The organism is Caballeronia sp. INML1, assembly GCF_023631085.1.
Lineage (GTDB): Bacteria > Pseudomonadota > Gammaproteobacteria > Burkholderiales > Burkholderiaceae > Caballeronia > Caballeronia turbans.
Window position 1 is genome coordinate 506676 of record NZ_JALQDT010000051.1, and the last position, 115343, is coordinate 622018.

The 115343-nt window shown below is 64.3% G+C and carries 97 protein-coding genes and 4 pseudogenes (2 of these 101 cut by a window edge); 57 read left to right on the top strand and 44 right to left on the bottom strand.

Features of this window, described 5'->3' with window-relative positions; all coding sequences use genetic code 11:
• Both NCR38_RS18520 and NCR38_RS18525 read left to right on the top strand, forming a co-directional pair.
• Positions 1–1694, top strand: partial view of a zinc ribbon domain-containing protein gene (locus tag NCR38_RS18520; RefSeq protein WP_061118066.1) — the 3' portion only. Its footprint begins 274 nt before the window's first position; only the last 1694 of its 1968 coding nucleotides appear in the window; its start codon lies beyond the left edge, outside the window; its stop codon occupies positions 1692–1694.
• A 192-nt stretch (positions 1695–1886) separates the two neighbouring features.
• The gene (locus NCR38_RS18525; RefSeq protein WP_086961029.1) at positions 1887–3023 is read left to right on the top strand and encodes a TAXI family TRAP transporter solute-binding subunit; all 1137 of its coding nucleotides are present in this window, start codon (positions 1887–1889) and stop codon (positions 3021–3023) included.
• Between the two features lie 10 nt (positions 3024–3033).
• On the opposite strand, the gene NCR38_RS18530 is transcribed toward NCR38_RS18525, so the two are convergent.
• The 3 genes from NCR38_RS18530 to NCR38_RS18540 all read right to left on the bottom strand — a co-directional run bounded on the left by NCR38_RS18530 (position 3034) and on the right by NCR38_RS18540 (position 6288).
• A complete protein-coding gene (locus tag NCR38_RS18530) occupies positions 3034–4485 on the bottom strand; it encodes a PLP-dependent aminotransferase family protein (RefSeq protein ID WP_061118065.1) in 1452 nt (483 codons plus the stop codon).
• Positions 4486–4582: 97 nt separating this feature from the next.
• Positions 4583–4840, bottom strand: coding sequence for a helix-turn-helix domain-containing protein (locus NCR38_RS18535; RefSeq protein WP_061118064.1), 258 nt, complete (start codon positions 4838–4840; stop codon positions 4583–4585).
• Entirely contained in the window at positions 4837–6288 is a 1452-nt protein-coding gene (locus NCR38_RS18540) for a PLP-dependent aminotransferase family protein (protein ID WP_061118063.1), read from the bottom strand. Before NCR38_RS18540 ends, NCR38_RS18535 begins: the two co-directional genes overlap by 4 nt.
• Positions 6289–6446: 158 nt before the next feature.
• Here NCR38_RS18540 and NCR38_RS18545 point away from each other — a divergent pair, with 158 nt between their 5' ends.
• Together NCR38_RS18545 and NCR38_RS18550 are read left to right on the top strand one after the other, a co-directional pair.
• Entirely contained in the window at positions 6447–8759 is a 2313-nt protein-coding gene (locus tag NCR38_RS18545) for an FdhF/YdeP family oxidoreductase (RefSeq protein WP_061118062.1), read from the top strand.
• A 31-nt stretch (positions 8760–8790) separates the two neighbouring features.
• Positions 8791–9042, top strand: a complete 252-nt coding sequence (locus tag NCR38_RS18550; RefSeq protein ID WP_061118061.1) for a hypothetical protein — start codon at positions 8791–8793, stop codon at positions 9040–9042.
• A 184-nt stretch (positions 9043–9226) separates the two neighbouring features.
• Here the strand turns inward: NCR38_RS18550 and NCR38_RS18555 are convergent, their stop codons facing one another.
• The 9 genes and pseudogenes from NCR38_RS18555 to NCR38_RS18595 form a co-directional block, all read right to left on the bottom strand.
• Positions 9227–11965 (bottom strand): MGH1-like glycoside hydrolase domain-containing protein, encoded by a 2739-nt coding sequence (locus NCR38_RS18555; RefSeq protein ID WP_061118060.1) that lies wholly within the window; start codon positions 11963–11965, stop codon positions 9227–9229.
• An 85-nt stretch (positions 11966–12050) separates the two neighbouring features.
• The gene (locus NCR38_RS18560; RefSeq protein WP_061118059.1) at positions 12051–13967 is read right to left on the bottom strand and encodes an amylo-alpha-1,6-glucosidase; all 1917 of its coding nucleotides are present in this window, start codon (positions 13965–13967) and stop codon (positions 12051–12053) included.
• Positions 13964–14443: a nuclear transport factor 2 family protein gene (locus NCR38_RS18565; protein ID WP_061118058.1), complete on the bottom strand. Its 480-nt coding sequence runs from the start codon at positions 14441–14443 to the stop codon at positions 13964–13966. Before NCR38_RS18565 ends, NCR38_RS18560 begins: the two co-directional genes overlap by 4 nt.
• Before the next feature lie 711 nt (positions 14444–15154).
• Complete coding sequence (locus NCR38_RS18570; protein WP_061118057.1) at positions 15155–16447, bottom strand: DUF445 domain-containing protein; 1293 nt, start codon at positions 16445–16447, stop codon at positions 15155–15157.
• A gap of 11 nt (positions 16448–16458) precedes the next feature.
• On the bottom strand, positions 16459–16878 hold the full coding sequence (locus tag NCR38_RS18575) for an ACT domain-containing protein (RefSeq protein WP_061118056.1): 420 nt from the start codon (positions 16876–16878) through the stop codon (positions 16459–16461).
• On the bottom strand, positions 16868–22690 hold the full coding sequence (gene uvrA, locus NCR38_RS18580; protein WP_250477454.1) for an excinuclease ABC subunit UvrA: 5823 nt from the start codon (positions 22688–22690) through the stop codon (positions 16868–16870). Before uvrA ends, NCR38_RS18575 begins: the two co-directional genes overlap by 11 nt.
• Before the next feature lie 176 nt (positions 22691–22866).
• Positions 22867–23757 (bottom strand): alpha/beta fold hydrolase, encoded by an 891-nt coding sequence (locus tag NCR38_RS18585; protein ID WP_250477455.1) that lies wholly within the window; start codon positions 23755–23757, stop codon positions 22867–22869.
• A 98-nt stretch (positions 23758–23855) separates the two neighbouring features.
• Positions 23856–24982, bottom strand: a pseudogene (locus tag NCR38_RS18590) (succinylglutamate desuccinylase/aspartoacylase family protein).
• A 10-nt stretch (positions 24983–24992) separates the two neighbouring features.
• A complete protein-coding gene (locus NCR38_RS18595) occupies positions 24993–25763 on the bottom strand; it encodes a transporter substrate-binding domain-containing protein (protein WP_061118052.1) in 771 nt (256 codons plus the stop codon).
• A gap of 121 nt (positions 25764–25884) precedes the next feature.
• Here NCR38_RS18595 and NCR38_RS18600 point away from each other — a divergent pair, with 121 nt between their 5' ends.
• Positions 25885–26802: a LysR family transcriptional regulator gene (locus NCR38_RS18600; RefSeq protein ID WP_250477497.1), complete on the top strand. Its 918-nt coding sequence runs from the start codon at positions 25885–25887 to the stop codon at positions 26800–26802.
• On the opposite strand, the gene NCR38_RS18605 is transcribed toward NCR38_RS18600, so the two are convergent.
• Positions 26787–27284, bottom strand: a complete 498-nt coding sequence (locus NCR38_RS18605) for a DUF6496 domain-containing protein (RefSeq protein WP_061118050.1) — start codon at positions 27282–27284, stop codon at positions 26787–26789. The two genes, NCR38_RS18600 and NCR38_RS18605, sit on opposite strands and share 16 nt — an antisense overlap.
• A gap of 374 nt (positions 27285–27658) precedes the next feature.
• Here NCR38_RS18605 and NCR38_RS18610 point away from each other — a divergent pair, with 374 nt between their 5' ends.
• The 13 genes from NCR38_RS18610 (at position 27659) to NCR38_RS18670 (ending at position 39813) form a co-directional block, all read left to right on the top strand.
• Entirely contained in the window at positions 27659–27838 is a 180-nt protein-coding gene (locus NCR38_RS18610) for a Flp family type IVb pilin (protein WP_061118049.1), read from the top strand.
• 70 nt (positions 27839–27908) lie between these two features.
• The gene (locus tag NCR38_RS18615) at positions 27909–28418 is read left to right on the top strand and encodes a prepilin peptidase (RefSeq protein WP_061118048.1); all 510 of its coding nucleotides are present in this window, start codon (positions 27909–27911) and stop codon (positions 28416–28418) included.
• Positions 28419–28430: 12 nt separating this feature from the next.
• Positions 28431–29381, top strand: coding sequence for a Flp pilus assembly protein CpaB (gene cpaB / locus NCR38_RS18620; RefSeq protein WP_061118047.1), 951 nt, complete (start codon positions 28431–28433; stop codon positions 29379–29381).
• A gap of 169 nt (positions 29382–29550) precedes the next feature.
• On the top strand, positions 29551–30951 hold the full coding sequence (locus NCR38_RS18625; RefSeq protein ID WP_061118146.1) for a type II and III secretion system protein family protein: 1401 nt from the start codon (positions 29551–29553) through the stop codon (positions 30949–30951).
• A 7-nt stretch (positions 30952–30958) separates the two neighbouring features.
• The gene (locus NCR38_RS18630) at positions 30959–31333 is read left to right on the top strand and encodes a CpaD family pilus assembly lipoprotein (protein ID WP_061118046.1); all 375 of its coding nucleotides are present in this window, start codon (positions 30959–30961) and stop codon (positions 31331–31333) included.
• Between the two features lie 37 nt (positions 31334–31370).
• Positions 31371–32588 (top strand): AAA family ATPase, encoded by a 1218-nt coding sequence (locus NCR38_RS18635; RefSeq protein ID WP_061118045.1) that lies wholly within the window; start codon positions 31371–31373, stop codon positions 32586–32588.
• Positions 32588–33985 (top strand): CpaF family protein, encoded by a 1398-nt coding sequence (locus NCR38_RS18640; protein WP_061118044.1) that lies wholly within the window; start codon positions 32588–32590, stop codon positions 33983–33985. Before NCR38_RS18635 ends, NCR38_RS18640 begins: the two co-directional genes overlap by 1 nt.
• Positions 33982–34956, top strand: a complete 975-nt coding sequence (locus tag NCR38_RS18645) for a type II secretion system F family protein (protein WP_061118043.1) — start codon at positions 33982–33984, stop codon at positions 34954–34956. The genes NCR38_RS18640 and NCR38_RS18645 overlap by 4 nt, the downstream gene beginning before the upstream one ends.
• A complete protein-coding gene (locus tag NCR38_RS18650; protein WP_061118042.1) occupies positions 34953–35912 on the top strand; it encodes a type II secretion system F family protein in 960 nt (319 codons plus the stop codon). Before NCR38_RS18645 ends, NCR38_RS18650 begins: the two co-directional genes overlap by 4 nt.
• A gap of 11 nt (positions 35913–35923) precedes the next feature.
• Complete coding sequence (locus tag NCR38_RS18655) at positions 35924–36787, top strand: lipopolysaccharide assembly protein LapB (RefSeq protein ID WP_250477456.1); 864 nt, start codon at positions 35924–35926, stop codon at positions 36785–36787.
• Positions 36784–37293, top strand: coding sequence for a TadE/TadG family type IV pilus assembly protein (locus tag NCR38_RS18660; protein ID WP_061118041.1), 510 nt, complete (start codon positions 36784–36786; stop codon positions 37291–37293). The genes NCR38_RS18655 and NCR38_RS18660 overlap by 4 nt, the downstream gene beginning before the upstream one ends.
• Positions 37290–37949 (top strand): TadE/TadG family type IV pilus assembly protein, encoded by a 660-nt coding sequence (locus tag NCR38_RS18665; protein WP_250477457.1) that lies wholly within the window; start codon positions 37290–37292, stop codon positions 37947–37949. The genes NCR38_RS18660 and NCR38_RS18665 overlap by 4 nt, the downstream gene beginning before the upstream one ends.
• 25 nt (positions 37950–37974) lie before the next feature.
• Complete coding sequence (locus tag NCR38_RS18670) at positions 37975–39813, top strand: VWA domain-containing protein (protein ID WP_250477458.1); 1839 nt, start codon at positions 37975–37977, stop codon at positions 39811–39813.
• Positions 39814–39816: 3 nt separating this feature from the next.
• Here the strand turns inward: NCR38_RS18670 and NCR38_RS18675 are convergent, their stop codons facing one another.
• The gene (locus NCR38_RS18675) at positions 39817–40239 is read right to left on the bottom strand and encodes a low affinity iron permease family protein (RefSeq protein ID WP_061118040.1); all 423 of its coding nucleotides are present in this window, start codon (positions 40237–40239) and stop codon (positions 39817–39819) included.
• 60 nt (positions 40240–40299) lie between these two features.
• On the opposite strand from NCR38_RS18675, the gene NCR38_RS18680 reads away from it, so the two are divergent.
• A complete protein-coding gene (locus tag NCR38_RS18680) occupies positions 40300–40872 on the top strand; it encodes a DNA-3-methyladenine glycosylase (protein ID WP_061118039.1) in 573 nt (190 codons plus the stop codon).
• A gap of 4 nt (positions 40873–40876) precedes the next feature.
• Here the strand turns inward: NCR38_RS18680 and NCR38_RS18685 are convergent, their stop codons facing one another.
• From NCR38_RS18685 to NCR38_RS18700, 4 genes are read right to left on the bottom strand one after another with little or no spacing between them, the layout of a single operon-like run.
• Positions 40877–42067: an ABC transporter substrate-binding protein gene (locus NCR38_RS18685; protein WP_061118038.1), complete on the bottom strand. Its 1191-nt coding sequence runs from the start codon at positions 42065–42067 to the stop codon at positions 40877–40879.
• Between the two features lie 34 nt (positions 42068–42101).
• Positions 42102–42809, bottom strand: a complete 708-nt coding sequence (locus tag NCR38_RS18690; protein WP_061118037.1) for an ABC transporter ATP-binding protein — start codon at positions 42807–42809, stop codon at positions 42102–42104.
• Entirely contained in the window at positions 42806–43591 is a 786-nt protein-coding gene (locus NCR38_RS18695; protein WP_061118036.1) for an ABC transporter ATP-binding protein, read from the bottom strand. The genes NCR38_RS18690 and NCR38_RS18695 overlap by 4 nt, the downstream gene beginning before the upstream one ends.
• Positions 43588–45468, bottom strand: a complete 1881-nt coding sequence (locus tag NCR38_RS18700) for an ABC transporter permease (protein WP_061118035.1) — start codon at positions 45466–45468, stop codon at positions 43588–43590. The genes NCR38_RS18695 and NCR38_RS18700 overlap by 4 nt, the downstream gene beginning before the upstream one ends.
• A gap of 549 nt (positions 45469–46017) precedes the next feature.
• Between NCR38_RS18700 and NCR38_RS18710 the strand changes: the two genes are divergently transcribed.
• Positions 46018–47352 carry a glutamine synthetase family protein gene (locus NCR38_RS18710; protein ID WP_061118033.1) on the top strand — a complete coding sequence of 445 codons (1335 nt, stop codon included), beginning with the start codon at positions 46018–46020 and terminating at the stop codon, positions 47350–47352.
• A gap of 13 nt (positions 47353–47365) precedes the next feature.
• The gene (locus tag NCR38_RS18715; protein WP_061118032.1) at positions 47366–48742 is read left to right on the top strand and encodes an aspartate aminotransferase family protein; all 1377 of its coding nucleotides are present in this window, start codon (positions 47366–47368) and stop codon (positions 48740–48742) included.
• Here the strand turns inward: NCR38_RS18715 and NCR38_RS18720 are convergent.
• Positions 48726–49621, bottom strand: a pseudogene (locus NCR38_RS18720) (LysR family transcriptional regulator). The gene NCR38_RS18715 and the pseudogene NCR38_RS18720 overlap by 17 nt on opposite strands.
• Positions 49622–49688: 67 nt before the next feature.
• Positions 49689–50642, bottom strand: a complete 954-nt coding sequence (locus NCR38_RS18725) for a 2-hydroxyacid dehydrogenase (protein ID WP_061118142.1) — start codon at positions 50640–50642, stop codon at positions 49689–49691.
• 329 nt (positions 50643–50971) lie between these two features.
• Here NCR38_RS18725 and NCR38_RS18730 point away from each other — a divergent pair, with 329 nt between their 5' ends.
• Positions 50972–52354, top strand: a complete 1383-nt coding sequence (locus NCR38_RS18730; protein WP_061118030.1) for an MFS transporter — start codon at positions 50972–50974, stop codon at positions 52352–52354.
• A gap of 61 nt (positions 52355–52415) precedes the next feature.
• Here the strand turns inward: NCR38_RS18730 and NCR38_RS18735 are convergent, their stop codons facing one another.
• Positions 52416–53051 (bottom strand): TetR/AcrR family transcriptional regulator, encoded by a 636-nt coding sequence (locus NCR38_RS18735; RefSeq protein ID WP_061118029.1) that lies wholly within the window; start codon positions 53049–53051, stop codon positions 52416–52418.
• 168 nt (positions 53052–53219) lie between these two features.
• Between NCR38_RS18735 and NCR38_RS18740 the strand changes: the two genes are divergently transcribed.
• From NCR38_RS18740 to folE, 4 genes are all read left to right on the top strand, one after another.
• A complete protein-coding gene (locus NCR38_RS18740; protein ID WP_061118141.1) occupies positions 53220–53651 on the top strand; it encodes a nuclear transport factor 2 family protein in 432 nt (143 codons plus the stop codon).
• A 14-nt stretch (positions 53652–53665) separates the two neighbouring features.
• Positions 53666–54109, top strand: a complete 444-nt coding sequence (locus NCR38_RS18745) for a VOC family protein (protein ID WP_061118028.1) — start codon at positions 53666–53668, stop codon at positions 54107–54109.
• 72 nt (positions 54110–54181) lie between these two features.
• Positions 54182–54385: a hypothetical protein gene (locus tag NCR38_RS18750; protein ID WP_250477459.1), complete on the top strand. Its 204-nt coding sequence runs from the start codon at positions 54182–54184 to the stop codon at positions 54383–54385.
• A gap of 81 nt (positions 54386–54466) precedes the next feature.
• Positions 54467–55117 (top strand): GTP cyclohydrolase I FolE, encoded by a 651-nt coding sequence (folE, locus tag NCR38_RS18755; protein ID WP_061118026.1) that lies wholly within the window; start codon positions 54467–54469, stop codon positions 55115–55117.
• Between the two features lie 57 nt (positions 55118–55174).
• On the opposite strand, the gene epsC is transcribed toward folE, so the two are convergent.
• On the bottom strand, positions 55175–56167 hold the full coding sequence (epsC, locus tag NCR38_RS18760; protein WP_250477460.1) for a serine O-acetyltransferase EpsC: 993 nt from the start codon (positions 56165–56167) through the stop codon (positions 55175–55177).
• Positions 56168–56302: 135 nt separating this feature from the next.
• Complete coding sequence (locus NCR38_RS18765; RefSeq protein ID WP_061118025.1) at positions 56303–56536, bottom strand: hypothetical protein; 234 nt, start codon at positions 56534–56536, stop codon at positions 56303–56305.
• A gap of 281 nt (positions 56537–56817) precedes the next feature.
• On the opposite strand from NCR38_RS18765, the gene NCR38_RS18770 reads away from it, so the two are divergent.
• Positions 56818–57438: a DUF3005 domain-containing protein gene (locus NCR38_RS18770; protein ID WP_061118024.1), complete on the top strand. Its 621-nt coding sequence runs from the start codon at positions 56818–56820 to the stop codon at positions 57436–57438.
• An 86-nt stretch (positions 57439–57524) separates the two neighbouring features.
• Here the strand turns inward: NCR38_RS18770 and NCR38_RS18775 are convergent, their stop codons facing one another.
• Complete coding sequence (locus NCR38_RS18775) at positions 57525–57683, bottom strand: hypothetical protein (RefSeq protein ID WP_250477461.1); 159 nt, start codon at positions 57681–57683, stop codon at positions 57525–57527.
• 176 nt (positions 57684–57859) lie between these two features.
• On the opposite strand from NCR38_RS18775, the gene NCR38_RS18780 reads away from it, so the two are divergent.
• The 3 genes from NCR38_RS18780 to NCR38_RS18790 all read left to right on the top strand — a co-directional run bounded on the left by NCR38_RS18780 (position 57860) and on the right by NCR38_RS18790 (position 59549).
• Positions 57860–58315 (top strand): hypothetical protein, encoded by a 456-nt coding sequence (locus NCR38_RS18780; protein ID WP_061118023.1) that lies wholly within the window; start codon positions 57860–57862, stop codon positions 58313–58315.
• Positions 58316–58440: 125 nt separating this feature from the next.
• On the top strand, positions 58441–59040 hold the full coding sequence (locus NCR38_RS18785; RefSeq protein ID WP_061118022.1) for a short chain dehydrogenase: 600 nt from the start codon (positions 58441–58443) through the stop codon (positions 59038–59040).
• A gap of 83 nt (positions 59041–59123) precedes the next feature.
• Positions 59124–59549, top strand: coding sequence for a GNAT family N-acetyltransferase (locus NCR38_RS18790; RefSeq protein WP_061118021.1), 426 nt, complete (start codon positions 59124–59126; stop codon positions 59547–59549).
• Here the strand turns inward: NCR38_RS18790 and NCR38_RS18795 are convergent.
• The 3 genes and pseudogenes from NCR38_RS18795 to NCR38_RS18805 all read right to left on the bottom strand — a co-directional run bounded on the left by NCR38_RS18795 (position 59546) and on the right by NCR38_RS18805 (position 63878).
• A pseudogene (locus NCR38_RS18795) lies at positions 59546–60484 on the bottom strand (SMP-30/gluconolactonase/LRE family protein). The gene NCR38_RS18790 and the pseudogene NCR38_RS18795 overlap by 4 nt on opposite strands.
• A gap of 56 nt (positions 60485–60540) precedes the next feature.
• Positions 60541–62115: an aldehyde dehydrogenase (NADP(+)) gene (locus NCR38_RS18800; protein WP_250477462.1), complete on the bottom strand. Its 1575-nt coding sequence runs from the start codon at positions 62113–62115 to the stop codon at positions 60541–60543.
• 233 nt (positions 62116–62348) lie between these two features.
• Positions 62349–63878 carry an MFS transporter gene (locus tag NCR38_RS18805; protein WP_061118018.1) on the bottom strand — a complete coding sequence of 510 codons (1530 nt, stop codon included), beginning with the start codon at positions 63876–63878 and terminating at the stop codon, positions 62349–62351.
• 274 nt (positions 63879–64152) lie between these two features.
• Here NCR38_RS18805 and NCR38_RS18810 point away from each other — a divergent pair, with 274 nt between their 5' ends.
• From NCR38_RS18810 to NCR38_RS18820, 3 genes are all read left to right on the top strand, one after another.
• Positions 64153–64626, top strand: coding sequence for a universal stress protein (locus NCR38_RS18810; protein WP_061118139.1), 474 nt, complete (start codon positions 64153–64155; stop codon positions 64624–64626).
• A 106-nt stretch (positions 64627–64732) separates the two neighbouring features.
• Complete coding sequence (locus tag NCR38_RS18815; RefSeq protein ID WP_086960996.1) at positions 64733–65452, top strand: helix-turn-helix domain-containing protein; 720 nt, start codon at positions 64733–64735, stop codon at positions 65450–65452.
• A 165-nt stretch (positions 65453–65617) separates the two neighbouring features.
• Positions 65618–66916, top strand: a complete 1299-nt coding sequence (locus NCR38_RS18820; protein WP_061118138.1) for an SUMF1/EgtB/PvdO family nonheme iron enzyme — start codon at positions 65618–65620, stop codon at positions 66914–66916.
• A 64-nt stretch (positions 66917–66980) separates the two neighbouring features.
• Here NCR38_RS18820 and NCR38_RS18825 read toward each other — a convergent pair whose 3' ends face one another.
• The gene (locus tag NCR38_RS18825) at positions 66981–68204 is read right to left on the bottom strand and encodes a PepSY domain-containing protein (protein ID WP_061118016.1); all 1224 of its coding nucleotides are present in this window, start codon (positions 68202–68204) and stop codon (positions 66981–66983) included.
• A gap of 372 nt (positions 68205–68576) precedes the next feature.
• On the opposite strand from NCR38_RS18825, the gene NCR38_RS18830 reads away from it, so the two are divergent.
• Positions 68577–69500 carry a sterol desaturase family protein gene (locus NCR38_RS18830; protein WP_250477463.1) on the top strand — a complete coding sequence of 308 codons (924 nt, stop codon included), beginning with the start codon at positions 68577–68579 and terminating at the stop codon, positions 69498–69500.
• A 63-nt stretch (positions 69501–69563) separates the two neighbouring features.
• Here the strand turns inward: NCR38_RS18830 and NCR38_RS18835 are convergent, their stop codons facing one another.
• Positions 69564–71141, bottom strand: coding sequence for an MFS transporter (locus NCR38_RS18835; protein ID WP_061118015.1), 1578 nt, complete (start codon positions 71139–71141; stop codon positions 69564–69566).
• Between the two features lie 168 nt (positions 71142–71309).
• Between NCR38_RS18835 and NCR38_RS18840 the strand changes: the two genes are divergently transcribed.
• On the top strand, positions 71310–72005 hold the full coding sequence (locus NCR38_RS18840) for a hypothetical protein (RefSeq protein ID WP_061118014.1): 696 nt from the start codon (positions 71310–71312) through the stop codon (positions 72003–72005).
• A 21-nt stretch (positions 72006–72026) separates the two neighbouring features.
• Here NCR38_RS18840 and NCR38_RS18845 read toward each other — a convergent pair whose 3' ends face one another.
• The 4 genes from NCR38_RS18845 to NCR38_RS18860 all read right to left on the bottom strand — a co-directional run bounded on the left by NCR38_RS18845 (position 72027) and on the right by NCR38_RS18860 (position 77114).
• Positions 72027–73205, bottom strand: coding sequence for a porin (locus tag NCR38_RS18845; protein WP_061118013.1), 1179 nt, complete (start codon positions 73203–73205; stop codon positions 72027–72029).
• Between the two features lie 115 nt (positions 73206–73320).
• Positions 73321–73767 (bottom strand): hypothetical protein, encoded by a 447-nt coding sequence (locus tag NCR38_RS18850; protein WP_250477464.1) that lies wholly within the window; start codon positions 73765–73767, stop codon positions 73321–73323.
• A gap of 191 nt (positions 73768–73958) precedes the next feature.
• Complete coding sequence (locus tag NCR38_RS18855) at positions 73959–76250, bottom strand: mechanosensitive ion channel family protein (protein WP_409241432.1); 2292 nt, start codon at positions 76248–76250, stop codon at positions 73959–73961.
• A 240-nt stretch (positions 76251–76490) separates the two neighbouring features.
• A complete protein-coding gene (locus NCR38_RS18860) occupies positions 76491–77114 on the bottom strand; it encodes a TetR/AcrR family transcriptional regulator (RefSeq protein WP_061118011.1) in 624 nt (207 codons plus the stop codon).
• Between the two features lie 260 nt (positions 77115–77374).
• Here NCR38_RS18860 and NCR38_RS18865 point away from each other — a divergent pair, with 260 nt between their 5' ends.
• The 3 genes from NCR38_RS18865 to NCR38_RS18875 are packed head-to-tail and all read left to right on the top strand — an operon-like array spanning position 77375 to position 83078.
• Positions 77375–78496: an efflux RND transporter periplasmic adaptor subunit gene (locus tag NCR38_RS18865; protein WP_061118010.1), complete on the top strand. Its 1122-nt coding sequence runs from the start codon at positions 77375–77377 to the stop codon at positions 78494–78496.
• Positions 78493–81615, top strand: coding sequence for an efflux RND transporter permease subunit (locus NCR38_RS18870; RefSeq protein ID WP_250477465.1), 3123 nt, complete (start codon positions 78493–78495; stop codon positions 81613–81615). The genes NCR38_RS18865 and NCR38_RS18870 overlap by 4 nt, the downstream gene beginning before the upstream one ends.
• Positions 81612–83078 (top strand): efflux transporter outer membrane subunit, encoded by a 1467-nt coding sequence (locus NCR38_RS18875; RefSeq protein WP_061118008.1) that lies wholly within the window; start codon positions 81612–81614, stop codon positions 83076–83078. Before NCR38_RS18870 ends, NCR38_RS18875 begins: the two co-directional genes overlap by 4 nt.
• Before the next feature lie 250 nt (positions 83079–83328).
• On the opposite strand, the gene NCR38_RS18880 is transcribed toward NCR38_RS18875, so the two are convergent.
• The gene (locus NCR38_RS18880; protein WP_061118007.1) at positions 83329–84330 is read right to left on the bottom strand and encodes a sulfate ABC transporter substrate-binding protein; all 1002 of its coding nucleotides are present in this window, start codon (positions 84328–84330) and stop codon (positions 83329–83331) included.
• A 92-nt stretch (positions 84331–84422) separates the two neighbouring features.
• Complete coding sequence (locus NCR38_RS18885; RefSeq protein WP_061118006.1) at positions 84423–85049, bottom strand: alpha/beta hydrolase; 627 nt, start codon at positions 85047–85049, stop codon at positions 84423–84425.
• Between the two features lie 157 nt (positions 85050–85206).
• On the opposite strand from NCR38_RS18885, the gene NCR38_RS18890 reads away from it, so the two are divergent.
• The 6 genes from NCR38_RS18890 (at position 85207) to NCR38_RS18915 (ending at position 91572) form a co-directional block, all read left to right on the top strand.
• Positions 85207–86013, top strand: coding sequence for a GntR family transcriptional regulator (locus NCR38_RS18890; RefSeq protein WP_061118005.1), 807 nt, complete (start codon positions 85207–85209; stop codon positions 86011–86013).
• Positions 86014–86081: 68 nt separating this feature from the next.
• Positions 86082–87818 (top strand): fumarate reductase/succinate dehydrogenase flavoprotein subunit, encoded by a 1737-nt coding sequence (locus tag NCR38_RS18895; RefSeq protein ID WP_250477466.1) that lies wholly within the window; start codon positions 86082–86084, stop codon positions 87816–87818.
• A gap of 10 nt (positions 87819–87828) precedes the next feature.
• The gene (locus tag NCR38_RS18900; protein ID WP_061118003.1) at positions 87829–88074 is read left to right on the top strand and encodes a ferredoxin family protein; all 246 of its coding nucleotides are present in this window, start codon (positions 87829–87831) and stop codon (positions 88072–88074) included.
• Positions 88075–88116: 42 nt separating this feature from the next.
• Positions 88117–89064: a HEAT repeat domain-containing protein gene (locus NCR38_RS18905; RefSeq protein ID WP_061118002.1), complete on the top strand. Its 948-nt coding sequence runs from the start codon at positions 88117–88119 to the stop codon at positions 89062–89064.
• 151 nt (positions 89065–89215) lie between these two features.
• The gene (locus tag NCR38_RS18910) at positions 89216–91111 is read left to right on the top strand and encodes an FAD-binding monooxygenase (protein ID WP_061118135.1); all 1896 of its coding nucleotides are present in this window, start codon (positions 89216–89218) and stop codon (positions 91109–91111) included.
• Between the two features lie 20 nt (positions 91112–91131).
• Positions 91132–91572, top strand: a complete 441-nt coding sequence (locus NCR38_RS18915; RefSeq protein ID WP_061118001.1) for a MarR family winged helix-turn-helix transcriptional regulator — start codon at positions 91132–91134, stop codon at positions 91570–91572.
• 72 nt (positions 91573–91644) lie between these two features.
• Here NCR38_RS18915 and hfq read toward each other — a convergent pair whose 3' ends face one another.
• Both hfq and NCR38_RS18925 read right to left on the bottom strand, forming a co-directional pair.
• Positions 91645–91944, bottom strand: coding sequence for an RNA chaperone Hfq (gene hfq, locus NCR38_RS34480; protein ID WP_061118000.1), 300 nt, complete (start codon positions 91942–91944; stop codon positions 91645–91647).
• Positions 91945–92303: 359 nt separating this feature from the next.
• On the bottom strand, positions 92304–93188 hold the full coding sequence (locus tag NCR38_RS18925) for a LysR family transcriptional regulator (protein ID WP_061117999.1): 885 nt from the start codon (positions 93186–93188) through the stop codon (positions 92304–92306).
• Between the two features lie 203 nt (positions 93189–93391).
• On the opposite strand from NCR38_RS18925, the gene NCR38_RS18930 reads away from it, so the two are divergent.
• Positions 93392–94138: an SDR family NAD(P)-dependent oxidoreductase gene (locus NCR38_RS18930; RefSeq protein ID WP_061117998.1), complete on the top strand. Its 747-nt coding sequence runs from the start codon at positions 93392–93394 to the stop codon at positions 94136–94138.
• Positions 94139–94298: 160 nt separating this feature from the next.
• Here the strand turns inward: NCR38_RS18930 and NCR38_RS18935 are convergent, their stop codons facing one another.
• The 5 genes from NCR38_RS18935 to NCR38_RS18955 all read right to left on the bottom strand — a co-directional run bounded on the left by NCR38_RS18935 (position 94299) and on the right by NCR38_RS18955 (position 100318).
• Positions 94299–95291, bottom strand: coding sequence for an ABC transporter substrate-binding protein (locus NCR38_RS18935; protein WP_250477467.1), 993 nt, complete (start codon positions 95289–95291; stop codon positions 94299–94301).
• A gap of 2 nt (positions 95292–95293) precedes the next feature.
• Positions 95294–96487, bottom strand: coding sequence for a Gfo/Idh/MocA family protein (locus NCR38_RS18940; protein ID WP_061117996.1), 1194 nt, complete (start codon positions 96485–96487; stop codon positions 95294–95296).
• A complete protein-coding gene (locus NCR38_RS18945; protein ID WP_061117995.1) occupies positions 96487–97800 on the bottom strand; it encodes a Rieske 2Fe-2S domain-containing protein in 1314 nt (437 codons plus the stop codon). The genes NCR38_RS18940 and NCR38_RS18945 overlap by 1 nt, the downstream gene beginning before the upstream one ends.
• A 39-nt stretch (positions 97801–97839) precedes the next feature.
• Positions 97840–98814 (bottom strand): PDR/VanB family oxidoreductase, encoded by a 975-nt coding sequence (locus tag NCR38_RS18950; protein WP_061117994.1) that lies wholly within the window; start codon positions 98812–98814, stop codon positions 97840–97842.
• A gap of 178 nt (positions 98815–98992) precedes the next feature.
• On the bottom strand, positions 98993–100318 hold the full coding sequence (locus NCR38_RS18955) for an MFS transporter (protein ID WP_250477499.1): 1326 nt from the start codon (positions 100316–100318) through the stop codon (positions 98993–98995).
• Between the two features lie 264 nt (positions 100319–100582).
• Between NCR38_RS18955 and NCR38_RS18960 the strand changes: the two genes are divergently transcribed.
• On the top strand, positions 100583–101170 hold the full coding sequence (locus NCR38_RS18960; RefSeq protein ID WP_061117992.1) for a MarR family winged helix-turn-helix transcriptional regulator: 588 nt from the start codon (positions 100583–100585) through the stop codon (positions 101168–101170).
• 361 nt (positions 101171–101531) lie between these two features.
• Here the strand turns inward: NCR38_RS18960 and NCR38_RS18965 are convergent.
• Positions 101532–101714, bottom strand: a pseudogene (locus tag NCR38_RS18965) (glutathione-dependent formaldehyde dehydrogenase); the annotation flags it as partial.
• A 281-nt stretch (positions 101715–101995) separates the two neighbouring features.
• On the opposite strand from NCR38_RS18965, the gene NCR38_RS18970 reads away from it, so the two are divergent.
• From NCR38_RS18970 to NCR38_RS19020, 11 genes are all read left to right on the top strand, one after another.
• Entirely contained in the window at positions 101996–103165 is a 1170-nt protein-coding gene (locus NCR38_RS18970) for a zinc-dependent alcohol dehydrogenase (RefSeq protein ID WP_061117990.1), read from the top strand.
• A gap of 66 nt (positions 103166–103231) precedes the next feature.
• Complete coding sequence (locus NCR38_RS18975) at positions 103232–103915, top strand: PIG-L deacetylase family protein (RefSeq protein WP_061117989.1); 684 nt, start codon at positions 103232–103234, stop codon at positions 103913–103915.
• Between the two features lie 7 nt (positions 103916–103922).
• Entirely contained in the window at positions 103923–104855 is a 933-nt protein-coding gene (locus NCR38_RS18980; protein WP_061117988.1) for a glycosyltransferase family 2 protein, read from the top strand.
• Between the two features lie 188 nt (positions 104856–105043).
• On the top strand, positions 105044–106315 hold the full coding sequence (locus NCR38_RS18985; protein WP_061117987.1) for a glycosyltransferase family 1 protein: 1272 nt from the start codon (positions 105044–105046) through the stop codon (positions 106313–106315).
• Positions 106316–106329: 14 nt separating this feature from the next.
• Entirely contained in the window at positions 106330–106899 is a 570-nt protein-coding gene (locus NCR38_RS18990) for an HAD-IIIA family hydrolase (RefSeq protein ID WP_061117986.1), read from the top strand.
• A complete protein-coding gene (locus NCR38_RS18995) occupies positions 106896–108071 on the top strand; it encodes a glycosyltransferase family 9 protein (RefSeq protein ID WP_061117985.1) in 1176 nt (391 codons plus the stop codon). Before NCR38_RS18990 ends, NCR38_RS18995 begins: the two co-directional genes overlap by 4 nt.
• Positions 108072–108073: 2 nt before the next feature.
• On the top strand, positions 108074–109819 hold the full coding sequence (locus NCR38_RS19000) for a carbamoyltransferase C-terminal domain-containing protein (RefSeq protein ID WP_061117984.1): 1746 nt from the start codon (positions 108074–108076) through the stop codon (positions 109817–109819).
• Between the two features lie 32 nt (positions 109820–109851).
• Positions 109852–110868 (top strand): glycosyltransferase family 2 protein, encoded by a 1017-nt coding sequence (locus NCR38_RS19005; protein WP_061118134.1) that lies wholly within the window; start codon positions 109852–109854, stop codon positions 110866–110868.
• Positions 110865–111923: a glycosyltransferase family 9 protein gene (locus NCR38_RS19010; protein ID WP_061117983.1), complete on the top strand. Its 1059-nt coding sequence runs from the start codon at positions 110865–110867 to the stop codon at positions 111921–111923. The genes NCR38_RS19005 and NCR38_RS19010 overlap by 4 nt, the downstream gene beginning before the upstream one ends.
• Entirely contained in the window at positions 111910–112869 is a 960-nt protein-coding gene (locus NCR38_RS19015; RefSeq protein ID WP_061117982.1) for a glycosyltransferase family 4 protein, read from the top strand. The genes NCR38_RS19010 and NCR38_RS19015 overlap by 14 nt, the downstream gene beginning before the upstream one ends.
• A 27-nt stretch (positions 112870–112896) precedes the next feature.
• Positions 112897–113877 carry a UDP-glucuronic acid decarboxylase family protein gene (locus NCR38_RS19020; protein ID WP_061117981.1) on the top strand — a complete coding sequence of 327 codons (981 nt, stop codon included), beginning with the start codon at positions 112897–112899 and terminating at the stop codon, positions 113875–113877.
• Here the strand turns inward: NCR38_RS19020 and NCR38_RS19025 are convergent.
• Positions 113874–115343, bottom strand: the 3' portion of a protein-coding gene (locus NCR38_RS19025; protein WP_061117980.1) for an ATP-binding cassette domain-containing protein. 1188 nt of this gene lie beyond the right edge of the window; only the last 1470 of its 2658 coding nucleotides appear in the window; the start codon falls outside the window, past its right edge; its stop codon occupies positions 113874–113876. The two genes, NCR38_RS19020 and NCR38_RS19025, sit on opposite strands and share 4 nt — an antisense overlap.

Consider the following 115343-nt stretch of genomic DNA (forward strand, 5'->3'; position numbering starts at 1 on the left):
GCCCTCGCTGGACCGAGCGCGCGAGCGAGCGCATCGCTCAGAAGGCGGCGGAATATCGCGCGCGCCGCGCCGAGGAGTCGGCACGCAACGCCTATGCCGACTCCGGCAACGATCCCGATGCCCTGCCCGGCTCCGAGCGCTGGAACACGAAGAAGACGGTCATTGCGAGCGCATGCGGGCTCGTACTGCTGCTCGGCGCCATGTTCTATTACCAGCTCGGCGATTCCGACGGCGGCGGCACGCCGTCAGCCGATCACAGCGTCTCGGGCGCGATCGACTCCAAGGTCGGTTCGCTCATGCGCGGCGCGACGGACGCGCCGGCTGCCGCCGAACATCGCGTCCTGGCCGATGCGCGCGCACTCACCTCCGGCGATACGCTGCAAGGCGTACGCGCCGCGCTGGATCAACACGATCTCGCTACCGCCCGCGCGCGCCTCAGAGTTCTTCCGGCGCAGCAACAGGCGCGTGCGGACTACGAAAGCCTGAAAGACGAACTGGTCAAGCGTGAAGCGCAGCGTGACGCCGCGTTGCAGCTCGCACGCGCCTGCGAGCGGACCTCGGCGTGGGCCTGCGTGCAGCAGAACGCGGGCGAGGCACTCGCGCTCGACGGCAGCAACATGGAATCCCAGACCATGCTCGAACGCGTGGTCTCCCACGCGGGATGGCTCGCGCCGACGGCAGCGGCGGCGCTCGCCAAAAAGGTGCCGGGCACGACGCCACCGCCGGCCGCCGCGAATACGCCCGACGCGACGAACACGGCAGCGGCCGCCGCCCCGCCCGCGCCGCTTCCCGCACAGGCAAACGTTGCAGCGGGCGCGCCAACGACGAAGCCGAACATCTTCGCGCAGCGCCCCCCCGTGGAGCGGCGTGCGGGTCAACGCAGCGCCGCCGCGCGCCAGACCGACGACGAAGCCGCCTACGAATCCCGTGCCGAGAAGATCGCGCGTGCTCAGGCGGCCACCGCCGCGATCACCGCGATGACGATCGCACCGCCCGCCGCGCCTACCGTCGCCACGACGATGACAAAGCCCGCGCCCGCCGCGCAAGCGCCCACGCAGGCGGCCGCGCCCGCGCCCTCGGCGCAGGCGACGACGCAGGCCGCTGCGCCCGCGCCATCGCAGCCGGCGGCGAGAACCGCTCCGGCTCCCGTCACGCAGGCGGCGCGCACGCCCTACTATCTCGGCGACGAAGACGCGCAGCCGTCCGCCGCGGCGAGCCCGCGTTCCGCAAATCCGCGCGCGCCCTACTATCTCGGCGATGAGCCGCCCGCGCAGGCCGCTCGCCCGGCCAATCCGCGTGGCGCGTATTACCTCGGTGAAGATCCGCCGCAACCTTCGGCGCCGGCCGCGCGGGCCGCCGTGCCGCGGCCGCCGCAATCCGGCAACCAGAGCAGCGCGCTGCCGCCTTCCGCGGCAACGATGCAAGCCGCCGTGCCGCGCCCGCCCGCGGCCGCAGCAGCGCAACCCGTCACGCAGACTCCGGCGGTGCAGCGCGTCCTGCCGGCCGTGGGCCAGCCCGTCGCGCAGACGAACGCGTCGCCGCGCGGCACGCAGGCGAGCGCCAGCGCGTCGCCCCAGTTCGCCACCGCGCCGGCGGGTTCGCGTCTGGACTCCGACAAGTCCGAGGAGCTCGAGCGCGCCATCAAGCAATACGGCTGGAGCGGCGGCGACCCGGCTTCGAAGCCGTCGCGCTGAAAAAACCGAAAGAACGACCCAAGTACAAGAACACGCAGAGACAACAACCACGCACGGCAAGCACGCGGACCCGCACCTTTGCGCCGAGCCGCATGTGAGTGACCGGGCATGAGCGAATTGCGCGCTTCGCTGACGAGATCCGCGTCGCGCGAGTTTCAAAAGCACCCGTCCAACTACGATCAAGGGTCAATCATGTTCACCACAAAAAGCATGCGCAACGCCGCACGGGGTGCGCTCGCGCTCCTTGCCATCGCCGGGCTGATCGGCGCGGGGTCGAGCTTCGCCGCCGATCCGATCCCCTACAAGATCACGACGGGTCAGGAACGCGGCACGTATATCCAGATCGGCCAGGACTTGTCGAAGTATGTGGCCGAACCGGCGGGCATCGAGCTGGAAGTGCTGCCGTCGAAGGGATCGGCTGAAAACGTGCAGCGCATGCGCTACGAGCCCGGCGTGAAGTTCGCGCTCGTGCAGTCGGACGTGTATCAGGCGTACATGGACATGGCGACCTCCGGCAATGCAGACGCGGGCAAGATCATCAAGCCGTTGCGGCTCATCATGCCGCTCTATGACGAGGAGATTTACTTCGTGACGCGCGCGGACTCGCCGATGAAGTTCATCCACGAGATCAAGGGCAAGAACATCAGCGTCGGGCCGATCGGCAGCGGCACGGCGCAATCGGCCGAGACGCTGTATCGGCTGATGTTCGGCGAGCCGATCGCCGATGCGAACGAGCAGCATCTCAACAACGAGGATTCGCTCGCGCGGCTGATCGTCGGCAAGATCGACGTGGCGGTGATCGTCGCGGGCCAGCCGGCGAAGCTCTTTCAGGACATGAATCCCGAACTGCTGAAACAGATCAAGCTGCTGCGCCTCGATTCCAGCGCGCCCGAAACCGCGCGCGCGAAGCAGACCTATTTCCCCGCGACGATCCGCACGTCGAGCTATCCGAACTGGATTCAGGAAGACACGCCGACGCTCACCGTGAAGGCCTTCCTCGTGACCTACGACTATGGCTTGCGCGGCACGGTCGGCGCGCTGTCGAAATTCGCGGATTCGCTGTGCACGAACTTCGACACGCTGCAGGCCAACGGCCATCCGAAGTGGAAACAGGTGCACCTCGAACTGCCGCCGCTCACGCGCGGCTGGAAGTACTATCCGCCGATGGAGAAGCACCTGCGCGCGTGCATCGCGCAGCGCACGGCGGCGGAGCAATCGCAGGCGCCGGCGCGCAGGGTCGCCGCGCGCGACGCGGAAGCGGCCGCGCAGAAGCCCAAGAAGGCGAGTTGCAGCGCACAGGAAAAGCTCTTGCTGCTGTGCGATCAGTGATGCCGCGAAGCTAGCGGGCGAGCGTCGGCATGAGCGCGGCGAGGCGCTTCATGCCGCGTTCGATCGCCGCGGCGTCCGTTCCGCCATAGCCGAGCAGCACGCCTTGTTGCGCCGGCTCGCCCGCGTAGAACGCGCGGATTCCATACAGCCCGACCGACACCGCGCGCGCCGCCGCGACCACATCGTCCTCTCGCAGCGATCCGGCAAGCCGCGCGACGAGATGGATGCCCGCCGTCGACGGCAGCGGCTCGAACCAGGGCGCAAGCTCGTCGCTCAGGCTGTCGATCAGGATCGCGCGGCGTTGTGCGTACGCCTTGTGCATGCGGCGCAGGTGCTTCGCGTATTCGCCGTCGAGCATGAACGCGCCGAGCGCCGTTTGCGTCAGCATGCAGCTGTGCCAGTCGCAGGTTTGCTTCGCGTTCCAGATCGGTTCGGACAGCGTCGCGGGCGGCACGACGTAGCCGAGCCGCAAATCGGGAAAGAGCGTCTTCGAAAACGTGCCCACATACGCGACCAGTCCCGCCCGATCCAGACTTTTCAGCGATTCCACCGGCCTGCCCTCGAAGCGGAACTCGCCGTCGTAGTCGTCCTCGACGATCACCGCGCCGCGCTTCGCGGCCCACTCGAGCAATTCGACGCGCCGGTCGAGACTCATCGGCATGCCGAGCGGAAACTGGTGCGACGGTGTCACGTAGACGAGCCGGGTATTGCGCGGCAGCTTTTTCACGACGATGCCCTCGCCATCGACCGGCACATGCGCGATCCGTGCGCCGAGCGCCGCGAACAGCGCACGCGCCGGCGGATAGCCGGGTTCCTCGAGCGCGACGACATCGCCCGGCTGGATCGTGACGCGCGCGAGCAGATCGAGCGCCTGCTGCGCGCCCTGCGTGACGATCACGTCCTGCCAGTTGCACGCGACCGCGCGGCTGAACCCGAGATAACGCGCGATGCCGAGCCGCAGTTCCTGTTCACCGCCCGGGTCGCGATAGCCCGCCACGCCGCCGTCCGCGCGCGCCTGCGTGCGCAAAGCCTGATAGAGGCAGCGCCGCCACGCCTCGTAGGGAAAGAGCGATTTGTCGGTCACGCCGCCCTTGAAATCGCAGTCGAGCGTTTCGTGGGCGGGCGGCATCGGCATCGCCATGCGTTCGGGCATCTTGCGCCAGATGCCGGTCGCACGGGCGCGGGCCGAGACCGGTTCGGCCTGCGCGGAGGGCAGGCGCGTGAGACCATCGGCGACAAACGTGCCGTCGCCCGCGCGCGTGCGCAGATAACCTTCGGCGATGAGCCGCTCGAAGACGTCGAGCGTGGTCTTGCGCGAAACGCCGAGCTGCACGGCGAGATCGCGCGTGGACGGCAACCGCGTGTTCGCGGCCAGCCGGCCTTCGACGATGCCCGCGCGCAGTTGGCCGTAGATCTGGCCGGTGAGATCGCGACGGCCGTGCAGGGTGATGTGAATGTCCAAGGGCAGCAGCGACCGACATGACTACAGTTGATTGGCACCCGTACGCCCGGATCATCGGGCGGGAAGTGCTTAAGCGTAGCGCCTTTTGACAGTTCGCCTAGCTTCCGAATACCGTCTGACACAAAGACTCGCCCTCCGCGCTCAGCGAGGCGCTTCCCGTCCCTTCCTCGCTTACCTGCATATCGACGAGGCCGCTTTCCGCGAGCCCCGTCAACTGCCGCCGCAACGTGCTCATCGGCAAGCCCGCCTGTTTCGCGAGCTTGGCGAACGACCACGCGCGCCCGGGCGTTTCCGTGCGCGCACGCCACAACTGCGCCAGCACGGCGACGAGCGCCGGATCGATGTCATCGCTCATGCGCGTTCTCCCATGTTCCTATGCCTGCCCGCGCGCGCGCCGATCTCGCCGACGAGCTCGCCGAGCCGCTGCAAGGCGGCCTCGCTCTGCGCGGTCCACGGATAACTGTAGTTGAGCCGGATGAAGTGACTGAAGGCGTTGCGCGTCGAGAACATATAACCCGGCCCGACCGTGATGCCGCAGTCGAGCGCCGCGCGATACAGCACCATCGAATCGACGCGTTCCGGCAATTCGACCCACAGCACGTAGCCGCCCTGCGGCGCGGACGTCCGCGTGCCCGGCGGAAAGAAGCGCTCGACCATCGCGCTCATGATGCGCGACTGCTGCCGATACAGCCTGCGCACGCGTCGCAGATGCCGGTCGTAGCCGTCCTGCCGCAAATAATCCGCGATCGCGACCTGCGGCACGGAGGGCGTCGTCAGCGTGTTGAGGAACTTGAGCTTTTCGACCTGCGCCCGATACCGGCCCGGCATCGCCCAGCCGATGCGGTACGACGCCGTCAGGCTCTTCGAAAACGATGCGCAATGCAGCACGAGGCCTTTGGTATCGAAATTCTTCAGCGTCGACGGGCGTGCATCGCCGTAATACAGCTCGTGATACACGTCGTTTTCGATAACTGGAATCTCGTGCGCCGACAGCAGATCGACCAGTTGACGTTTGCGTTCGTCGGGCATCTGGAAGCCGAGCGGATTCTGGAAGTTGGGCATCACCATGCACGCGGCGATCTTGCCGCGCCCGATGATCTGCGAGAGTGCTTCGATGTCGATGCCATCGGCCGGATGCGTGGGCACTTCAATCGCGCGCATGCCGAGACGCTCGATCGCGTGCAGCATCGCGTAATAAGTCGGGGACTCCACCGCCACCGTGTCGCCCGGCTTCGCGACGGCCTGCAGGCTCAGGTTGATCGCCTCCGTCGCGCCGACGGTAATGACGATTTCGTCCGGATCGACCGGCACGCCATTTTCCGCGTAACGCCGCGCGATCTGGCGGATCAGTTCCGGATTGCCCGGCGGCAGATCGTCGATGAGATTCCAGCTCGAATGCCGACGCGCGATCGCGTTCGCGTACTGGTTGATGCGTCGCCACGGAAACGGCGCGGGATCGGGATACGGCGAGCCGAACGGCACGGCGTCGTGGGCGCCGATGCTGCGCAGTGTCGAGAGCACGAGCCGGCTGACATCGACTTCGGATGCCGTTGCGATCACGCGCTTCGGCTGGCTGTGCGCCGCGCCCGCCTGCGGCTTCGCGCGCACGAAGTAGCCTGACTGCGGGCGCGTCTCCAGAATGCCGCGGCTTTCGAGAATGGCGTAGGCGTGCAGCACCGTCTTGATGCTCACGCCGTGCTGCTGGCTCGCCTGCCGTACGGACGCGATCTTCTCGCCCGGCGTGAATACGCCGCGGCGAACGGCTTCCTCGATTTCATCGGCGAGCTTCTCGTAGAGCTTCAACGCGCGCGCTCCCTTTTCGTTTTATTTCGGATGTGACGTGCAGTCTAGGTCAAAACGCCGCAACTGTACTCCTCGTATTTCATATTTTCTGTGCGCCGCGCGCGGTTCGGGCCACAGTAATCTTGGTGTCGTCGCTTGCCTGATCGAAAACGAACGCCATGAAGAAGCCGGAACCACGCATTGAACCGTACACGCATCCCGCCGCAGGCTGGGGCGCGTTGAAGCAGGTCGCCATTAACCTCGTCAAGGAGAAGGTGGCGGGCGGAAACTATCGGACGCTCTTCAAGCAGAATCAGCCCGACGGTTTCGATTGCCCCGGCTGCGCGTGGCCGGACCGCGAGCACGGCTCGACCTTCGAATTCTGCGAGAACGGCGTCAAGGCCGTCGCAGCCGAAGCGACGAGCAAGCGCGTGACGCCGGCCTTTTTTGAGGCGCACACCGTCTCCGCGCTGATGGCGCAATCCGATTACGAGCTGGAGCAGCACGGCCGGCTCACGGACCCGCTCGTCTATGACGCAAAGCGCGATCGCTACGTGCCGATCGAATGGGACGACGCGTTCGAACTGATCGCCTCGCACCTGAAAAAGCTCGACGATCCGGACCGCGCCGCGTTCTACACGTCGGGCCGCGCGAGCAATGAAGCCGCGTTTCTGTATCAATTGTTCGTGCGCATGTACGGCACCAACAACTTCCCCGATTGCTCGAACATGTGCCACGAAGCGACGAGCCGCGGCTTGCCGCATACCGTGGGCATCGGCAAGGGCACCGTCACGCTCGACGACTTCGAGCACGCCGACACGCTCCTGCTCTTCGGCCAGAACCCGGCGACGAATCATCCGCGCATGCTCGGCGAGTTGCGCGACTGCGCGAAACGCGGCGCGACCATCGTGTCGATCAACCCGCTGAAGGAGCGCGGCCTCGAACGCTTCGCGAGTCCGCAGCACACGCTCGACATGCTCTCGCCGAAGGGCGTGAAGATCAGCTCGGTGTTCATCCGACCGAAAGTCGGCGGCGACTTCGCGCTCATCAAGGGCGTCGCGAAGCGCGTGATCGAACTGGACGACGAGGCCCGCGCGAGCGGCGGCGAACGCGTGCTCGATGTCGATTTCATCGCGCAGCACACGGTCGGCTTCGACGCGTTCGCCGACGACCTGCGCGCCGAGCGCTGGGACGCAATCCTCGAAGAATCCGGCGTGCAAATGGACGATCTGCTCAAGCTCGCCGATATCTACGGGAAAGGCCGCGCCGTCATCGCGACGTGGGGCATGGGCCTCACGCAGCACAAGAACTCCGTGCCGACGATTCAACTGCTCTCGAACCTCATGATGATGCGCGGGAACATCGGCCGGCGCGGCGCGGGGCTATGCCCGGTGCGCGGCCATTCGAACGTGCAGGGCGACCGCACCGTGGGCATCGAGGAAAAGCCGACGCAGGCGTTTCTCGACCGGCTCGGCGCCGCCTACGATTTCGAACCGCCGCGCGAGCACGGCTACGACGTCGTCGAAACTATTCACGCGATGCTCGAAGGCAAGGTGAAGGTGTTCATCGGACTGGGCGGGAATTTCTCCATCGCGACGCCCGACACGCCGCGCACCTGGGAAGCGATGCGCTCGTGCGATCTCACCGTGCACATCACGACGAAGCTCAACCGCAGCCATCTCGTGCACGGCCGCGACGCGCTCATTCTGCCGACGCTCGGCCGGACGGAAATCGATCTTCAGAACGGCGTGCCGCAAGGCGTGAGCGTCGAGGATTCGATGAGCATGGTGCACATCTCATACGGCATGAACAAGCCGGCCTCGCAGAATCTGCTTTCCGAAGTGGCGATCGTCGCGCGCATGGCGCATGCGGCGCTCGGCTCGGAGAAGGTCGACTGGCGCGCGCATGCAGCCGACTATGCGTTGATCCGCGACGGCATCGAGAAAGTGCTCGATGGCTTCGAGCGTTACAACGAACGTCTGAAGCAGCCCGGCGGCTTCCATCTGGGCGTGGCCTCGCGGGACCGCGTCTGGAACACGCCGAGCGGCAAGGCCCAGTTCATCGTGCACGAGATTGCATTCGACACGCCGATCCACCGTGCCCGTGCGCTGTACGGCGAGCGCCTGATGACACTCATGACGACGCGCTCCCACGATCAATACAACACGACGATCTACGGCCTCGACGACCGGTATCGCGGCGTGTACGGACAGCGGCACGTGCTGTTTGCCAACCGCGACGACATCGACATGCTCGGCTTCGAGCCGGGCGAACTCGTGGATATCACGAGCGTCTGGGACGACGGCGTCGAGCGCCGCGTAAACGGCTTCACACTCGTGGAATACGACATTCCGCGCGGTTGCCTCGGTGCGTACTATCCGGAGACCAACCCGCTCGTGCCGTTGTCATCGGTCGCGGATGGCGCCGGTACGCCGACGTCGAAGTCCATTCCCGTGTTGCTGACGTCCGCCAGTCGGGCCATTGCTGCCTGAAACTGCTCGCGGGCGACATGTTGCAGAGCGCGTGAAGACGCGCCTTCTGACGATGACGGATGCGACGTTCGAGCGCGGCCGCGCCGCTGAACCGGCGATCGACGAATGCGCCCAGCATGGCAAGGATCGCGACCCACGCAATCCATCCGGCGGCGAAACTCTCGAACTGGTGGCTGAACCATGCGCCGCCCAGCATGGCGGCGGCGAAGACCAGCATGACCAGCATGAGCGGCGGACAATGCTCGTGTTCGATATGGGAGCTGTTGCAGGCTCCCATGCCTAACTGGTAGCCGCTCAAGGAATACGCGCCGATGGAGTGATTCATTCCGATGTCCGAACTGTCGTCGATTAGTGTTTGCACCAATCTACGCAGTCGGAGAGATCTACAACACCAGATTACTCCGAACCTCTGTTGCAGCGTTCCACGTGATTGACTTTCGTGAAAACGCGGAAAACGCGGCGGCGCGCTACTTCGCCCCGGCGAACTCCTGAATGTCGGCATCGGCTTCGCCCGCGAGCGGCACGACGCCGGACGGCCCCGTCGCATGCGGCTGCAACAGCAGCGCGACCAGTCCGCTCCAGCCTGTCTGATGCGATGCGCCCACGCCGCGCCCGTTGTCACCGTGAAAATATTCGTGAAAGAGCACGAGATCGCGTGAGCGCGGATCGGCCTGAAGCAACGGATACGCGGCCATCACGGGACGTTCGCTGTTCCTGTCGAGCAAAAAGAGCGTGGTCACGCGGCGCGCGAGTTCATCGGCGATCTGCGCGAGGGAGAACTTCTGACCCGAGCCCGTCGGATACTCGACGCGGAAATCGTCGCCGTAATAGCGATGGAACTCGTGGATCGATTCGATCAGCAGATAGTTCACCGGCATCCACACCGGACCGCGCCAGTTCGAATTGCCGCCGAACACCCGCGAGTCCGATTCCGCCGGCAGATAGCGGATGCTGAAGCTCTCGCTGTTGTGATAGAAGACGAACGGGTTGTCGAGATGCACGCGCGACAGCGCGCGCACACCGTGATCGGAGAGAAACTCGGTTTCGTCGAGCATACGTCGGAGCAACGCCTTCATGCGATGCCCGCGCAACAGCGAGAGCAGCACACTGTTGCCCTGCCCGGCGACGTTCCAGCGCGACACGAGCCGCGCGAGGTCGGTGCGATGTTCGAGGAACCAGTGCAGCCGCTCGCGCAACTCGGGCAGCGAGCGATACACCTTCGGCTCCAGCACGTGCACGGCGAAGAGCGGAATCAGCCCGACGATCGAGCGGATGCGCATCGGCACGGCGGACCCGTCCGGCAGACGCAGCTTGTCGTAGAAGAACTCGTCTTCGCTGTCCCAGAGACCGGTATCGCAGTTGTCCTCGCAGCTCACCGCCTCCGCGATATACAGGAAGTGCTCGAAGAACTTCACCGCGATATCGACGAACACCTTGTTTGCATACGCGAGTTCCAGCGCGATGCGCATGAGGTCGAGCGCATACGCGGCCATCCAAGCGGTGCCGTCGGCCTGATCGATGTGGCCGCCCGTCGGCAGCGGCGACGAGCGATCGAAGATGCCCACGTTGTCCAGCCCGAGAAAGCCGCCTTGAAAGACGTTCTTGCCCTCGGCGTCCTTGCGGTTGACCCACCACGAGAAGTTCAGCAGCAGCTTGTGGAACACGAGTTCCAGAAAATCGCGGTCGCCACGGCCGGTGATCGCGCGGTCGATCTCGTAGACGCGCCACGTCGCCCAGGCATGCACGGGCGGGTTCGCGTCGCTGAAAGCCCATTCGTAGGCGGGCAACTGGCCGTTCGGATGCTGATAGCGGTCCTTCACGAGCAGGAGCAACTGGCGTTTCGCGAACTCCGGATCGATCAGCGCGAACGCGGCGGCATGAAACGCAAGGTCCCACGACGCGTACCAGGGGTATTCCCATTTGTCCGGCATCGACACGATGTCCGCGTTGCACAGATGCCGCCAGTCCGCATTGCGTCCCGAGCGGCGCTGCTTCGGCGGCTTCGGCTGGAGCGGATCGCCGTCGAGCCAGCGCGTCACGTCGAATTGATAGTACTGCTTCGACCACAGCATGCCCGCGAGCGCCTGGCGCTGCACGAGCCGCTGATCGGCATCGGCGATATCGTGTTGCAGCGCGCCGTAGAATTCGTCCGCTTCCGCGAGGCGGCGCGCGAAGAGTCCTTCGACGTCGAGCGGCACGGCGTCCGGAGCCGACTCGGGGCGCCAGCGCATATACACCACGGCGGTGCCGTGCGGCTCCAGTTCGAGATGAGCATGCGCGGCGGCGCGCGTGCCGGTGTCGCGGCGAATCGCGCCTTCGTCGCCTTGCACGATGTAATCGTTGAAGCCGTCCTTGAACGGCCCCTCGCCTGCCATGTGAAAAAGACGCCTGACGTTGGTCTCGTTTTCGCAGAAGAGCCATTCGATGTCCGCGGCATCCGGCGACCATGCGGTGACGACCATCGGCTCGTGATTGCCCTGTTGCGCGAGCACGTACGTGCCCTCGCCCGGCACCGTTTCCACTTTCAGCGACGGCCTGACCGGCGTCGGCTTCCACGACCACGTATTGCGCGCCCAGATCTGCGGCAGCACGTCGAGCGCAGCGGAGACGTCGCCGCGATTCTCGATCGTCACGCGCATCAGGATGTCGTCGGTCGTGTGTTTGGCGTATTCGACCTGCACGTCGAAGTAACGCCCGTCGTCGAATACGCCGGTGTCGAGCACTTCGTACTCGGGCATGTCGGCGCCGCGCCGCGCGTTTTCATCGACGAGATCGGCGTATGGAAACGCCGCATGCGGATACTTGTAGAGCATGCGCATGTAGGAATGCGTCGGCGTGCCGTCGATGTAGAAGTACAGCTCCTTCACGTCCTCGCCGTGATTGCCCTCCTGGTTCGTCAGACCGAAGAGCCGCTCCTTGATGATCGGATCGCAGCCGTTCCAGAGCGCGAGCGAAATACACCAGTTGAGCTTGTCGTCGCCGAAGCCGGCGAGACCGTCCTCGCCCCAGCGATACGTGCGGCTGCGCGCATGATCGTGCGGAAAGTATTCCCACGCGGTGCCGAACTCGCTGTAGTCCTCGCGCACCGTGCCCCACTGGCGCTCGCTCAGATACGGCCCCCAGCGCTGCCAGCGCGGGCATTCCTGCGAATGGAGCCTCGAACCCTCGACGGTATCGATCTGATTGACGGGGCGCGATTTCGGCATGGGCCTCTCCTCGTTGGCGGCGTGCGAAGCCGCGGGCAAGACTCGTAATTTAGCGCGTTTTGGCGGCGGCCCGCGCGCGGCGCGCCTACTGCGCGCCGAGCAGTTTTTCGATGCGCAGAAGCTCCGCGAGCGACCACGCCTGGAAAGGCGTGCCGCCGGGCGCGTGAGGCGCGTCGCCGTCGGCGACCTCGCTGATGTGATCGAGGCCAAAGCGGTCCAGATGCGCGTAGAGCGGCGACAGAAAGCGCTCGCGCGCGCCCGCCGCGCCGTGCACGCGCACCCACGCGTCCACGAACGGACCGATCAGCCACGGCCACACGGTGCCCTGGTGATACGCACCGTCGCGCCCCAGCACATCGCCCGCATAGTGCGGCTTGTATGCGGGGTCGGACGGCGCGAGCGTGCGCAGGCCGAGCGGCGTGAGAAGCTCAGTTTCGGCCTGCGCGACGACGGCGCGTGCGATATCGCCATCGACGAGTTGAAACGGCAGCCCGCCGACCGCGAAGATCTGATTCGGGCGAATCGAGCGATCGAGCTTGCCGGGCTCGTGATCGGCGTCGACGACATCGAAGAGCGTGTGTGTGTCCGGATCGACGAAACGTGCGGCGAACGACGACAGCGCCTGATCGCGCAACGCCTGCCAGCGCGGATTCCACGCGCTTGCGATCCGAAGCGCGTTGATCCATAGCGCCTGCACCTCGACCGGCTTGCCGATGCGCGGCGTCACGACCCAGTCGCCCGCCTTCGCGTCCATCCACGTGAGTTGCACGCCGGGCGTGCCCGCGCGCAGCAGGCCGTCCGTATCGGCGGCGATGTTGAAGCGCGTGCCGGACGAATAGCCCTGCAGGATTGCGTCGGCGGCGCGCTGCAGGCGGCTCGTCGTGGCGGCGTGGGCGAAACCAGTCGCGAGAAAGTCGTGCACGGCGACGATGAACCACAGCGATGCATCGACGGCGTTGTACTCCGGCAGACCGCCGCTGTCCGGAAAGCGGTTCGGCACCATGCCTTCGGAGATCGTGTCGGCCCATTCGAGCAGGATCGATTCCGCTTCCTGGTGACGGCCGCACGCGAGCAGGAGGCCGCGCATCGAGATGAAGGTATCGCGGCCCCAGTCGGTGAACCACGGAAAGCCCGCGATGATCGTGCGCCCGACGTTGCGATTCACGACATACGCGTCCGCGGAGCGCGCGAGCCGCGAGCCGGACGCCGCGCGGCGCTGCGCTTCCCGCGACGCCAGACGCGATGCATGCGCGATCGCGCTGTCTTCGAACGGCTTCTCGCGGCCCGCGTGCGCGTGCAGGATCATCACGGCGTCGCCGCGCGTGAAGTCGAAAGTGAACACGCCGGGCGTCGCGAGGTCTTCGGTGAAATCGAGCCCGCGCTCGCGTTCGCGCGCATAGCAGAAATCGCGATACCAGTCGGGCGCGTGCTTATACGCGCCGTTGGATGTCGCGCAGATCGTGGGCAGATCGCCGTACGGCAACCATTGCACGCGCTCGCCTTCGAGCGTTGCATCGAATGAAAAATTCGGATTCTCGTGATGCAGCGCGTGATAATCGCGGCCGGAAAGAAGCGGACGCACTTCGAGCTTCGCCGCGCTCGATGCCCCCTCGAGACGCCAGCGCAGCACGGTTTCGCGGCTCTCCTTCGCGACGAACACTTCCGCCACGACGACCGAGTCCGCGTCGATGCGATATCGCCAGGTGGGCCACGGTTGGGTGTCGAAGGACAGCAGGCTCGCGGATGCGTCCGGGTAGAGCACATCGGGTGCGTAGCGCTGCATCGTCAGAGGGAAGCGCCTGCCGTCCAGGTCGAGCCATGCTTCGATGCCGTTGACGAGCACGACGCGTCCCGCGGGCGGCTGCGTCGCGGTGAGCAGCAGCGCCTGATAGCGCCGCGTGCGCATGGTGCCGACGGTGCCCGAGGCGAAGCCGCCGTATGCATCGGCTTCGAGCCATTCGTCTTCGAGATTGCTTTGGTCGGGGCGATCGATTCGGGTCATGCCGTCGACCCCTTCAGGCGATAGTCCCTGAGTGCCTTGCGCGCCTTGCGCTGGATCGCGCGCTGCATCGGCGGCGTCCAGCCGAACAGCCAGCCGCTCACGCCGAGCGCCTGACGGCTCCAGCGCCAGAGATCGAAGACGTCCGTATGCTCGACGATGAAGCCGTCGCGGATCGCGAAGCGCGACTCGATTTCGTTGACGACGCGGCGACCGGTCGCCGAATAGGTATAACGCGCGACGGCTTTCGCGCTTGCCGTCTGGCCGACCGAAGCGATGTTGTCGTAGGTGAGCGTGAAATCGGCGGCGCGGCCGAGGAGCATGCGCCACATGTCGGCGGCTTCCTTGCCGCGAAGCACGCCGAAGGCCGGATCCTGGAACTGGATGTCGGGGGCGTAGCAGGCGGACATCGATTCGGCGTCGCGGTTCTGGAACGCTTTGTAGAAGCGTTCGATCAGGTCGGTGTTGGCGTTGGGCATGTGCTTTTTTTTGCTTGTCGGGCCTCTTGTGCCTGGCGTCGTGGAATTCTGATTCGTGTCGGTCTATCGGCACTGCCCCTGTGCGGGGCGGCAGTTACTTTCTTTGATCAGCAAAGAAAGTAACCGGAGAAAGCAGCTTGATACGCGCGCGGCCACACGCAGCGGCCATGCTTGCCAGCCCATCGCGGGCTGGGTAGCGAGTGCCCTCAGAGGCCCAACCGGGCTTGAACCGCGCCCGGTCTGTCGAGCTAGTACTTTGCCACGTGGGCTCAGCAATCATACATCCGGCACAGCGCTACGCGCTGCCGCCCGGCATGCGAGGGAAACAGACGTGCGGCAAATGCAGTGAGATAGGCGGCTAATCGTCTTCGCGATCCTCTACCACCGCGAGAAACGTTTCAATCTCCGTGCGCCGCCCCGATGGACCCGTCGGCCGCGAAGCGGGCCGGAGCCTTTTGGTGCTGAACCAATTCGCTATGCGGCGCGAGGCGACAGACCGTGCGCGAGCCAAGCCGATTAGTCTTGTGAGGGCGACACTTAGGCAGCCCACGATCACATGGCACGCGTGGCCAAACTGCGTGTGACCGCGGGCTTAACGAGCTGCTTTCTTTGGTCACTTTCTTTGCAGCAGCAAAGAAAGTGACTGCCGCCCCGCACAGGGGCAGTGCTAATAAACCGACACGAACACGGGATCCGGCGAGAGAAAAAACCTCACCCCACCCAAACCATCACAGCATGAATAAGCACTCCAACCGCCCCACCCACCAACGTCCCATTCACGCGAATGAACTGCAAATCCCGCCCGATATTGAGCTCGACGTCCCTGACGAGCGTCGCATCGTCCCATTGCTTGACGGTTGCGGCGATATGCTTCGCGATCCCGTCACGCAACTCCGGCGCAAGCGCCTTCAACGCATCGCGCATATGCTCGTTGATCGAATCGCGCAACGCCGGATCGCTCCCGAGCGCTTCGGCAAAACCGCCCGCCATCGCCACGACCTTCGCGTGCAGCGATGAATCCGGCCGCCTGATGTCCGCATCGAGCCATGCGATGAACTCGTCCCACAGCCCGTTCACATAGCCGCGCAATTCGGGCCGCTCGAGCCATTCGCGCTTGTGTTCGTCGATGCGCGCCTTGAACGAAGCATCCGTCTTCAGCCGCCCGACGAATCGCTCCACGGCCGCATCGAAGGCCTTGCGGCGCTCGTGCTCCGGATCGCTGCTCACGTCGTGCAGCCATTGATTCGCACCGCGCACCAGACCAGCCGCGAACTTGTTGCCGAGATCCTCGGCGTTCAGCCCGACGAAACCCAGCATGCCGATGAGCTTCGGATACTCCTCGCCCGCCACCGCGACGATGCGCGTCGCCAGCATCTCCTGAACCTCGGGCTTGTCGAGCCATGCAGCCATCTGCTTCAGGCCTTCATCGAGCAGCAACTGATGACGACGGTCGGACGTCAGCGTCGACAGCACGCTGCCCGCCGCGCTCGCGAGATCGAATGCGTCCGCGCGGCGGCGCAGCGTGTCGTAGAGCATGGTCTTGACGCGTTCATCGTCGACGAAAGACAGCAACTGGCCGACCGCCGTCACCGCCTTCCGGCCGAGCAGCTCCGAGTTCTTCGGTTCCGCGAGCCACATCGACAGGCGGCTCGCCGGATCGAACGCATTCACGCGCGCGACGAGCGCATCGGTGCCGAGAAACCGGTCGCGCACGAACACGGCGAGATTGTCCGCGACGCGCGCCTTGTTCGCCGGCAGGATCGCCGTGTGCGGAATCGGCACGCCGAGCGGATGGCGAAACAGCGCGACGACCGCGAACCAGTCCGCGAGCGCGCCGACCATCGCGGCTTCCGCGAACGACGATACCCATGCCCACACACCCGCGTCGTGCTGGCTCTTCGCGAGCGCAAAAAGGCAACCCGCCGCGACGAGCAACGCAGCGGCGAACCATTTCATTCTTCTGAGCGCAACGGCTTTGTCCTGCGCTTTTTCCTGCGTTTCCATCTATGTTGTGATCATGGTTTTGGAGAGGCCGAAAGCTTACCAGCAGTGCGTTGCAGCGCGGATAACGCATCCATGGCGCGCGCCGCATCGTCCACCGGCACGAAGATGTGATCGTGCCAGGCCGCCGCGATCACATTGCAACTGATGCCCGCCTCGCCGAGCGCACGCGCGAACGCCGCCGTCAGACCGACCGCGTTCAGGTCCGAATGGACGGTCAGGGTGATCCACGCCGCGCGAAACAGCGGCGCGATGCCTGCCGCCTGCGCCGCGCTTTCCTCCATCACGACCGTCAGTCCTTCGCGCTCGCGAAACGTCGCGACGATGCCCGCGCCGCTCGTCAGCGCATCGTGCGGCAGCGAAGCGAACACGTAGACGCCCGACTGCAACTCGGGCTGCATCGACGCAATCAGCGTATCGAGATCACGCAGCATTCTCGGCCTCCCGCGAGCGTCCCAGAACCGGCCGCAGCGCCGCGCCCGTATGGCTGCGCGGATGCGTCGCGAGCGTGTCCGGGTCCGTCGCCGCGACGATCGTGCCGCCGTTCACGCCGCCTTCCGGTCCGAGATCGAGCACCCAGTCGGCTTCGGCGATCACGTCGAGATCGTGTTCGATGACGATCACGCTATGCCCGCCGTCCACCAGCCGATGCAGCACGCGGATCAGCTTCGCGACATCCGCCATGTGAAGGCCGACGGTCGGTTCATCCAGCACGTAGAGCGTATGCGGCGGCTTCTGGCCGCGCCGCGTGATGTCGTCGCGCACTTTGGACAACTCGGTCACGAGCTTGATGCGCTGCGCCTCGCCGCCCGACAGCGTCGGCGAAGGCTGGCCGAGGGTCAGATAGCCGAGACCGACATCGCACAGCAACTGCAACGGATGCGCGATGCTCTGCATCGAAGCAAAAAATTCGACGGCCTCGTCGATCTCCATCGTCAGTACTTCGCCGATGTTCTTGCCGCGCCACGTCACCGCGAGCGTCTCCGGATTGAAGCGCTGTCCATGGCATACGTCGCACGGTACTTTCACGTCGGGCAAAAAGCTCATCGCGATGGTGCGCACGCCCTGGCCTTCGCACGCCGGGCAACGTCCTTCGCCCGTGTTGAACGAAAAGCGCGACGGCGTATAGCCGCGCGCGCGGGCTTCGAGCGTATCGGCGAACAGCTTGCGGATGGTGTCCCACATGCCGATGTACGTCGCCGGACACGAGCGCGGCGTCTTGCCGATCGGCGTCTGATCGACTTCGAGCACGCGGTCGATGGTCTCGAAACCGGTCAGGCCGCTGCAGCCCTGCCACGCGTGCGTGACGTCGAACGTCGGGCGCGGCGCTTCGCGCGCGAGCACGCTGGCGCGCGATCTCGCGGCGGGCTTGCCGGTGTCCGAGGCCTGCGCCGCCTTGCGCGCGCGCCGCACCGCGGGCGACGACAGCACCGAGCGGCCGACGGCATCGAGCAGGTTGGTCATCAGCACGTCGCGCGCCAGGGTCGACTTGCCCGAGCCGGACACGCCCGTGATCGCGACGAGGCGATTCAATGGCACGCTCGCCGTCACGTTGCGCAGGTTGTGCAGCGTCGCGCCTTCGACCGTGAGCCATTGCCCGGGCGTCGCCGGACGTTTCGCGGTCCCGGCACGCACTTCGCGGCGCGGCTGCAACGGATGCACGATCGGGTTCGCGAGGAACTGCCCCGTCAGCGACGCCTTGTGCGCCGCGAGGTCCGTCACGTTGCCCTGCGCGACCACCGTGCCGCCGCGCTTGCCCGCGCCCGGCCCGATATCGATGATGTGATCCGCGCGGCGAATCGTGTCCTCGTCATGCTCGACGACGACGAGCGTATTGCCCTTGTCGTTCAGCTTCTTCAGCGCTGCAAGCAGGATGAGGTTGTCGCGCGGATGCAAACCGATGGTCGGTTCATCGAGCACGTAGCACACGCCTTGCAGATTGCTGCCGAGTTGCGCGGCGAGACGAATGCGTTGCGCTTCGCCGCCGGAAAGCGTCGGCGCGGCGCGGTCGAGGCTCAGATAGCCGAGCCCGACTTCTTCGAGAAACTGCAGACGGCCTTCGATTTCGCTGATCACGTCGCGCGCGATATCCGCATCGCGGCCCTTCAGCCTGAGCGTGGAGATCCACTCACGCGTATCGCTCACGGTCCAGCGCCCGACTTCCGTGATCGGGTAGTTGCCGAAGGTCACGGCACGGGCGACCTCGTTCAGACGCGTGCCTTCGCAGTCCGGACACGGCTGATCGACGATATCGTCCGGTTCCTGCTCCACCGAGCCGATGCTCTGCTCGCGCCCGCGATCGTCCTGCGCGAACAATGTGTCATCGAACGCGGCGCGCTGCTCGCGCGTGAGCTTCACGCCCGTGCCGACGCAGGTATTGCACCAGCCGTGCTTGCTGTTGTACGAGAACATGCGCGGATCGAGCTCGGGATAGCTCGTGCCGCAGACAGGACATGCGCGCTTCGTCGAAAACACGCGGGTTTCTTCCTTGCCCCGACGCGCGCCGTCCTGCCACGAGCCATGCAGATCGTCGAGCGGCGCGCACAGGTGCATCACGCCCTTGCCGATCTCCAGCGTTTCGTCGAGCAGACGGCGCAGATCGGCTTCGTTATCCGCCGAGACGACGAGATCCGCGACCGGCAATTCGATCGTATGCTCGCGGAACCGGTCGAGCTTGGGCCACGGGCTCACCGGCAGAAATTCGCCGTCCACGCGCAGATGCGTGTTGCCGCGCGCCTTCGCCCATTTCGCGAGATCGGTGTACACACCCTTGCGGTTCACGACGAGCGGCGCGAGCAGGCCGACATGTTGTCCCTTGAAATCGCGCATGATCTGCGCGGCGATCGATTCCGAGCTTTGCGACTGCACCGGCGTGCCGTCGTGGATGCAATGCTGGATGCCGAGCTTCACGTACAAAAGACGCAGGAAGTGCCAGACTTCCGACGTCGTCGCGACGGTCGACTTGCGCCCGCCGCGCGACAGACGCTGTTCGATTGCGACGGTCGGCGGAATGCCGTACACGGCATCGACTTCGGGACGTCCCGCGGGCTGCACGATGGAACGCGCATACGCATTGAGCGATTCGAGATAACGTCGCTGGCCTTCGTGAAAGAGGATGTCGAACGCGAGCGTCGACTTGCCCGAGCCGGACACGCCCGTCACGACGTTGAACTTGTTGTGCGGGATATCGACGTCGAGCGACTTCAGGTTGTGCTCGCGCGCGTTGACGATGCGCACGACGTCCTCGCCCTGCAACGCGCGGCGCGCGCTCGCGACTTCCGCCGCGAGTTGCAGCGGCACGCCCGCGCGCTTTTGCGCCGCGCCGGGCGCCATCGCGTCTTCGTAATCGAGCAAGGCGCGGCCCGTATGCGACTGCTCGCACGCGGCCACGTCGTCGGGCGTGCCGATGCACACGACCTGACCGCCGCCATCGCCGCCTTCGGGACCGAGATCGATGATCCAGTCGGCCGCGCGAATCACATCGAGGTTATGTTCGATGACGATCAGCGAATGCCCGCGCTCGAGCAATCGCCGCAGCGCCTGCATCAGCTTGGCGATGTCGTCGAAATGCAGACCGGTGGTCGGCTCGTCGAACATGAAGAGGCGGCGTTCGCTGCCTTTGCTTTGCGACGTTTCCGCGAGATAACCCGCGAGCTTGAGTCGCTGCGCCTCGCCGCCCGACAGCGTCGGTACCGGCTGACCGAGCTTCACGTATTCGAGACCCACATCGACGATCGGCTGCAGCACGCGCAGCACTTCCTTGTCGCCGGCGAAGAGATCGACGGCTTCGCTCACGGTCAGTTCGAGCACGTCGGCGACGCTTAATTGACGGCCGCCGCGCTCGATCTTCACTTCGAGAATTTCAGCGCGATAACGCCGTCCATCGCAATCCGGGCAACGCAGATAGACATCGCTCAGGAACTGCATCTCGACGTGCTCGAAGCCCGAGCCGCCGCATGTCGGGCAGCGTCCGTCCCCCGAATTGAAGCTGAACATGCTCGCGCTGTAGCCGCGTTGCAACGCGAGCGGCGCCTTCGCATAGAGCTTGCGGATTTCATCGAACGCGCCGACGTAGCTCGCCGGATTCGAGCGCGCCGTGCGCCCGATCGGCGACTGATCGACGAAAACGACATCGCTCAGATGCTCCGCGCCCTTCAATGCGCGAAACGCGCCGGGCGTTTCCGTAGCCTTGCCGAAATGACGCATCAGCGCGGGCGCGAGCACGTCCTGAATCAGCGTCGATTTGCCCGAGCCGGATACGCCCGTCACGCAGACGAGACGTTGCAGCGGAATATCGACCGTCACGTCCCGCAGGTTGTGGTCGCTCGCGCCTTCGAGCGTGAGATGCGGCGTGTTCGCATCGACGGCGCGCCGGTTCCAGTTCGACGCATGCGCGACATGCTTGCGGCCGCCGAGATACGCGCCCGTCAGGGTGTCGGTGGTTTGAATGTCGTCGGGGGCGCCGTCGTAGACGATCTGACCGCCGCGCTCGCCCGGTCCCGGTCCCATGTCGATGAGACGATCCGCCGCGAGCATCACCGACGGATCGTGCTCCACGACGACGAGCGTATTGCCCGCGTCGCGCAGCCGGTGCATCGCCTCGACAATGCGGTTCAGATCGCGCGGATGCAGGCCGATGCTCGGCTCATCGAGCACGAAGAGCGTATTCACGAGCGACGTGCCGAGCGCGGTCGTCAGGTTGATGCGCTGCACTTCGCCGCCCGAGAGCGTGCGGCTCTGGCGATCGAGCGTCAGATAGCCGAGCCCGACATCGCAGAGATATTTGAGGCGCGTGCGCACTTCCGCGTGCAGCAGCTTGAGCGCTTCGTCGAGCAGCGTCGAAGGCAGCGTCAGCGAATCGAAGAAGCGGCGGATGCGTTCGATCGGCATCAGCATCAGATCGTGAACCGTGAGGCCCGGCAGCGCCTCGAGTTGCGCGCGCGTCCAGTCGACGCCTTCCGGCATGAAGCGATCCGACGGCGACAGCACCGCATCGGCCTGTTCCTTCGTGCCCAGACGCCACAGCAGCGATTCGGTTTTCAGGCGCGCGCCGGCGCACACCGGGCACGTCGTATAGCTGCGATATTTCGACAGCAGCACGCGGATGTGCATCTTGTACGCCTTCGACTCCAGATAGTCGAAGAAGCGCTGCACGCCGTACCACTGGTTCTGCCACTTGCCGGTCCAGTCGGGCGAACCCTTGATGACCCAGTCGCGCTCTTCCTGCGTGAGATCCTTCCACGGCACGCCGAGACGGATGCCCGCCTTCGCGCCGTACTTCACGAGATCGTCCTGGTTCTCTTTCCACGCGGGCGTTTGCAGCGTCTTGACGGCGCCTTCGCGCAGCGTCTTCTTGTCGTCCGGAATGACGAGCCCGTAATCGACGCCGATCACGCGGCCAAAGCCGCGGCACGTTTCGCACGCGCCGTACGCCGAATTGAACGAGAACAGCGCGGGCTGCGGGTCCGCGTAGCGCAGATCGCTTTCCGGGCTGTGCAAGCCGGTGGAGAAGCGCCAGATTTCCGGCTCGCCTTCGTCCTTCAGCACGTAAATGTCGACGCGGCCGGTGCCGCGCAGCAACGCGCTTTCGATCGCCTCGAGCGCACGCGAGCGCTCCGTGTTCTGCAGGCGAAAGCGATCCGCGACGACATCGAGCATCTGCCGTGCGCCGGATTCCGTCTGTACGTGGCGCTTCGCCTGCACGCGCGTGTAGCCGCTCGCGGACAGCCATTGCTCGACTTCTTCATCGCTCGCGGTATCCGGCAATTCGACCGGAAACGTGATCGCGAGACGCGGATCGTCGGCGCGCGTGCGTTCGAGCAGCTCGGCGTAGATCGTTTCGGGCGTGTCGTGGCGCACGCGCTGCGACGTCTTCCTGTCGAACAGTTCGGCGGCCCGAGCGTAGAACAGCTTCAGGTGATCGTTGAGCTCGGTCATCGTGCCGACGGTCGAGCGCGAACTGCGCACCGGATTCGTCTGGTCGATGGCGATCGCGGGCGGCACGCCGTCCACGCGATCGACCTGCGGACGGTCCATCCGGTCGAGAAACTGGCGCGCGTACGCGCTGAAAGTCTCGACGTAGCGGCGCTGGCCTTCCGCGTAGAGCGTATCGAATACGAGGCTCGACTTGCCCGAGCCGGAAGGCCCGGTCACGACCGTCATCTGGCCGGTGTGCAGGTCGAGATCGAGATTCTTGAGGTTATGCTGACGTGCGCCGCGAATGCGGATTGCGTTGTTCGATGCCAATTTTTCAACCGGTTCAATAGGTTAGGCGGCTCGCTGAAAGCCGTGGGCGAGGTCGCACGAGTGTTCGGATGTGCGCGCCCGCCATAGCGAACAGTACTGTACACGCATACAGTAGTTGTCGCCAAACGTGCTACGAGTGTCCGCATCCGTGCGCAAGACGCTCGCCTGATCCGCCGTCACGTCAGATGCGCGATGACGGCATCCGCAACGGCGTCCGACGCTTCACGCAGCGGAAAATGCCCCGCGCCATCGACGATCACGCGCCGGTATCCCGCCGGAAAATACACGTCCTGTCCTTCCGAGCTCGCCGGTTCATCGCAGGAATCGTCGCCGCCTTGGATCATCAGCGCGGGTACGCCGATGCGCTCGATCGTCGCGAGCCGCGCATACAGTTTCGCGAGCGCCGGATCGGACGGCTGGTCGCTGCGCCAGCGACGCCGGTACGCGTTCAGCGTGATCGGCACCCAATCCGGGTTCTCGAAGGCGCGCGCCGTCGCCGCGAATTCTGCTTCGTCGAACCAGCCGGGCGGCGACCACGTGTCCCACTGGATGCGCGCGAAGCCTTTGGGATCGGCGGCGACGGCGTCCGGGCCGCCATCGAGCGACATGAACCATTGGTACCAGAAGCGCCGCGCCTGAGAGAAATCCGGCAGTTTGAAGACGCCGCGCGGCTGATACGCGAGCGCGAGCGCGGCCATGCGGCGCACGCGCTCGGGAAACAGCGCGGAGAGGGTGTACGCGGCGCGCGCGCCCCAGTCGTGGCCGACGACATCGAATTGCGCGATGCCGAGCGCATCGGCGAGATCGATGGCATCTTGCGCGAGCGCGACCCCCGAGCCGTCGCGCACGGTGTCGGCGGATAGAAAACGCGTGCCGCCCGCGCCGCGCAGTTCCGGAACGATGGTGCGATAGCCGCCTTCGTTGAGCCGTGCGGCGACCGCGTTCCAGGCGCGGGCCGCGTCGGGCCAGCCGTGAATCAGGAGGACGACGGGGCCATCGGCGGGACCGGAATCGGCGTAGGCGATATCGAGCGTCGGCGTGCGGGCGTGGCGTTCGAAGTCCAGCATGGCGAGACTCCTCGAAGGGGAACGCGGAAGGGAGCAGTCATTCTAGCGAGCAAGGCAAGCGCGCGCTCGACACGCTGGCGATGCGGCTCGCCGGACCCTCACGCCCCGATCAGCACCCCGCTCCTGATCGCCTTCTTCCCCGTCACGCGCCCCATCGGCGCGCCCGCATACACGAAGCGGATCGCGCGGCGCATGTAGAAGACGCCGTCGTTATCCGTGGCGATGGTGGTCACCGCATCGGTGACCGGATCGACGATATCGAACACCGGATCGCCCGCTCTGAGCAGTGCGCCCACCGTCGCCCGATACACGACGATCCCGCTCACCGGCGCGATCAACTGCTGGCTGCCCGCAAGCGGCGTCGCGGGTTGCGCAAGCGGCGGCGCGTCCTTCACATCGCCCTCGATCACGCCACGCGCGATCAGATAATCGACGATGGCATCGGCATCATGCGCGGCGGTGTCGTAATCGACATCACGCTGCCCGCGATGTTCGATCGTCGCCGCGATATTCGGCGCGCCGAGCGGCGTCCTCTCGCCGAGGCGCTCGCGCAGTTCGTTCCACAGCAGCGCGTGAACTTCGTCGAAAGACTGCCCGCCGGAATCGGTGGCGAGCAGCACGCCGTTCGCGCCGAGATGGCGCGCGAGCGGCTCGATCGCGGGCCAGCTCGCGGGGCTCGTATAAACGTGCATCGTCGCTTCGAGCGAGCAATGCAGATCGAGCACGATATCGGCTCGTGACGCCAGCGTCAGCAGCGCGAGCCGCAGCGATTCGAATTCGTTCTTCGCGGTCATTTCGCCGAGCATCTCGACGAGCGCGCCGCGCACAAGGCGCGCGTTGTGCGCGGCATCCGCGGACGATAAATGCGCGCCCACGCGCTCGATCAACGCCGCGGCGGGCGGCATCGGAAAGCTGCGGTTGAAGTTGTGGCCGCTGTTCGCCTCGAAGCGCCCGAGAAATTGCCCGAGCACATGCTGCGACAGACCGATCGGATCGCCACCGGCACGAGCACGATTTCACCGCGCACGCGGCCTTCGGCGTCGAGCGCGGCGAGCCGCTTCTTCAACGTCCATGCGGTGAGCATCGCGGGCGTTTCGTCGGCGTGCAACGACGCCTGAATGTAGACCTTCTCGCCGTCGCGCTTCGCGTCGCCGAAATGAAAGCTGACGAGCTCGCGCGAGGTGCCGAGCGTCGTGGAAACGAGTGAATGGCGTCTGGTTTGCATCGAGAAATCCTCAGTCGCCGTACACGTCGAAGTCGAAGTACTTGCGCGCGATCTTCTGATACGTGCCGTCGGCGCGCATGTCGTTCACGGCCTTGTCGACTTTCGCCTTGAGCGCCGTATCGTCCTGGCGCAGGCCCATGCCGACGCCGTGATCGCCCATCGAAAGCGGCTCGCCGACGAACGAGAAGCCCGCGCCGCGCGGCGTCTTCAGGAACCCGTGCTCCGCTTCCACCGAACCGAGCAGCGCGGCGTCGATGCGTCCCGCGCTCAGGTCGTTCAGCACGCCTTCCATGCTCTGATACGACACCACCTCGACGCCGCCCGGCTGCCAGTTTTTCAGCGCGTAGGTTTCGAACTGGCTGCCGCTCTGCACGCCGATGCGCTTGCCCCGCAAGCCCTGCGCGCTCGCCGTGAGCGGCGTGCCCTGCTTCGCGATCAGGCGCGAGCGGAACTGAAAGAGCTTGGTGGAAAACGCGATCTGCTTCATGCGCTTGTCGGTGATCGCCATCGACGACATGATTCCGTCGATCTTGCGTGCCTGCAGCGCGGGAATCATCCCCGAGAATTCGAGTTCCACCCACTGGCAGCGCATCGCGATGCGGCGGCAGATTTCATCGCCGAGATCGACGTCGAAACCCGCGACGTGGCCGTCGGGCGTCTTCACGTCCATCGGGGGATAGCCGGGATCGATGCCAAGGCGCAGGGCGTCGGCATCTTTCGCCTGAAGCGGCGCGGCCGCGACGAGCGCGGCGGCCAGGAAGAGTGAGCTGAGTCTGTACATGAAGGCGGCGTCTCCGTTTTGGTGCCACCGATGGTACGAGCGCAAGACGCTCTCAAAAAGACGCATTTTGCTTATCATGATCACTTTTCGAGATCACCCGACGGAGACGCCGAGCGTGGATATGACTCTGACGCAATTGCGCATGTTCGTCGCCGTTGCCGAGGCGGGCAGCGTGCGTGCGGCCGCGCGGCGGCTCGATGTCGCGCAAAGCGGCATCACCCAGCAATTGCAGACGCTCGAGACGCTCGCGGGCGGGCCGCTGTTCGAGCGGGACGTGCGCGGCGCGCGCCTGACGCCGGTCGGTGAGCGATTGCGTCTGCGCGCCGACCTGATTCTCGGCGAGTGCAGAAAGACCGAAGAAGAAATGCGCCAGTTGCGCGGCGAACTGACGGGCCGCGTTGCGCTCGGCCTCGCCGCGGAAGCGACGATGCGCCTCTTTCCCGCGCTGCTCGCGAGCTATCGCGAGCGCTGTCCGCGCATCGACGTGCATCTGACGAGCGCGACGTCGCGGATGCTGACTTCATGGGTTCGCGACGGCAGCCTCGACTTCGCGCTCGCCCTGATCTCCCCCGATGCCGACATCCACGACATGGACGCCACCCCGCTCTTCGACACCGAAGTCGCGGTGATCGCGCGGCGCGGGCATCCGCTCGGGCGTGCGCGCTCGCTGCGCGCCCTCCAGGACGCGGAATGGGTCAGCACGCGGCAACGCGGCGGCGGTGCGCTGGGCAACAAGCTGTCGGCGCTCTTCGAGCACGCGAAGCTCGCGCCGCCGCGCATCGCCGCGACGACCGAAGCCGTGTTCGACACCCTGCACTGCATTGCGTCGAGCGACTATATCGGTCTGGAACCCGCGAGCCTCGCCGGGCATCCGTTCTTCCGGGAGCACGTCGAGATCGTGCCTATCGCCGAGCGCGCCGCGAAAACGCCGGTATGTCTGCTGCGGCGCGCGGGCGTCCCTCTCACGCCCGCGGCGCAAGAACTGGCAACGATGGCCGTTTCGTTCGCGCGGATGCTTCCCGCTCAACGCGACGCGTGACGCGTGCCCTTCGATGCACCGGCGGCACGGGCGCGTCGCGTCGCCCAGCCTTTCTTCGCCGCCGCTGACCGATCCGCCGCCGAGCGCCGGCTCGCAGCCGCGTGCGATTGACGCGACAGGGACTTGTGCGAAGCGGCCTTGGTGCTTTCGCGTTTGAGCACGCGCGTGGACACGGCTGAACGCTTCGCCTTCGACTCGGTGCTCGGGCTTCGCTTCGTGCGATGCGCGGCCTTCGTGTCCTGCGCGGCCTTCTTGCGCGTGGCCTCGGACGTCGTGCCCTTCTTCGGCGCCTTCGTCTTCACGCCCGAGCGACGCGCTTCGGACAGCCCGATCGCGATGGCCTGCTTCGCCGACTTCGCGCCGTGCTTGCCTTCGCGAATGTGATCGATCTGCTCCTTCACGAACGCACCCGCCTGCGTGCTCGGGGACTTGCCTGCGCGCTTCGCCTTCGCTGCGCGCTCGAGGGTTTTCTTTTCGGGCATGTCGGACCTCCATATGAAGTGGACTGGCCCTTGACGCGCGAGCAACGTGCGTGCCCACATCGCGGCCTGTGCGCGCAACAGCGAGTGCACCGGTCGCATCGCTGTCTGGGATGCCGCGCAATCGCTTGCGGGTGGACAAACAGTGCGCTTTTTTCGCGAAATCGTCCGGTTCGGGGCGCATTTGTTCGAATCGATTAAAGCCCGTCAAGCCCTTGCCGTTAACGCGCTTATCCATATCACCCAGGTCGTTTCAAATTGAGGCCTGTTCTGCCTTTTGTTCTCGCGTTTGGCCTGGGCGGCCATGGATATGATCCAAACGGTAAGCACTTCCCCCTGGCACTGCAAACCCGACTCTCACTCATCAAGGAAGCAATATGCAAAAACTTCTGAAAGCCTTCGTGCGCGACGAACGTGGCGTCAGCGCCATGGAATACGCCATCCTCGCCGGCATCGTCGTGGTCGCACTGACCTTGGTCGGCTCGACCTTCAGCACCAACCTCTCGGACATTTTCACCAACCTGACCACCAAGGTTAAGAGCGCGGCAGGCGCCTAAGCAGTCGAGCATCAGGTCCGGGCCGTCAAACGCCCGGACCCCTGTATCGCCTAACCGAATCGAGTCCATCGTGACCGTACCGTCTCTCGTCATTCGTCTTGTCGTGCTGGGCGCCCTACTCTGGCTCGCTGTCATCGACGTACGCACCCGACGTCTGCCGACGAGCATCGTCCTCTCGATCGGTGCACTCTTTTTCGTCGATGCGCTCATCGCCGGCATGTCGCTCGACGATGTGATCTCGCATCTGCTGCTTGCAGTCGTCGTGTTTCTGGCCTGCGCGGTCCTGTTCGTCGCGCGGATGCTCGGCGGTGGCGACGCCAAGCTCGCTTCCGTCATCTTTCTCTGGGTGGGATTCGGTCTTTCGCTCGCCACGCTGACGCTCATCTCCGTGATCGGGACCGTGGTGTCGCTCGTGAGTCTCGCCACCCGCAACATGAATCCGTCTCAGCGCTTCGTGCCGCTGCGCGCGCTCGCGATGTTCTCCGCGGCGCGCGGCGTTCCGTACGGCGTGGCGCTCGCCTTCGGCGGCGGTCTCGTCATCGTGCTGCCTGCCCTGCTGCACCTCATCTCGACGCGATAGGACGACGTCCTCATGTCCAACATCATCAAGTTTGCCGTGCTGCTGCTCGGCGCACTCCTGGTCGCGCTGATCGTGCGCGTCGTCCTTGCGAGCGCGTCGCGCACGGCAAAGCCCGTCGTGACGAGCGAGAAAGTGCTGGTGAGCGCGGCGAACCTGCCGCAAGGCCTGTTGCTGCGCGACGAGGACCTCGCCTGGAAGGACATTCCCAAGGCGGACATTCCGTCCAGCGCCATCGTCGCGGGCGTCGCGGGTGCGCCCGACCTGAAGGGCGCGCTGCTGCGCCATCCGGTCGCGAGCGGCACCGTCCTCGTATCCGACGACGTCTTTCTGCCGAGCGCCCCCGGCTTCCTCGCCGCGACGCTCAAGCCCGACATGCGCGCGGTCTCGGTCGCCGTCGACGACGTGTCCGGCAACGCCGGGCTGATCCAGCCGGGCGATTACGTCGACCTGCTCCTCACGCAGCAAATGGACCGGCGCACCGAATCCCCGGATCTCGCGGTATCGAGCGAGACGGTGGTCGAGCACGTGCGCGTGCTCGCCGTCGGTTCCGAAATCAAGCGGCCGAAAAACGACGGCGACGCCGACGTCGCCGTGGTCCGCGCCCGCACCGTGACGCTCGAAGTCACGCCGCGCATGGGCGAAGTCGTGGCGGTCGCGGCGCGGCTCGGCAGCCTGTCGCTCGCGCTGCGCAGCTTCGCGACCGTCAGCCGCGAACCGGCGGCGGCCGCCGGCGCTTCCGCCGACGAGCGCAAGCCTCTCTGGGCCGGCGACATCTCCCGCGCCGTGCGCGAGCTGCCGCGCACGCGCCCCGCTCAGTCGGGCGCGCCGAGCGCCGCGCCGGCCATGCCGCGCACCGTGACCATCTACCGCGGCTCCGAGAAGTCGGAGACGTCGAGCGTTGCCCAGGCGGGCGGTTCGGGCCAGGGCGTCCCGCCGCTGCCCTCCGTGCCCGCGGAGCGTTGACACCGTGCCCCCGTTCGAAAGCGTGCCATCGCCAGGATTCACATTCATGAAGACGCAGTTCAGTCCGACTCGCACCGCGGGTCGCGCGGATAGCGCGCCAGTCGCCGTGCTTCTGGCGTGCGTGTCGCTCGTCGGGTGCGCCGCCGCGCATGCCGCGGAGCCGGCGAACATGCCGCCCTACGCCGGCGCGCCCTCGGCCGTGCGCGCCGCGAACGTCGCGCGCGGCGGCATGACGGACGCGATGGCGCCCGCCGGTGCCCAAGGCGCGCTCGTGCTCGACGCGGGCAAGGGCACGGTGTTGCCACTGAACGAAAACGCCGTCTCGGTCTTCGTCGCCGATCCCGCCGTCGCGGACGTGCACGTGCCCTCGCCCAGGGCGGTTTTCGTGCTCGGCAAGAAAACCGGCACGACGACGCTCTACGTGCTCGGCGCCAACAACCGTCCGCTCGTGCAGCGCACGATCGTCGTGTCGCGCGACATGATCACCTTGCGCGCCATGCTCGCCGCGCGCTTTCCGAACACGAACGTGCAGGTCGCGACGGGACAAGGCTCGCTGATGCTGAGCGGCCAGGCGGCGACGCCGGCGGATGCCGACGCCGTCGTCCAGGCGGTGACGCCCTATCTCGCCGACAAGGAAGTGCTCGTCAACCGCATGACGATCGACCGCCCGCTGCAAGTGCAGTTGCGCGTGCGCATCACCGAAGTGGATCGCAACATCACGCAGCAGCTCGGCATCAACTGGCAGGCGATGGGCAACGCGGTCGGCAACTTTTATGGCGGCATCTTCAGCGGCCGCCCGATCTACAACCTGAGCCAGCCGCTCACCGGCGCCAACGGCGCCGTGACCTATCCGGTCAATCTGCCGACCAACAACGCCTATTCGATCCTCGGCGCCTTCAGGACGAACAACGTGGACATCCGCGCGCTCGTCGACGCGCTGAATCAGGAAGGCCTGCTGACGGTGCTCGCCGAGCCGAATCTCGTCGCGCTGTCGGGGCAGACGGCGAGCTTTCTCGCGGGCGGCGAATTTCCGATTCCCGTTTCGCAGACCAACGGCGCGATCACCGTCGAGTTCAAGCAGTTCGGCGTCAAGCTCGATTTCACGCCGACCGTGCTCTCGGACCGGCGCATCAGCCTGAAGGTGCGCCCGGAAGTCAGCCAGATCGACACGACCGCGAGCGTGACGACCGGCGGCGTCACCGTGCCGGGACTCTCCGTTCGTCGCGCGGACACGACCGTGGAGCTCGCGAGCGGCCAGAGCTTCGCGATCGGGGGGCTCCTGCAGAGCAATACGAGCGACGTCGTTTCGCAGGTGCCGGGCCTGGGCTCGATTCCGATCCTCGGCAAGCTGTTCTCGTCGACGAACTACCAGAACAACAAGACGGAGCTCGTGATCATGGTCACGCCGTATCTCGTCGAGCCGACCGATCCGTCGAAACTGCGCACGCCGCTCGATTCGCTGATCTCGCCGTCGAGCGATGTCGAATACAGCTTCCGGCGCCAGAACGGCGGAGCGCCGGCTCAGGCCGGACAGCCGCGTCTCGTCGGCGCGGCCGGCTACGTCTATTGAGCCCGCGATGAAACACACACGACTGCTTTCGCTCCTTCTCGCCGGCTCGTTCGCCGTCGCCGCCGGCGGCTGCTTCAAGCCGCCGCGCAACATGCCGAACGAAACGGTGATCGGCTACGACGGCACGTCGGCCGTGCCGCCCGATTGCGACAGCCTCGCGCGCCCGTCGCTGCTGACTGACGCCGGCATCCGCCGCCCGAGCATGCAATGGGGCTGCGCGACCTACACGAATCTCGCCGCGCAACTCGCCCACCCCGAAGACGCCGTGCATCCGCAGACGCTCGGCCCGGCGAACGCGGCGGTGGCGGCGAGCGCGGTGCGGCGCTACGAGACCGGCCGCGTGATTCCGCTCGACAGATCGACCTCGCGCGACAGCAAGTGATGCGACGCAACACAGCCAGAAGCACATAAGGCCAGCCATGAGCACAGAGTTCTCCTTCTCGAAGAGCAAGTCCGGCACGCGCAACGCGGATTTCATCGCCTTCGTGTCCGATCGCAAGACCGAGCAGATCGTCAAGAGCTTCGTGCTCGAGCAGGCGATGCCGCACGCGCATATCGTCGTCGGCAGCGTCGACGACGCGATCGCGTATCTCGCCCGCGTCGACCGCTCGCCGCTCTTCCTGCTCGTCGACCTGCAGGACTCCGTGATGCCGCTGTCAGACCTCGGCCGCCTCGCCGAAGTGTGCGAGCCGTCGGTGCAGGTCGTGGCGCTCGGCGAGCGCAACGACGTCGGCCTGTTTCGCAGCCTGCTCAAGATCGGCGTGCGAGATTACCTCGTCAAGCCCATCACGGTCGAGCTGCTCAAGCGCACGGTCAACGTCTCCGAGGGCAAGGTGAGCCCGGTGATGCTCGCGCGCGCCGGCAAGACGATTGCGTTCACGGGCTCGCGCGGCGGCGTCGGGGTGACGACGCTCGCGCTCAACGTCGCGCGCCATCTGTCGGAAGACACGCATCGGCGCGTCGCCTATGTCGATCTGAACCTGCACGGCGGCGCAGCCAATTCGATGCTCGGTCTGCAGAGCAACAACGGGCTCATCGACGTGCTGCAGAACGTGCACCGCCTCGATCCGCAATACGTGGAGCGCACGCTCGTCGCCAAGGGCAGCCGGCTCTTCATGCTGTCGGCGGAACACGATTACGGCGCCGCGCGTCCGTTCGGCCCGGGCGCGTTGCCGCGCGTGCTCGAGCTGCTGTGCGACAGCTTCCACTACGTGATTCTGGACATCGGCACGGTGACGGACCCGCTCGCGCAGGAAGCCTTCGATCACGCCGCGCGGGTCTATCTGGTCGCGGACCGCTCGGTGCATTCCACACGGGAGACGATCCGCCTGCTGCGCCACATCGAGGACCGCGACAACAATCCGCCGACCTCGCTGCTGCTCAACAACCCGAACGCCGTGACGGGCGGCAAGGTGCAGGCGAACGACTTCATGACGGCAATCGGCCGCAACGTGCTGTACGAAATCCCGTTCGAAGCAAAGGCGCTCGCGACCGCCGAGAACCTCGGCGAAGCGCCTAAAGAAAAAGCGGTGAACGGCTTCAATCAGATGATCACGCGCATCGGCGGCGACCTCACCGGTCAGCAGATGAACGCCGAGCGCTCGTTCTTCCAGAAGCTCAGGCTCAGGAGAGGCTGATGTTCGGACAGAAGCAGGTTCCCCGCCCCGCGCCCGATCCGGACGCGGCGCCCGGCGCCGAAGCCGCGGCGGCAGCCGAGGCGCCGCCCCCGGTCGCGCCGGCCCCGCGCGCGCACGCGCCCGAGGGCGGTGAAGTGCTGGTGCGCTCGGACCTCTTCAAGGTGATCCGCAACGGCGTGTTCGCGGCGATGAACCCCTCGGCCGCCGTCGGCAAGACACGCGAGCAGATGAAGCCGGGCGTCGAGCAGCTCGTGCTGGACGTGGCGGAGCGCGAGCGGCTGAACATCACGATCGCGGAGCAGGGGCAGATCGTCGGCGAGTTGCTGAACGACATGTTCGGCCTCGGTCCGATCGAACCGCTGCTCGCCGACGACAGCATCACCGACGTGCTCGTCAACGGTCCCGATCAGGTCTATGTCGAGCGGCACGGGCGGCTCGAACTCACCAACTGCAAGTTCCGCGACAACACGCACGTGACCAACGTCGCGCAACGCATCGCGGCGGGCGTCGGGCGGCGTGTCGACGAAAGCAGCCCGATGGTCGATGCGCGTCTCGCCGACGGCAGCCGCGTGAACGTCGTGCTGCCGCCGCTCGCCATCAACGGCGCGTCGATCTCGATTCGTAAATTCTCGAAGCGCAACATCACGCTGCACCGCATGTCGCAGCAGGGCAACATGTCGGCCGCGATGGCCACCGTGCTCAAGCTCGCGAGCACGTGCCGGCTGAACGTGATCGTCTCGGGCGGTACGGGCTCGGGCAAGACGACGCTGCTCAATGCGCTGTCGCACTTCATCGGGCACGGCGAGCGCACCGTGACGATCGAGGATGCAGCCGAGTTGCAGCTCGTGCAGCCGCACGTCGTCAGTCTGGAAACGCGCCCCGAAAATGCCGAAGGGCTCGGCGCCGTCACGCAGCGCGATCTCGTGCGCAACGCGTTGCGGATGCGCCCCGACCGCATCATTCTCGGCGAAACGCGCGGCCCCGAAGCCTTCGACGTGCTGCAGGCGATGAACACGGGCCACGACGGCTCGATGACCACCATCCACGCGAACACGCCGCGCGACGGCATCACGCGTCTGGAATCGATGGTGATGATGGCGAACGGCAACCTGCCGCTGCTGTCGATCCGCCGGCAGATCGCGAGCGCGGTGCACATGATCGTGCAGATCGAGCGCATGCGCGACGGCATGCGGCGCGTCACGCGCATCACCGAGCTGGTGGGCATGGAAGGCGACGTCATCATCACTCAGGATCTCTTCACCTTCCGCTACGATGCGAGCGCGTACAGCGAGGAAGTCAAAGGCGTGTTCGAAACGGGCGCCGTGCGGCCGGCCTTCGCCGCGCGCGCCGCTTATTACGGTCTCGAAGATGCGCTGCTGGAGGCGATGCGGCCATGAGCTCCGTCGATCTGATCACCTTCTGCGCGTTCGCCATCGTCCTGCTGCTCGGCATCATGCTGCTCGTGGTGCAGGACATGCGCAGACAGCGCCCCGATGCGCGCATCCAGGCGCGGGTGCAGGCCGCCTTCCCCGCGGCCGGCCCGAACGGACGCGAGACCCGTCATGACCACTCCGACCTTTTCACCTTCAGCCGCAACGACAACGTCGTGAGCCGCTGGTTCGCGCCGAAGATCGCGCGCCTCAAAACGGTGGCCGGCGCAAGCGGACTGCGCGCGGTGATCATCACGGCGGTCATTTCCGAGGTCCTTGCGCTGGTGATGTCGAAGCTGCTGCCGCTGCCCGCGCTCGCAACGCCGGTGCTCCTGATCGGCCTGCCCGTGCTCGGCGCGATCCAGGCGTACCGGTTTCTCGTCGAACGATTCAAGCGCCGTTTTCTGGACGGTTTTCCCGATCTCATCGACCTGATCGTGCGCGCCGTGCGCGCGGGCGTCCCGGTGACACACGTGATGGGCGTCGCGTCGAGCGAATGCCCGGAGCCGCTCAGGAGCGAATTCCGGTTGATGGGCGACGGAATCAAGGTGGGGCTCGACCTGGAAGAGGTGCTCGCCACCGCGGTCACGCGCATCGGCATCGCGGACTTCTCCTTCTTCTGCGTCTGCCTGCTGCTGCAGCGCGAGACCGGCGGGCAGCTCGGCGAAACGCTCGAGAATCTCGCGGGCATCGTGCGCAAGCGCCGCGAGATCCGTCAGAAAACCAAGGCGCTGACGGGCGAGGCGCGCATCACGACCAAGATTCTCGCGGCGGTGCCTTTCTTCATTCTGGGCAGCATGTTCATGCTCAACCGCCCGTATCTGATGGTGCTGTTCAAAACGCCCCCGGGCCAGAAAGTGCTGACGTGCGCCGCGATTTCGCTCACGGTGGGACTGAGCCTCGTTCACAAGATGTCGAAACTGGATACCGCGCGATGAGTCAGGACAGACTCGAAACACTCATCAACCTGCTGATGCTGCTCGCGCTCGTCGTCGCGATCGTGCTGTGGTGGGCGACCAAGCATGGCGGGACGCGCGGCCGCATCGCCGAGCGCACGCGGCAGGCCGCCGTCGTGCAGCGCAATGAAAGCGCGCTCGCCGAAGAAGACGACGACGAAGGCACCGTGGCGCGCCTCACGCAGCGCCTCGCGCGCCTGGGCGACCGGCTGCCGCTCTTCGATGCCAAATACCGCGCGAAGCTGCGCACGCAGATGGTCCGCAGCGGCTATCGCAGCCAGTCGGCGGTGTCCGTGCTGCTTGCGATCAAGTTCGTCGTCGGGCTCATCTGCGCCGCGTTCGCGGTGATGCTCGGCTCGCACATTCCCGTGGTCGGCGGCTATCCGGCGGTGCGGGGCATCATGATGCTGCTGGTGTTCGTGGTCGGCATGATCCTGCCGGAATACGTGATCGCCTTCTTCGCAGCGCGGCGGCGCAAGGCCATGGCGTCGTGCCTGCCCGATGCGCTCGATCTGCTCGTCATCTGCACGAACGCGGGCAACAGCCTCGGCGTCTCGATCCGGCGCGTTGCCGACGAGTTGAAGTCCATCTGCCCGCCGCTTTCCGGCGAGTTTTCGCTGACCGCCGACGAACTGAAGCTGTCCGGCGACAGCACGCGCGCGTTGCAGGCGCTCGCCGATCGCATCGATCTGCCGTCGATCCGCGCACTGATCTCCACGCTCACGCAATCGATGCGCTACGGCACGCCGATCACGCAGGCGCTGCGCACGCTGTCGCATACCGAACGGCTTGCGCACATCGTGTCGCTCGAAGAAAAGGCGGCCAAGCTCGCACCCAAGATGGCCGTGCCGATGATGATCTTCATTCTTCCCGCGGTGATGCTGATCGCCGCAGGCCCGGCCGTCATACAACTCATGAGCGTCTTTGCAAAGCAATGAAGACAACGCAGATGTCACTTCCCGGCATGCGCCGCCTCGGCCTCGCGGCGTGCTGTGCGACGCTCGTGATCGCCCTCGGCGCATGCACGACGACCACCCGCCAGAGCGTCGACAGCCGTCCCGTCATGCGCAATTCCGCGCCCAGCACGATGAGCGAGCTGCGCATCGCCGACACCGCGCTCGATTCGGGCAATGTCGAACTTGCCACCTCGCTCTATGAAAAAGCCGTGCAGGCGGACCCGCACTCGGTCGCGGGCCTCACGGGTCTCGGCAACACGCTCTACACGGTCGGCGACTTCACGCGCGCGGGCGTCTACTACGATCGCGCCAGCAAGGCCGACGCGAACGCGACCGCGCCGCTCATCGGACTCGCGCGCGTCGCCATGCGTCAGCGCCGCTTCGACGACGCCATCTCGACCTACCGGCGTCTGCTCGCGCTGACGCCCGACGACCCGCTCGCCTCGGCCGGGCTCGGCGCCGCGCTCGACCTGAGCGGCGATCACACGGGCGCGCAGGCCGTGCTGCGCGAGGCGCTCAGGAAGAATGTCGGGGATCCGCTGCTCTCCGTGAATCTTGGCCTGTCGCTGACGCTCTCCGGCGATCCGCGCGAAGGCGCAAACGTGCTGCTCGACGTGACGCGCTTTCCCGCCGCGCCGCCGCAGGCGCGCCAGGACCTCGCGCTCGCCTACGGGCTGCTCGGTAACCGCGAAGCGGCCGCAGAAATCCTGTCGCGCGATCTGCCGAAGGCATCGGTCGAGGACAATCTCCGTTACTACGACATTCAGCGCGAACTGATGTCCCGGCCCACGTCCGCGCAGCCCGCGGCGCCGTCCGCGATTCCGACGGCCCAGATGCAGACGACGCGCCTCAAATGAAAGCCGCCGCGCGCCGCCTTCCACGACCGCCGGGCGTCGCGACGCGGATCCTGCGCGACGAGCGCGGCATCGCGTCGATCGAATTCGCGTTCGTCGCCGTTATCGCGGTCATCCTCATCATCGGCACGATCGAGATCGCGCTGGAAATGATCGTCGATGCATCGGTGCAGGCGGCCGCGCAGGCGGCGTCTCGTGTGGGCCTGACAACGACCGCGCCGAGCACGGGTAGCCGCGCCCAGGAGGCGCAGAGGATCGTCGAGACGATCCTGGGTGGATGGAGGAACGCAAACGCGACCATCACGGTCACCGAACTGAACTACGGCAGCTACGGCTACGGCAATGTCGCTAGCTCGACCTACACGCCGACGCAGGACATGGGCGGATACGGCGACGTGGTCGCCTACAACATACAGCTCAGGATGCCCGGCATCACCGGCATACCGGCGATGTTCGGCGTGAACGAACTGATCTTCGAGCGCAATTTCATCGTGCAGAACGAAAAATGAGAACGACCAGCGAAACGGTGCGATCGATCTGCCGGAAGCTCACCCGCGTGCTGCGCTCGGATCGCGGCAGCGTGTCCATCGAGTTCGTCATCATCGTGCCGCTCATGCTGCTCGTGATGCTCGGCTTCACCGAGGTCTACTTGTACATGCGCGCGGTCAGCGCGGTCGATCGTACGGCCTTCACGCTCGCCAATACCATCGGTCAGATGACCTCGATCATCGCCGACAACAACGATACCGCCGATGCGAACAGCTACGCCTCGCTGTGGCAGGACGCGTTGCTGCTCGCCGCACCGTATCAGTTGAAGGACAACGGCATGGTCTACGTGACCTTCGTGTGCGATCCGGATTCCAGCGGCAAATGCAAGGACATGGATAACTCCATGACGACCGTCACGCCGAAGGTCCAGTGGTCGGCATCTCCGCCTTCATGGACCAACAGCAAGAGCTCGGGCATGGCGTCGAGGATTTCGGGCACGAGTCCGTTGCCCGCTTCGTGGCCTTTTCGCACGGGAGATTCGGCGATCATCGTGGAAGTATTCATGTCGTACAACCCGTTCACCATGAGCTCCAAATTGATCTCGGGGCTGCCGGGCCAGCAGACCGTGTACCGCCGCGTGTATGTGCGGCCGCGTGCGCCGAGAGCGTTCTTCTGACGTTCGCGTGGTCACGGACGTCCACATGGAATTCAAACGCAAAGGGTTCAGGCTCATGACGATTTCGTCGACGCTGCGCGCATGCAGCCGGCTGCCGCAAAGCGCAGGGGGCAGCGTCGCGATGATGTTCGCGATGTGCGCGAGCACCATGATCGGGTCCATGTGCGTGGCGCTCGATGCGATCGACTACGTGATGACGCAGGGCCGCATGCAGATGGCGCTCGATGCCGCCACGTTGTCGGCGGGCGTCGATCTCCAGCGCTATGGCAACACGCCGACCGGCACGAGCCTCTCCAACTGGCAGAAGGACGCGCGTGCGTACTACGACGCGAACAGTCCTTCCGGCATGATGGGCTTCACCATGCCCGACGGGCAGTTTTCCGCGACCGTATCGGGCGCGCCCGCTACCGGACAGACCATCGCGCTGTCGGCGTCGGGATCGCTGCCCTTGCTTGCGCCGAAGATTCTCAGCAAGACATCCGGTGGCGACTCCGGCACGGGTTCCGGCGGCGGAACGGCACCGCCGGATACTTCGACGGTATCGGCAAACAACACAGCCCTGCGGCTGCCGCAGAGCACGCTCGAACTCGTCATGGTGCTCGACAACACCGGCTCCATGAGAGACCCCGCGAACGGCAAGTCCGGCGCGACCAAGATGAGCGGACTGCAGGCTGCGGCCAACTCGCTGATCGGCGACCTGCTGCCGGGCGGAAGCACTTCCACCAGCAAGAACTTCATCGGCCTGGTGCCGTTCGCGAGCACCGTCAACACCACGGGCGCCCTGCCGTCCGGCGGCAGCTGGCTCAGCGCGACGCTGCCGAGCTACAACACGAGCGGCGTGACGACGGGCGCGTGGAGCGGCTGCCCGATCGAGCCGCGCACCAGCGGCAATCTCTCGCCCGAGGCGTACTCGCCGCTCGACACGCGCAAGTTCCAGCGTTACTACTACAACGTGCCGACGAGCAAGCTCAAGGTGGTCACCTATAGTTCGTCGACGCGGTACAGCGCGTGCAATACGTCGGGCAGTTCGTCGTCGACCGTCTCGAACGTGCCATTCACCATCGGCTCGTCGGGGTCGGCGAACAAGTGCAACAGCCCGAGCGGCGGCACGGGCACCGGCATCGGCACCCAGTTCGACGAGACCAACACGACCGGGCAGAACCTGACGCAGAACTCCGGCTGCCTCGCCACCTCGATGACCTTCCTCACGCAGAACGCCACCACGCTCACCACGGCCGTCAGCAAGATGACGCCGTCGGGCTCGACGATCATTCCGGTCGGCCTTCTGTGGGGCTGGCGCATGCTGGAGCCGTCGTGGTCGCAGAACGTAGCCGGCACGAAGAACGGCTGGATTTCGTCCGACCCGAGTCTGCCGAAGCCCACCGACGGCTCCGTGCAGAATCTTCAACGCGTGATGATCGTCCTCACCGACGGCCTCAACCAGATCGGCGCGGCGGGCTCGATTCCCAACACGCTGTATTTCAACGGCCTTTCGGGCGTGGGCACCAACAGCCTGTCGGCGCCGACCGTGATCCGGGCCGACGGCACCACGATGTCGAACGCGCTCACGGACTCGTCGGAGCTGCACGGCGGCAGTCCCATCGACGCTTCGAGCGGCAACAACGCGGGTTATCCCGACGACGCCAACTCCTACCAGCAGGCGATCTGCACGGCAATCAAGGCGCGCGGCATCACGATCTATTCGATTACGTTCGGCGCATCGGCATCCAGCTCGAGCGCACAGGTCACGATGCAGAACTGCGCGAGCCCGGGCAACTATTACCACGCGCCGGACAATACGACGCTCGACAACATCTTTCAGCAGATCGCCGGCAATCTGGGCGTGCTGCGTCTCACGAAATGACAGCTACCGCTTCGCTTCGTCGAATGAAGGCATCTCGATGTCCTTGCTCGCCGAACGCAAGTCATCGCGCGCCTCCTGCGCGAGCTTTTCATAACGCTTGCGAAAAACGGTGAGTTCCTTTTCGTCGAGCTCTTCGAGATCGAGCAGCGCGTTATGCGCCTTGTCGATCGCGCGAATGAGCTCATCGAGCTTGATCTGCATCGCGGCGGTGTCGCGGTTCTGCGTGTTCTGAATCAGGAAGACCATGAGGAACGTGACGATCGTCGTGGACGTATTGATGACGAGCTGCCATGTGTCGCTGAAATGAAAGAGCGGCCCCGATGCGGCCCAGACGATGACGAGCACCACCGCGGTCACGAAGGTCGATGCGTGCCCCGCCACTTGCGCGAGCCCATTCGAGAACTTGAGGAACCAAGAAGTCTTCATTCGGCGTCTCCTGATGGTCGGGTTGAATGCGGTGGCACGGCCGCGGCTAGAATACCGCTTGTGAACAAGAAGCCCAAACCCGTCGATTTTCACGCGCCGTCCGAGATCGTCGCGCAACGCCTCATCGGCGCGATCGTGACCGTCGACGGTGTCGGCGGCCGCATCGTCGAAACGGAAGCCTATGACCGGGAAGATCCCGCCTCGCACAGCTTCTCCGGGCCGACGCCGCGCAACGCGGTCATGTTCGGGCCGCCCGCCCATGCCTATGTCTACCGTTCCTACGGCATTCACTGGTGCCTGAATTTCGTGTGCCGCGAGGCCGGCCACGGCGCCGGGGTGCTGATTCGCGCGATCGAGCCGCTCGTCGGCATCGACGAAATGCGTGCGCGGCGCGGACTGGAGCCGCTCAAGCTTCTATGCTCGGGGCCGGGCCGCGCCGCGCAGGCGCTCGGCATCACGCACCGGAACAACGGCATGTCGCTGCTCGAAGCGCCGTTTCATATCGAGCCGCCCGAGGAAGACTTCCCGATCGTGCACGGACCGCGCATCGGCATCACCAAGGCGATGGACGTACCCTGGCGTTTCGGGCTTGCCGGTTCGAAGTTCGTCAGCAAGCCCTTTCCCAAGGCGTGATGCGTCAGTCCGCCGGACGCAGTTTCTTCACTTCTTCATCCGATGGCTGCACGCTCGCGCCATCGACATAACGGAACGACGTCATCACGCCCTTGCCGTCCTTCAGGCCCGTCACACCGACATACGCGCCCATCGTCGATTGATTGTCCTGCTTGCGGTACGTGATCGGGCCGAACGGCGTATCGACGGGCAAGCCCTTGAATGCGGCGGCGAGCTTGTCGGCATCGGGTGAGCCGGCTTTCTTCAGGCCGTTGGCGATCGACATCATCGCGGTATAGCCCACGACCGAGCCCAGGCGCGGATAGTCGTGATACTTCGCCTCGTAGGCGGCGACGAATTTCTTGTTCTCCGGGGTATCGATCGAATACCACGGATAGCCCGTGACGATCCAGCCGACCGGCGCTTCCTTGCCGAGCGGATCGAGATAATCCGGCTCGCCCGTCAGCAGCGACACGACCGCGCGATCCTTGAAGAGTCCGCGCGTGTTGCCCTCGCGGACGAACTTGCCGAGGTCGGCGCTGAACAGCACGTTGAAGATGGCGTCGGGCTTTGCATCGGCGAGCGCTTGCGTCACCGCGCCCGCATCGACGTTGCCGAGCGGGGTCGCCTGCTCCGCGACGAATTCCACATCCGGCTGCGCCGCCTTCAGCAGGCGCTTGAACGTGGCCACAGCCGACTGGCCGTACTCGTAGTTCGGATAGACGAGCGCCCAGCGCTTCTTCCTGAGCTTCGCGGCTTCGGGCACGAGCATCGCGACCTGCATGTACGTCGACGGGCGCAGACGATACGTGTACTTGTTGCCGTCCTGCCAGACGATCTTGTCGGTGAGCGGCTCGGCCGCGAGGAAGAAGATGCGCCGTTGCTTCGCAAAGTCCGCAAGCGCGAGGCCCGTATTCGACAGATAACCGCCGAACAACAACTTCACCTGCTCGCGCGCGACGAGTTCTTGCGCGACCCGAACCGTATCGCCGGGATTGCCGTTGTCATCGCGCGAGACGACTTCGAGCTTGTTGCCATTGATGCCGCCCGCCGCGTTGATCTCGTCGAGCGCCAGATTCCAGCCGTTCTTGTACGGCAGAAGAAATGCAGGCTGTGCCTTGTAGCTATTGATCTCGCCGATCTTGATGGTGTCGGCGTGCGCGGCGAATGCGAGACTCGCTGCAATGGCGGCGAGGGTTAAGCGCAGTGGCGTCATCGGGTTCTGTCCTCTCTGTTTAGATTCGATTCGTTCATACGCCAAGGAATTCGCGGCGCGCGGCATCGTCGCGGGCGAATGCGTTCATCGCGCCTTCATGGCGTATCTGGCCTCTTTCCAGCACATATACGCGGTCGCTGACGAGTTCCGCGAAGTGCAGGTTCTGTTCCGACAAAAGAATCGCGAGCCCTTCGCGCTTCAGTTCGAGAATCATATCGGCCATCTGTTCCACGATGACGGGCGCGACACCCTCCGAGGGCTCGTCGAGCAACACGAGGCGCGGATTGCCCATCAGCGTGCGCGATACCGTAAGCATCTGCTGCTCACCGCCGCTCATGCGGCTCGCGCGGCGGCCGCGCATTTCGCCGAGATTCGGGAACACGCGAAAGAGCTTTTCTGGCGTCCACAAGGGCGCATCGTCGCGCGGCGGCTGGCGGCCTGTGTCGAGATTCTCCATCACGGTCAGCTCGCCGAAAACGCGCCGGTCTTCCGGCACATACCCCAAGCCCCGTCGCGCGATGCGATAAGGCGCCATGCCCGCGATGCTCTCGCCCATGAACGACACCGTGCCCGATACGCGCGGCAGGAGTCCCATCACCGCTTTCATCGTCGTGGATTTACCCGCGCCGTTTCGGCCCATCAACGCGACCACTTCGCCGCGACCGACTTCGAAGCCGACGTCGAACAGGATCTGCGCGCGGCCATAGAACGCGTTGAGCGCGTCGACTTTCAGCAGCGTCATGTGGCTGCCCCCGTCTTCAACGCCGTGCGCGGCGCGAACGATGCACCCGTGCCGAGATAGACCTCACGCACGCGCGCGTCGTTGCGGATGGCTTCGGCATCGCCTTCTGCGATGAGGCGGCCGCGCGCGAGCACGATGAGCTTGTCCGCATGCGAAAACACCACGTCCATGCTGTGCTCGGTGAACAGCACGCCGATGTCGCGCTCTTTCGCGAGGCGCGCGGTGAGCGCCATCAGTTCATTGCGTTCCTGCGGCGCCATGCCCGCGGTCGGTTCGTCCATCAGAAGCAGCTTTGGACGATTCGCAAGCGCGATCGCCAGTTCGACGCGCTTCACGTCGCCGTATGCAAGCACCGCGCAACTGCGCTGCGCGTGCGCCGTCATGCCGACGAGATCGAGCAAGGCCATCGCTTCGGTTTCGCTGAATGACGCGACGCGCCCGAAAAGACGATAGATGCGCCGCTCGCGCGACAGCAACGCCATCTGCACGTTTTCGAGCACGGTCATGGAATTGAAGGTCGCGGCGATCTGGAATGTGCGGCCCACGCCGAGACGCCAGATATCGCGCGGACGCATGCCCGCGATATCGCGGCCGTCGAAACGAATCGCGCCCGCGCCCGGCTTGAGCTGACCGTTGATCATGTTGAAGCACGTCGACTTGCCCGCGCCGTTCGGGCCGATCAGCGCGAGCAACTGCCCTGCCTGAAGGTCGAACGATACGTCGTCGACGGCCTGCACGCCGTCGAACGACTTCGACAGATGCGCGATCGAAAGCAGCGTCATTGCGCCTCCGGGAAGAAGCGCTCGCGCACGAAGCCTGCGATGCCCTGCGGAAACGCGATGACGAGCACGAGGATCGTGGCACCGAGCAGCGCCTGCCAGTAGTCGGTCTGACGCGCGACGCTATCCTGCAGCCAGGTGAACACGCTCGCGCCGACGATCGGGCCCGTGAGCGTCTGGATGCCGCCGAGCAGGACCATCACGAGGCCATCGACGGAACGGCCCACGCTGATCGCTTCGGGCGAGATGTTGCCTTTCGAGAACGCGTAAAGCGAGCCCGCGAGTCCGCAGATGAGAGCGGCGACGACGAACGCGGCCCATTGCACGCGCGCGACATCGATGCCGATCGCTTCGGCGCGCAACGGCGAATCGCGACCCGCGCGCATCGCGAGGCCGAGCGGCGAGAAGATCATGCGGCGCAGCAGCCACACGCCGATCACCGCGAACACGAGCGTGAGGTAATAGAACGCGACAGGCGACGCAAGCCACGGCGACGGCCAGATGCCCAGTATGCCGTTGCTCCCGCCCGTCACGGCGTCCCATTGATAGACGACGGACCAGACGATTTGCGCGAACGCGAGCGTGAGCATCGCGAGATAGACACCCGAGAGGCGCACGCAGAACCAGCCGAACACGATCGCGCCGATGCCCGCGATCAACGGACCGAGCACGAGCGCGGCTTCCATCGGCAGCGCGAATACTTTGAGAAACAGTGCCGCGCCGTATGCACCGAGACCGAAGTACGCCGCGTGACCGAACGAGTGCATGCCGCCCGGCCCCATGATGAAGTGCAGGCTCGCCGCGAACAGCACCGCGATCATGATCTCGACGAACAGCACGGGCATGTACGGGAAAGCATCGGCGGCGAGCGGCGCCAGCGCAAGCGCGGTTACAGCGACAGCCGCGGCGATATTCATGTTGCGCGTGGCGGGACGCAAAGGCCGGTCCGCGGGCGCGGCAGTTCGTGCGATCGCCTGTGCGCGGCCGAAAAGTCCCCACGGACGCAGCACGAGCACGACGGCCATCACGACGAACTCCGCGACGAGCGTGAACTTCGACAACGAAAAGTCGATGCCCGCGATCGACACATGCCCGATGCCGATGCACATCGCCTTGATCTCGGCGATCAATAGCGCCGCGACGAACGCGCCCGGAATCGAACCCATGCCGCCGACCACGACGACGACGAACGCATTGCCGATGGTTTCGATATCCAGCGACAGATTCGCCGACATGCGGGGCACCTGCAGCGCGCCGCCGAGCCCAGCGAGCATCGCGCCCACGAAAAACACGCCAGTGAAGAGCCACGCCTGATTGACGCCGAGCGCCCCGAGCATTTCACGATCCGCGCTGGCCGCGCGCACGAGCGTGCCCCAGCGCGTGCGCGTGAGCGCATACCACAGCGCGAGCAGCACGAGCGGCCCGATGACGATCAACGCGAGATCGTAAGCGGGCAGCGCATGATCGAGCATCTGCACCGCCCCTTCCAGATGCGGCGCGCGCGGGCCGAACAGATCTTCCGGTCCCCACAGATAGAGCGCCGCATCGCGAATGATCAGCACCAGCGCGAATGTGGCCAGCAGATGAAACAGTTCGGGCGCGCGATAGATGCGCCTGAGCACGCTCACTTCGATCGCCGCGCCGATCCCGCCGACGACAAGCGCAGCGCCCAGCACCGACGCCCAGAAGCCCGCGACGCTTTCGCCGAAGCGGCTCGTCAGGCTATACGCGACATACACGCCGAGCATGTAGAGCGAGCCATGCGCGAAGTTGACGATGCGCGTGACCCCGAAGATCAGGGAGAGACCCGACGCGACAAGAAAGAGCGCGCAGGCATCGGCGAGGCCGTTGACGAGTTGGACGAGCAGGTTGGAGAGCATCGGGCTCTGTGGGCCGCTGTGGGCGTATCGGCTGAAAGAGCCGACATTATCGATGAATTGGGCAACATGCTCCCTTCTCGGCAAAATCGCCACATGTGCGCCCAATGGAAAAAACGTATTGACGGCGTTTATGTCTTGTATATGCTCATTGAAGGGCAATTGTCGGCATCTGCAATCGCTCTGCAAATCAACTCGCCAAACGAGTCTTATCGTGAAAGTCCAAAGCCCTCTGGCACGTCGGAGCCGCGGCTCCTGCGCCGATCGCTGCGGCAAGCTTCCCGATCGCCGCTTCCTGTCGGTTCTGACTGTCCTCTCGCGCCGCTGCGTGCGGCGTCGCAACGCCGTTTCCGCTCGCGCGTTCATCGCCGTCCATTGCGTCGGCGCCGCTTCGCTGCTGCCGTAGCGCCTCTTCCGTTCTTCCCTTCCTGACTGACGGGTCCGCGCGCGTGCGTCTGCACGCGTGAATGCGCGCGCCTTCCTTCTTTGCGCCTTTGCGATGCATCGCGAAGGCCGTGGAAGCATGCGCGCCTTTAAAACACGAGAACGACAATGGAACGCATCGACGAATTTCTTCGAAAGCATCACATCACTGAAGTTGAAGCCATCATTCCCGACATGGCGGGCACCGCGCGCGGGAAGATCATTCCGCGCAGCAAGTTCGAATCGGGCGAATCGATGCGCCTGCCGCAAGCCGTGATGATCCAGACGGTGACGGGCGACTATCCCGTCGATGGCAGCTTCACCGGCGTCACCGATCCCGACATGGTGTGCGTGCCCGATCCCGCGACGATCCGCCTGATTCCGTGGGCCGTCGATCCCACGGCGCAAGTCATCCACGATTGCGTGCATTTCGACGGCACGCCCGTCGCAATTTCGCCGCGACGCGTGTTGCGTGAAGTGCTGCGGAAATTCGCCGCGAAAGGCTGGCGTCCTGTCGTCGGGCCGGAACTGGAATTCTTTCTCGTCGATATGAACCGCGATCCCGATCTGCCCTTGCAGCCGCCCGTGGGCAGAACCGGGCGCGCGGAAACGGGACGTCAGGCGTACTCGATCGATGCGGTCAACGAGTTCGATCCGCTCTTCGAAGACATCTACGCGTATTGCGAAGTGCAGGAACTCGAAGTGGATACGCTGATTCACGAAGTGGGTGCGGCGCAGATGGAAATCAACTTCATGCATGGCGATGCGCTCAATCTCGCGGACCGTGTGTTTCTCTTCAAGCGCACGGTGCGCGAGGCGGCGCTGCGTCACAAGATGTATGCGACCTTCATGGCGAAGCCGATGGAGAACGAGCCCGGCTCGGCGATGCATGTTCATCAGAGCGTGGTCGATGAAGACACCGGACGCAATCTCTTCACGAATCGAGAAGGCGAACCGACGGGCCTCTTCTATAGCTACGTCGCGGGCCTGCAGAAATACACGCCCGCGCTCATGCCGATTTTCGCGCCTTACATCAATTCGTATCGCAGGCTATCGCGCTTCATGGCCGCGCCCATCAACGTGCAATGGGGCTACGACAACCGCACCGTGGGATTTCGCGTGCCGCATGCGTCGCCGCAGGCGCGGCGCATCGAGAATCGCATACCGGGCGTGGACTGCAATCCTTATCTCGCGATCGCGGCGACACTGGCCGCGGGTTATCTCGGCATGACGCAGCATCTGGAGCCGACCGAGCCGCTCGCGAGCGACGGCTATCGCCAGCCGTATCAGTTGCCGCGCAATCTCGATGAGGGTCTCACGTTGATGGGTGCATGCGAGCCGCTCGCCGACATGTTCGGCGAGAAGTTCGTGCGCGCCTATCTCGCGTTGAAGGAGACCGAATACGAAGCGTTCTTCCGCGTGATCAGTTCGTGGGAACGCAAGCATCTGCTGCTGCACGTTTGAAGGAGACGACGACATGAACGATCGAATCGATTCGACGGCACATTACCGCGCGCTCGATGCCGCGCATCATCTGCATCCTTTCTCCGATATGAGCGCCCTCAATCGAACGGGCAGCCGCGTGATCGTACAGGCCGAGGGCGTGTATCTCCGGGACTCGGAGGGCAATCGCATCATCGATGGCATGGCCGGATTGTGGTGTGTGAACGTGGGCTATGGACGACGCGAACTCGCCGACGCCGCGATGAAGCAGATGCAGGAACTGCCCTACTACAACACCTTCTTCAAGACGACGCATCCGCCGGTGATCGAATTGTCCGCGCTGCTCGCGGCGCTCACGCCTGCGAAGTTCAATCGCTTTCTCTACTGCAACAGCGGCTCGGAAGCCAACGATACCGCGCTGCGCGCGGTGCATCGCTATTGGGCCGTGCAAGGCCGGCCGATGAAGCGTCATGTCATTGCGCGCACGAATGCGTATCACGGCTCGACCATCGCGGGCGCGACGCTCGGTGGCATGAATTACATGCACGAGCAGATGCCCTCGAAGATGGAGCATGTCGCGCATATCGGTCAGCCTTACTGGTTCGGCGAAGGCGGCGCAATGAGTGCGGAAGCGTTCGGCATCGCGCGTGCGCGTCAGCTCGAAGAAAAGATCCTCGAACTGGGCGCGGCGAACGTCGCAGCGTTCATCGGCGAGCCGTTTCAAGGCGCGGGCGGCGTCATCTTTCCGCCATCGAGCTACTGGCCTGAAATCGAACGCATCTGCCGCAAGCATGATGTGCTGCTGATCGCTGATGAGGTTATCGGCGGATTCGGGCGCACGGGCGAATGGTTCGCGCACGAGCATTTCGGTTTCGAGCCGGATGTCATCACGATGGCCAAAGGCCTCACGAGCGGCTATGTGCCGATGGGCGCGGTCGGGCTGTCGGATCGCATCGCGGATGCCATCGTGAACAGCGGCGAGTTCAATCACGGCTTCACGTATTCGGGGCATCCGGTTGCGGCCGCGGTCGCGGTGGCCAATCTGAAGCTGTTGCGCGACGAAGGCATCGTCGCGCACGTCAAGCACCATGCGGGGCCGTATTTCCAGAAGCGCCTGCGTGAGGCGTTAGGCGATCATCCGATCGTCGGCGAGATTGCGGGCGCGGGTCTCGTTGCGGGGATTCAGCTTGCCGAAGATCGTGCGACGAGGAAGCGCTTTTTGAATGGCGACGATATCGGCACGATATGCCGTGACTTCTGTTTCGCGGGCAATCTCGTGATGCGCGCGAGTCACGATCGGATGTTGTTGTCGCCGCCGCTCGTCGTCACGCACGACGAGATAGACGAGATAGTCGACAAAGCCAGAGCCGCGATCGACGCAACGGCGCGTCAAATCAGGAACGCCGCGTAGCGAAGTGGTCCGCCGCCATGTGCCTGAAGGCCGTGACGGCGGGATTGTCCTGATCGGAACGCCACGCCATGCTCATTTCGGCCTGCACGGTATTGCCGGCGATTTCCTGAACTCGACATTGTCGTAGTGAAATCGTTGCGATGACGCGGGCAGGATCGAAACGCCCAATCCCGCCCGAACGAGCGACAGAATGGTCGGCGTCTGATCGATGTATTGCGTGAAATGCGGCTTCACTTCATCGGCCACGAGCATGCTCACGATGCGGTCATGAAAGTATTTGCCGTGCGTGGGTGAATGCATGATGAAGGCCTGCTCGTTCAACTGCGCGAGTTCGAGTCGATCGAAGCGGCACAACGCGTGTCCCGCCGGCAGCGCGACGATCATCGGCTCACGGTCGACGAGAAGGAACTGCACTTTCTGCCGCGACGGCAGCGGCCGCATGAAGCCCAGATCGATTGCGTTTGCCTCGAAAGCCTCGATCTGCGCGACGGAAATCATTTCGAGCAGGACGACGTCGATATCCGGCAAATCCCGCTTCGCCGCGACGAGCAATTCGGGTATCAACTCATAGCCCGCGGCGCCCGTGAAGCCGATGCGCACGCGCCCGGTCTTGCCTTTGCTCGCACGACGCACCGTGCTTTCGGCCTGCTCGGAGAGATTGAGCAGGCGCGTCGCATCCGCGAGAAACACGCGCCCTTCCGTGGTCAGCCTGACCGTGCGCCCGACGCGCTCGAACAGCTTCACGCCGAGATTTTCTTCGAGCAGATGAATCTGCCTGGAAAGCGGCGGCTGTGTCATGTTGAGCAATGCGGCCGCGCGCCGGAAGTTCAGCTCCGTCGCGGCAGCGACGAAGCAACGCACTTGTCCGAGATCGAGCATTCGTAATCGACGTTGAAGTGATAGCCGATCATTATATGTTCGCCCCGGACGGCTTCATGCGCACGCGTCAGGTCGTGAGGCTGCCATCGGGACGCTGACCCGCGAGACCTTGCGCGAGACTCGCGAGCACCATCTCGCCCATCGCCGTGCGCGATTCCACCGTCGCGCTCGCGCGATGCGCCTGCAGCACGACGCGGTCCATATCGAACAGTTCGGCCGGCACGTTCGGTTCATCGACGAACACGTCGAGGCCCGCGCCCGCGATCGTGCCACGCGACAGCGCTTCGACGAGGTCGCTTTCCACGACGAGCTTGCCGCGCGCAATGTTGATGAGATAACCCTCCTTGCCCAATGCATCGAGCACCGCTGCGTTCACGATGCCTTTGGCCTTATCGGCCGCGGCGGCCAGCACGAGAATGTCGCTTTCGCGTGCGAGCGAGAGCAGATCCGGCACGAAGCGATAGTCGCTATCGTCCATGCGGCGCATATCGGTATAAGCGATCGGGCAGTTGAATGCGGCTGCGCGCTGCGCGATCGCGCGACCCACTTTGCCGAGGCCCACGATTCCCACGCGCTTGCCGCTGAAACGGCGCGACAGCGGGATCGCGCCGGGGTTCGGGTTCTTCACCCATTTGCCGGTCTTCACGAAATCGTTGCCGGGGCAGATCTCGCGCAGCACGGCGAGGATCAAACCAATCGCGAGATCGGCGACATCTTCGGTCAGCGCGCCGAACGTGCCCGTCACTGGAAGGCCGCGCGAGCGTGCGAATTCGAGATCGACCGCATCGGTGCCGACACCGTTCACCGCGATCACCTGCAACGCGGGCAAGCGCTCGATGAGATCGTTCGAGATGCCCGTATGCCCGCCGGTGATCACGCCGCGAATCGAGGCGCCATGCTCACGGATATACGCGTCCTTATCCTCCTTTTCGAAGAGGCGATGCATCGTATAGAGCGCATCCAGCTTTTCGTTGATGGCCGGTACGAGGATCGGGTTCAGTTGCAGAATGCTCGGCTTCAATTCGCGTGCTCCATGATGTTCGTTTCCGATGTGGAGCGCATGATGTCTGCTTTTGCCGGACACGTCCAATCCCAAAAGGCTATCAATTGATCCACGTATCGACGCATGACCGGCAGTGTTCTTATCGATTCAATTCGGGAATCAGGTAATAGCAATAAAAGATTGGACGCTCTTGCGCACCATCCCCACAATTCGAAGCATAAGAAGGCATATCGACAATAAAGCCTTGAAAATGACATCGGAGACAACAGCGTGAGCCTGCGCCCTACCCGCTTCCCATTCATTCGCCTCCTTCAAGCCGCAGCGCATGCACCACGGGAGGCGTCGCGATGAACAACGCTGACGGCATCATTGCGCCCTCGAAGGCGGAACCTTTCGCGGAGAAGCCCACGAAACACCGTTGGGTCGTGATGGGACTGATCTTCTGCATCTGGGCCATCGCATGTGCGGACCGCGCCAACTTCGGCATCGCGCTGCCGTATCTGAAGAAGGAATATCACATCACCAATACCGAAGCCGGTCTGATCGTCAGCCTGTTTTCGTTCGCGTATGGCTTCGTGCAGATTCCCGTTGGACTGCTTTACAAGCGACTCGGCAACAAAACGACGGGCTTGCTGTTCTCGGTCTTCATGATCCTCACTTCCGTGTTCACCGGATTGATGGGCACCACGTCGTCGGTAATCTTGCTGATGACGTATCGCGTGGGGCTCGGCTTGTCGGAAGGGCCGCTCGGCATCGGCTGCACGAACGTCATCAATCGCTGGTTTCCCGCGAAGGAAAAAGGCACGGCCACCGGCCTGTGGATCGCGGCATCGAAGCTCGGGCCGCTGATCGTGCCTTCGGTATGCATCATCGTGATTCAGTTGTGGGGATGGCGGGAGATCTTCTATGTGTTCGCGGTGCCGGGGATTCTGCTCGCCGTGGTGTGGATGTTCTTCGTCACCAACTCGCCCGGCGAGAACCGTTTCTGCTCGCCCGCCGAGCGCCGTTACATCGCCGATGAAACAATCGTCGGCGGCAATAGCGGCAAGTCGCTGTCCCGCGCGCACATGACGCCGATGCCCCGGCTCGACGCGATCAATCGCACGAAGCGCGTGCCGCAACTCGAGACGATTCGCCAGGTCTTCGGCTCGTGGAACATCTTCGGCATCGCGCTCGGTTATGGCTGCATGATCGGCATCAGCAATATTTTCATCTCGTGGATTCCCACGTATCTCGTCACCGTGAAAGGCTTCGCTTCAGTGAAGATGGGCTTTCTCGCCTCGGCGCCTTTCATCGGCGCGGTCGCGGGCAACATGCTTGGCGGCATCATCTCGGACCGCCTGCTCGGCGGCCGCCGCAAGCCCATGATGATGCTCGGCGCGCTCGGCACGATGATCATGACGTTCCTGTTGATAGATGCGCCCGATAGCGTCGCTTATCTCGGTGCAGCCCTCATGCTGGCGGGCCTCATGCTAGGCATCGGCTTCGCGGGTTACTCCGCATATCCGATGGGTCTCGCGACCAAAGCAACGTACCCGACGGCGTTCGGTATCGTGAACTCGCTGGGGCAGATCGGCGGCGCATGCGCCCCGCTCGCGGTCGGCCTGCTGCTCGACAGCTATAGCTGGACCGCCGTTTTTCTCTACATGGTCGGGACGTCGACGCTATGCCTGTTGTTGCTCTTCAGCGTGGTCGAGCCGATAGCCGGCGAGACGCAGTCCGCGAAGTAATCGTATCGATCACACGAATCGCGCCGCTTGATACGGCGCGATTCGTATCTCAGACTCGCATTCAAAGTCCGTTCTCGACCATATCGAGCAAGCGCCCGGCAAGCGGCTCGATCTGCGCGCGCTTCAATCCCTGCAACGGGCCTTCGATCACGAGCAGCGCGAAACCATGCACCGCGCTCCACGCGAGATATTCCGCTTCGGGCCTGCGCTTCGCATCGAGTGCGCCCGCGTCCACCATGTCATCCAGCGCCCGGCTGAGCAACTGAAAGGGATCGAGTCCGCTCGGCCCTGCGCCATACGGCTCATCATGTTCCGCCCATTCCGCTTGCGGCGCTGCGAAGGCCGTACGAAAAAGACCCGTCTCCGTCTGCGCAAAACGCAGATAACCCGTGCCGATAGCCCGCAATCCCGCGCGCGCCGCATCGGCGCGGCGGCGCTTTTTTGGGCGCGCGGCCAGTTCCTCTTCCATTGCCTGCGCGACGAACGACAGCGCCGCCGAGCGCACCGCCGATAGCAATTCCTGACGGCTCTCGAAGTGACGATAGGCCGCGTTCGGAACGACGCCTGCCCGACGCGTCGCCTCGCGCAGGACGATCGCATCCGGCCCGCCTTCGCGCGCCAGTTCGATGCCCGCTTCGATCAGCGCGCGTCGCAAATCCCCATGCCGGTAAGTACTGCGCGGCTTGCCATTTGTCATTTCGATTCGTTGGGCTTTCCATATGTGGACACTGTCCATTATCTCTGCTACTTTTTGTGGACGGTGTCCACAACGAGAAAAATAATTCCGCTTCGGTGCTTGCCGTTGCATTGTCACGACGCGGCGGCATCGTGTGCGATGTGGGTCGTCATACGGAAGGAGGCAGCCATGACAAAGCCGAACGATCGTGCGCAGTCGGATGAAAATGTCGCGCGCATTCGCGAACTGATCGAAGCGTGGCGACAGGCGGTGCTCGCGAAAGACGTCGAGGCACTCGTGAGCCACTACGCGCCGGATGTCGTCGTGTTCGATGTCGTGCCGCCCGCGTCTATCCAGGGCATCGCGCACTATCGCGAGAACTGGCAGCGCTGGTTCGACAGCATGAAAGGCCCGCTTGCGTTCGAGATGCGGGAAGTGGAAGTGGCCGCGAGCGGCGATCTGGCTTATGCGCACTCCGTCAACCGGGTCGCCGTGGGCGAGCAGGAGGACATCGTGCGCGCCACCGTGTGCTTCAGAAAGATCGACGGTGACTGGCGCGTCGTGCACGAGCACGCATCAGTGCCGCTCACGATGGATATGGACCCTGACGAGAAGTCATAACTCAAGGAGCAGACATGCAAGTGCAACCCTATTTGTTTTTCGAAGGCCGCTGCGAAGAGGCGATCACGTTCTATCGCGAGAGTCTGGGCGCGCAAGTCGTCATGATGATGCGCTACAGCGAAAACCCGGAAGCCGGCAAGGCTGAGACGGCCAGCGGCTGCGGCATTCCGCCGGGATCGGAAAACAAGATCATGCACTCGGCGTTCACCATCGGCGATTCCATGCTGATGGGTTCCGACGGCATGTGCAGCGGCAAGCCGGACTTCAAGGGCGTATCGCTCTCGCTCACGGCAAACGACGAACAGCAGGCGGAGAAATACTTCAACGCGCTGTCCAACGGCGGGCAGGTGCAAATGCCGATGACCCAAACGTTCTTCGCCAAGCGCTTCGGCATGGTGGCCGACAAGTTCGGCGTTTCATGGATGGTGCTCGGCGGCGTGGAAGGCAAGCCCGCGTGATCGTCAACTGTAGCACCGTCTGGAACGGGTCTTGCGCGCCTTTCACCGCATCAATTCGAAAGGAGCCGTGACATGAGCAACTATGCCGGACGTTCTCAGGAAGACCGCATCGCGCAGCGCAAGGGCAAGCAGCCAACTTCGCAGGAACAGCCGGGCGGGCCCATGGCCGAGCCCGGCACGGAACCCGACAAGGATCACAGCAGCGGCCAGTTGTCAGAGGAAGGCAAGCAGGCATGGCGCACGGGTTCAGGCATCGATGGAGGCGGAAAAACCTGACACGTATATCGACCTTCGGAAACGTGGAACAATGGCGGGGTGCCAGATGCACTAATTGCACCTTGATGACAGGAGCTTTCGATGAGCGCCCCGCGCAAAAACCATCTTTCAGGCTCGGACATGCCAGCTGACCCAGCCGATCGTCCGACCCGCGAGGAAGCCGAAGCCGCCGTGCGTGTTCTGTTGCGCTGGGCCGGCGACGACCCGAGGCGTGAAGGCCTGCTCGACACACCAGGCCGCGTCGTGCGCGCGTATGAAGAGTTCTTCGCGGGTTATACGCAAAATCCGCACGATATTCTCGCGCGTACGTTTTCCGAAGTGCAGGGCTATGACGAGATGATCGTCCTGAAGGACATTCGTTTCGAAAGCTATTGCGAGCATCACATGGTGCCGATCATCGGGCGCGCGCACGTTGCGTATCTGCCCAACAAGCGCGTTGTCGGCATTTCGAAGCTCGCGCGTCTCGTCGATGCCTTCGCGAAGCGTCTGCAGATTCAGGAGAAGATGACCGCGCAGATCGCGGATACGCTCAACGAAGTGCTGCAGCCGCTCGGCGTCGGCGTGATTCTCGAAGCCGCGCATCAGTGCATGTCGACGCGCGGCGTGCACAAGGCGGGCGTGTCGATGGTCACGTCGCGCATGCTCGGATCGTTTCGCGACGATCCATCGACGCGGCGCGAATTTCTTTCCATCGTCAGCGATCAGAGCGCGTTCAGCGTGTCGAATACATAAGGCCGCCAGCCAAAACGGACACGCAAAAAGAAAAGGGCCTCGCGGCCCTTTTGTCATTTATGCGCCGAAGCCATTGCCGGGCGCATCTGGCCCGCTGCCCTCGCGGATCTTGCCCTGCGACACGTTGCTCCCCGGCGGCACGCTGTGCGTGAGCCACACGTTGCCGCCGATCACCGAGCCTTTGCCGATGGTCACGCGCCCGAGAATCGTCGCGCCCGCGTAGATGACGACATCGTCCTCGACGATCGGATGCCGCGCGTTGCCCTTGACGAGCGAGCCATCGCTCATCGATGGAAAGCTCTTCGCGCCGAGCGTCACGGCCTGATAGACGCGCACATGTTGCCCGATCACCGCTGTCTCGCCGATCACCACGCCCGTGCCGTGATCGATGAAGAAACTCGGCCCGATAGTGGCGCCCGGATGAATGTCGATGCCCGTCAGCGAATGCGCGATCTCGTTGATGAAGCGTGCCAGCAGCGGCACGCCGAGCTTGTGCAACGCGTGCGCGAGGCGATGATGCGTCATCGCCCACACGCCCGGATAGCACAGCAGAATCTCGGTGACGTGCTGCGCGGCCGGATCGCCCGTGAAGGCGGCCTGAATATCGCTGACCAGTAACGCGCGGATCTGCGGCAACTGCGAGCCGAATTCACGCGCGATCGCAAAGGCTTGCGCGGAGAGCGTGGCATCGTCGGTATCGCGATGCTCGGGCAGGAAGCGCAGCGCGCGGCGAATCTGTTCGTGCAGCAGGCGCAAGGTGCTTTCGAGCGTCTGGCCGACGTAGTAATCGACGCTTTCGTCGGTCAGATCCGGCGCGCCGTAATGCGTGGGAAAGAGCGCCGAGCGCAAGCCGTTGACGATCTTCACGATCGCCTCGCGCGACGGCAACTCGCGTATGCCGAGCGGATGCCGTGTGCGATGCAGTTCTTCGCGCGACTGGCGCAGATCCGCGACGATGTGAGCGAGACCCCACTCCTGAGCCGTGTCACGTGTATTGTCTCGGGATGTTTCGAGGGGCGGTACGATGCCGGGCGTGGGCGTGTTCTGCATGTCGGCCATGAAGCAAGAGAAGCGGCCGTCGCACTCGCGCACGACGGGGGAAACTTCAAGAGTAACCGGTTTTGCAGAAGCCTGCCGCCCGGCGGCCCGTGCGTTTGCGTGCACGCGGTTTCATCGGGACATCGCTCAGACGGTTACGTTGCTTGCGTCGATCCAGCGCACGGCCCAGTCGCGCGCGTGCGCGATGGCATCGCCCTCGTTGCAAAATCGCAAGTCGGACGGAAAGAAGCGGTTCGCGACGAGCTCGCCATCGCTCGATCGCGAGATCACCACATACGGCTGGTAGCTGCCATCTCCGGCCCGGGCGGGCGCGCAGTTTAGAAGGTAGCCTCGATGTGAAAAGGCTGCATCGTGTTGCATGAGTCACCTGTGTGAAAGTGCCCTGCTCGTTCGAATCGCATTGCTCTTCTTCGACGGCAACGAAACGCGCCCTCCTTGTTGCTCGCGTCTCCACAGTTGCACTTTGCCGCCGACAGGTTCCAAATAATACTTGCAGGAAATAGGCTTGGGGACGAAAAAAAAACCCGAAATTTTGGGTGTCCGTTAAGGCGCCCTCCGGCAAGGCTCGCGGTTCCGTCGCCAAATATCCGGAACGAGTCTTGCATCGGGGCTTGTCAGTTCATGTCCAACGGAGCAACGCGATGAACAACGCTGAATCGAACCAGACGCAGACGCAGGAGAAGCAAAAGGATCAGGTCGCCGAGAGCCCGATCAAAACGCCCGCTGCCGAAACCGCGCACGTCAAGATGAGCGACGCGACGAAGGCCGCGTCGGGCGGAGAGGCCCACGCGGGCGCGGGCGCGGCCGTGAAAACGGAAAGGACGAAGGAAGGCATGCATGTGGGTCCGCAGGGTTTCTATGAAAAGCCCCCGCGCGGCGTCGATGTCGCCAACGATGACGGGCTCGACGACACCGTCGATGCCGACGCGAAGAGCATTCATGCAAGGCGCGAAGGGGAAATGCTCGCACGCGAGCCAGACACAGTAATCAATTCGAATGCGACGACGGTGAACTTCGTGCCCGAACCCGGCGACGGACTCGGCGGTTTCGACAGCCGTCCGGGGCGCAACGGCGTGCTGCTCGCGCTCGAGCGCGGCTATCACCTGATCGATCGCGGCATGGTTGCGCCGACTGTGCCCGAGGTCGAAGACAAGGTCCGCTTCGAAGCACGCGACGCGCACGGCCATACACTGCGCGGCCGCAAGCACTATGCGCTCAATCACTTGCGCCCCTCGCGGCTATTCGAACTCAAGCGCGGCTGAGGTGTATGAGGGCCGCGCATACATCAAGCAAAGAGCCGCATGGAATATGCGGCTCTTTTTTGTTCAAAGTGCTTTCAGTCTTGCTTTCAGCCTTCCTTCTTTTCGTCCTTGTCCTGATCGGGTTCGATGCGCGTCACGCCGCCCGTCGCGGGCGGATCGCTTGCGGGAAAGGTATCTTCGACAGCCTTGTCGACATCGTCTTCGTCACGTTCCGAATGAGGATGCTGTTCCTTCACGTTGCTCATTGTCGCTCCTGTGGTTGTGCGCCCCGTTCACATGATGCGCAGCAATACGCGTTCCCCGACCTGGCACGGCGTATGCGCATAGGCACCGCCAGCGAAGCGCCGCATTGCGGCACAAGCGATTGCGGGCGACAAGACGACCGACCAAGGTCTCGAATCGATAAAAGGGGAAAGACAAAATGACGACCATTCACGCGTACGACGCCTGTCCGTCAGAATCCGATGAAGGCGCGCCGCTTCCGACCACGACCCGCCACATCGTCACGCCCGAACAGCGCTTCACATCCGCAATCGCATGTCTCGGTGCGGCCTACGCGCTCTCCTGGGCGGAGTTTGCGCTGACGCTCGCGATTGGCCTTCCCGGCGATGCGTCGAGTCATCCGCTCGCGGCATCGATTGCGTCGCGCGTGCTGGTCGGCCTGCTTTACGTGTGCGTCGCGTCGCGGCTGCAATGGGCGCGCTGGCTTGCCATCGCGATCGGTTTCGTTTCGGTCGCGCTCGTTGCGCCCACGCTCGCGTTGCAATGGCATGTGTTCCCGGCGGCCGCGTTCGTGTCCGGCGCGGGACTCGTCTGCAAGTTCGCGGCATCGCTGTATCTCCTTTCGCCGATGCCACCGCGCCTCGCGCCCCGATAGCAATACCGCAGCGTTTCGCTGGCAATTCGAAACGCCCCGTTTGCAATCCTTGAAGCGGGCGCGCCTTTTTCGCGCGTCCGCTCGCTCGCACAATGCAAAGTTCATCAACCGTTGCGAGTCCAGTCATGAAAATCGCTGTCATCGGTGCAACCGGCACGGTCGGCCGGGCGGTCGCCGCCGAACTCAAAGCCCGTCACGAAGTCTTCGAAATCGGCGCCACGCGCGGTGCGCATCGCGTCGATCTGCTCGATCTCGTCAGCATCAAGCGGCTCTTCGATGAAATCGGCCACGTGGATGCGATCGTCGCGACCGCCGGTCACGTGCATTTCGGCCCGCTGATGAAGATGACGCCCGAGCAGTTCCGGCTCGGCCTCGACGACAAGCTGATGGGTCAGGTCAATCTCGTGCTCACCGCGCGCGACTATCTGAACGACGGCGGCTCGTTTACGCTTACGAGCGGCATCGTCGGCGCGGCGCCGATCCGTGAAGGCGCGAGCGCGGCGGCCGTGAACGGCGCGATCGAAGGCTTCGTCCGCGGCGCGGCGATCGAGCTGCCGCGCGGCCTGCGTATCAACGCCGTGAGCCCGACGATGCTCGAAGAAGCGCGCGAAAGCTTCGGTCCGTATTTCCGCGGCTTCGAGGCGGCGAGCGGCGCGCGCGTGGCGCTGGCGTACAGCCGCAGCGTCGAGGGCGCGGAGACCGGGCGTATCTACAACGTGCACTGACACTGACAGACGCGAAGTGTGCATGGAGCGCGGCGCGTCGATCGCTTATGCTCGGCGGATCACGAAGGCCTTGGAGCGGCGCGATGCAGTGGACCCGGGACGAATATCGACTGAGCACGGACATCGACGAGTTCGACTTCGATGTCGTGCACCGTTACCTGAGCGAAGTGGCGTATTGGTCGCCGGGCATCGCGCGTGAGAAGGTCGAGCGCGCCGCGCGTCATTCGCTCGCGTTCGGGCTTTTTCGCGGCGGCGCGCAGATCGGCTACGCGCGCATGATCACCGACACCGCGACCTTCGCCTATCTCGCCGACGTCTTCGTGCTGCCCGAGCATCAGGGCGCGGGCCTCGGAAAGTGGATGATGCAGTGCGTGATGGCGCATCCCGACCTGCAGGGACTGCGCCGCATGATGCTCGTCACATCCGACGCGCACGGGCTCTACGCGCGGCACGGATTCGCCGCGAGCAGGCATCCCGAACGCATCATGGAAAAGATCGCGAAGGCTTAGCCGCCCCTCACGCCCTGTGTGTTGACGTAAAGCGAATAGAGCCCATGGCTCGCCGCCATGAACAGGCGATTGCGATGCCGCCCGCCGAAGCACACGTTCGCGCAGCGCTCCGGTAAATCGATATGGCCGATCGCCTCGCCTTGCGGGGTGAACACGCGCACGCCGTCCAGCTCGGCGTCGCCCATGCCCCAGCCGCACCACAGATTGCCGTGAATGTCGAGGCGAAAGCCATCGGGGGTGCCCGCTCCCGCATCGATCAGCGCACGCGGCTCGCCGAGTTTTCGGCCGCCGTCGAGCACGTCGAACGCGTAGATCTTGCGCGGCGTCGCGCGCGATTCGACGACGTACAGCACCGATTCGTCCGGCGAGAACGCGAGTCCGTTCGGACCGACGAAAGCGTCGATCATCATCGTGATTTCGCCGCTTCGGCCATCGACGCGATACACGCACGGCTTCAACTGCGCTTCGTGCTTCTCGCCTTCATAAAAGCCGTCGATGCCGAAGGTCGGATCGGTGAACCAGATCGAGCCATCCGACTTCACGACGACATCGTTCGGCGAATTCAACGGCTTGCCGTCGTAGCTGTCGGCGATCACGGTGATGGAGCCGTCGTATTCGGTACGCGTCACGCGCCGCGCCAGATGCTCGCAGGTCACGAGCCGGCCTTCGCGGTCGCGCGTGTTGCCGTTCGCGTTGTTCGACGGCTTGCGAAACACGCCGACCTGACCGCTTTCCTCGTCCCATCGCAGGATGCGGTTGTTCGGGATGTCGCTCCAGAGCAGATAGCGGCCGTCGCCGAACCAGACCGGCCCTTCCGACCAGCGCGCGCCCTGATAAAGTCATTCCACCGACGCCGATGCGATGCGCAGCGCATTGAAGCGCGGGTCCAGCACGCGCACTGAGGGGTCGGGGTAGCGGCGCGAGTCGCTTGTCATGTGGGTTCATCTCCTTTTATGGATTTTTTGCAAACGCATTCTATTCGCTGCGCGGATCAATTCGGTCCGAGCTGGCCATCGCGCAAGCGCCAGAGCGACAGTGGATTGTCATCTGCCAGCGCCTCGGGCAACAGCGCCGCCGGCAAATCCTGATAACACACCGGCCGCAGAAAGCGTTCGATCGCCATCGCGCCGACCGAGGTCGAGCGGCTGTCGGAGGTCGCCGGATAGGGGCCGCCGTGCACCATTGCGTAGGACACTTCGACGCCCGTCGGAAAGCCGTTCGCGAGAATCCGCCCGGCCTTGCGCTCGAGCACCGGCAAGAGCCGCCGCGCGAGCTCTACATCGTCTTGCTCCATCAGGAGCGTGGCCGTCAGTTGACCCTCGAGACCGCGCGCGACGAGAATCATCTCGTCCTCGTCGCGGCATACGACGATCACCGAGGTCGGCCCGAAAATCTCCTCCGCCAGTTGCGGCTTCGCCAGAAACTCCTCCGCGCTCACGCGATACAGCGCCGGCAGCGCGCCGCTCGACGCCTCGCTCTTTTCACCCGTCGCAATGCGCTTCGCGGACGCATCGCGTTGCTTGACGCCGTCCTCGTAGGCCGCGGCGATGCCCGCCGTGAGCATCGTCTGCGTGCTCTTCTTTTCGATCGCCGCCGCGGCGTTGTCGATGAAGTCATCGAGATCCGGATCCGCGAGCCCGATCACGAGGCCCGGATTCGTGCAAAACTGGCCGACGCCGAGCGTGACCGAATCGATATAGCCCGCCGCCAGCGTATCGCCGCGCGCCGCCAGCGCGCCCGGCAGCGCGAATACCGGATTGACACTGCTCATCTCGGCGAAAACGGGTATCGGCACAGGGCGCTTCGCCGCGATATCGACGAGCGCCAGCCCGCCGCGCCGCGAACCGGTGAAGCCGACCGCCTGGATCGCCGGATGCGCGACGAGCGCCTCGCCGATTGCATTGCCCGCGCCGACGACGAGCGAAAACGTCCCCTCTGGCAAACCGCTGTCCGCGACCGCCTTCTGCACCGCGCGACCGACGAGTTCCGATGTGCCCAGATGGGCCGGATGCGATTTCACGACGACGGGACACCCCGCCGCGAACGCCGACGCCGTATCGCCGCCCGCCACCGAAAACGCCAGCGGAAAGTTGCTCGCGCCGAACACCGCGACCGGCCCGACGGGAATCTTTTGCAAACGCAGGTCCGAACGCGGCAGCGGCTTTCTGTCCGGCTGCGCGGAATCGAGGGTGGCGCAGAGCCATCGGCCCTCGCGCACGAGCGACGCGAACAGGCGCAATTGCCCGACCGTGCGGGCGCGCTCGCCTTCGAGCCGCGCCTTCGGCAGTGCGGATTCGGCCATCGCGCGCTCGATCAGCGTGTCGCCGAGCGCGGTGATGTTGTCGGCGATCGCTTCGAGAAACTGCGCGCGGGTTTCCAACGGTGCGTGGCGATAGTCGTCGAACGCCGCTTCGGCGAGCTCGCACGCGCGCGCGACTTCCGCCGCGCCGCCGCCGCCGAACGCGGGTTCGAGATCGGCATTGCGCGCGGGGTCGAACGCGCGGAGCGTGGCATCGGTGCCCCGCACGGCCGATGCGCCGATCAGCATGTCTCCGGTGATCTTCATGTCAGCTCCTCATCTCTGTTGGCGATGGGCGGCAAGCGCGTCGCGCGGCCGCCCGCACAAGCGAGTGACCCGCGGCCCGCGCAAGCGTTCCGCGCAGGACGTGCGAACCGCCGTCGAGGGAAGTGAAGCAAACGCGGTGCGCGGTCGCGGACAAGGCAGCTTCAGGCTCGAAGCTGTCCGTCCGGCGACGCAAAAACTATAGGCGCGACAAACCGCTTGTCAAAGAACCCGCGTCACGACTTCGGGACGGGCGTCGCGTGCTTCCTGAAGGTAATGTGCGCGATGCGCCGCACCAGCAGCGCGGCCGCGAGCGCCGCGACCGCCGTCAGCATCACGCCGATGTGGATCGACTGCACGAGCGCGTCGCGGGCGGCGTCGAGGAGCGCGGGCGCGTCGAGCCCGGCCGCGTTCAGTTCGGCGAGGATGCGCTCGCGCAGCGCTTCGTCGACGAGAATGCGCGGGTCGGAGAGGCGCGGCAGCCATTGCGTGGACGCCGACGCGCCGAGCACGCTGACCGTGCGCTGCACGACGCTCGCATAGTGATGCGCGACGATCGTCCCGACGATGCTCGTGCCCATCATGCCGCCGACCATGCGCGTCGATTGCAAGAGCGCCGTCGTGATGCCGAAGCGCTCGCGGCCCGCGATTTCCTGCCCGAAGATGTTCATGTTGTTCAGGACGAAGCCGAGGCCGATGCCGGTCGCGGCCATCGGCAGCTCGATCCACAGATGCGGCGTCGTCTCGCGTGCGAACGCCAGCGCGACCGACGCGAACAGGAGCAGCGTGAAGCCGATTGAAAGGATATTCACCGGCTTGCGCATATGAATGACGATGCGCGTATTGATGAAGCTGCCGAGCGCGATGCACGCGGCGATCGGCGTCGCGAGCAGCCCCGCGGCCTGCGGCGAAAGGCCGAAGCCGCCCTGCAGCAGGAGCGGCGCAAAGAAGATCAGCGAGAACATCACGAAGCCCGCCAGGAACGACAGCGTGAAAAGCGTGTTGAGCTGCGCGTCGCGGAAGATGTCGAGCGGGATGATCGGATGCGTCGCACGCCGCTCGCATATCAGGAGTGCCACGGCGCACACCGCCACGCCCGCGCCGAGCGCGAGATTGGCGGTCGTCAGGCCATCCTTCGGCAACGCCTCGATCAGCGCCTGAAAGCCGCCGAGGACCAGCGCGACGAGCGCAGCGCCCGTCCAGTCGATCTTCACGGCGCCTTCGCGCGGCCGGTGCAGGTTGGGCAGATGCGCCCATATGAAGTAGAGGGCGGCCGCGCCGACCGGCAGATTCACGAGGAAGGTCGAACGCCAGCCCCAGTGCTGGCTCATCCACCCGCCGAGCGACGGCCCCGCCGCCGTGCCGATGCCGTACGCCGCCGCGAGCACGACCTGCCAGCGCACGCGGGTGCGCGGATCGGGGAACATATCAGGAATCGCCGCGAACGCGGTGCCAACCATCATTCCCCCGCCGATGCCTTGCAGCCCGCGCGCGAGCACGAGGAACAACATGCTGGGCGCGAGCCCGCACAGCACCGACGCGACCGTGAACGTGATCACCGCCGCGAGCACGAAGGGCTTGCGCCCGAAATAATCGCCGAGCCGCCCGAATACCGGAACCGTGACGACCGACGCCAGCAGATAGGCGCTCGCGATCCACGCGTAGAACTCGAAGCCGTGCAACTCCGCGACGATCGAGGGCAGCGCGGTGCTGACCACCGTCTGGTCGAGGGCGACGAGCATGTTGACGAGACCGATGCCAAGCATCGCGTAGAGCGCTGTTCTGAACGGTAAAGCAGGCGGCGTTTGAGTCACGGTCGGTCGGGCGGGCTGGGTGGAGAAGTGCTAAAAAGAGGTCGCGCCGCCAATTTTTAAGCGGACGCTGATGTCGAAGAACCACGAATTGTACGGCCTGCCTTGCGCCGGATCGACTTATCGCCAAAGAGCGGCGCGGCGATGCAAGGCCCGGGCTCTATCATGCAAACGCATGAATGACAGCGCATGCCGCGCGCCAATCGATCGTTTCATGGGGAAAACCGACATGTTCAAACGCATTTTCGTCGCCATCGACGGCAGCCGGACTTCCGGGCGCGCCTTCACCGCCGCGTTGGATCTCGCCGTCACGCATCAGGCGATCGTGCAGCCGTATTACGTCGTCGAGTCCGGACCGATGTACTTCGACCTGCCCGGCTACGATCCTTCGTCGCTGCATGCGAGCCTGATGGAGCAAGGCGCCTCGCTCGCGCGCGAAGCCGCCGCGCAGATGAAGGCGCGCGGCGTGACGGGCGAAGTCGTGACCGTCGAGGCAACCGCGAGCGACGACGTCGCGACGCTCATCATCGACGCCGCCAACGCCTTCAACGCCGATTTGCTGATCATGGGCACGCATGGGCGCAAAGGCTTCCAGCGCCTGATTCTCGGCAGTGTCGCCGAGCGGTGTCTTCGTCAGGCCACACTGCCGGTGCTGTTGATTCCATCGGCAGCCGGCGAGGCCGTGGAAAAATCAACCCGATAAGGTAAAAAAGCTTGACGGATGCCCTGGCCGCGTCAATTTTTCACGCGGCCGGGCCGAGGGGCTATGGGACAATCGTTTTGTCATTCATCAACAAAACGAAGCCCAAATGACCGCCTTGTCTGACAACTCCCGCGCGCGTCGCAACTCGGCACATTGCTCGACGTGTGCGATGCGGCATCTCTGCATGCCCGAAGGCCTGTGCGCCAACGACATCGCCAAGCTGGAGAACATCATCTCCGTGACGCGCAAGGTCAAGCGCGGCGACGCCCTCTTTCGCGCCGGCGACCGCTTCGATTCCCTGTTCGCCGTGCGCTCCGGGTCGATCAAGACGGTCATCACGCACGACGGCGGCCGCGAGCAGGTGACGGGACTGTTGCTCGCCGGCGACGCGCTCGGCTTCGAAGGCATCGAGGAAGGCGAGCATACGTGCGCCGCGATCGCACTGGAAGACAGCTCCGTCTGCGTCGTGCCCTATTCGCTCTTCGAGCGCATGTGCCGCGAAACCGACGCGCTGCAAAGGCGCCTGCATCGCATGATGAGCCACGCCGTGAACCGCGAGGCGAACCATGTCGTGAGGCTCGGCATGTTGCGGGCGGACGAGCGTGTCGCGCGGCTGCTGCTCGATTTGTCGTCGCGCCTATCGAAGCGCGGGTACGCGTCCTCGGAGTTCACGCTGCGCATGACGCGCGACGACATGGGCAGCTACCTCGGCATGACGCTCGAAACGGTCAGCCGCACGCTGTCGCGCTTCGACAAGGCGGGTTTCATCGAAACGCAGGGCAAGTTCATCCGTATCCGCGACTTCGACGCCTTGCACGCCGTCTGAAGGAACAGCGCCCGCGATTATTGCGCGTGCGGAAATAATCGCCCTCCATATTTCGGTTGGCACGCGGTTCGCTAAGGTTTAGTCTCTTTTGTTCGGCCAAACGGGCGCTTCGGCGCCCTTTGATCGAATGCGAAGCCAACAGGCCAGCCACGGAGATTGGGCGACATGAACCGCGAACCTTCCCTGCGTCATCCGCTGCTCGAGCGCCTCGCCGAAGCGCGGCGCGTGACCGACGAACTCTTCGACGTCGTCAAACCCGAGCATCTCTACGACAGGCCGATCGCCGAGCGCCATCGCATCGTCTTCTATATCGGGCATCTCGAAGCCTTCGACCGCAATCTTCTCGATCAGCGCCTCTTCGACCTGCCGAGCCCGAATCCCGCCTACGACGAGCTCTTCGCCTTCGGCATCGATCCGGTGGACGGGGGGTTGCCTACCGATCAGCCGGCCGACTGGCCCTCGCTCGACGAAGTGCGCGCATACAGGGACGCGGTCCGCGCCGAGATCGACGCGCATTTCGATCCGATCAAAGTCGCCGCCGCGCCCGTGCGCGCTGGCGAATCGCCCGCGCAATTGCTGGAAGTGGCGATCGAGCATCGGCTGATGCATGCCGAAACGCTTGCGTACATGCTGCATCAATTGCCGGTCGATAGAAAAATTGCACCATCCGATGCCCGTTCGGAGCGCGCCTCCGATCGCGTGCCGACGCATGGAACCGTGCGCGTGCCGGCCGGCAGCGTGACACTCGGCCTGACGCGCGAAAGCGGCCGGTTCGGCTGGGACAACGAGTTCGGCGAGGAGCGCATCGACGTGCCCGCGTTCGAAATCGACCGCTTCATGGTGACCAACGGCGAGTACCTGCGGTTCATCGATGCGGGCGGCTACTGGAATCGAGATTACTGGGACGCCGCCGACTGGGCGTGGAAGGAAGAGCAGCGCATCGCGCATCCGGCCTTCTGGATTCCCGGCGCCGATGCGCAAGACACGTGGAAGCTGCGCACGATGTTCGATGAAATCGCGCTGCCGCCCGACTGGCCCGTGTACGTGAGCCATGCCGAGGCAAAGGCCTATGCACGCTGGTCAGGCAAGGCGCTGCCGACGGAGGCGCAGTGGCAGCGCGCCGCGCTCGGCACGCCTCACGTGACCGAGGGCAATTTCGATTTCCGCCGATGGGATCCGTCGCCGGTGCAGGCGCATCCGGAGAATCGAAGCGAGTTCGGCGTCGAAGGACAATTCGGCAATGGTTGGGAATGGACGTCGACCGAGTTCGGGCCGCTGCAAGGCTTCGAGCCGTTTCCGTTCTATCTCGGCTACTCGGCAAATTTCTTCGACGGCAAGCACTTCGTGATGAAAGGCGGCTCGCCGCGCACCGCCGCGTGCATGTTGCGGCCGAGTTTCCGCAACTGGTTCCAGGCGCATTATCAGTATGTCTATGCGGGGTTTCGGCTCGTTTCCTCGTCGTGATTTTTTGCCGAAGCGCCGGCCGATACGACATGCGGCCCCGGCGAGGTCGACGTTCGCGATCTCGTCACGACGATAACGATCCTCCGCGAGCCGCGCGCGCGCTCGCAACGGCCGCCGAATGACGGCGCGCGGAACGCTTCCTGAACCAGATGATGAGGCCCGTCGCGCTGAGCACCGCGACCGCGACGCCCAGCGCGCTCACGAGAATGCGCCCGCCGAGACCGACGATCCGCCCCGAGTGCAACGGAAACTGCGCCTGCATGAAGATGTCGCCGGCCGAGCCGCGGCCGGGAATCGACGAGCCCGCGAGCGTGCCCGTCTGCGCGTTGTAATAAAGCCATGCGTTGCCGAGTCCGACGTCGCCGTGATCGTGGCCGGGCGCGAAGAAGCCGACGCCGTAGGCCTTGAACATCGGCGCGTAGTAGAGCGCGCCCATCGGCTCGGTCAGGTTCTGGTGCTTCGCGTCGCGCGCGGCCATCTCCAGAATCTGCTCGCGCGTGGCGAGCGGCCTGCCCGGCGGACCGGCGCGCACGAGCTCCGCGTTATCGAGAAACGAAGGCGAGAGCTTCGAAAACATCGAAACGACCGGGCGCATCACAGGCTCGGAGAGATTCATCGAAATCGACGTGAGCGCCATCACGAGCAGCAGGCCCCAGATCCACACGCCGCCGGAGCGATGCAGGTCGAACGTGAGCGCATAGCCGCCGCGCTTCACGCGGAATGCGAAAGACTTGCGCCATGCCTTCACGCTCGGGAACGACAGGAACAGCGCGATACCGCTGTCGAAGAACCACAGGATGCCGACGATGCCGATCAGCCACGTGCCGATGTCGAAGCCGCCGACAACGGGCAGATGCAGCGTGTAATGCAGCTTGTAGAGGAACGGCATCAGGTCGATGCGCGCGAGCGACACGGCGCCCCACATGCGCCGCGCCTGCACCTGAGCGGTCGCCGGATCGACGGCGATCTGGTTGTACGCCACCTCGTAGGGCGCGTTCGTCGCCGGGTTCGTGCGCGGCATCACCATCATCTGCGCGGTGTGTCCCGGCTCGAAGCCGAGCGGCATATACGTCACTTCGATGCGCGGATCGGCAGCCTCGACGCGTCGCGCGAGTTCGAGCGGCGGCAGCGCGGGACCATCGGTGCGCGCGTGGAAGAAAGACGGATTGAGGAGCGCATCGATTTCATGGTCCCACGCGATGATCGCGCCGGTGAGACCCGAAACGAACAGAAAGAGCGCCGTCGCGACACCGAGCCAGCGATGCAGGCGAACCAAAACCGGCCTCATGCCGCCGATGCCTGGGTGCGACAGTTTTTTGCAACAGCGATCATTTTCTGGATGCCACGTAAATAGGAATTGTTCGCATTCTATCGACGTCTGACCGCACGCACAAGCTTGCCGTAAGCTGCTTACCTACATCACGATTGAGTGAATCGAGCGGCGCGGGGCCCGACTTCCTATAGCGGCCCTCGCGTCTTGTCCGGAAGCCCCGTCTCGAGCCGACATGCCTTGAAACAACTCCCGCGAATCGCCCGCCCCTTACGCCATAAGGCTTTGCGGCCGGCTCGTGACATTCCATGAAATAGTTTGTGCGTGGTTTTTAACCAGGCCGATCGCCACAATGGGCTCATTCGCAACCACCCACCAAGGCGAACCATCATGGAACTGGAACTGCTTGGAAAAATCTCGCTGTACGCGATGGGCATCGTTCTCACCGCGTCGATGATCGAAGCTGTCGTGCTGCATTTCAAAAACAAGGGCACCGACAAGGCATTCGACTGGCACGAGACGTGGATCTCGCTCGTCGATCTCATCGGCCGCAAACTGCTCACGTTCGTGCCGATCTCGCTCGCGACGCCGGTGTTCAACTTCGCGTGGGAGCATCGCGTTCACACTGTCACGACGAATACGGCGCTGACGCTCTTTCTGCTCTTCATCGGACAGGAGTTCTGCTACTACTGGTATCACCGCGCGTCGCACACGATCCGCTTCTTCTGGGCAAATCACGCGGTCCATCACTCGCCGAACCAGTTGACGCTGTCGTCCGCGTACCGTCTCGGCTGGCTGACCAAGATCGCGGGCTCGGCCATCTTCTTCACCCCGCTCGTGTGGTTCGGCGTGAAGCCCGATGTGGTGCTCGCAGTCGTATCGATCAACCTGCTCTATCAATTCTGGCTGCACGCGACGTGGATTCCGAAGCTCGGCTGGCTCGAATATGTGTTCAACACGCCGTCGTCGCACCGTGTGCACCACGCATCGAACGCGACGTATCTCGATGCGAACTTCGGCGGCGTGCTGATCATCTTCGATCGGCTGTTCGGCACCTACGTGGAAGAACGCGCCGAAGAGCCGTGTGTGTACGGTCTGACGACGCCGGTGACCTCGCATAACCCGATCGTCGTCGAGATGGAGCACTGGGTCAGTCTTGCGAAGGACATGGTCAACGCGAAGAGCGTGTCGGATGCCGCCGGCTTCCTGCTGCGTCCGCCGGGCTGGCTGCCGAACGGCGAAGGCCACACGACCGAAGAATTGCAAAAGCGCGCGAAGGCGATCGAACGACAACCGGCACACGCCGGCCAATAAGAAGCGCATCGAAAGCCGTACTTTCCAATCCCGATGACCGGTCTGGCCGGCATCGGGATTTTTTTATTTCTTGCGACGGATGGTTGCCGCGGCGACGCCCGCAGCCGCAAAGGCGCACACGGCGGACAGCGCGGCGACCGCGCGCAGGGCATCGGCGATGGCATCGGCCTGCGCGCGGGCGAGCGGCGTCGAAGGCGCGGCGGACTGTTCATCCGCATCGAGCACGCGCATGCGCTGGTGCGGCAAGTGCAGGCGATCGAGCCGCGCCGACAAGGCCGCATCGTGCGACCACACGAACGCGATGCCGAGCACCGCGACCGCGAGCAGGCTCGCCACGCGCGCAACAGCGTTGTTGATGCCGGACGCGATGCCCGCGCGTTCGCTGCCCACCGACGCCATCACGGTCGTCGTCAGCGGCGCGACGGTGATCGTCATGCCGAGCCCGAGCACGACGAGCGCGGGCAGGAACCCCGCCCAATAGCTGCCCGCGACGAACGGCAGCGCGAGCATCCCGAAGCCGAGACCCGCGACGCACGGCCCGGCGATCAGCAACGCCCGCGCGCCGAAGCGGCTCGTCAACCCTCCCGTGAAGCGCGACAGCAAGCCGATGATGAGCGGCATCGGCAGCACCGCCGCGCCCGCTTCGGTCGCGCTGAAGCCATACGCGCGGATCAACGTGAACGGCAGAAAGAACAGCACGCCGCCGAGTCCGAAATACAGCAGCAACGTGACGAGATTGGCGCCGCTGAAATCGCGCGAGCGGAAGATGTCGAGCGGGATCATCGGATCGCGGGATTTCGCTTCGATCGCGACGAACGCACCGAGCAGCACCACGCCCGCGCCGATCGTGCCGAGCACGAGCGGATCGGCGAAACCGCGCGACGGCGCCTCGGTGAGACCGTAGGTCAGCGCGGCGAGTCCCGCTGCCGCGCTCGCGGCGCCCGGCCAGTCGAGCGTCTGCGGCGCGTCGGCGTTGTGACTGTCGGGCACGGAGGCGACTGCCAGCGCGATCGTCGCGGCCGCGAGCGGCAGATTGAGGAAGAAGATCGCGCGCCAGGAAAATGCATCGACGAGCCAGCCGCCTGCCGCCGGCCCGACCGACGATGTGATCGCGCCGACGCCCGCCCATGTGCCGATCGCGCGTGCGCGTGCTTCGCCCTCGAACACCGCGCCGATGATCGCGAGGCTGCCCGGCACGAGCAGCGCCGCGCCGACGCCCTGCCACGCACGCGCCGCGATGAGCCAGCTCGTATTCGGCGCGAAGCCGCACGCCGCCGACGCGACCGTGAAGAGCGCGATGCCCGCGATGAACACTTTGCGCCGGCCGAGCTTGTCGCCCATCGAGCCGCCGACCAGCACGAGCGCACCCAGAAACAGCAGATACGCGTTGACGACCCATTGCATCGCCGCGATGCTCGCGCCGAGCTCGTTCTGGATCGACGGCAGCGCGACGTTGACGACCGAGCCGTCGATGAACGCCATGCTCGAACCGAGGATCGTCGCCGACAGAGCGAGGCGCTTGCGCCGGCACGGTGCGGCGACGGCGACGGGCTGCGCGCGAATGACGAGCTCATCGCAAGGACTGGCCTGAGCAGCGACGGCATGTGCGCGTTGCTCGTTGTCGAAATATCGGCTGGGCAATGTCGCTTCCTTGTCGTCGACGAAAGGCTTAAGTAGAGGCCAATTGCGTCCGCATGTCCACGCCCGGGACGTGGCAGGCGATCGAATGCCGGCCCGGCGCCCCGGGTCACGCGCACTTCGGGTGCGCGAGTTAAGCCGGACGCTTCCGGTTCGCATCGAGACGACGCAATGAGACCAGCAGACCGACTCGCGCAAAGCCGATGGCTCGCCGATGCGCGCGAGGAAATCGCCGCCGCGATTCGAACGTCCGATGAAACGTGGCTCCATGACATGAGCATGCGCTGGCGATGCCGCCTCGCGATGCTCGTCGCCGATTTCAGCGTGCGCGTGATGCTCCGCGAAGAAGGCATTGTCATGAAGCTGGAGCCGCCATCGGCCATGGATGGCGCGCTCATCGACGGCGACGACGGCAGACCGGATTCCCTTGCCCGCGCCGCCTGGATCAAGCTGTCGAAATTCGAAGAGCACGCGACCGCCGTTCTCGAAGCGAGCGCGCTCATTCAGGGCGACGCGCAATGCAACGCCTGCCACGAAACCGTTCTCGCGTGGCGTCAGATGCTCATTGCGGCGAACGAGTGGCCGAGAGAGGAAGCCGACCCTTACATCAGCCACGCATGCCGGCCGATATTGAAGCGGTTCATGAAGCTCGCTTCGTGCGCGACCGGCGGAAAGCAATTCGATCTCGCACGCGAAGGTGACTACGATGAGGCGTGGCGAGAGTTCGAAAACTTCTGCACCGACGAACGCGCTTTGGCCGTGACAGAATGGGGCCGCAAATATCGGCATCGGCAAGATGCGCCAGTCGAAAGCGCGTCGATGCCGCCTTCATACGCGACTGACAAAGGCATTCGGCCTGCTGCCTGATCGACGGTAAAGCGCCGGCGCTCAGAAGCGATGGCGCAGGCCGACCGTCGCTTCGACCTGGTTGCTCGTGGATGACGGCGCCGTGAGACCGTTGATCCACGCGACGCCCAACGGCGAGTTGCTGCTCGCGCTCACGCCTTGCCAGACACCTTGCACATAGACATCGGTGCGTCGCGAGAAGCTATAGCCCGCCATCGCGCTGACCTGGTTCCAGTGCGGATTGCCCGCGCCCGCGAGGCCGCCCGCGCGCGAATACGTGTAGGCGGCGGACAGTTCGACCGCCGGGGTCAGCGCATAGCGCAAATTGCCTTCGAAGTTTTGAACGTGCGTGCTCAAACCGGTCTGGAACAACTGCGTCAGATTGGTTTGCGTGTAGACGAAGCCCGCCACCGCCGGGCCGAACGCATAGTTCACGCCCGCGCCCCACGTCTGCTGGCGGCTCGACAGCGCGCCCAGCGGTACGGCGGTCGTCGTGAGCGCGCCGATCAGCGAGGAGCCGGTCGTATCGGTGACGGCGCCGTTTGCGTTGAGTTGTCCCGGTGTCGCGGCGTCGCTGTTGAGCTGCAGGAAACCCGCGCCGAAATTGAGCGGTCCCCACAAATACGAAATGCCGAGGCTGTATGCGCGATTGTTCGAAAAACCGCCAGACTGATTGGAGAATCCATATAACGCCCCGAGTTTGAATCCCGCAAAATCCGGGCTCTGATACTTCACGGCGTTGTTGATCTGAAATGAATCGTTGAGATTATCGATATCGAACGGATGCGCGAAGTGCGTGCCGCCATACTCGGTGCCCGTCAATGAAAGCGGCGCGACAAAGTCCACCATGTCGTCGGTCTGGCGGCCGAACGTGAGCACGCCGTAATCGCGGCTCGACAAACCGACATAGGCCTGACGATTGAAGATGCGGTTGCTCGACGTGTACTGGCCATTGTTAAGGTTGAAGCCGCTTTCCAGATTGAAGATGGCTTTCAATCCCGCGCCCAGATCTTCCGCGCCGCGCAAACCCCATCGGCTGTACTGGACCGGGCCGCTTTTCAATTCCCAGTTGCTGTGCCCGCTGCCGGTCGTGTTGATCTGACTGTTCGAATAAGTAATGCCCGCGTCTATGAGACCGTAGAGCGTGACGCTGCTTTGCGCATGGGCCGCGCCGGCGAGCGTGAACATCGTCGTCGCGCCGGATATAAGCAACTTGTTCATTTGCCTGGGCTCCATCGATCACGAGAAAACACGCAGTGCTTCCCCCACTTTATGCGACTGAATCGGCAACCGGCAACCTCAAAATTTCGCGCGGGAAAGTGAAGTATGCGAACGCTCAGAAATCGCGGCGCACGGAAAAAGTCATGGCCTTTTCGTGCTCGTGATTCACACCCAATTGCGGGTTGGCGGAAAAATGCCAGTCGTCGTCAGGCGTGGTGTCGTCGCGCGGACGCACCGGAACAGGAACCGAAGTCGGCAAAGAGGGCAGCGGCGAAACGCGGGCGAGTTGACTCAGATCAGGATGGACGCTTTTGTCGTACTTCGACAACGTTACGGCGTCCAGCGCGTCCTGAGTGCCTTTGAAACCATATCGCGAATGATGAGGCTTGGCGGCAGTATGAGCGCCTGCGGTCGAGACGACGGCCGGATAGGGAAAGAACAGCACATCCGCAGCGACTCGCTGAATAGGGTTCAATCGAGTTTGTTCACTGGCTGATGCAAAGTTGCCGACTAGAAAAGCCACGATGCCGGCGACCCAATATCTACTGATATGGCGTGTCATCGAATGCCTGCAAGACGCTACGGTGGTAAGAAAGCCCAGCGTTGTTAAATCATTTTAATTCATTTGACGGCGTACTGGATGGCAATACTGTCATTGAAGAAATAGTGTCTCGGGAATGAGTCACCTCGATTGCGCGCATACGCACGGCACCGACAAGCCGGAAATCGCGCAATGGCTATGGCCGTTCCGATTCAGGGCGATTCCCGGAGCACACGGAGTTCCGGCTGCACGGCGCCGTCGGTTGCATGTCGGGCTTGCGCCTGAGCGCGCTCGTCGGGGCGTGTGCGCGCGTCGCGTGCGTCCGGCGACGCATGAAGCTGCATCTGCGGCAACAGCATTTCGATGCCTGCTTCATCCATCTTGAGCTTGAGCCTTGCATTGAACGCACGCGCCACGCTCCATTGCTGTAGCGGCCGCGTCTTGATCTGCCCTTTCACCACGATGCAGTTCGCCTCGAAACGATCGAGGCCCCACACGTCGACCGGCGCCAGTATCTCGTTGCGAAAGCGAAAGTCGCTGCTCAGATCGGCGCCAACTTCGGCGATCATGCGCGTGATGTCGTCCAGTTTCGCGGAGAACGGTACGCGGACCTCGAATACCGCATTGGCGAAATCGCGCGACAGGTTCTTCACGATCTTGATCTGCGAGAACGGAATGGTGTGAACCGCGCCTTGCCCGTCGCGCAGGCGAACCGTGCGGATCGTGAGGTCCATCACGGTGCCGGCATGGCCGCCGTCGATATCGATCCAGTCGCCGACCGAGATCGTCTCCTCGACGATGATGAAGAGCCCCGTGATCAGATCGGTGACGAGCGACTTCGCGCCGAAGCCGACCGCGAGACCGATCACGCCCGCGCCGGCGAGCAGCGGCGTCAGATTGATGCCGAGACTCGCGGCCGCGACGATGGCCGCGAGGCTCGCGACCGTCACGAAGATCGCGTTGCGCACGAGCGGCAGCATGGTGCGTGCGCGCACGCCGGGACTGAGCGCCTTGTTGCGCGAGCTATTCGGGCCGAGCGCTTCGAGAATCACCGTGTCGATGATGATCCAGATGAACCACGCGCCGAACACTGTCGCAACGACCGCGATCAGCGCGTGTCTGAAACCGGGTGTCATCGCGCTGTGCTTGATGAGCCGCGCGATCGGTCCGCTCCAGAGTTCCAGTTCGAAACGCAGGTAGGCGAGCCAGATCAGGAGCACGACCAGCGTGCACCCAAAGTGCAGGAGCCGCGTCAGATGCGGCGCGCGGCGGCGCGCACGCGTGTCGCGCCGGCGCGTCAGATGCAGCAGCAGCGCGGAGGCGAACAGCGTGAGCACGAGCAGCGCCGCGCTGAGCAGCGACGGCCGCAGCACGTCGCCTTCGGCACCGCGTCCGTCGATGATCGCGACGACCGACGCGACCGCGATCAGCAGTATCGGGATATGCCACAGCGACGCGAGGATATCGAGCGCTTCGGTTGCGAACTGATGATCGCGTCTGCGTGCATACGGGCGATTGCGAATCAGATGCGTGACGGGCCGCCTGTAAGCGAGCGCGAAATAGCCGGAGAGCAACGCCGCGGCGAGACTGGCGAAGGTCGACACGATGCCCGCGAGATTCGGGCCGAGCTGGCGCATGACATCGGCGTTGGCGGTCGCATCGCCGAGCGCGCCGCATGCGCCGATCACGAAGAGCGGCCAGGTTGTGCGCGCAAGCAGTTGCTGCACGGCGACGCGACGATGCGCCGTGCTGAACACCGAGAATACGATCATGCAGATTGCCGAGAAGATGGCGCCCGCGACGATCGCATAAGCAATGACGAGCCCGAGCGTGCGGCCGAGCGCATCGGGCATCGAGTGCCCGAAGATCAGCACCGCGAGGAATGCGACGAACCACGGCCCGGTCTGTCGCAACGCGAAAGCGAGCAGTTGCGTCGACGTAGGATTCGGCGCAAGCGTGACGTTCCTGCCGAAGCGCGCGAAGATGCGCCGCTGAATGCGAATCAGCACGAACGCGCACAGCCCCCAGCCCGCGAGCGTCGCGCCCATTGCCGCAAGGATCTTGCCGAAGCTCTCGCCTCGCGCACCCGTGACGACGGCCCGCAACTCGCTTGCAGCGGCGCTCGAACGGACCGTCCAGGCACGCAAGGGCGTGAGGCCTCCACTCAGATTCGTTTCGACCGATGCAATGCCCGATGCGATCGCGCCGAGCAGATCGGTATTGGCGGGTGCGGGCGTGGCCGGCGCGGCCTTCTGCGTCGCGTCACGCAGCATCTTCAGTTGCGCGACGAATGCGCTGCGTTGCGCATCGTTGTCGAGCGTGCCGATGAGGCTGTTCAGCGAACGCACCATTTCGGCCTGACTCGCGGGTGAAGGCGCAGAGGCAGCCGGCGCTTCGGAGGCCGGCTGTGGCGAGATGAACTTTTGCATCGCGGCAGGCAGCGGCGCGGCCATTGCGGGCGAGGGGCACGCCGCGCATCCGATGCAGACTCCGAGCGCGATCATCCATGCTCGAGCGCCAGTCAGGACATGCCCCGCTCTTACGCGCCGCGCGAATGCGCTCATGGAGATTCCCTCCAGGATGTCATCCCCGTTCCGCGAGATCGCAAGCGAACTCGAAACACTGCAAGCGCGGCCTCTGCGGCTCTCGCGCAAAGATTAGCGTATCGAGCTCATCCGTGCCACGGGCGATGCATGCTGGCAAAAAGCGCGTTCATCGCGATCTCGCCAGCAAGTCGAGCCGTCTTAGTCGGCTGCGGCGCTCAACACGACGCGCCGGAAGAACTGCGCAAGCACGTCCTCGGCGAATTGCGCCGGCACCGATTGCGGGTCGGAGGAATAGAAGAACTGCACGCCGTCGCACAGCGCGATGAGGCCGAGCGCCATCTGTTCCGGCGGCATCGTGAGCGGCGTGCCCACGCGCTCGGAGAATGCCCTGATGTAATCGGTCGTGGTCTGCCGCAGCTCGCGCATCAGCGCATTGAAGCTCGCGCGGAATTTGGCGTCGCGGCTCGCGTGCAGCTTCGCTTCGACCCACAGCAGGAAACACGCGTTGTTCTGATAGCACTCGCTGTAGTACTGCAGCACGCGCGCTTCCATGTCGGCGCGTGAGGCCTCGCCATCCTCGAAGATCGTGGAGAGGCGCTGCATGATGGTGTCGTGATCGCGCTTGAGCACTTCGAGCAACAACTCGGCCTTGCTCGAAAAGTTCGAATAGAACGCGCCGCGCGTATAGCCCGCGTCGGCAGCCACATCCTCGACGCTCGATGCACCGAATCCTTTCTGCGTGAAAACCGTCTGCGCAGCGTCGAGCAGACGCTGGCGCGTCTGGTCACGGCTCTGCTCGCGAGTGAGACGTACAGGTTTCATGCGCGAAGTGTAGCATCGCGCGCCTTACAAATCCGTCTTTGCATTCGAATACATGGCTGTATTAGAATTCACTTCGTATTCGCGTCCGGGTCTTCGAAACCCTTGCCGGGCGGGGCTTACAAGTCGATGTCTTGAACCGCCCCGCTTCCGCTCGGTTCTCTGAATTATCGCCGGATCACCCTTTCCCTTGCTTCGCCCATGAGCCGCGCGCAGCCGTTTCGAGCTCGCGGCACCATGCCCTTGCGGGCGCCGAGGTTCCTGTGAAGCTCTTGCACTCACCCGCGTCGGCCGTGGCGCGCGCGGCATTCGTTCCTATCGTCTGTGTAATGCTCTTCGCCTGCAAGCGGCATGAAGCGCCCGCACCCGCGCCGCGCCCGGTCGTCGCCGTCGCGGCGCAAGCGGACGGTCACGCGAATGCATCCAGCTTGCCCGGACAGATCCAGTCGCGCTATTCGACGCCGCTTTCCTTTCGCATCAACGGCAAGATTCTCGAGCGGCGCGTGCGCCTCGGCGACAGCGTGAAGGCAGGGCAAGTCGTCGCCCGGCTCGATCCCGCCGACGTCGAGAAGAACAACGCGAGCGCCCGCGCGCAGCTCGACGCCGCCGAACATCAGCTCGTTTATGCGAAGCAGCAACTCGATCGCGATCGCGCACAGGCCGCGGAGCATCTCATCGCGCCCGCGCAGCTCGAACAGACGCAGAACGCCTATGCCTCCGCGCTCGCGCAGCGCAATCAGGCGCAGCAGCAGGCGGGACTGTCCGCCGATCAACTCCGCTACGCGACACTCGCCGCCGATCACGCGGGCGTCATCACCGCCGAGCAGGCCGACACCGGCCAGAACGTCACGGCGGGCCAGGCCATCTACACGCTTGCCTGGAGCGGCGATATCGACGTGATCTGCGACGTGCCCGAAGCCGCGCTCGGCGCGTTCGCCATAGGCAAGGAGGCCAGCGTGCGGCTCGCGGCATTGCCCGGGCAAACCTTCAGGGCGCGCGTGCGCGAGCTCTCGCCCGCCGCCGACACGCAAAGCCGCACCTGGCGCGCGAAGCTCACGCTCGAAGCACCGACACCCGACGTGCGCCTTGGCATGACCGCGGATATCGCGTTCGCCGGGTCCAATGGCGCGAAGGGCGCATTCACCATTCCATCGACGGCGCTGTTCCACGACAACGGCCATCCCGCCGTATGGATCGTCAAACAGCCGGGCGATGCGCTCGAACTGAGGCGCGTCGAAGTCGCGCGCTACGGCGAGCGCACGGTGACGCTCGCGGGCGGCATCGAAGCGGGCGAGCGCATCGTGTGGCAAGGCGTGCATACGGTGTCCGCGGGAGAAAAAGTGCGCGTCGTCGCGCCGCTGCATCCCGAGGACTTCGCGTCATGAGCGACACTCGCGAAGACGACAACGCGCATCGACACGAGGAAGGCCGCTTCAATCTCTCGGCGTGGGCGCTGCGACATCGCGCGCTCGTCGTGTTTCTCATCGCGATGGCGACAATCTTCGGCATCCTCGCCTACACGCGGCTCGCGCAGTCGGAAGATCCGCCCTTCACCTTCCGCGTGATGGTGATCCGCACGTTCTGGCCGGGCGCGACCGCGCGTCAGGTGCAGGAAGAAGTGACGGACCGCATCGCGCGCAAGCTGCAGGAAACGCCGTACACCGATTTCATGCGCAGCTATTCGCGCCCCGGCGAATCGCTCATCTTCTTTCAGATGAAGGATTCCGCGCCCGCGAAGGACGTGCCCGAAGAGTGGTATCAGATCCGCAAGAAAGTGGGCGATATCGCCGCGACCTTGCCGCCCGGCGTGCAAGGCCCGTTCTTCAACGACGAATTCGGCGACGTCTACACCACCATCTACGCGCTCGAAGGCGACGGCTTCTCGCCCGCGCAACTGCACGATTACGCCGATGCCTTGCGCACGGTTCTATTGCGCGTGCCGGGCGTCGCGAAGATCGATTACTTCGGCGATCAGGAAGAGCGCATCTACGTCGAGCTTCCCAACACGACGCTCACGCGCCTGAACATCTCGCCGCAGCAGATCGCGCAGGCCGTCGACGGGCAGAACGCCGTCTCGGCCGCAGGCGTGCTGACGACGCCCAACGACCGCGTGTTCGTGCGCCCGAGCGGGCAATTCAAAAGCGTGGACGCGCTCGCCGATACGCTCATCAACGTGAACGGCCGCTCGTTCCGACTCGGCGACATCGCGACGATCAGGCGCGGCTACATCGATCCGCCCGCCACCCAGATGCGCTCGGCGGGCACGCCCGTGCTCGGCATCGGCATCACGATGCAGCCGGGCGAGGACGTCGTGCGTCTCGGCAAGTCGCTCGACGAAGCGATGATCAAGTTGCGTGCGCAACTACCCGCGGGACTGAAGCTCACCGAAGTCTCCAGCATGCCGCACGCGGTCTCGCATTCCGTCGACGACTTTCTCGAAGCCGTCGCCGAAGCGGTCGTCATCGTGCTGATCGTGAGTCTCGTTTCGCTCGGCGTGCGCACGGGCATGGTGGTCGTGATCTCGATTCCGATCGTGCTCGCCGTCACTGCGCTCTTCATGTATCTGTTCGACATCGGCCTGCACAAGGTCTCCCTCGGCACGCTGATTCTTGCGCTGGGTCTTCTCGTCGATGACGCGATCATCGCCGTCGAGATGATGGCCGTGAAGCTCGAACAAGGCTGGAGCCGCGCGCGCGCCGCCGCGTTCGCCTACACGAGCACCGCGTTCCCGATGCTGACCGGCACGCTCGTCACCGTCGCGGGCTTCCTGCCGATCGCGCTTGCGAAATCGAGCACCGGCGAATACACGCGTTCGATCTTCGAAGTGTCGGCAATCGCGCTGATCGCTTCGTGGCTCGCGGCAGTCGTGCTGATTCCGTTGCTCGGCTACAAGCTCCTGCCCGAACGGAAGAAGGAAGCGCATTTGCCGGACGACCACGAACACGATATCTACGACACGAAGTTCTACGGACGCCTGCGAGGCTGGGTCGGCTGGTGCGTGAAGCGGCGTTTCATCGTGCTCGCGATCACGGTCGTGCTCTTCGTCATCGCGATGGCCGGCTTCACGATCGTGCCTCAACAGTTTTTCCCGAGCTCGGACCGTCCCGAACTGCTGATCGACGTCAGATTGCAGGAAGGCGCATCGTTCGAAGCGACCTTGCGCGAAGCGAAGCGGCTCGAAGAAGCGTTGAAGGGACGCGAAGAAATCGACCATGTCGTGAGCTTCGTCGGCACCGGCGCGCCGCGATTCTATCTGCCGCTCGATCAGCAATTGCCGACGCCGAACTTCGCGCAGTTCGTCGTCACCGCGAAGTCGGTGCAGGCGCGCGAGGCGCTCGCGCGCTGGCTCAATCCGATGTTGCGTGAGCGCTTCCCTGCCGTGCGCACGCGTTTGTCGCGGCTGGAGAACGGTCCGCCCGTCGGCTATCCGGTGCAGTTTCGCGTGAGCGGCGACGATATCGGCACCGTGCGTCACATCGCCGAACAGGTTGCCGCCGACATGCGCGCCGATGCGCGCACGGCCAACGTGCAGTTCGACTGGGACGAGCCTTCGGAGCGTTCGGTGCGCTTCGAGATCGATCAGCAGAAGGCGCGCGATGCGGGCATCTCGTCGCAGGACGTCGCGAGCTTTCTCGCCATGACGCTGACCGGCACCACGGTCACGCAGTATCGCGAGCGCGACAAGCTCATCAGCGTCGATTTGCGTGCGCCGCGTGCCGAGCGCGTCGATCCCGCGCGGCTCGCCACGCTCGCGATGCCGACGCCGCACGGGCCGGTGCCGCTCGGCGCGCTGGGACGCGTCGTCGATACGCTCGAATACGGCGTGATCTGGGAACGCGACCGCCAGCCGACCATCACCGTGCAATCGGACGTGAAGGGCGATGCGCAGGGCATCGACGTGACGCACGCCATCGACACGAAGCTCGACGCGATGCGCCGCGCGCTGCCGGTCGGTTATCGCGTCGAAGTGGGCGGCTCGGTCGAGGAAAGCGGCAAGGGCCAGGCTTCGATCAACGCGCAGATTCCGGTGATGGTGATCGTCGTGCTGACGCTTCTGATGATCCAGTTGCAGAGCTTCTCGCGCGTGATGATGGTCGTGCTCACCGCGCCGCTCGGACTGATCGGCGTCGTGGTGACGCTGCTCGCATTCGGCAAGCCGTTCGGCTTCGTCGCGATGCTCGGCGTGATCGCGATGTTCGGCATCATCATGCGCAACTCGGTGATTCTCGTCGATCAGATCGAGCAGGACATCGCGTCCGGACACAAGCGTTTCGATGCGATCATCGGCGCGACGGTGCGACGTTTCCGGCCCATCACGCTGACGGCCGCGGCCGCCGTGCTCGCGCTGATTCCGCTTCTGCGCAGCAACTTCTTCGGCCCGATGGCGACCGCGCTGATGGGCGGCATCACGAGCGCGACCGTGCTCACCCTCTTCTATCTGCCCGCGCTCTACGCCGCGTGGTTTCGCGTGAAGCTCGACGAACGCGAAGGAGCATCGACATGAATCGCCGGCTTGTGATGACTGCGGCGTGCATCGCGCTCGGCGCATGCGCGTTAAGACCCGATGGCAAGCCGCCCGCGATGCCGCAACCCGCGCATTACGGCGCGCAGCCGCAAGCGCAAGCGAGCGTCACGGCCGAAGGCGCGTCTCAGCGCTTCGTCGCGGGCGCGCCGCCCGTGCCCGCATGGTGGAAGCTGTATCGATCGGATGCGTTGAATGCGCTCGTCGATGAAGGTTTGCGCGCGAGCCCGAATCTCGCGGCGGCCGACAAGAGCCTCGTCGCCGCGCGCGAACAGTTGCGTGCGCAAGTAGGTTCGTCGCTGTTGCCGCAGATCGACGCGGGCGCGCAAGCGACGCGGCAACGCGGCTTCGGCATTCCCGAAGCCGGCCCGCCGACCGTGCTCTACAACCTCTTCGTCGGGCAGATTCAGGCGCAATACACGTTCGATCTCTTCGGCGCAGCGCGTTTTGCGAATGCGGCGCTTGCCGCGCAGGTCGATCAACAGGCCTTTCAGCTCGACGCCGCACGTCGCGCGCTTGCGGCCAACATCGTGACGGGCGCGATCGGCGCGGCGGCGTTGCATGCGCAGATCGACGTGACCGAACGCCTCGTCGCGCTCGCCAACGACGATGCGCATGATGCGCAGCGCCGCTATGCGCTCGGTTCCGCGTCGCGTGCCGAGATGCTCAATGCGCAGCAGAACGCTGCGTCGCTCGCATCGCAATTGCCGGGCTTGCGCGCGCAATGGCTCGCGACGCGCCACGCGCTCGCGGTGCTGCTTGGACGCACGCCCGATCAGGCGCCCGGCGATCTCGATCTCGCGAGCCTCGCCGTGCCGTCCGATGTGCCGGTCGTGCTGCCATCTACGCTGTTGCAGACACGCCCCGACATCCAGGCCGCCGATGCCGCAGTGAAGGCCGCCGCCGCGCAAGTCGGCGTCGCGACCGCGCAGATGTATCCGAGCCTCTCGATATCCGCGTCGATGGGCAAAGGCGGCTTCGACTGGCCGACCGCGCTGTCAGGCGCGGGCGCGTTGTGGAGCGTGGGCGCATCGCTGTCGCAGCCGATTTTTCATGGCGGCGCGCTGCTCGCGCAACGCCGCGCGGCCATCGCCACGTATGACGCTGCCGTCGCGCAATACAAGCAGACCGTGCTCTCGGCGTTTCAAAACGTCGCGAACACGCTGGCGTCGCTCGAAACCGACAGCGAAGCGCTCGCCTTCGCCGACAGCGCGAGCAACGCGGCGCGCGATGCATCGGCGGATGCGGCGGCGCGTGTGCGGCTGGGCGCAATCCCGCCGCGCGCCGCACGCGGCAGCGAGCAGCAGTATCTCGACGCGCGCCTCTCGACGATCCGCGCGAGCAGCGCGCGCCTGAGCGACACCGCCGCGCTCTTTCAGGCGATGGGCTCGTCCGTTGCGCCGGGTGCGAGCGTCGCGCGTGCCGATAACGCGACGCGCGAGTAGAGCTCGGCCATCGCGCCTGGGTTTTGTCACCGCGATATCGAAAGGGCGCTCGTCGGTCACGGTGCCGTGGGCAACGCTGCTCGTCCCGGTCGGTCTGTACATCATCATTCACGTCATGCTCGCCCAATGGCTGCGGCGGCGACCATCCGCAAGGATTTGTTTCGATGCCCGGCATTGGGCGATCAGCACGGCTGCGGTAAATGCCGCAAGGCCCGCCATGACGAGACCGAAGCCGTGCGCATAACCCGCGTCAGTTCTTCTCCGCCACCACCTGATCGAACGTCCCGCCATCGGCGAAATGCGTCTGCTGCGCCTTTTGCCAGCTTCCGAACATCTGCTCGACGGTGAAGGTCTTCATCGGCCTGAACTCGGCCGCATGCCTGGCGAGCACGTCCGCGTTACGCGGCCGCAGATGATGCTGCGCGATGATCTCCTGCCCCGCGGGCGTGAACAGGAAGTCGAGATACGCCTGGGCTTCCTTGCGCGTGCCGCGCTTGTCCACCACCTTGTCGACGATCGATACCGGCGGCTCCGCGAGCAGACTCACCGACGGATACACGGCCTCGAAGTCCTTCGCGCCCGGCCCCGCGCTCATCAGACCGACTTCGTTCTCGAAGGTGACGAGCACATCGCCGATGCCGCGCTGCGTGAAGGTCGTCGTCGCGCCGCGCCCGCCCGTATCGAGCACGGGCACGTTCCTGAAGACGGCCTTCTCGAAGTCCTGCGCCTGCGCGTCCGTTGCGCCCTGCTGCTTCTTGTAGCCCCACGCCGCGAGATACGCGTATCGCCCGTTGCCCGATGTCTTCGGATTGGCGATCACCGCCTGCACGCCGGGCCGCGCGAGATCGCTCCAGTCCTTGATGTTCTTCGGATTGCCCTTGCGCACCAGAAAGACCATCGTCGTCGTGTAAGGCGCGCTGGCATCGGGCAGGCGGCTGCGCCAGTTGGCGGGCACGAGTTGCCCGCGCTCGGCGAGCAGGTCGATGTCGTTGGGCTGGTTCATCGTGACGACGTCGGCCTGCAATCCCTGCGTCACCGACAACGCCTGCGCGCTCGATGCGCCATGCGACTGCCGCACCGATACCGTCTCGCCCGTCTTCTTCTTGTAGTCCGCGACGAAGGCCGCGTCGATGTCCTTGTACAGCTCGCGCGTCACGTCGTAGGACACGTTGAGCAGCGTCGTGTCCGCCTGCGCGATGCTCGCCGCGATGCCGAGTGCAACGGTGATGACCAGCTTGTTATAGACCGCCATTTTTTCTCCAGAGACAGGGTTCGAATCACACCAACGAACAAAGGCCGCCCGAAGGCGGCCATGCATCCTACACACATCCTTGCGCTGCGGTATCAGCCGTAGGCGCGCGCTTCCTCTTCTTCGAATTCGGGCGCGGCACGGCGCGCGAGCGTTTCGACGAAATGCTTCGCGAGCGGCCACGGTCCGAATCCCGCCGATGTATTGATATGCCCCGCGTCGCCGAGATTCACGAACGCGCTGTTCCAGCGCTGCGCGAGCGTGCGCGCGTCGTCGAGCGGCATCCACGGATCGGTCTCGCTGCCGACGACGAGCGAAAGCGTATCGAGGCGGCGCGCGGTGAACGCGCCCGCGAAACGGAACTTCGCGGGGCTCGCGGGCGCAACGAACAGCACGCCCTTCACGTTCGCGGCATGCGCATCGAACGCGCCTGCGTGGGACAGCGCATGCGCCGTCGCGAGACACCCGAAGCTATGCGCCGCGATGACGACAGGACCGTCGATGCTCGCGAGCACGTCGCGAACGGCGTCGCTCCAGATGGCGAGATTCGGCGTACTCCAGTCGCGCTGCTCGACCCGCCGCGCGCCGGGCGTCTCGCGCTCGAGCCAGCTCTGCCAGTGCGCGTCCTCGCTGCCGTGCAGTCCCGGCACGATCACGAGCGTCACCGGCGGCAACGACGAAAAACCTGACGTTCCTGCGTCCCGCGCGTTGCGCTCATTCATCTTCGGTCCTCGCTCGCCTCGAACTAGCCAGACTCCATTCTCGGGCAGCGCAAGGGTGCGGCTAACCAATATTTCGTCATTTGTTTATGGCGATGACGTCGGGGGCGCGCCGCTATAATCGCAACTCGCCGCGACCGCCTCTTGCCCTTCCATTCTCATGTCCACTCGTCGCCCGTCCATTTCGCCCGATTCACACGTTCCGCTCTACACGCAAATCAAGGACGTGTTGCGCACCGGCATTCTCGATGGCCGCTATGAACCGATGAGCCGCATGCCTTCGGAAAGCGAGCTGATGGCGATGTTCGACGTCAGCCGCATCACGATCCGGCAGGCGCTAGGCGACCTGCAAAAGGAAGGGCTGATCTTCAAGGTGCACGGCAAAGGTTCGTTCGTGTCGCAGCCGAAGACGTTCCAAAACGTGACATCGTTGCAGGGTTTCGCCGAGGCGATGTCGGAGAGCGGACACGAGATCATCAACCGCGTCGTGCAACTGCGTTTCGTGCCCGCGCCCGCGGAAGTCGCGGCGCGGCTCGGTCTCGCTGAAGGCAGCAGCGTTGCCGAGATTCATCGTGTGCGTCTGCTCAATCGCTCGCCGGTTTCGTACGAAGTGACGTTTCTGCCCGAAGCCATCGGGAAACGCCTGAAACGCGCGGAGCTGGCGACACGCGATATCTTCCTGATGCTGGAAAACGACTGTGCCGTGCCGCTCGGTCACGCGCAACTCGCAATAGACGCCATCGCAGCCGCACCCGATATCGCCGATGCGCTCGATGTCAAGAAAGGCGCGCCGCTCCTGCGCATCGAGCGTCTCACGCACGATGCAGAGGGCAAACCCATCGACTTCGAGTACCTCTATTTTCGCGGCGATACATTTCAGTACCGGCTGCGCATCGATCGCGAACGAGCGGCCGCCGGCGCGCCGCGCGTTATTCGAAGCAGGCAGAAGCAAAGCAAAAACAATTGATTCCCACGCGGTTCGCGTGCTCCTAGAATCTGATCCTGACTTGTCATAACAAGTAGAGATTCCAGATCATGCAGACTCACGAACTCGAATACGACATCGTCGTCGTTGGGGGCGGCACGGCCGGCCCGATGGCCGCCATCAAGGCGAAGCAGCACGACCCGAGCCTGCGCGTGCTGCTCATCGACAAGGCGCACGTGAAGCGCAGCGGCGCGATCTCGATGGGCATGGACGGCCTGAACAACGCCGTCATTCCCGGCCACGCGACGCCCGAGCAGTACACGAAGGAAATCACCGTGGCGAACGACGGCATCGTCAATCAGGCCACGATCTACGCCTATGCACGCCACAGCTTCACGACGATCGAGGAACTCGACCGCTGGGGTGTGAAGTTCGAGAAGGATCACACCGGCGACTATGCGGTGCGCAAGGTGCATCACATGGGCGCCTACGTGCTGCCGATGCCCGAAGGCCACGATGTCAAGAAGGTGCTCTACCGGCAGTTGAAACGCGCGCGTGTGGACATCACGAATCGCATCGTCGCAACGCGCTTGCTGAATAGCCCCAACGGCGAGATCGCGGGCGTGATGGGTTTCGATTGCCGCAGCGCCGATTTCTACGTGATTCGCGCGAAAGCCGTGATTCTCTGCTGCGGCGCGGCCGGGCGACTGGGCTTGCCCGCATCGGGCTATCTGATGGGCACCTACGAGAATCCGACCAATGCCGGCGACGGCTACGCGATGGCCTATCACGCGGGCGCGGAACTCTCGAACCTCGAATGCTTCCAGATCAATCCGCTCATCAAGGACTACAACGGTCCGGCGTGCGCGTATGTGACGGGCCCGCTCGGCGGCTATACGGCGAACGGCAAGGGCGAGCGCTTCATCGAATGCGATTACTGGAGCGGGCAAATGATGTGGGAGTTCTATCAGGAACTCCAGAGCGGCAACGGCCCGGTGTTCCTGAAGCTCGATCATCTCGCGGAGGAAACGATTCAGACGATCGAGACGATCCTGCACACCAACGAGCGGCCGAGCCGCGGACGCTTTCACGCGCGACGCGGCAACGACTATCGCACGCGCATGATCGAGATGCATATCTCCGAGATCGGCCTTTGCAGCGGACACAGCGCATCGGGCGTATGGGTCGACGAACACGCGCGCACATCCGTGCAAGGGCTTTACGCCGCGGGCGACATGGCCGCCGTGCCGCATAACTACATGCTCGGCGCGTTCACCTACGGCTGGTTCGCAGGTGTCGACGCGGCCTCGCATGTCGCGGGCCGCGCATTGCCCGCGCTCGATGCATCGCAGATCGAGCGCGAACGTGTTCGCATCTTCGCGCCGCTGTCGCGCGCACACGGCCTGCCGCCCGGGCAGGTCGAATACAAGCTGCGCCGCTTCGTCAATGACTATCTGCAGCCGCCGAAGGTCACGCGGCGCATGGAAATAGGCCTGCAGCGTTTCGCCGAAATCCGCGAGGACGTCGATCGTCTCGCCGCCGCCGATGCGCATGAACTGATGCGCGCCGCCGAAGTCGCCGCGATTCTCGATTGCGCCGAAATGGCCGCGCGTGCATCGCTCTTTCGCACCGAGAGCCGCTGGGGTCTTTATCACCATCGCGTCGATTATCCCGAGCGCAACGATGACGAATGGTTCTGCCATGCGCATCTGAAGAAGGATGCAGCCGGGCGCATGATCTCGTTCAAGAAACCCGTGGAACCGTATGTGGTTCCCGTCGACGAGTCCGAGCGCGGCGCGTATTCGCGTTTGCGTGTGGCTCGCGCGTCGCAGCCCGTCGCTGCATAGGAGAAAGAAAATGGCCCTCGTGCCCCGCGAAGCGCGTCTGCGCTCGAGCCTTCCCGTGATGATCGACGAAGAGAAGTGCATCGCCGACAAGGGCTGCACGGTCTGCATCGACGTCTGTCCGATGGACCTGCTCGCGATCGACCCCGAAACCGGCAAGGCGTTCATGAAGTTCGACGAATGCTGGTACTGCATGCCCTGCGAGCGCGATTGTCCGACCAATGCCGTGCATGTCGACATTCCGTATCTTCTTCGATGATGACGCGCCCGCGCGCTTCGACTTCTCATACGGTTTTTTTTCATGACACTTGCCAGCACCCTCTCCGACCGCCTCGCGCATGACGACGCGGCCGTGCGCCGTCTCGCCGTGATCGAAGCCGCCGATCTCGAAGACGAAACGTGGCTGCCCTCGCTTGCCCATGCCTTGCGTCATGACGCGGATGCCAACGTGCGCCGCACGGCCGCGCAACGTCTCGGCGCATGGGATACGAACGAAGCCGTCGATGCGCTGTGCGCCGCGCTCACCGATATCGACACGGACACGCGCGAAGCCGCCGCCGAAAGCCTCGCCGCGCTGAAGGATCCGGCTGCGGGCGCCCGCCTGCTGCCGCATCTCGTTCATGCCGATGCCGATGCATACACGCGCGCAGCGCTTCTGCGTGCACTGCGCGAATTGCGCCTGCCGGAAGCGGCCGGGCCTGCGTTGAAGGCTTTGTCGGATGCGTCGCCGGTCGTAAGGCGCGAAGCTGTCGGCGTCCTCGGCTGGCTGCGTCATGCGCATGCACTGGAGCGATTGACGCAGCTTGCGCGCAGCGATACCTCGGTCGATGTGCGGCATGCCGCCGTCGGCGCGCTCGGCTTAGCCACGGACGACAGCGTGCTCGCCACGTTGACGCACGCGCTATCGGATGAAGCATGGCGCGTGCGGGAAGAAGCCGCCGCGACGCTCGGCAAACTGCGTCTCGTCGGCGCGCGCGATGCGCTCGAACGCGCGCTCGCCGACGACTACTGGCAAGTCGCGCTGCAGGCCGTGCGCGCGCTCGGACGTCTGCGCGATGTGGCGAGCACGCACGCGGTGTCACAGTTGCTCGTCTTCCCGATCAGCAACGTGCGCAAGGAGGCCGCACTCGCGCTCGGCGAACTCGGCAATGCCGATGCGCTGGCCGTCCTCGAAGCCGCGCTTCAGGACGGCGATCCGGAAGTGCGCAAGGCGGTGCGAATTGCGATCGCGCAGATCGGGGAACGATAAGCCGCACATCGCGAACCGACTGATCATTCACGGACGAGCGACTCGCGCGCAATATCAGGGTAAACATCCACTACAAGAACGTATCCAAATAGTTGGTGTACGGAGTATATTCCTCATCACACTGACGCACCGAGGAATGGAGGTCCACACCATGCAATTTCATCTGAACGGTTTCCGCGCTGGCGATCCGATGATCGAGCCCGCCGCCGAGGGCGCACCTCGGATCGGGATGCCCGACGCCGTCGACGTGCTCATCGTCGGAAGCGGGCCGGCCGGGCTCGTGCTGGCAGCGCAACTGTCGCAATTCCCGACGATTCGAACGCGCATCGTCGAACGTCGCAGCGGTCCGTTGCGCATGGGGCAGGCGGATGGCGTCGCGTGCCGCACCGTCGAGATGTTCAATGCATTCGGCCTCAGCGACCGCCTGTTGCGCGAGGCCTACTGGGTCAATGAGACGGTCTTCTGGCGGCCCGATGCGCATGATCGCGACGCAATCAGCCGTACCGGACGCGTTCAGGATACCGAAACAGGTCTCTCGGAGTTTCCGCATGTCATCGTCAATCAGGCGCGCGTGCAGGACTACCTGCTCGATGTGATGCGTCGTTCCGCGGAAAGGATCGAGCCGGACTACGATCTCGAAGCCATCGACATTCAACGCGACGAGACTGGAGAATTCCCGGTGCGGGTCACCTTGCGCCGCACCGATGCATCGCGGCTTGGCGAGCAAGTGACCGTGCGTGCGCGCTATGTCGTCGGTTGCGACGGCGCCCGCAGCGCCGTGCGCACGGCCATCGGACAAACGCTGCGCGGCGATGCCGCCAATCACGCGTGGGGCGTGATGGATGCGCTCGCTGTCACCGACTTTCCCGACATCCGGCTGAAGGCAGCGATCCAGTCCGCGAGCAAAGGCAATCTGCTCATCATTCCGCGTGAAGGCGGATATCTGGTTCGCTTCTATGTCGATCTCGGGGAGGTCACGCCGGAGAACCGCGACGGCATCAAGCAGATTTCCGTCGATCGCATCATCGAGACGGCGCAGCACATTCTGCATCCGTATTCGCTCGATGTGAAAGAAGTCGCGTGGTTCTCGGTTTATGAAGTGGGACAGCGTCTGACCGACCGTTTCGACGATGCGCTCACGGCCGACGGCACCGCTCGCGAACCGCGCGTGTTCATCGCGGGCGATGCGTGCCATACGCATAGCGCGAAAGCCGGCCAGGGCATGAACGTGTCCATGCAGGACGGCTTCAATCTCGGCTGGAAGCTCGGCGCCGTTTTGCAGGGCCAAAGCGACGCAGGCTTGTTGCGCACGTATTCGGATGAGCGCCAGCCCATCGCGAAAGCGTTGATCGACTTCGACAAAGAATGGTCGGCGATGATGGCCGCGCCGCCCAAGGATCCGAACCGGCCGGAAGCGGGCGGCGTCGATCCCGCGGAGCTTCAGGCGTATTTCGTGCGTGCGGGCCGCTACACGGCGGGCCTTGCGACCCATTACCGGCAGGGCGTGCTGACGGGCGCCGCGACTCATCAGGCACTCGCCGGGGGATTCGTGATCGGGACGCGCTTTCACTCATCGCCCGTCGTTCGCATCGCGGATGCCAAGCCGGTCCATCTCGGACACGCGGCCCGTGCGGACGGCCGCTGGCGCCTGTACGCGTTCTCGGATGCGAAGCGCAGTGCGCTTCAGGCGCTGTGCGCGCATCTCGCCACGTCGCCCGATTCCGTCTTGCGGCGCATCACACCAGAGAACGCCGATATCGACAGCGTGCTCGACTTGCGCGCGGTGCTGCAAGAGCCTCATCGTGACGTGCGTCTCGAAGACCTGCCCGCGCTTCTGCTGCCGCGCAAGGGACGGTACGGTCTCATCGACTACGAGAAGGCATTTACGAACGACGCAGCGACTGATATCTTCGGCGAGCGCGCCGTCGATCGCGAACGGGGCGCACTCGTGGTGGTCCGTCCGGATCAATACGTCGCTCATGTTCTTCCGCTGGATGCCTACGACGAACTGGCCGCGTTCTTCCGGCCGATATTCCGCATGCACTAACCCACTCCGACACTGCGAAATTGCCGATTAAAAAAGACGAGCCGCAAGCGCGCTCGACATTCACGGGCAGCCTCGTGCGCCGCGCCCAGCAGCGCCACGTAGCGGTGTGGCTCAGCGAAGTCTCCACCGAGATCACGAGCGTCCAGTACGCGGCGCTCGAAATCCTGCACAGGACGCCCGGCGTCAATCAGCGACAACTCGGCGATGAACTCGACGTGGACCGTTCGACGATCGCCGATCTGGTCGCGCGCATGGTGCGCAACGGCCTGATCGAGCGCTCCGACGATCCCGTCGACAAGCGCAGTTATGTGCTGTTCCTCACCGCAGCCGGCAAGAAACAACTGGCCGCCTTGCGCCCGCGTGTCGAGGAGGTCGAGCGCATCCTCACGGCCAGGCTGACCGCGCGCGAATGTGTGGAGTTGCGACGGTTGCTGTCGGCGCTATTGCCGCCGCGGGAATAGTGCCCGCCGGCGCGTCGCGGCGCCGGCCTCAGGGCCGGCCGTCGTGCTGAGGTGCGCGGACGTTGGCTTTCGTCACCGAACGCGATTCGGTCTTCCGCCAGCGCCGGGACGCGTTGAATTCTCACGCGGACCGGATGATTCGCGAAGATTCGGCCGACCGGCCGGACCGTGATCCTCGCAGATCGTCGATATCGCGTGCTTGAACAGCACCTGCGACCCGCTGCTCGAATTGAGGTAGACCATGTACGTGTCGAACGACTGAATATGGCCGGTCAGCTTGATGCCGTTGACCAGAAAGATCGCGACGCGTTTGCGCTCTTTTCTGAGTGCGTTCAGAAAATCGCCTTGGATACCGGGAAGACTGTTGGACATTGATGACTCATGTTTGAACCGTACAAGAACCGTTAGCCGACGAAACTTCGTCAGCAGAGCCTGCGTCCTCGTCCGGTTGTATTTGCTCGATGAGCCATTATCGCCTTTCCGACGCGCCCGTCACCGAAAAAGAAAATCTCCGTCGTCACGAAAAGGCAAAGCGGCGCATGGCGTGACATGCGTAGGCGGCCCGTTCGGCCCGATTTTCCGCGTGCAGGCCGACGCGGCCGACACCGCGCCGAAAATCCCGCGCCGAGGCGTCAAACGACTACATTTTGTCGCCAGTCCAGAAAATTTTTCTGACAATCGACGCTTCGCACCACTTTTATCGCAGGCCGATCCGCACTAGAGCCGGTCACTCAATCGGCAGCCGTCAGTTCATCCGCTCTGGACAGAAACATTTTCAACACCGGCGATGTGTTCGACCGGCTATAGCCGATGGCGAGCTCGACGGTCGGCGCTTCGCCTTCCAGCGGGCGGCTCGCCACCGACCACGGCAGCAGATTGTTCGCGTACTCGGGCATCAGCGAAACCCCGCGCGTAGAAGCGACGAGCGACATGGCCATCGCCAGGTTGTCGACGCCATGCGCAGGCTTCGGGTCGATGCCGCTTTCCCGCAGATATTTCACGACCACATCGTGCAGCACGCGCGCCTTGTTCGATGCCATGACGAACGTCTCGCTCCGCAGGTCCGACGGACTGATCGCCGTTTTCGCCGTCAGCCGGTGGTCGCTCGGCATCAGCACGACGAGCTTCTCGCGATGGACCACGTGATAGTCGAGGTCGAGCCCCGGCTCCTTGCGCACGAACGCAAGGTCCAGCTTGCCGCGCGCCACGGCGTCGGCGAGATCGGGCGAGTAGCCGCTCGATATCGTGACGTCGATGTTCGGCAATTCATCGCGCAATACGCGCATGGCGCGCGGCAGCCACGTCATTTCCTGGCCGGTCAGAAAGCCCAGCGCGAAGACCTGCTTGGCGGGGCTCGCCGCGCGGCGCGCCGCCTCGACGGCCGCGTCGACCTGCGCAAGCGCAAGCCGTGCATGGTCGAGAAACGCCTTGCCGGATGCCGTGAGCTCGACCCCGCGCGCACTGCGGCTGAAGAGTTCCGCCCGCACTTCGTCCTCGAGATCGCGGATCTGCCTGCTGAGCGATGGCTGCGACGTGAACAGCCGCTGCTCGGCGGCGACCGTGAGGCTGCCCGTTTCCGCGACGGCAACGAAATAGCGCAGATGGCGCAGCTCCATCCTTTCTCCTGTCTTGCTCGTTCACGGGCCATGCTTTAAAGGCATGCCGGCCAGCCTACAAAGTCTTTTTTCTTTGTGCAAGCGAGGGCTAGATTCGCTGTCAGCAGTCGCATGGAGCGCGGCGAGCGCCAGCGAGGCGGTTTTGCCGCCATACGTGAAGGTTATTGCCGCGCGTCACCACAAGCCGATCAAGGAGTCTAGCCATGAATGACCTCGCCGGAAAAACCGCGCTCGTTACGGGCGCATCCCGCGGCATCGGCCGCGCCATCGCGCTCGCGCTGGGCAGCGCCGGTGCACGGGTGCTCGTGCACTACGGCAGCAACGAGGCGGCCGCCGACGCGACCGTCGCCGACATCATCGCGAGCGGCGGTCACGCGCAGAAGGTCGCCGCCGATCTGCGCAGCGCCGACGGCCCGCGCACGCTCGCCGGCCACGTGCGCGCCGCGGTCGGCGGACGGCTGGACGTGCTGGTTGCGAACGCGGGCATTGCGAAAGCCGCGAGCATCGAAGATACGACGGTCGAAGACTTCGACGCGCTCTTCGCCGTCAACGTGCGCGCGCCGTTCTTTCTTGTCCAGCAACTTCTGCCGATGCTGCGCCAGGGCAGCAGCGTCGTGCTGCTTTCGTCGCTGGCGGCGCGCGCGTCGGTCGGTGAACTGGCCGCGTATGCAGCGACGAAAGGCGCGGTCGATACGCTCGTGCGCCACTTCGCGTCCGCGCTCGGCGAGCGTGGCGTGCGCGTGAACGCGGTGGCGCCCGGCGTCGTCGAGACCGACATGTCGAGCTTCGCCAAAACCGATGAAGGACGCGACTACACGCTGAGCCTACAGGCTCTGAAGCGCGTCGCGCAACCCGATGACATCGCCGGTGCCGTGACCTTCCTCGCTTCGGACCGGGCGAGCTGGATCACGGGCGATACGCTGCGGGTCGATGGAGGATCGAAGCTCTGATCCGCGCATCCTGCTTTCATACGTTATCCGAACTATATATTCGCTAGTGAAAGTACGAGACGCCCTATCACGCGGTCGAGCCGATCCGCGATCACCTCGCGTTCTGCCCCGACCGCGTCGATTCGATCGAAGAACGTGCCTGAGAAACCGACACGAACCGTCAAATCTTGAAACTTTCCAGCGTGGCGGGATGAAACAATTCCTCCGGCTGGAGCAGGCGGCTCGACAAACCTTCCTCGTAGTGCCGCTTCAGAAAGCGCGACAGCACATGCCGGTTCGGCTCGAAACCGTACGACCAGAAATCGTGCCCCATGAGCCGCCGCGCATTGCGCAACTGTTCTTCCACGAAAGGAAGCGTCACCTTGGTCGCGGACGTGTCGCTCAGTTTTGCAAGCGCAACCGCCTTGCTCTTTTCGAAGGCTTTCGCCACCGCGCCCGGGAGCCACGGATGCTGCTCGGCGAGCGTGCGCCGCACGCCCAGCAGGTGCATGATCGGGAACAACTTCGTTCGCGTGTACCAATCGGCCGCGGCCTTCTGCGGATCGTCGTAGAGATACTTCACATTCGGATGGCCGTTCGTGAAGCACGAGGGCGCGCGCGGGCCGATCAGTGCATCGATTTCCCCGGATGCGAGCATGCCGGAGATCGTCGCGTTGTCGGGTGCATTTTCGAGTCGCACGTCGTCGGGCAGCTTGAGACCGATCTTCTCCAGACGGCCGGTTTCTTCATAGCCGCCGCGAACCCACGTCACGTCCGACGCCTTCACGCCATGATCTTCCTCCAGAAAGAGACGCGCCCACACGTTGGCCGTCAACTGGTACTCGGGCACGCCGATGCGCTTGCCCTTGAGATCGGCGGGCGTTTCGATGCCACGATCGTTGCGAACGTAAATAGAGGTATGGCGAAACGCGCGCGACGGAAAAATCGGCACGCCGATATACGGGCTCGTGCCCGCCGCCGTCTTTACGCTATAGCTCGACAAAGACAGTTCGCAGATGTCGTAATCGGCGTGACGGAACGCGCGAAAGAAGATCTCCTCCGGGTCTTGCAGCATGAAGAGCGGATCCACACCGTCGATCTGCACTTCACCGTCCACGAGCGGTCGCATGCGATCGTAGTTGCCCACCGCGACCGATAGATTGAGCTTGCCCATATTCAACTTTCCCTTGTGATTGACGTTTCTTCGCCGATGAGCACGTCGCGCTGCTCCGCGCTCGAACGCAACATCGCGAGACAGATTTCAAGCGTGCCGCGCGCCCATGCGCCGTCGTGCAGCGCAGCGGCGTTACCGCGCACGGCGGCAAAAAGTTCGTCGATGACTTCGGCGCGCGCAACCGCCGGCGCGTCGAGTTCGACACGTTCGCGCCGTTCGTCTCCGTACACGACGATGCCGTCCGGCATCGGCCGCAAATCGGCACGCTCGCATGAAACGATCAGCGGACCGAAATGCTGGTGCCTTCGCACGCCGCGGGTTTTCGACGCGGGCGTGTACGCGTCTCCGCCGTAGGTCCCTGCGGCCTTGAGCCGTGCCTCTTCTTCTCTCGACACGACCTGAGACAGCTTTCGACGGGCGGCGCCATATTCGTCCGCGCTGCGCGCCTGACCCATCTCACCGATCCAGCCGGTCCACTCGTCGGAATCGAAATGCGCATAACCGTTGTAGGAGAGCGTCGCGAATGCGCCGTTTTCGAACCACAGCGTGGCGGTGTAGGCGCCTTCGGTCGGACGCTGTGCGTCCCAGTTGCCCACTACGGCGCGGATGCGCGTCGCGCGGCTTCCCGCGAGCAGGCGCACGATGTCCACCTGATGCGCCGCCTGACTGAACACCGCGCCGCCGCCCTCGTCGGTCTTCAGTTCCTCCGGGCGTCGCGGCCGGTACAGATAGTCGGTGTAGTTGAGCGCGTGGATCATCTTCACGTCGCCGAACGCGCCCGATGCGATCAGTTCGCGCGTACGCAGATACGGCGTATCGAAGCTATGGCAATGGCCGACGATCAGATGCACGTTCGCTTCACGGCACGAGTCGATCATGTCGTCGCATTCGGCGAGCGACAGCGCCATCGGCTTTTCGACGAGCACGTGCTTGCCGTGCGATGCCGCGATCCGCGTATGCGCCGCATGAAACTGATGAGGGCTCGCGATATAGATCGCATCGATGTCAGGCCGCTGCGCGAGCGTGTCGATGTCGCGGTAAGCGGGCGCGTCGAAGTCGGCTTCGAATTGCGCGCGCGCCGTCTCGCGTGGATCGCAGGCCGCGACGAGCTGCACGCGCGCGTCGCCGAGAAACGTCGGCAGCATCAGCGAGAATGCGCGGCCCAGCCCCGCGATGCCGAGTCGGATTTTCTCCATCAGACCTGAACCTGATAGTTCGACTCGAGTTCCGTCGCAGTCTCGACCCACACCGGCTGCGCGGCGAACTGCTTCCAGTCGGTATCCTTCGGCACCATCGCCTGGAACGAGCACACGCTGCGCGGAATCGCGTTTTCGCCCGTACCGATCGCCTCTTCGCCCGCCTGGAACGCCTTCAGCGCGTCGAGCATGCGCCGGCGGAATTCGACCACGGCGACGTCGCTCGCGCCGAGCCGCTCTTCGGTGCGATCCGCGATCGGGCCCATCGTCACCCACATCGCGATGTCCTGATTTGGAAAGCCCTTGATGCCGGTGAAATTGCCCGCCTTCATGGCTTCGCGATCCTGCCAGAAACGGTTGTCGTGCGTGCGCAGCGGCCGGTAAGACGCATCGAGATCGATGCCGACCTGCTGCCCGAGAAACTTGCGCCACGTTTCGGTTTCCGGCGTCTTGTCGGGATGTCCCCACGCCATGAAATAGAACGCGGTGCTGGTGTCGTCGCACGGCACGTTGATGTTGGCGACGTTATACAGGTTGTTCGGCGGAATCAGCGCGGTGGCCGGCGCGACGAACACGGTCGAGCGCACGTAATCGTGCGTGGCCGCGTTTTGAATCGGGCGGCGCAGGGCGGCATAGCGAAAGCCGTAGCTCGTGCGATGAACCTGCAGGCGCGGCGCCTTGTCGGTCGATGGACGCAGCCAGTTCTTCGATGTCGCTTCCGCGCCGCCGACGCGCGCCGGCACGAAGTCCGACGAATGCAGGCTCGAGCTGTGCGCGGAATCGATCGCGCCTTCGAGAATCTGCGCCCAGTTGCACGGAAGAATCGCCTTCGCGATGCTCACACGCGTGTCTTCGGTCGGCGCCCACGCGGGCGGCACGAACTCGGGAATCGCGTCCTGCGGACCCATGTACGCCCAGACGAAGCCGCCCCATTCCTTCGTTTCATAGGCCTTGTGCTTCACCTTCTTCGTCATGTCGCTGCACGATGGCTCGGAAACCATTTCGATCACGTTGCCCTTCACGTCCATCTTCCAGCCGTGATAGAGGCAGCGCAGGCCGCAATCCTCGTTGCGCCCATACACGAGCGATACGCGCCGATGAGGACAGTATTCGTCCATCACGCCGACGTTGCCGTCGGTGTCCCGGAAGACGACGAGGTCTTCCCCGAACACGCGCGCCTTCACCGGTGCGCCGTCCGGCTCGCTGACTTCCTCGATGAGGCACACGGGCGTCCAGTGACGGCGCATTAGCTGACCCATCGGTGCATCGCCTTCGACACGGCACAGCAATTCATTTTCTTCATGCGTGAGCATTTACGCTTCTCCTGACCAACGTATTCAATGAGGATGTATTCAGAGGTCCAGCACGAGTTCTTCGCTCTTCGCACGCGACACGCAGATCATGATCTGGTCGCGCTTCTCGTCTTCGCCCAGCACCATGTCGCGGTGGTCCGCCACGCCCGCGCACAGCGTCGTGCGGCACGATCCGCATGTACCGCTCTCGCATGAACTCGGCGCGCGGATGCCGTTGTCGCGCAGGATTTCGAGGATCGAGCGGTCCTTCGGAATCTCGAACGAGCAACCCGAGCGCTCGAGCTTCACGCTGAAAGGCGTGTTCTGCGCCGCGCGCGACTGGTCCACGCCGAAGCTCTCGAAATGCACGCTGCCAGTCGGCCAGTGACCGGTCATGTCGCGCACGCCGTCCATCAGCGCACGCGGGCCGCAGCAGTAGACATGCGCGCCGCTGCCGGGCTTCTCGAACACCGGCCAGAAATCGAACGCGTTGGCGAGATCGCCATGATCGTGATGAATGACCACATGCGGCTTCCATTCCGCACTCGACAATTCATCGAGGAAAGCCGTCGTCTCCGGGCTGCGTGAAACGTAATAGAGCTTGAAACGCGGGCCGGCGGTGGCTTTGAGGTGACGCATCATCGACAGGACCGGCGTGATGCCGATGCCGCCCGCAACGAACACGAAGCTGCGCGCGCGCTCGCTCAGTTCGAACTCGTTGCGCGGCTCGGAGACTTCGATACGGTCCCCTTGCGCGACCTCGTCCGTCATGCTGACCGAACCGCCGCGACCCGCCGCGTCGCGCTTTACGGCGATCACGTAGCGGTCGGTTTCGGCCGGGTCGTTGCAGAGCGAGTAGTTGCGATTCGCGCCGCTCGGCACTCGCACCGTCAGATGCGCGCCCGCCGTGAAAGGCGGCAAGTCGCGCCCTGCCTCATCGCGCAGCTCGAAACGGAAGATGCCTTCCGCCACCGGGTCCTTCTTCGTCACCACGAGCGTTCTGAATGACACCTCGTTGCTGGCCGACTCGTTCATTGCACTTGCTCTCCGCTTGTCGCTCAATCGATCATCATGCCGTTTATATTAGATATCTAATCATTTAGACGCAAGCGGGTTTTCCCTGAAACGCTTTTTGCGTGAAGTGAAGCCAATGCCGCAAATGAAAACGGCGCCTTCATGACGAAGGCGCCGCCCCTGCTGCGAGAACCGATGCTTACGAATGCTTTTCCGCGTGCTCGCGCAGCGTGTTGGCCGGCACGCCGATCAGCACCGCGAGACCGCCGAGCAGTACGATCGCGGCGATGGCGGACAGACCGATGGCGAGACTGCCCGTCATCGTCTTGATCCAGCCGAGCGCGATCGGCCCGCAGAACGCGCCGACCTGACCCAGGCTGCTGATTGCACCGATGCCCGCGGCGGCTGCGTCATCGGAGAGATAGGCAGGCGGAATCGACCAGATGATGGCCGCGGCGCCGAAATATGAAATGGAGATCATGCCGAGACACACGATGGCGGCCGCGGTATTGCCCGACAGCACGGGCAGCAGAAAGCCGCCCAGCGCGCCGACGGCGGTGCACAGGAAGAAGTGCCAGCGCCGCTCGAGCGTCACGTCCGAACTGCGCGCCACCGCGAACATCCCGAGCGCGCCGATGATGTACGGCAGCGCCGACAGCAGCCCCACGTTGAGCACGTCCGACACGCCCGCCTGACGGATGATCGTCGGCGTCCAGTAGTTGAGGATCGTGCCGCACAGAGGCACCGTTCCCCAACCCGCCGCGAGGATATACACGCGAGGGTCTTTCAACGCGACGAGCAACTGGTGACTCGTGTGCTTCGCGGGTTTCTTTTCGGCGCGGTCGGCGGCGAGCGCATCGAGGATGATTTGCTTCTGCTCGTCGTCGAGCCAGCGCGCGTCTTGCGGACGATCGACGAGATAGAAGAACGCGACGATGCCCATCACCAGCGCGGGGAGGCCTTCGAGGAAAAACAGCCACTGCCAGTTCTTGTAGCCGAGCACGTGGACGAAGTTATGCAGGATCCAGCCCGACAACGGCCCGCCGATGATGCCCGCCGCGGCGATCGCCAGCAGAAAGCGCGACGTGATGCGCGCGCGCCGCGCGCCCGGATACCAGTACGTCAGGTACAGAATGATGCCGGGCCAGAAACCGGCCTCCGCCGCGCCGAGCAGAATCCGTGCGACATAGAATTGCGTCGGCGTGGTCATGAACGCCATCGCCGTGGAAATACCGCCCCACAAAATCATGATGCGCGAGATCGTCAGGCGCGCGCCGATCTTTTTGAGCCATAGCGTGCTCGGCACTTCCAGCGAGATATAGCCGATAAAAAAAAGACTCACGCCGAGCCCATATGCTGCATCGGACAAACCGAGATCCTGTTTCAAATGCAGCTGCGCGAAGCTGACGTTCACGCGGTCAAGATAGTTCAGCACCCAGCAGACGAAGATGAACGACATCAGCCGCCAGGTGACCTTGTGATACGTGGCCTCGACGCGCGCCGCGGCGGCGTCCGATTCCGACATGAATTGCGTGACTGTGGATTTGGCCACCAAACGTCTCCGATTCCCGTGCTCAAGAGGACGATGCGCCGGCGCGTGCGGTTGGACCGCGCATTCCGGGCATCTGCGCTTTTTTATTCGATATCTAATCATAATGGTAAGGAGACGAGCGGGCGGGAACAAGCTCGGGTTTGCACGGAGACGCCTGCCCGAACGCCGGACAGCAGGACGATCGGCCCAACGGCTATCATGTCGGGAATGGACCTGCTCTACTGAAAAGACACTGTCATGACACGAAAGAAGACTGTGGAAGGCGCGCCGGGAGAAACCGCGCAGATGCTGCGCCACTGGCACGAGTCCGTGCCGAACGACCGTCTTGCGCACCTCGTCAAGGACGCCGCCCGTTCGATGGTCCGTGCATTGCAGATGCGGCTCGCGGAGCATTCGGTGTCATTCGGGCACTGGACGTTCCTGCGCATCCTGTGGGAAACCGACGGCCTCACGCAGCGCGAACTCAGCGAGCAGGCGGGCGTGATGGCACCGACCACGTTCGCCGCCGTGACTGCCATGGAAAAGCTCGGGCTGGTCGAGCGTCAGCAGCGTCCCGAGAACAAGAAGAACACGCACGTGTACCTGACTGCCGAAGGCCGCGCGCTGAAAGACAAGCTCGTGCCGCTGGCGGAGGAAGTCAACGAGATCAGCGTGACGGGGCTGAGCGAACGCGATATCAAGGTCGCGCGCAAAGTGCTGCTCACGATCATCGAAAATCTGGCGGACGACGAGTCCGGCTCGACAAATCCGATGCGACGTGTGCTGTCGACTCGTGAACTCGGCAAGCTGATTGCCGAGCGTGGTGAAAGCCTGGAAGACGCTTGAGCGCGCTGTTGCGTGGCGCTTTCACGCGTTGAGGTCGCGCGTTGATCCCATGACTTGCGCCGTGCTTGCGCAACGTATCTTCGAAGAACGCAAGCGGCATCGGTTGCGGCGAACTATGTTGCGGTCCGAGTTCCGCGAGCGCCCGATCGAATCGCACGATGGTCGCCAAGTCACGCGGATAGCGCCGCGCATCGAAGCCGAGAAGGCGCCATTCGCGCGTCGCCCCGTCGAGCGACGCTCGTCGATCCGACGCCTTCGGTGCCGTGCGAGAACAGCATGTCGATTTCATCGAACGGGGCCATGCAGGCCGCGCGGCATTCACGCGGCGGGAGTCAGTGCGACCTTATCCATCCCGGCTGCCTGTGATCGAATGCAACGGGTCGAACGAGCCGTTGCGCACGCGCTCGATGAGCGCGGGCGTGATCGCACGATGGTTGGAGTTGCCCATCTTGACGGTGAGATTCTTGTTCATCGCGGCCTCGAGCAGAAAGAAGCGATCGTTCGGCGGATATACGCCGACCACCCCCAGCGTGCCCGCCTTCGCTCGTTCTGTAACGAGGTTCGCGTGGGATTCGAGCAATAGCCGCGCCCGCCTTGCGCCAGTTTTCATCGCGATGTCGGTCGCGCATGACCCTTTTTCCCTGACGATATCGCCTTCTTTTCGCATAGCAGGCCCGCTACGTGCGCGAGCCTGATGCAGTTGTCGAGTACATCACAGTACGACGTAACACCCGCTCGCGCATGGCGACCAAACCCCTGGGCGACGAAGCGGGCGGTACGTGTATTGCTCATATCACGCATCGCTCACGTTGAAGGACACAGCTCATGAAAGCGCTCATCTGGCAAGGCAAGAAAGACATCCGCTACGAAACGGTGCCCGATCCGCGCATCGAGCATCCGCGCGACGCGATCATCAAGGTGTCAACGTGCGCGATCTGCGGCTCGGATCTGCATCTGTTCGACGGCTTCATGCCCGGCATGACGTCCGGCGATGTCATGGGCCACGAATTCATGGGCGAAGTCGTCGAGGTGGGCAGCGAGAACTCCGCGCTCAAGATCGGCGAGCGCGTGGTGGTGCCGTTCACCATCATCTGCGGCGAATGCGATCAATGCAAACGCGGCAACTTCTCCGTCTGCGAGCGCAGCAACCGCAACAAGGACGAGGCCGACAAGGTCTTCGGCCACGCGACGGCGGGCCTCTTCGGCTACACACACCTGACGGGCGGCTATGCCGGCGGACAGGCCGAATATGTGCGCGTGCCGTTCGCGGACAAGACTCACGTCAAGATTCCCGATGGCCTTTCCGACGAGCAGGTGCTCTTTCTCGGCGATATCTTCCCGACCGGCTGGCAGGCGGCCGTGCAATGCGAAATCGAACCGACCGATACGGTCGCGATCTGGGGCGCGGGCCCTGTCGGACAGATGGCCGTGCGCAGCGCCATTCTGCTCGGCGCGAAGCAGGTCGTCGTGATCGATCGCGTACCGGAGCGTCTGGCGATGGCGCGCGCAGCGGGCGCCGTCACGATCGACTTCAAGGAAGAGAGCGTGCTCGATCGCCTCAAGGACCTCACGCAGGGCAAGGGACCCGAGAAGTGCATCGACGCGGTCGGCATGGAGTCGCATGCGACGCGCTCCTTCGATGCCCTCTACGATCGCGCAAAGCAGGCCGTGATGCTCGAGACCGACCGTCCGCACGTGCTGCGCGAGATGATCTATGTGTGCCGTCCCGCGGGCACGCTCTCAGTGCCCGGCGTCTATGGCGGGCTGATCGACAAGATCCCGTTCGGCGCGGCGATGAACAAGGGACTCACATGGCGCATGGGCCAGACGCACGTGAACCGCTGGACCGACGATCTCCTGCACCGCATTCAGGAAGGCCAGATCGATCCGTCCTTCGTCATCACGCACCGTGTTTCGCTCGCCGATGGCCCTGAAATGTACAAGACATTCCGTGACAAGGAGGATGGCTGCATCAAGGTCGTGCTCAAGCCGTGAAGGTCGCGCACCGCCGGGGCACGGCCATTGCGCAACGCTGCGCAGCCAACCACGGATGCGACCCTCATGCTGGTGATTTCTCCTCATCTCGACGACGCCGTGTTCAGTTGCGGCGCGGCGCTCGCCGCCTCGCCGGGCGCGGTGGTCTGCACCGTCTTCGCAGGCGCGCCCGGCGAGGCAGTCGTAACCGACTGGGACACGCAATGCGGCTTCGCCAACGCGCATCAGGCGATGCATGAGCGCCGCGCAGAAGATGCCGCCGCGCTGGACGCGCTCGGCGCGCGTCCAGTTCATCTGAACCTTCTGGATTCCCAGTACGCGGGCGATGCCAGCGCGTCACCCGAGGAAATCGCATCGGCGCTGGCCGGCGTGATCCGCGCGAAGGCGTTGCCGACGCTTTATATACCGCTCGGTCTCTTTCATTCCGATCACCGTCTCGTGCATGACGCGTGCCGCGAGGCTTGGCGCGCCGACCCTGCGCTAACGTGCATCGCTTACGAAGACGCGCTCTATCGGCGCATGAACGGCCTCGTGCAGTCGCGCCTGGCTGAGTTGGCGCAAGACGGCATCACCGCGACGCCCGTTTCCGAGCGCATCGACACCAACGCGCTCGCACGCAATCTCGCAGCGAAGCAACGCGCTGTAAGCCGCTACGCGAGCCAGCTCCGCGCTTTCGGACCGAACGGCTACGACGACGTCTTCGCCCCCGAGCGCTGCTGGACACTTCAACCCGTGCGCCATGACCGCTGAACGAGCCATGCGTTTGGAGGGAAGTCCCGCTCGGATTTCGGTCGTCGTCCTGACTTACAACCGTGCCGATCAGGTGCTCGACACCCTTGCAAGACTTGCCGCGCTTCCCGATCGCGTCCATATCGTCGCGGTAGACAATGCCTCCACGGACGGGACAGCCGCCCGCATCGCGGCACGATTTCCCTTCGTCGAGCTCGTCGTCGCACCGGCGAACCTCGGCGCGGCCGGGCGCAACCTCGGCGTTGCGCGCGTCAGGACGGAATACGTTGCGTTCTGCGACGACGACGTCTGGTGGAGCGCAGGCTCGCTCTCGCGCGCGGTCGAGATACTCGATGCCGCGCCGCGCGTCGCGGTGTTGAATGCGCGCGTCGTCGTCGGCGCACAGGGCGCGGTCGACGAGACCTGCGAGCGTATGCGCGAAAGCCCGCTTCGCAGCGCCGTGCTGCCCGCACCCGCGCTCATCGGGTATATGGCGGGCGCATGCGTCTTTCGAACGGACGTTTTCCGGCAAGTGGGCGGCTACGAGCCAAGGCTTTTCATCGGAGGAGAGGAAACGCTCGTTTCACTCGATGTGCTATCGGCGGGCTACGAGATGATCTATATCGAGGAACTGGTCATTCACCATCACCCGTCTGCGCTGCGCGACAGCGCACAGCGGCGCAGGCTGCTCGCGCGCAACGCCGCATGGGTGGCCTGGATGCGTCTGCCGCTGCCCGAAGCACTGAGCGCCACGCTCGACGCGCTCCAGACGATGCTCACCGAACGCTCGCCGTTGCGTGACGTGCCTTTGCTCATCGCCAGCATTGCATGGGCGCTGAGCAAGCGGCGTGTGATCGGCGAACGCGTGCGGTCCATGCGGCAACTCGTCCTCGACGACGACGCGCGCCGCGAGGCAGAGACAGACGAGCCACGCCCTTTCCGTTCTACACGCATCGAGTAAAAGCGTCCATGTCTCGCGCGTCGGACCAAACGATATTTGGTTCGTCTCGCAACGAACCGCAAATCGTTTCGTAGTTCTTTCGACCAGCACAACGAGTGGCACGTCGAATGCTGAAAGCCGATGACTGATCCACGCGATTGTGCACCGTGCACGCGCGCCGATGGGGATCGTATGACAAGGGGGCTCCCGTGAAAATCGCATTGATCAGTGAACATGCTTCGCCGTTGGCTGTTGCCGGCGGCGTGGACAGTGGCGGCCAGAACATCTATGTAGCGAATGTCGCGCGCCAGCTCGTGCGCATCGGTCACGATGTCGACGTGTTCACGCGCTGCGATCGCTCCTTATTGCCGCTCGTCTCACGCTTCGAAAACATCCGCGTGATAAACGTACCGGCAGGGCCGCCCGTGCAACTGCCAAAGGAGCAGCTTCTACCGTACATGGACGCGTTCGCGAGCTTCATGATCGACTTCATGAAGAAAGAAGCGCAGCCGTATGCGATCGTGCATGCGAATTTCTTCATGTCGGGCGTCGTTGGTTTGCGCATCAAGGATGCGTTAGGCATTCCGCTCGTCACGACGTTTCATGCGCTCGGGCGCGTGAGACGGCTGCATCAGGGCCAATCGGACGGCTTTCCGAATGCCCGCTTCGAGATCGAGGACGAACTGGTAAGGCGTTCCGACTCGGTGATTGCCGAATGCCCGCAGGACGAAAACGACCTGATCCATCTCTACGATGCCGATCCCGCCCGCATCGATCTCGTGCCGTGCGGTTTCGACCGTGTCGAGTTTCACCCGCTGGACAAAGCAGCGGCAAGAGAACGTCTCGGCTGGCCGCAGGACCGCTTCATCGTGCTGCAACTCGGGCGCATGGTGCCACGCAAGGGCGTCGACAACGTAGTGCGCGCGCTCAGCGTGTGCCGTTCGGAACATGGCGAAAGCGCCGAACTTTACGTGGTCGGCGGCAATTCCGACGAGGCCAACGAGATCGCGACACCGGAGATCGTTCGTCTGCGTGGCATCGCGCGCGAATGCGGCGTCGAGACGCATGTGCATTTCGCCGGCCGTCATGGACGCGCCGAGCTGAAGCACTTCTATAACGCGGCCGACGTATTCGTGACGACGCCGTGGTACGAGCCCTTCGGCATTACGCCGCTGGAGGCGATGGCGTGCGGCAGGCCGGTCATCGGCGCGGACGTGGGCGGTATCCGCTATTCGGTTGCGCACGGTGAAACGGGTTTGCTCGTCCCGCCGAAAGATCCCGCCGCGCTCGCACATGCGATCGCCGTGCTCAAACGCGATCCGGCGCTCGCGCGCCGCATGGGCGAAGCGGGCCTTGCACGCGCCAGCGCGATGTTCACCTGGTCGAATGTCGCGCAGGCGCTCGCGGACGTCTATGCGCGCGTGAGCGGCGAGGACGCGCAGGCCGCGGCGCGCGTGGCAATGGGCGGAGCGTCGCGATGACGTCCTTGCCCCCGATGCCGCGCGCCGCCATCTTCATCGACAAGGACGGCACCCTGCTCGAAGACGTGCCCTGGAATGTCGATCCCAAGATGATGCGTCTTGCCCCCGGCGCGTTCGATGCGCTGCGTCTGTTCGCCTCGCGCGGCGTGCCGCTTTTCGTCGTCAGCAACCAGAGCGGCGTGGCACTCGGCAAGTTCGAACGGCATGCGCTCGATGGCGTCGAGACCCGTATGCACGAACTCGCAGCCGAAGCGGGCGCCGCAATCGAGGGCGTCTATTGGTGTCCGCACCATCCGCAAGGCATCGTCGCTGAATTCACGCGTGTTTGCGAATGCCGCAAGCCCGCGCCCGGCATGCTGCTGCGCGCGGCGCGCGAGCATCGCCTCGATTTGTCGCGAAGCTGGTTCATCGGCGACATACTCGATGACGTCGAAGCGGGCAGGCGCGCGGGCTGCCGCAGCGTGCTCATCGATAACGGCAACGAGACCGAATGGCTGCGCGGCCCGGGACGCGAGCCGGATATCGTCGTGAGGGACATGCACGAAGCTGCGATAGCCATCGTCAACGCGGAGTGTCCGGCATGAAGCGCGACCCGGTAAATTCATCGACGTTGCCTCCGGTCGTCGCGGCGCATGCGCGCAAAAGCGCGGCGAATCAGGCGCGTGACTGGGGCGCGGACGTGAAGCGCATTCTTTGCATCCGGCTCGACAACCTCGGCGATGTGCTGATGACCACGCCCGCGCTGCACGCCTTGCGCACGGCGCAGCCCGGGCGCCATCTGACCTTGCTCGCATCGCGCGCGGGCAAGGCGGCAGCGCCCTTCATCGATGCGATCGACGACGTGATCGAATACGACGCGCCGTGGGTCAAGCAGGATGCGCCTATCGACGCCCTTGTGGATCTCGCGATGCGCGCGCGTCTCAACGCGGCGCATTTCGATGCAGCCGTGATCTTCAGCGTATACAGCCAGAACCCGCTGCCCGCCGCGATGCTGTGCCATCTCGCCGGCATTGCGCTGCGGCTCGCGCATTGTCGCGAGAACCCCTATGGACTTCTGACCGACTGGGTGCCCGAGACCGAGCCGCAGCAAGGCACGCGGCATGAAGTCGAACGTCAGCTCGCGCTCGTCGAACGAGTCGGCGCGCGCACGTCGGATACGCGCATGCGCTTCAACGTGCGGCCCGAGGATGCGATGTCGCTTGCACAAAAGCTGCGCGCGCGTGATGTCGATCTCCATGCGCCATTCGTCGTGGTGCATCCGGGCGCAAGCGCTGCATCCCGTCGATATCCGGTCGAGCGTTTCGCGCAAGTGATCGAGCGATTGCGCACGCAGCTTCAATGGCCGGTGCTCGTCACCGGCTCACGCAGCGAAGGCGCGCTGTGCCGCGATGCATGCGCTGCAAATCCAGGCGCGATAGACCTGTCGGGCGCGCTAGAACTCGGCGAACTCGCCGCATTGATTCAACGCGCGCGCGTGCTCGTATCGAATAACAGCGGCCCGGTGCATCTTGCGTCGGCGCTCGGCACGCCCGTCGTCGATCTGTATGCGCTCACGAATCCGCAGCACATGCCGTGGCAAACGCCGCATCGCGTGCTCTATCACGACGTGCCTTGCCGCTGGTGCTATCGCAGCGTGTGCCCCGAAGGACATCACGCGTGCCTCGCAGGCGTCGGCGTGGATGAAGTCGTGTCGGCGGTGCTCGAACTGATCGAAACACATCCCTTGCATATCAACTCGTCAATACGGACCGGCTAACCATGTACACACTTGGAATCAATGCCGTTTATCACGACAGTGCGGCTGCGCTCGTCAAGGACGGCGTCGTCGTCGCGGCGGCCGAGGACGAACGCTTCACGCACGTCAAGCATGCCAAGCGCCCCGTGCCGTTCTCGACGTGGCAGCTTCCATTCGATGCAATCGACTATTGCCTGAAGGAAGCGGGCATCGAACTGGCCGATGTCGATCACGTCGCGTATTCATACGATCCGCAACTGTTTTCGGGCATGCCGAAGGAGGTGAAAGCGAGCATCGCGTTACCGATGATGCCGTCGGCTCAGCCCAGCAACAATCCTTCTGAATCGCCGTGGGACCCCTTGTTTCTCAGCTATATCGTCAACGCGAAGGCGCAGTTGCTCGACGGCGCGCCGCATCATCTGAAACGGCGCTTTGCAAGCGGCGGACGCGCGCCGCGCTTTGCATGGCACCACGTCGATCATCATCTCTGTCATGAAGCCAGCGCGTTCCTCGCGGCGCCCTTCGACGACACCGCCGTCCTCACGATGGACGGACGCGGCGAAGGCGTCACGACGAGCCTCGGCCAATTCGTGAACGGCGAGTATCGGCGGCTGAAGCAAGTGGAGCTGCCGCATTCGCTCGGCTTGCTTTATGAAGCCGTGACGGGCTATCTCGGCTTTCTTCACTCGTCCGACGAATACAAGGTAATGGCGCTCGCGTCGTTCGGCAAGCCCGCTTACGTCGACCAGTTTCGGGAAATCGTGAAGTATCGGCACGATGGCAGCTATACCGTGGATGCACCGCGTCTCGTCGAACGATTCGGTCCTCCGCGCGAACGTGGCGGCCCGCTCACACAGCATCATTTCGATATCGCGCATTCGCTGCAAGTGGTGCTCGAAGAAACCGCGCTCGAACTCGCGAAGTGGCTTCATGAGCGCACCGGTTTGCCGAATCTCGCGATGGCGGGCGGCGTCGCGCTCAACTGCGTGATGAACGCGCGGCTGCGCGATCGCGGACCCTTCGAGGAAATCTGGGTACAACCCGCCGCCGGCGACGCCGGCACGGCACTCGGCGCCGCGTTGTGGACCGACTATCGCGAGCGTGCCAAAGCGGGCGATGTCAGCCGCAAGTGGCGCATGGACCACGCTTATCTCGGCCCCGAATACGGCGATGAAGAGATCGAAGCGTTCCTGAAATGGACGCGCGCACCTTATCGCAAGCTCACGAACATCGCTGAAGAAACCGCCGACATTCTCGCGCAGAACCGCGTGATCGGCTGGTATCAGGGTCGCACGGAGTTCGGGCCGCGGGCGCTCGGCGCGCGCTCGATTCTCGCCTCGCCGCTCGACGCGTCGATGCAGGCGCGTCTCAATGAAATCAAGGACCGCGAGGATTTTCGTCCGGTGGCGCCCGTCGTAATGGAAGAGCATGCGGCCGACTGGTTCGTCGATGCGCGCGTCGCACCGTTCATGCTGTTCGTGTTCGACGTGCGTGACGAGATGAAAGCACGCATACCGGCCGTCACGCATATCGACGGCACGGCCCGTGTGCAGACCGTCAATCGTGCGCAGCATGCGCTCTATTACGACCTGATCGCCGCGTTCAAGGCGCGCACCGGCGTGCCGGTCCTCGTCAACACGTCGTTCAATACGCGCGGCGAGCCGATGGTAAACACACCGCGCGATGCGCTCGAATCGTTCTGGACGTCACCGCTCGATGCGCTCGTGATCGGTTCATTTCTCATCGAGAAGCCGGGGGCGCGCGCATGAGCACGTATGCCGGTCTGTTCGAAAACGCGGAGATGAACGCGACGGCGGCGCCCGTTCCATCACGCGACGGTTTCATCCCCGACGTGTCGGTGATCGTGCCGACCTATCGCCGTCCCGCGATGCTCGAGCGCTGCGTGTGCGCCATTGCCGCGCAAACATACGATGCGTCGCGCTACGAGATCATCGTATGCGACGACGGACCCGACGAAGCAACGAAGGCATGCGTGCAGCGTCTTGCCGCCTTGCATGCGCCAAGCGGGCCGAAAATCCGCTATGTACCGGTGACGGCGACGCAAGGCCCGGCGGGCGCACGCAACGCGGGCTGGCGCGCATCGCTTGCAAGACGCATCGCGTTCACCGACGACGACACCATCCCCGATCCGCAATGGCTCACGAACGGCATGCGCGCGCTCGATGCCGGCGCGGACGCCGTCTCAGGGCGTATCGTCGTGCCGCTGCCGAAGCGCCCGACCGACTACGAACTCGACGCGGCCGGACTCGCGAACGCGGAGTTCGCGACCGCCAATGCGTTCGCAACACGCGCCGCACTCGAACGCACGGGCGGATTCGATGCGCGCTACACGTCCGCATGGCGTGAAGACTCCGATCTGCACTTCGCGTTGATGCGAGCGGGACTCGTCATCGCACGCGCCGACGATGCGATGGTGCTGCATCCCGTGCGGCCCGCGCGCTGGGGCGTGAGCCTGTCGCAGCAGAAGAAGAGTCAGTTCGACGCATTGCTCTACAAGAAACATCGCACGCTGTTTCGCGAGCGGATACGGCGCCATCCGCCGCTTCTCTACTATGCGATGCTCGCGGCACTCGTGGCGGCGGTCGTATCGCTGGCGGCGGGCGCATCGCAAGTTGCAATCGTCGCGGCGCTCGCATGGATCGCGATGACGATCTGGTTCTGCATGCAACGCCTCAGGACTACCGCGCGCACGCCAGCGCACATCGCGGAGATGTTTTGCACGTCGGCGATCATTCCGTTTCTGTCGATCTACTGGCGCATTCGCGGCGCGTTCAAGTTCAGGGTGTTCTTTTTATGAACATCGAGCCGGTCGAACGCATCGTCGTTTTTCGCGCGCTGCAACTCGGCGACATGCTGTGCGCCGTGCCCGCGTTGCGCGCGTTGCGGCAGGCGTTTCCGCATGCTCGTATCGCACTGGCCGGCTTGCCCTGGGCCGCGCGTTTCGTCGAGCGGTACGGGCATCTGCTCGATGAGCTGATCGTGTTTCCCGGTGCCATCGGCTTTCCCGAACAGGAAGAGACCGATGCGCATCTTCCCGCGTTTCTGCACGCGCTGCGTGAGCGGCGCTTCGATCTCGCGATTCAGTTGCACGGCAGCGGCGGCGTCGCGAACGACATCGTCGAGGGCATGGGTGCACATCTGAACGCGGGCTTTCTGAAGCCCGATGAAGCCATGCGCGAAGGCGTTTTCATGCCGTGGCCCGATGACTTGCCCGAGCCCGCGCGATACACCGCCTTGATGGAACGTCTCGGCATCGACGTTCGCACGCTCGATCTCGAGATCCCGCTGACCGATGACGACGAACGCGAATGCAATGCGCTCGTCGATGCCTGTGCGATAGACCAGGACAAGCTCATCGTCGTGCATCCGGGCGCGCAGTTGCCTTCGCGCCGATGGCCCGTCGAACGCTTCGGCGAAGTGGCGCGCGCGCTATCGGACGCGGGCTGGCAGGTTGCCATCACCGGCAGCGCGGGCGAAGCGCATCTCACCGCATGCGTGACACGCGACGCCGGCGCGCATGCCATCGATCTCGCCGGGCGGACGTCGCTCGGAGCGCTGGCCGCGCTAGTCGCGCGGGCAAGGCTCATCGTCTGCAATGACACAGGGCTCTCGCATGTCGCCGCGGCGATGCGCACGCCGAGCGTCGTGATTGCATCGGGCAGCGATACGCGGCGCTGGGCACCACTCGATCACACGCGTCATCGTGTGCTCGCAGACTGGCCCGCATGTCGGCCCTGTGCCTTCCGCGAATGCCCTTACCACCACGAATGCGCGCTGAACGTAAGCGTGCAAAGCGTGCTCGATGTCGCATTCGCACATCTGCAGGAGGCGGTTTTTCATGCCCACGACTAGTTCACGGCGCCTGCGAGTGCTCACATGGCATATCCACGGCAATTACCTGTATTACCTGAGCCAGGCGCCGCACGACTTCTATCTCGTCACGCGCCCCGGCTATCCGCCCGGATACGCGGGCACGGCGGGCGCGTTGCCCTTCGGGGCGAACGTGCATGAAATGCCGGCGAGCGAGGTGCCGTCGCAGTCATTCGACGTCGTCCTCTTTCAGCACAAACGACAATGGGACGATGACCGTCTCAACCTTCTCACCGACGCGCAACGGCGCCTGCCGCGTGTCTATATCGAACACGATCCGCCGCAGGAAAATCCCTTCGAGCAGAAGCACTGGGTGCAGGAGCGCGACACGCTGCTCGTGCATGTCACGCACTTCAACCGGCTGATGTGGGACAGCGGCGACACCCCGACGCGCGTCATCGAACATGGCGTGGTGGTGCCGGAACACGTGCGCTACAGCGGTGAGCTGGAGCGCGGCATCGCGGTGATCAATCATCTGCGTCAGCGCGGCAGGCGACTCGGGAACGATGTCTATGCGCAGGCCGCCGCGTGCGTGCCGCTCGATCTCGTTGGCATGGACGCGCAATCGGCGGGCGGGGTCGGCGAGATCGGCAACCTGGAGCTTGCGGCGTTCAGCGCCAGATATCGCTTCTTCTTCAACCCGATTCGCTGGACGAGTCTCGGGCTTGCGATCGTCGAGGCGATGACGATCGGCATGCCGATCGTCGGACTCGCGACGACCGAACTCGCCACCGTGATCCGCAACGGTGAGAACGGCTTCGTCCATACGGATACGCATGCGCTCATCGACGCCATGCAGCAGATGCTGCGCGATCCCGCTGAAGCACGGCGTCTCGGCGAAGGCGCTCGACGGACTGCGCTCGAACGCTTTCACATCGCCCGCTTCGCCCGCGACTGGGACGAAGCGCTACGCCACGTATGCAGCTAGCACGCATCATCACGGGAACATTTGAACATGAAAGAAGCTTATAGAAAGCGCATTCTGGTGACGGGCGGCGCAGGCTTTCTCGGCTCGCATCTGTGCGAGCGACTCGTGGCACAAGGTCATGACGTGTTATGCGTCGATAACTTCTACACCGGCACGAAGGACAATATCGCGCATCTGTTCGACAGCCCTAACTTCGAGCTGATGCGCCATGACGTCACCTTTCCGCTCTATGTGGAGGTGGACGAAATCTATAACCTCGCGTGCCCCGCTTCGCCGATCCATTACCAGCACGACCCGGTGCAGACGACGAAGACGAGCGTGCACGGCGCGATCAACATGCTCGGGCTCGCCAAGCGCGTCCACGCGAAGATCTTCCAGGCGTCGACGAGCGAAGTCTATGGCGACGCGCACGTGCATCCGCAACAGGAAGCGTACTGGGGCAATGTGAATCCCATCGGGCCGCGTTCGTGTTACGACGAAGGCAAGCGCTGCGCCGAAACGCTCTTCATGGATTACCGGCGGCAGCATGGGCTGTCGATCAAGATCGCGCGCATCTTCAATACGTATGGGCCGCGCATGCATCCGTCGGACGGGCGCGTGATTTCGAACTTCATGATGCAGGCGTTATCGGGCCAGCCGATTACGGTGTATGGCGAAGGCACGCAAACGCGCTCGTTCTGTTATGTCGATGATATGGTCGATGCGTTCATCCGCCTCATGAATACGCCCGACGAACTGACGGGCCCGGTGAATCTCGGTAATCCGCACGAACTGACGATGCTCGAGGTCGCGCGGCGCATCATCGCGTTGACGGGCTCGTCGTCGGAGATTGTGTTCAAGCCTTTGCCGATGGATGATCCATGGCATCGACAGCCGGATATTGCGCTCGCGCGCGAGGCGCTCGGCTGGTCGCCGACGACGCCGCTCGACGAAGGGCTGCAGCGCACGGCGCAACATTTCCGGCAGATCATCGAAGCGTCGGAGTCGCGCGCGGCGCAGCACATTTAGTCCGTGCGCGCCGTCACCGCACCGATCGTCCCGATCAGCTTCGGCGCAGGCACGGGCTTCGTGAGATGCGCCTGAAAGCCCGCCGCTTGCGCGCGTGAGCGCGCTTCGGCCTGCGTATGTCCCGTCAGCGCGATCGCGGGCATGCGTTCGCCGAGCGACGCCCCACGGCTCGCCTCTTCCTCACGAACGCGTCGCAGGACTTCATAGCCGTCCTGCTCGCCGCCGAGCACGATATCGCAGAGCAACACGTCGGGCCATTGCGCGCCCGGCAGCGCTCGCAGTTTCGCGAGTGCCTCATCGCCCGATGCGCACAACACCACATGCGCACCGACCGATTCGAGCACACCCTCCAGCGCATCGCGTGCTTCCTCCTGATCGTCGAGCACCATCACCGTGACGCCGGCGAGCGCATCGTCGTGCGCGGCTTCGGCGGTGGCCGTATCGTCGAGCACCGGGCGCAAGGGCATCGTCGCGACATAGGCGACGTGCTTGTCGATATAGCGCACAGCCAGGCTGCCGCCTGACTCCGTCAATGCGTTCTCGAGACGCCGCACCTGTTGCTGCGACAGATCCGCGGGATTCGGGCGTTGTCCCATCACTGTGAGGCTCGCGTGATTGCCTTCGCGGAACACGCGCAACTCGATGCGCTCACCGCGCATCGCGGCGCCCATCTGCGCGCGGCACAACTCGGCGACGATCTGCTGCAGCACACTCGCATCGCCGGATACGCGCAAGCCCGGCTCGGTGATGACGGTATATAGATTCACGCCGCGCGCCGCGATCTCTTCGTGCAGCGCATCGACGACGCCCGCGACGATCGCGTCGAGCCCGACCGCCTGCGCCGAGACCTTTCGTTGCGCGTGCTCCAGCTCGCCCTGCTGCCACTGCAGCGACCACATGCGCGCATACACGCCGTCGCGTGCGAGCAGCTCATGGTGCTGTCCCTGCTCGACGATACGCCCGTGCTCCATCACGAGTATCCAGTCCGCATCGACCACGGTCGAGAGCCGATGCGCGATGACGATTGACGTGCGTCCCTTCGCGAGACGATCCAGCTCGTTCTGGATCGCGCGTTCAGAACGCGTATCGAGCGCGGAGGTCGCCTCGTCGAACACGATGATGCGCGGATTCTTCAGTATCGCGCGCGCGATCGCGATGCGCTGACGTTCGCCGCCCGAGAGCCGCACGCCGCGCTCGCCGACACGGGTCTCGTAGTGATCCGGCAGGCGCTCGATGAAGCCATCGAGTTGTGCGGCGCGCGCGGCGTGCACGATATCCGCGCGCGTGGCCTCGGGACGGCCATAGCCGATGTTGTAGGCGATCGTATCGTTGAAGAGCACCGTGTCCTGCGGCACGATGCCGATAGTCTCGCGCAGGCTGTTCTGCGTGACGTGCGCGAGGTCCTGTCCGTCGATCCGTATCGCGCCCGCGGTCGGCTCATAAAGCCTGAACAACAGCTTCACGAG

Coding starts and splice junctions, on each gene's coding strand:
- NCR38_RS18640 (WP_061118044.1), top strand. CDS start 32,588: ATGTTCGGACAGAAGCAGGTTCCCCGCCCCGCGCCCGATCCGGACGCG.
- NCR38_RS18885 (WP_061118006.1), bottom strand. CDS start 85,049: ATGAATGAGCGCAACGCGCGGGACGCAGGAACGTCAGGTTTTTCGTCG.
- NCR38_RS18570 (WP_061118057.1), bottom strand. CDS start 16,447: ATGGAAACGCAGGAAAAAGCGCAGGACAAAGCCGTTGCGCTCAGAAGA.
- NCR38_RS18560 (WP_061118059.1), bottom strand. CDS start 13,967: ATGACCCGAATCGATCGCCCCGACCAAAGCAATCTCGAAGACGAATGG.
- NCR38_RS18655 (WP_250477456.1), top strand. CDS start 35,924: ATGTCACTTCCCGGCATGCGCCGCCTCGGCCTCGCGGCGTGCTGTGCG.
- NCR38_RS18600 (WP_250477497.1), top strand. CDS start 25,885: ATGACTCTGACGCAATTGCGCATGTTCGTCGCCGTTGCCGAGGCGGGC.
- NCR38_RS18975 (WP_061117989.1), top strand. CDS start 103,232: ATGCTGGTGATTTCTCCTCATCTCGACGACGCCGTGTTCAGTTGCGGC.
- NCR38_RS18710 (WP_061118033.1), top strand. CDS start 46,018: ATGGAACGCATCGACGAATTTCTTCGAAAGCATCACATCACTGAAGTT.
- NCR38_RS18675 (WP_061118040.1), bottom strand. CDS start 40,239: ATGAAGACTTCTTGGTTCCTCAAGTTCTCGAATGGGCTCGCGCAAGTG.
- NCR38_RS18870 (WP_250477465.1), top strand. CDS start 78,493: ATGAGCGACACTCGCGAAGACGACAACGCGCATCGACACGAGGAAGGC.
- NCR38_RS18715 (WP_061118032.1), top strand. CDS start 47,366: ATGAACGATCGAATCGATTCGACGGCACATTACCGCGCGCTCGATGCC.
- hfq (WP_061118000.1), bottom strand. CDS start 91,944: ATGTCCAACAGTCTTCCCGGTATCCAAGGCGATTTTCTGAACGCACTC.
- NCR38_RS18845 (WP_061118013.1), bottom strand. CDS start 73,205: ATGAACAAGTTGCTTATATCCGGCGCGACGACGATGTTCACGCTCGCC.
- NCR38_RS18650 (WP_061118042.1), top strand. CDS start 34,953: ATGAGTCAGGACAGACTCGAAACACTCATCAACCTGCTGATGCTGCTC.
- NCR38_RS18545 (WP_061118062.1), top strand. CDS start 6,447: ATGAAGAAGCCGGAACCACGCATTGAACCGTACACGCATCCCGCCGCA.
- NCR38_RS18670 (WP_250477458.1), top strand. CDS start 37,975: ATGGAATTCAAACGCAAAGGGTTCAGGCTCATGACGATTTCGTCGACG.
- NCR38_RS18645 (WP_061118043.1), top strand. CDS start 33,982: ATGAGCTCCGTCGATCTGATCACCTTCTGCGCGTTCGCCATCGTCCTG.
- NCR38_RS18735 (WP_061118029.1), bottom strand. CDS start 53,051: ATGACAAATGGCAAGCCGCGCAGTACTTACCGGCATGGGGATTTGCGA.
- NCR38_RS18935 (WP_250477467.1), bottom strand. CDS start 95,291: ATGGGCAAGCTCAATCTATCGGTCGCGGTGGGCAACTACGATCGCATG.
- NCR38_RS18850 (WP_250477464.1), bottom strand. CDS start 73,767: ATGACACGCCATATCAGTAGATATTGGGTCGCCGGCATCGTGGCTTTT.
- NCR38_RS18960 (WP_061117992.1), top strand. CDS start 100,583: ATGACACGAAAGAAGACTGTGGAAGGCGCGCCGGGAGAAACCGCGCAG.
- NCR38_RS18605 (WP_061118050.1), bottom strand. CDS start 27,284: ATGCCCGAAAAGAAAACCCTCGAGCGCGCAGCGAAGGCGAAGCGCGCA.
- NCR38_RS18880 (WP_061118007.1), bottom strand. CDS start 84,330: ATGGCGGTCTATAACAAGCTGGTCATCACCGTTGCACTCGGCATCGCG.
- NCR38_RS18665 (WP_250477457.1), top strand. CDS start 37,290: ATGAGAACGACCAGCGAAACGGTGCGATCGATCTGCCGGAAGCTCACC.
- NCR38_RS18740 (WP_061118141.1), top strand. CDS start 53,220: ATGACAAAGCCGAACGATCGTGCGCAGTCGGATGAAAATGTCGCGCGC.
- NCR38_RS18930 (WP_061117998.1), top strand. CDS start 93,392: ATGAATGACCTCGCCGGAAAAACCGCGCTCGTTACGGGCGCATCCCGC.
- NCR38_RS18830 (WP_250477463.1), top strand. CDS start 68,577: ATGGAACTGGAACTGCTTGGAAAAATCTCGCTGTACGCGATGGGCATC.
- NCR38_RS18825 (WP_061118016.1), bottom strand. CDS start 68,204: ATGAGGCCGGTTTTGGTTCGCCTGCATCGCTGGCTCGGTGTCGCGACG.
- NCR38_RS18955 (WP_250477499.1), bottom strand. CDS start 100,318: ATGTCGGAATCGGACGCCGCCGCGGCGCGCGTCGAGGCCACGTATCAC.
- NCR38_RS18805 (WP_061118018.1), bottom strand. CDS start 63,878: ATGCTTGGCATCGGTCTCGTCAACATGCTCGTCGCCCTCGACCAGACG.
- NCR38_RS18765 (WP_061118025.1), bottom strand. CDS start 56,536: ATGCAACACGATGCAGCCTTTTCACATCGAGGCTACCTTCTAAACTGC.
- NCR38_RS18900 (WP_061118003.1), top strand. CDS start 87,829: ATGGCCCTCGTGCCCCGCGAAGCGCGTCTGCGCTCGAGCCTTCCCGTG.
- NCR38_RS18950 (WP_061117994.1), bottom strand. CDS start 98,814: ATGAACGAGTCGGCCAGCAACGAGGTGTCATTCAGAACGCTCGTGGTG.
- NCR38_RS19000 (WP_061117984.1), top strand. CDS start 108,074: ATGTACACACTTGGAATCAATGCCGTTTATCACGACAGTGCGGCTGCG.
- NCR38_RS18525 (WP_086961029.1), top strand. CDS start 1,887: ATGTTCACCACAAAAAGCATGCGCAACGCCGCACGGGGTGCGCTCGCG.
- NCR38_RS18820 (WP_061118138.1), top strand. CDS start 65,618: ATGAACCGCGAACCTTCCCTGCGTCATCCGCTGCTCGAGCGCCTCGCC.
- folE (WP_061118026.1), top strand. CDS start 54,467: ATGAGCGCCCCGCGCAAAAACCATCTTTCAGGCTCGGACATGCCAGCT.
- NCR38_RS18565 (WP_061118058.1), bottom strand. CDS start 14,443: ATGCCCAACGCCAACACCGACCTGATCGAACGCTTCTACAAAGCGTTC.
- NCR38_RS18810 (WP_061118139.1), top strand. CDS start 64,153: ATGTTCAAACGCATTTTCGTCGCCATCGACGGCAGCCGGACTTCCGGG.
- epsC (WP_250477460.1), bottom strand. CDS start 56,167: ATGCAGAACACGCCCACGCCCGGCATCGTACCGCCCCTCGAAACATCC.
- NCR38_RS18750 (WP_250477459.1), top strand. CDS start 54,182: ATGAGCAACTATGCCGGACGTTCTCAGGAAGACCGCATCGCGCAGCGC.
- NCR38_RS18990 (WP_061117986.1), top strand. CDS start 106,330: ATGCCGCGCGCCGCCATCTTCATCGACAAGGACGGCACCCTGCTCGAA.
- NCR38_RS18700 (WP_061118035.1), bottom strand. CDS start 45,468: ATGCTCTCCAACCTGCTCGTCCAACTCGTCAACGGCCTCGCCGATGCC.
- NCR38_RS18800 (WP_250477462.1), bottom strand. CDS start 62,115: ATGAAGATCACCGGAGACATGCTGATCGGCGCATCGGCCGTGCGGGGC.
- NCR38_RS18630 (WP_061118046.1), top strand. CDS start 30,959: ATGAAACACACACGACTGCTTTCGCTCCTTCTCGCCGGCTCGTTCGCC.
- NCR38_RS18625 (WP_061118146.1), top strand. CDS start 29,551: ATGCCGCCCTACGCCGGCGCGCCCTCGGCCGTGCGCGCCGCGAACGTC.
- NCR38_RS19020 (WP_061117981.1), top strand. CDS start 112,897: ATGAAAGAAGCTTATAGAAAGCGCATTCTGGTGACGGGCGGCGCAGGC.
- NCR38_RS18840 (WP_061118014.1), top strand. CDS start 71,310: ATGAGACCAGCAGACCGACTCGCGCAAAGCCGATGGCTCGCCGATGCG.
- NCR38_RS18555 (WP_061118060.1), bottom strand. CDS start 11,965: ATGCCGAAATCGCGCCCCGTCAATCAGATCGATACCGTCGAGGGTTCG.
- NCR38_RS18575 (WP_061118056.1), bottom strand. CDS start 16,878: ATGCTGCGTGATCTCGATACGCTGATTGCGTCGATGCAGCCCGAGTTG.
- NCR38_RS18945 (WP_061117995.1), bottom strand. CDS start 97,800: ATGCTCACGCATGAAGAAAATGAATTGCTGTGCCGTGTCGAAGGCGAT.
- NCR38_RS19010 (WP_061117983.1), top strand. CDS start 110,865: ATGAACATCGAGCCGGTCGAACGCATCGTCGTTTTTCGCGCGCTGCAA.
- NCR38_RS18775 (WP_250477461.1), bottom strand. CDS start 57,683: ATGAGCAACGTGAAGGAACAGCATCCTCATTCGGAACGTGACGAAGAC.
- NCR38_RS18785 (WP_061118022.1), top strand. CDS start 58,441: ATGAAAATCGCTGTCATCGGTGCAACCGGCACGGTCGGCCGGGCGGTC.
- NCR38_RS18790 (WP_061118021.1), top strand. CDS start 59,124: ATGCAGTGGACCCGGGACGAATATCGACTGAGCACGGACATCGACGAG.
- NCR38_RS18685 (WP_061118038.1), bottom strand. CDS start 42,067: ATGACGCCACTGCGCTTAACCCTCGCCGCCATTGCAGCGAGTCTCGCA.
- NCR38_RS18635 (WP_061118045.1), top strand. CDS start 31,371: ATGAGCACAGAGTTCTCCTTCTCGAAGAGCAAGTCCGGCACGCGCAAC.
- NCR38_RS18860 (WP_061118011.1), bottom strand. CDS start 77,114: ATGAAACCTGTACGTCTCACTCGCGAGCAGAGCCGTGACCAGACGCGC.
- NCR38_RS18585 (WP_250477455.1), bottom strand. CDS start 23,757: ATGCTGGACTTCGAACGCCACGCCCGCACGCCGACGCTCGATATCGCC.
- NCR38_RS18905 (WP_061118002.1), top strand. CDS start 88,117: ATGACACTTGCCAGCACCCTCTCCGACCGCCTCGCGCATGACGACGCG.
- NCR38_RS18730 (WP_061118030.1), top strand. CDS start 50,972: ATGAACAACGCTGACGGCATCATTGCGCCCTCGAAGGCGGAACCTTTC.
- NCR38_RS18855 (WP_409241432.1), bottom strand. CDS start 76,250: ATGATCGCGCTCGGAGTCTGCATCGGATGCGCGGCGTGCCCCTCGCCC.
- NCR38_RS18895 (WP_250477466.1), top strand. CDS start 86,082: ATGCAGACTCACGAACTCGAATACGACATCGTCGTCGTTGGGGGCGGC.
- NCR38_RS18660 (WP_061118041.1), top strand. CDS start 36,784: ATGAAAGCCGCCGCGCGCCGCCTTCCACGACCGCCGGGCGTCGCGACG.
- NCR38_RS18910 (WP_061118135.1), top strand. CDS start 89,216: ATGCAATTTCATCTGAACGGTTTCCGCGCTGGCGATCCGATGATCGAG.
- NCR38_RS18610 (WP_061118049.1), top strand. CDS start 27,659: ATGCAAAAACTTCTGAAAGCCTTCGTGCGCGACGAACGTGGCGTCAGC.
- NCR38_RS18890 (WP_061118005.1), top strand. CDS start 85,207: ATGTCCACTCGTCGCCCGTCCATTTCGCCCGATTCACACGTTCCGCTC.
- NCR38_RS18770 (WP_061118024.1), top strand. CDS start 56,818: ATGAACAACGCTGAATCGAACCAGACGCAGACGCAGGAGAAGCAAAAG.
- NCR38_RS18970 (WP_061117990.1), top strand. CDS start 101,996: ATGAAAGCGCTCATCTGGCAAGGCAAGAAAGACATCCGCTACGAAACG.
- NCR38_RS18995 (WP_061117985.1), top strand. CDS start 106,896: ATGAAGCGCGACCCGGTAAATTCATCGACGTTGCCTCCGGTCGTCGCG.
- NCR38_RS18595 (WP_061118052.1), bottom strand. CDS start 25,763: ATGTACAGACTCAGCTCACTCTTCCTGGCCGCCGCGCTCGTCGCGGCC.
- NCR38_RS19005 (WP_061118134.1), top strand. CDS start 109,852: ATGAACGCGACGGCGGCGCCCGTTCCATCACGCGACGGTTTCATCCCC.
- NCR38_RS18745 (WP_061118028.1), top strand. CDS start 53,666: ATGCAAGTGCAACCCTATTTGTTTTTCGAAGGCCGCTGCGAAGAGGCG.
- cpaB (WP_061118047.1), top strand. CDS start 28,431: ATGTCCAACATCATCAAGTTTGCCGTGCTGCTGCTCGGCGCACTCCTG.
- NCR38_RS18980 (WP_061117988.1), top strand. CDS start 103,923: ATGCGTTTGGAGGGAAGTCCCGCTCGGATTTCGGTCGTCGTCCTGACT.
- NCR38_RS18925 (WP_061117999.1), bottom strand. CDS start 93,188: ATGGAGCTGCGCCATCTGCGCTATTTCGTTGCCGTCGCGGAAACGGGC.
- NCR38_RS18690 (WP_061118037.1), bottom strand. CDS start 42,809: ATGACGCTGCTGAAAGTCGACGCGCTCAACGCGTTCTATGGCCGCGCG.
- NCR38_RS18780 (WP_061118023.1), top strand. CDS start 57,860: ATGACGACCATTCACGCGTACGACGCCTGTCCGTCAGAATCCGATGAA.
- NCR38_RS18815 (WP_086960996.1), top strand. CDS start 64,733: ATGACCGCCTTGTCTGACAACTCCCGCGCGCGTCGCAACTCGGCACAT.
- NCR38_RS18535 (WP_061118064.1), bottom strand. CDS start 4,840: ATGAGCGATGACATCGATCCGGCGCTCGTCGCCGTGCTGGCGCAGTTG.
- NCR38_RS19015 (WP_061117982.1), top strand. CDS start 111,910: ATGCCCACGACTAGTTCACGGCGCCTGCGAGTGCTCACATGGCATATC.
- NCR38_RS18875 (WP_061118008.1), top strand. CDS start 81,612: ATGAATCGCCGGCTTGTGATGACTGCGGCGTGCATCGCGCTCGGCGCA.
- NCR38_RS18695 (WP_061118036.1), bottom strand. CDS start 43,591: ATGACGCTGCTTTCGATCGCGCATCTGTCGAAGTCGTTCGACGGCGTG.
- NCR38_RS18940 (WP_061117996.1), bottom strand. CDS start 96,487: ATGGAGAAAATCCGACTCGGCATCGCGGGGCTGGGCCGCGCATTCTCG.